Origin of the sequence: Mangrovibacterium diazotrophicum (assembly GCF_003610535.1) — a bacterium.
Classification (GTDB): Bacteria; Bacteroidota; Bacteroidia; order Bacteroidales; family Prolixibacteraceae; genus Mangrovibacterium; species Mangrovibacterium diazotrophicum.
Genome location: NZ_RAPN01000004.1, coordinates 230687 through 314965, shown reverse-complemented (window position 1 = coordinate 314965; position 84279 = coordinate 230687). Strand labels below are relative to the sequence as shown.

Genomic DNA, 84279 nt, shown 5'->3' with positions numbered 1-84279 from the left:
GTGGTACGCCAACTGCGGATTCTCGCATCGCAGTTCCGTGTCCTTCGGACAGGAACGCTCTCCGAAATCCGCCCCGACAACATGTACCAACCGTTATGCGCAAGCTAAATAAAAGCCTAGATTCAAGAAATAAACCATGATAGATTCTCAATTTTATATAGACTTATTACAAGTTATCGCTTGTTTACAACAAGATGAAGACAGTTGTATTTCAAAAGTTCAAGATTTTAAGTATGGACATGTAAATGGATTAGACGGAGAACGTAACGTGATTGGAATTGAAAATGGTGTGGCATTTTTAAATGAGGTTTACAAAACAGAAAAGGTTATTACAAAAGAAGCTTTCCCTCATTACAAGATAAATCCATTAATCAAACATCTCGGAATTGACGTTGAAAGATATATTGCAGTAAAAATGCCTTCTGTTTCTGTCTCTGCAGTACCAGAAGGCTCTTTAGTTAAGAATTCAAATCCTTATTTAGGTTTTAAAACTAGCTATTTATTTATGGCAAAAACATGTATGTCAATTGATAGGATTATAGAGTTTCAAACTCACATTCTTGAAGGATTAAAACCGATAAATGATTTAGTAAAAAAATATGAGGCTCAAGGTGCGGGGAGACCTACACTTTTCAACGAAGGATCATATAGGACATATTCAACCACGCTATCTGCCTACAATTCTAGAGCAAATGAAATAGGTGTATTAAGGCGATTTTGGGATGAAGATTTACTTAAAAGAAGTGAGAAATATTCAAAACAAATAAATACTCCACAATGGCAAGTTAAATCAAGTGAATTGAATCAAACAATAAATTCTAAAGAAAATCAAAAACTCCTGAATAAATCATTTGGAAACGATTCTGCCAAACTAATAAATGATGGAATATTCTACTTAAAAGAAGAACAGTTTCTTGATTTTAATCTAGTAAACTTTGCATTAGATGGAGCCCCAAAAAACCTTAAGTATATAGATGGACTTGTTAAAGATGTAATTTTACCTCGTGAATCAACAATAAAAGATGACTTTATTATTGATTCTAAATATCAAAACATATATGGAATACCTCATGTTTCAGGAGTTGCGTTATACGGCCAATATGGAAAATCTAAAACATCCATAAATCAAAACTTGGGTTTTATAAGAGCAAATCGAAATAGAATACCAAAATTAATATGTAATGACATAACCCAACTTAACTCCATTATCGATTCAGTTAAAGCCGAAAATAAAGATCTCGAAATTTATTTTCGAGGTCAGAATAAGCATTGGGATTTAAACCGTTCAGAACTAACGAATGAATTATTATATGGTCAAACTGACATTGAAGAGTTATCATTACCAACATCAGCTTCAAGGGAAAACTTTGACTTTGATGGATTTTCTGCAATTCTCCAATTCCAGCTACAAGGCTTAATTTATTCTAAATTTGAAAAAGAAAAATTTGATAAACTCGATAAGATATGGCCATTGTGGGGGAATTTTAGCCCATATGAAAACATTGAGATAGACAAAAAGCATGAAGAATTTAGGCGTTTATATTATTCTTTTGAATGGGATTTAATGACTATGGGATTAGGCCAACATTATGGTATTCCAACTCATGGTTTAGACATTACTTCAGATATCAATGTCGCACTTTGGTTTGCCACAAACCAATACGACAAATACGAAGAGAGGGGCAAAGAGTATGCTTGGTATAAGCCTTTAAAAAGAGAACATAAAGCCAAATTATCCGATTATCCGGTTATCTATATAATTGGAACAAAAAAGGGTTTGAAAAGAGACTTGGACCAAATCGAGTTTATTGACATTAAAGCAGAGCGACCCAAACGACAGAAAGCTTATCTGCATTACGGTGGATTTGGTTTGCATTCTAATATATGTGCAGAGGATGTCATCGCCGCAGTATTTTTAACTGAGGATTTCAAATTTAAACAATGCTATACTACAGATTATTTATTTCCAAATCATACTGATGACCCTTTTTATAAAGCGTTATTAGAACTTAGAGATAGTGCTATTTCAGAAGGTTTGAATGAAGGATATAGCAAAATAGTAGAATATAAACCGAAAGAATAAAAGCCAGCGCATAACATTTTGTATAAGTAATGGCAGGCAATGTCGTAAATATCAAAGTTTGTAGCCCGCTCAAACTACGTAGCGGTTTGACAGGAAATTACCACGCAATCTGCCACTACTCATACAATTTTCCGTTACCGCCAATTTAATTCAGTCTGTCTAAGGAAATCAGAATGATAAGGTCAATTCTCATAGTAATAATTTCACTCTATTTGACAATTCCAGTTGCATGTCAAAATGCTGACTCATTGCTTCTAATAAAGGCTAAAATTGAACTTAAAAATGGGAACTTTTCAAAATCCAGAGATTATGCAGAAAAAGTCATTCAGACTAATTTGACTAATTCTGATGCGTACATTGTTTTAGGACAAGCATATATAAGCTCCATAGACTCTTGCTTTAAATATGAATTTGATAAAGGAATGGTATATTGTTTAGCTGTTCAAACGTTTGAAAAAGCAGCTTCATTGACAACTGACAGCGTTAAAAAATCTAACGCTCTGAATCTTGCAAAACTATATTCGAATTACTTTTTTGACCCTTCAGTTTATCATCATATAGATTGGCCCAAAGAAGGAGAAGAATTTTTAATAGAAAACTGGATAAATAAAAAAACAATTGTCCATTACTACAAAATAAAATAAAAACTGGCGGTAACATTTTGGAATATTGCATGGCGGGTGTCCGAGGGTGCGTGGCTTTGCATCCCGCGTCAGGTCTTCCTTCGGTCGACACTGACCCTCGCCGCAATCGCCACGCAACATCCAATTTTCCGTTGTAGGGCATGTTAAAAACACAGAGACAATGCAGATTATTAAAAGTATTTTGATAATATTATTTGCAGTTCTTTTTTATACTGACTGTAAATCACAAGGAAATATTGACTTTCAATCTGAAAATGATTTTAAAAATGCCTTACATGGTACTTGGATACTAAAATCATATCGAGATTCAATTGAGAAAGGACAAACTCCAGCAATGATTCATGATTTACTCAATGGTATAAATAGATTTTACTACAATCCAGGAAAAAAATATTCAAATATTTTTCCGCAGGATTCGAGCTATTTTGTTTTTATAGACTCAAAAGAGAACTTTATTCAAATGGGTTATTCAATTAAATTTGATTTAAAGAATGACTCTGTAACAATAATTGAAAAGGATATATCGAGTTATTATGATACTGTTGATAAAAAATGGAAGGACAAGTTTATTGGTCCCAAAAATATAGGCAAAATAAGTATTTCGACTTATAATAATGACACGTTAATGAGTTTAAGTACTATCGAAAATTCACAAACAAATGAAATTGAGCTTATAAAATACGTTGATTACGACCAATTGATTAATAATAAGTTTATTGACGGAACTTATTATGTTGAGAATGATACAACTAAATTAATTTGTTTTTCAAGTAATGGCTATGTTTCAGGTCTTGTGAATCTTGACAAATCATTATTTAAAGCAGACCAATACTATATTTCTGTTGGTTATTTTAGTGACAATAGAGACAATTTGTGTTTTCAACGAACAGGACATGAATCAATTTTCCCTTGTTTCTATTGGACTAAATTAGGTAATGACTTAATACTTGAAAAACAGACAATAAACAAAGATAAAATTGATTATAAACTGATAAAAATAAACACGCCCTACAACATTTTGTATAAGTAATGGCAGGGAACGTGGTAAATATCAAGGTTTGTAGCCCGCCCAAACTGCACAGCGGTTTGACAGGAAAGTGCTACGCAATCTGCCACTACTCATACAATTTACCGTTGTAGGTAATTTTAAAACCCAAATTGAATGAATATAATTTTCGCAAAACTTTTCGAGGAATATAGACGAAAGAATGACTTACCAAAGTTCAGTATTACACTGTACATAAGTGCTGTTTACTTCTTTCTGTCATTTGCAATACTATTGCCAATTAAAACATTCATTGACAAGAAAGTATTTAAAGGACAAATAGAATATGAAAAGTCTACAATTATGATAGTTGTATTCGGACTCATGGCTCTCATCTTGTTCTTTGTCTATCAGATATTCATTAAAAATGAACGAATCTTCAAGTTAGAGGAAAGGTATAAAAGAGTAAAAATGAATAAAGCTCTTCTATACCTTATTGTTGTTCTGACTCCTTTGACACTTCTTTTATTGGCAGGTTTGATAACGGTCTTCCTAAACGGTGGGAAAATATTGGAAAATGAAATTAATGGATTATTGGAATAATAAAAAACTACCTACAACACGGTACATATTGCAGGGCGGGGTTTGGTGGTACGCCAACTGCACCAGCCTTGCGCAGGCGGGGAAATCCGCCCCGAGAACTTGAAAGTGAGTGTTAGTGGTAACTATTTGAAAACAAAAAAAAATGAATATTCCAGGTAACCAAACCACGCAAGAGCAAAGGAAACAAAGAAAAAAGATAATAATCGGGGGACTATTTTTGATTTCATTTCTAGTTCGTCTTTTCCTGACTGATTTTGAACTTAAACCAAGCTTTTTGACTGCATTGGTTCAACTGTTAGCATCTGGGATCCTAAGTCTTGTTTTCGTTCAGTTTCGCAGTAAATATTTTGAAACTGACTTTGAGAATTGGTGGATAGGATTTTTTGTAACTCTGCTGATTCTGTCGATAATATCGACTGTATTGTTCGACTTATAATGAACAATCCCCCCCTAATTCAAGCAACAATAGAAATCCAATTTTGAGCGATTATGAGTGAAAAATATACTTCAATCGTAATTTCAACAGCATTAATGTCCTTGATTTTTGTGCTTTTCGGTAAGTATTACCCAGTGAAAAAGTCCAAATATCAATCGACAAAACCGATTGGAGAACTGAGAAAGGAATTTTGGAAATTTGATATCTTGACGCTTCTTCTATTTTTTTCTTTAACTCCGATTTTTGTGATAATACTATACAATTTTTTGGGCTGGGTCTCTGATATAAGATTTTCTCAAGCGAGTGACAATGGATACCTATTTATACCTGAGAGAATAATGTGGCTTGTTCCGGCAATATTTGGTGGACTTGGATTGTCTGCATCCGCCTATCTGAAACTTCAGAAAATATTATTACAAGACCGATATAATGATTACGCAGCTTATTCAAGTCTTAAATATGGATTTGATGCTGATAAAGTCTCAACCTTCGTAATTAAATTCCTAATTGTTTTTGTGACTGCCTTTTTTATCCTGGCAATCAATTATTATGCGTATTTCGACAATGATAAAATTATAATCAGTGATTTTTTTCAACTCACAGAATCAAGATATGAATACAAAGATATCGAGGCCATAAAATCAGTTGATAAATTGATAGCTCCGAATGGTAATGTCGTGATTGATAAACATTATATAATTGATTTTTCAGACTCATATAAATGGAGTTCAAGACAAGGTGGTAACTCAAATTATAAGAAAGACACCGAAATGATTAATTATATTTTGATTAAAACAGGATTAGAACTTAAATATTTAGAATTTGATAAATAAAGCCACACCCCCGCTACCACGCGAATCCATTCTCTTGGTCTTCAAAAACCACACAATACAATCGTGCAGCAGAAAAGGGACGTCTATACAAATAGCAAGAAAAACAACCACAAACAACCTTCATGAGCTTCAAAGAAATAAATGAGACATTAGGAAGATATAATTTGAGTAATAAAATCTCAAAGCGAGAGATTAAGAAACTTGCAAAGATTGATAAATTATCGGTAATCCAATTTGTTGACCCAGTAACTGATAATTCTATCTGGAAAAACATCGAAACTTATTTATTAAGTGAGAGACCTGATATTGAATTGAGAGTTTTTGGGCACTATGGAAAGGAATGTGATTTAAGTTTTTTACAATATCTCCCATCCACAAAGAATTTTTCGGCTGATTGTTTGATGGAATGCAACAACGTTGAGAATATTGCACTGCTTGAAAATCTTGAAATTCTTAGATTGGGGATTTTTAACTTGACAAGTTTTGAATTTCTAAATGATATCTCCCCTAAGTTAAAAAGTCTGTTTATCGGACAAACCAGATCAAAAAAGCCAAATATTTCTGTGATCTCAAGATTTAAGGATTTGGAATATGTTTACATCGAGGGACAAAACAAAGGTATTGAGGCAATTTCTGAGTTAGGGAACTTGGAAAAGATTGTATTGCGATCCATCTCGTCTGAGAATATTAATTATTTGAAAGGCCTCAAGAAACTTTGGTCTGTAGATATTAAACTTGGTGGAATAAAAGATTTCAGCGCATTGACAGAAATGAGAGGAATTAAATACCTCGAATTATGGCAAGTGAGAAAATTAAGTGATATTGGTTTTATTTCGAAACTTACTGATTTGCAATATCTCTTTTTACAATCTCTACCAAATATTGAAAAAGTACCTGATTTATCTGCAAATGAAAAATTAAGGAGAATATATTTTGAGAATATGAAAGGACTGAAAAATGTCGATTCGTTAAAATATGCTAAGTGTTTAGAGGAATTCATTTGCGTTGATTGTTCAAATCTTCAACCAGAAGATTTAATTCCTGTTCTCAAAAATAAAACGCTTAAATCGGTACTTACTGGATTTGGAAGTGATATGAGAAACAGAAAGTTTGAGGAATACATGAATGAGTATGGGAAGACTCGATATAATCGCACAAACTTTGAATATCTATAAATTACTCCCTAGCTGGCGCGGATTTAAAATCCTTGCCTACCGGACCTTGTTTCTCAAGGCACGCTTTACAAAAGCGCGCCAGCAACCTGATCAAATGATTAGGACCTTGCAAAACCAGTTGATCGTGATCAAATGATAATTGGTTTTTATTCACTTTTCCTATTTTTTATACCATAATTTTAAAATCAGATTCATCAATTCTTTGTCAGTTTTTAGCTCCCAACACCTTCATTTGCAAACCAGCGATGGGCTTCTTGGCCTTTAAAATAAGGGAATTGAATCTGCAATCTGTAGAATTGGATCCGCGTGGTTAATGAGAGAATTTAATGGGTTTTACTATTTTTGGCGACATAATTAATTTTACACCCCTAAAAGAGTGATATGAAAAAAATGTTGAGCTTGTGTGCCTTTTGTTTGATGTACACATGGGCATTTGCGCAAATTGAGTTCATTCCCGGTTATGTACTTAAGGCCGACGGAACCCGCACTGAATGTCAAATCGAAGATAAAGAGTGGCGAAACAGCCCCGATCTATTTAACTTCAAAATAGGCGACAAGTTGTTTAAGCAGTCGGCTAGCTCCGATTCGATCATAGGCTTTGGGATTGAAGGTGGTGCCCACTACGTGAGGTACGCGGGCGAACTCGACCAATCGTCGGATGTATTATCTTCTGTATCATCCGATATCGAGCCGGAACTACACCAGGTGACCGTTTATTTGAAAGTGTTGCTGCAAGGAGACCTATCATTGCTGTGTTATGACCGACAAGGAACTGTACGTTACCTGTACCAACGCGCGGGCGAGATGCCTGTCCCCTTAGAATGGAAAATGTACTATCGGGATCAGCAAATTTATTACAACAATCGCTTCCGCAAACAATTAAGCGCCGTCCTGAATTGTGATGCGATTGTGCCGAAAGATTTATACCACATTGCCTATGAGGAAAAAGCCTTAAAGAATATTTTCGCTCGCTATAATACCTGTGTCGGAGCTGAGGTCGAAACCTACGAAAGGATAAAAAAAGCGAATCCATTTTACATTTCGGTTATCGCTTCGGGAAATTATAATTCGTTTAATATTGAATCTGGCTTGGATTCACAGGTAAGTGCTGGACCAGAACAGTCAATTGGCGCCAGCATCGGAATAAATTTCGAGAAGTTCCTACCCTTCAATAAAAATAAATGGGCAATTATTTTTGAACCGGTCTTTGAATACCTAAAATCGGATCTATCAAACGATTATCCAAATAACAGAGTGGATTATGAGGTGGACTATAAGGGAGTCAGCCTGAATGCTGGTCTCCGTCACTATTTCTACCTGCGAAACCAAAATGCTTTGTTCGTGAATGCGGCATGCGATTATAATTTGGCGCTTGGTAGTAAAATAGTCTGTACGGCCCAGGACTTTGAACTTGAACTTGGAAATGTTCCTCGCTTTTCGCTTGGGATTGGCTATCACTGTAACAAACGGGTGAATGCCGAACTTCGCTACTACACCAATCGAAATCTAGCGAATGGTTATACCTACTGGGTAGCAGATGTGAAAACGCTTTCGTTTGTTTTATCATACCGCATCAAGGAATAACAGCAAATCCCCCCCTCGCTGCCGCACGAACCTTTCATATGGTTTTTAAAGCCACATGATGCGATCGTGCGGCAGCGACCCAAAAAGAAATTGAGACGGAAACCGTTCTCTCCTACTTCAACGAAACCTCCACCTTAAATTCCGGGCGACGGATTTCGTCGGGCAGATTTTCCAGGTCGGCAATGCCCACCAGTACATTTTCGGCCGGAATTTGTTGTTCCGCAAAGTAGTCGGTAATCATTTTATTTCGCTTTTGCAGCAGTTCTCCAAATGCCTCGTTAACCTGGCTGGCCGGAATATATTTGGAGCATGCCACTTCCACTCCCAGCGAATCGGCTGCTGGTAATTTCGAGGTCAGGAATTGCTTGAATTGGCTATCGTCATCGGCCGGCAATTCAGTCACCTTCTGTTCGGCCATGTAGTTGTTTTTGGCCAGTTTCACCGCCAACTTTTCCTTTTCCAAATCAGCATTGGTCCGCTGGATGAAACTCACCAGCAAGTCCGGTTTCTTCTGCATGATTTTGGTCAGTGAGCCCAATGTTTGCAGCTCGTCATTTGTCAGCGAATCCTGCAGGTACGCCAAGTTCAGGTACTCCAGTTTCTCGGGATTGGTGCCCACCAGGCCAGCCATGGCTTTAAACGGCGACAAAGCTGCTTTGGACAACACATTCACAAAAGCTCCCCAAATCAATTTTCCCACTTTGAACTTCGGATCATTCGTAGATCCGCTCACCGGCATATCAATATCGATGTTATCGTTGGCGTCCTTCATCACATAAAGTCCCAGACGAATGGGAACCTTCACGTACGGCTTGTCGCTGGTTTTCTTCCCAAACTCCAACTCGCCCACATGAATGGTATTTTGATTGCTCAGCTTGCCGCCACCCATTTTCACCATCAGGTCGTAGTTGAACCAGCCCTGCGTAAATGGCGAAGCAATGTAATATTCCGAATAAGGTGAAAAGCTCACCAAATCTAGGTTCTTCAACTGCGCATCCAGGTAAAAGTCGTACATGTCATTCAGGTTCAAAGTCGTGCTGCCTTTAATGTACCCGGTTTTATTGATGGTCGATGAGAAGGTAATCGGAATATTGCTCGAACTATCCGACAGGTTTTGGATGTTCACATCCAAATCAGACAAATCAATCTGGCACTTGCGGTTCAGGGTATTGTCCACAAACCGGAGCATCCCCTTGTTCACAATCAGTGTGTCAATCGAGTACGAAGTCGTTACATCATCACCCTTTTCCATGGTAATTTGCACGGCCTGCGTGGTATCTTCTTCAAACATGGGCGCAAAAAACTGCTCCATATTGGTTTTCTCTTTTCCACGGGTCACTAACAAGTTGGGCTCGTCAATTTCGATCGATGAAAAATCGAAGGCAAAGGTTTTCAGGTTTAACGACTTGATGCGGGTCCGGATTTCAGGCACCGACAGCAGCGTTTCTCCCTGCCCGTCAATCACCGAAGCATTGGTCATTTTCCCCGAGCCGGTGATCTGCACATTCATCAGATCGTCAAGATCACCCATAATCTGAATCTGCGATGTCAGCAAACCATTCAGTTCCTTCACATCCATATAATCGGTCAGGTAATTGCTCACCCGGTTAATCTGCAAATCGGTTGTGTTGATGTCAACCTCGTAATTCTGCGCCTCGTTGTCAACCACAGCCTGAATTTGCACCAGTCCCTGGTCGCCGATACTGAACTCGGCCCCAACGTTGGATTTCTTGTTATCCCAGGCAATCAACGGCAACTCAAAATTAAGGTTGGTAATATTAATACGGTTATCAACCGGCTGGTCGTACAGGCGGATTTCGCCATTGGTCATACTCATATTATACAGGCTGAAACGCACCAGCTCGTCGGCTTTTTCCTCCGTCACCAGCGTGGTGTCCGACTCCGGAATCAGGTCATCGAAATTGTAGCCATCCGCGTATTGCTGAATGCTGACCATCGGGTCCACCACCGAGATCTTCGAAAAAGAATACTCGCTGTTGAAGAGTTTCCAGGGGCTAAAATCAACTTCAACCTGCCGAACCGACAAGAAGCTGTCGACCGCATTCTTCTCGTACATCACAATGTCGCTGGCCTTTACCGCCACATTGAAATAGTCGAAATGCAGTTCCCCCACATTCACTTTACGGCCAATCAATTCTTCGCCGTTTTTATTGATATAACTCTTGATAATACTTGAAAGGAAGAACAAAACAATCGCAACGAAAAGTACGATTCCGCCCAGAATCCAGTAACGTTTTTTCATGACTCTTAAAATAACCGTGTATATGACACAAAACTACAGAATTTATAACGAACTTGTCATACCAAACCCGTTACTTTTCAGTTGAAGTAGCTTAAAATTTCACACTGATAACTGCTATCGACAAACAGCTCTTTACAGTTTTTCGTTTCGTTGATTTCGCTATTTTTGCAAAAATTTTCAATTCAATGGGAAGAAGCAGAAAAAACAAGCCCTTGTACGAGGCTGTTGAGATTACCGATATTGGCGCCGAAGGCAAAGCCATTGCCCGTGTAAACGACATGGTTGTATTTACCACGCACGTTGTTCCGGGCGACATCGTAGATTTACAGGTGACCAAAAAACGAAAAAGTTACATGGAAGCACGTGTGACCAATATCCGCGAAAAGTCGGCCGACCGGCAGGAAGCTTTCTGCGCGCACTTTGGAACCTGCGGTGGCTGTAAATGGCAGTTTCTTCCGTACGAAAAACAATTGTACTACAAACAAAAGCAAGTGGCCGACCAGTTGCGTCGATTGGGTCGGATTGAGTTGCCGGCGATTTCACCGATTTTAGGATCGGCTAAAAATACATTTTACCGCAACAAGCTCGAGTTCAGTTTTTCAAACAAGCGCTGGCGCTCGTTCGAAGAGATGGACACCGACGCCGAGCACTTGGAGATGAATGCGCTGGGATTCCACATCCCCGGCTTATTCGATAAAATCATCGACATCGAAAAATGTTGGTTGCAGCCCGAGCCTTCGAATGCCGTTCGGAATTTCATTCGCGAGTACGCGCTGAAAAATAAGTTGAGCTTTTTCGACATTCGTCAACAAGAAGGTTTCTTGCGCAACATGATTGTCCGCACCGCCTCCACTGGCGAAAACATGCTGATCGTGGTTTTCTTTTATGAAGACCTGGAAAAACAAAACGGGTTGTTGGAGGCCATCGCTGCCCAGTTCCCTGAGCTGACCTCGATCATGTACGTCATCAACCAAAAGCCCAACGATACAATTTCGGACCAGGAAATTATTCCGTTCAAAGGTCCCGATCATATTTTTGAGGAAATGGAAGGTCTGCGATTCAAAATCGGGCCGAAAAGTTTTTACCAAACCAACTCGGAACAAGCTTACGAGCTTTACAAAGTTACCCGCGACTTTGCCGAGTTAAAAGGCGACGAAGTGGTTTACGACTTGTATACCGGAACCGGAACCATTGCCAATTTTGTGGCTAAAAAAGCCAAACAGGTGATTGGAATTGAATATGTACCGGAAGCCATTGAAGACGCGAAAGTGAACTCGGGCATCAACGAACTGGGAAATACCCTCTTTTATGCCGGCGACATGAAAAATGTACTGAACGAGGCTTTCATTGCCCAACACGGCAAACCGGATGTGATTATTACCGACCCGCCACGCGCCGGTATGCACGAAGATGTGGTGAAGACGATTTTGGCTGCAGCGCCCGAAAGAATCGTTTATGTCAGTTGTAACCCGGCGACCCAGGCCCGCGATTTGGCACTACTGGATGTCGATTACAAGGTGACAAAAATTCAACCGGTTGATATGTTCCCTCATACTCATCACGTTGAAAATGTTGTTCAATTAATTCGCAAAAATCGATAAACTTTGTATTTTCCATTTTTGTTTGTGTTATTAAATTAAATAGAAAAGGGAAAATGATTGCAATTATTTCGCCGGCGAAATCACTTGATTTCGAGACAAAACCGGCAACAGACAAATACTCGGAAGTAGATTTTTTGCCGGAATCCGTGAAGATCAATGCGAAGCTGAAAAAGATGAAAGCTTCGGACCTGATCAAAATGATGGGAATTTCGGCCAAACTGGCTAACCTGAATGTTGACCGCAACCTGATGTGGGAACCGCCGTTCACGCCTGAAAATGCCAAGCAAGCAATTTTGGCCTTCAACGGAGACGTTTACGACGGCATCAATGCGCAGACCTTCAGCAACGAGCAGTTTGATTTTGCACAAGATCACATCCGCATTCTGTCGGGGCTTTACGGATTATTGAAACCACTGGACTTAATTCAACCTTACCGTTTGGAAATGGGGATCAAACTGCCGGTTGAAAAAAGTAAAGATTTGTACCAGTTTTGGCAAGCAAAAGTCACCAAACAGGTGAACGAGCTGGTTGCTCAAAACAGCGGCATGCTGGTGAACCTGGCATCTGCCGAGTATTTCAAAGCGATTGATCAATCAAAATTCAAGGGAAAAATTATCACCCCTGAATTTAAAGACAATAAAAACGGCACCTATAAAATCATCTCGTTCTACGCGAAAAAAGCGCGCGGTATGATGTGTCGTTTCATGGTTGAAAACAAAATTACCAAGCCGGAAGAGTTAAAGGCTTTCGACATGGAAGGTTACTATTACAACAACGAGCTGTCAAAAGGTGACAAGTGGATTTTCACCCGCGACCTCTAAGAAAAGGTTCATTCGTCATTAAAGGTCATTAAGTCATTCATTGAAATTATTTTTATCCAATGACTGCCTAAAGACAAGCGAGTGACCTTCGACGAGTGAGTGTTGTAAATACAAATTCAGCATACAAGTCGAGATCGGTAATGAACCTGCAGGGATTCGAAGCACATTCATTCCCGCAGCTTGCGAGAAACTTCTATCTTTGCAGGTTCAAACCTGATTTTCAGGATACAGATTTTAAAACATGGAAGATTCATACAACGGAGAATTCAGCGGCTACAAGCGCATCGACCGGTTCAACGAGTCGGTAACAGAACAAATCAGCGAACATTACACCGGCATCATCAAGTTGCTGGGTGAGGATGTTGAACGGGAAGGACTGCAAAAAACACCGCTTCGTGTTGCCAAAGCCATGCAATTTTTGCTGCAGGGTTACGAACAGGATCCGGAAGCCATGATCCGCAAGGCCATGTTTAAGGAAGATTACAAACAAATGGTCATTGTGAAAGACATCGAAATCTACTCGATGTGCGAACACCACATGCTGCCGTTTATTGGCAAAGCGCACGTTGGGTATATTCCCAACGGATACATTACCGGGCTCAGCAAAATTGCCCGCGTAGTGGATGCCTTCGCCCGCCGGTTACAGGTTCAGGAACGCCTGACCAGCCAAATAAAAGACTGCATCCAACAAACACTAAACCCGCTTGGAGTGGCTGTGGTTATTGAAGCTCAACACTTGTGCATGCAGATGCGCGGCGTACAGAAACAGCATTCCGTAACGACCACCTCCGACTTTACCGGAGCATTTGAACGGGTGGCCACACGCGAAGAATTCATCCGCCTGATCAGTTCGAAATAGCAATTTCCGACTTTCATCTTTTTCAATTCCAAGAGGTCTCTCCAATTTCCCGCGGTGAGAATCCGATGCCGTGTTCGCAATTCCTAAGATTTCCAATAACGGCGGGAGGTGCAGCGCCCTGAGATTGCCAATAAATTTAACTTTCTCAAAAAATCGGGTTCATTTTTCAACGGGCAATATTTTTATATTATTTTTAGCACAAAATCGCAGACAGGTGGAAAAATTTTAGCCTGAAAAACGAATGCGGTTAAAAAAAACTAAGTTGTCTTTGAGGATTTTATAAACTATCACCAATGAATATGAAAAGAACATACCACCTTGTATCTCTGGTACTTTTAGCTGGATTCTTATCCCCCGTATTTCAATCCTGTACCGGTAAATCTCCTAAAAAAGATTCTGCGCAGGTTGCTGAAGAAGCAATCAAAAAAGAAATCGAAGAATATGCTTATCCGTTGCCTTCAACTTTCGAGGTGACTAACATGCTAAATTCCATTGAAGCAAGTTACATTGTAGGTATCGCCAACGAGGCTGACAAAGCCGACAGCTATTTCACGGAAAAAGACAAAGCGATCAACCTGGGTATTTACACGGCTGATTTGGCTTACGCAACCACTTACAACCAAAAACCTGAAGTTCAGGCTTACTTTGGTTCAGCCGAAAAGCTAATTCGCGACCTGGATTTCACTTCTGCTTTCGACGAAAATCTTCCGGATCAAATTGAAGAAAACCTGGACAACAAGGAAAAACTGGTGACGATTGTTACCGACATGTTCCAAAATGCTTATTCTTATTTGAACAAGCAAGGACGCACAGAAATGTCGTACCTGGTGTTGACCGGTTCGGTTGTTGAAGGATTGTACCTGACTTTACACATCTCTGAAAACACCTTCCAAAATCCTAAGATTCTGGAAGCAATCATTTTCCAAAAAGGCGCCTTGGCTGACCTGGCGAAAATGATGGAACCGCTGAAAGATTCTGAAATGTTGGCTGGCGCTTACGCCGATATCCAAAGCATCAACGCTATTTATGCAATGGAAGAAGGCTCGACTGCAATGACCGAAACACAAGTACTGAAACTGACTGAAACTGTTGATCAGATCAGAGCAGCATACGTTCAGTAATTCAATTCGAATTGACAAAACGATAGGGTTTTTGTAACCGCTGCTTACGGCTACAAAGACCCTATTTCGTTAAAACTCTCCCCCATGTACGAAGGTATAATTGAAACTCTGGTTAAACTATTTGCGATTATAACGGATTACAGAAACCGTTTGTCATCGGAAAATATGGCCCTGGTTGAATCCTATTTAAAAGAGAATTTCAACCGGGAACTGGTAGACAAATACCTGACCATGTACCGCGATTTCGTGACGTACTACCACGTCGATCACCGCGAGTTTTTCTACAAGGATGAAGGCGAGGGAGAGCGTTTCATCAACAAAAAATACCTGACACACATCTGTACCGACATCAGTTTCAACTACGATCTGAATGTGCGGTTCATGATTGTCACCCAACTTTTCAACTTCATCAACAAAGCGAAAGGTCTGAATATTGAAGACCTGAAGATGGTACACATTGTCGCCATGGGGCTGAATATCAACCCTAAGGAATACGACAATTTTTACCGTTTCGCGCTTTTCTCCATCAGTAAAGTCAAGGAAAAGAGTTGGCTGTTTGTGGTGAACGGCACAGAAGAATACGAGCACAAAGAGGTAAAGCATCTGTACCGCGAAAACCAGAAAGTTGACATCGAATTCATCCGTATTCCGAGCATCAACACCCTGTTTTTCAAATATACAGGTCCGCGAAACCTGTACCTCAACGGCCACCGTTTGGTGAACCAGCGCCTGTACATTTTCCCACCGGGAGGCGTGCTGAAAACCTCGCGAATTATCCCGATTTACTATAGCACGGTGATGACCCGTTTCATCCAGAATGTGGGTAAACCGATGATTGTTTTCAATGCTGAAGCGGTTGAATACCGGTTTAACAAGCGGGTTTACGGTTTGCACGAGCTGAGTTTCCAAGAACGGTCGGGCGACCTGGTTGGGATACTCGGAGGAAGCGGCGTGGGTAAAACCACTTTGCTGAATGTACTGAACGGAAAACTAAAACCAAGCGGTGGTAAAATTACCATCAACGGCTACGATATTCACGACCCGGAAAACGAAGATAAGCTGACCGGGGTGATCGGCTACGTACCGCAAGACGACCTATTACTGGAGGAGCTGACCGTTTACCAAAACCTCCGGTTCAACGCCCTGTTCTGCTTTAGCGACGCCGACGACGAAAAAATTGAACAAATCATTGAGCAAACCCTCACCGATTTTGATTTGGTGGAAGCGCGCGACCTGGTTGTCGGCAACCCGCTGAAAAAGATTTTGAGTGGTGGCCAGCGAAAACGCCTTAACATCGCACTGGAGCTGATGCGGGAACCGTCGATGCTCTTTGTTGATGAACCCACCTCGGGACTGAGCTCGGCCGATTCGGAAAAGGTGATGTACCTGCTGAAACGGCAATGTTTGAAAGGCAAACTGGTTTTTGCCAACATTCACCAGCCGTCGAGCGACATCTACAAACTGTTCGACCGGATCATTGTCATGGATAAAGGCGGACGCGTGGTTTTCTTCGGGAACCCGATGGAATCCATCACTTACTTTAAGCACCAGGCCAACTACATCAACCCCGACGAGAGCGAATGTTTGAGCTGCGGTAATGTGAAAACCGAACAGCCGTTGCGCATCATCGAGGCTCGCATGGTCGACCCCTTCGGAAAGAGTATTCGTCGCCGAAAAGTCTCTCCGCAGGAATGGTACCAGAGCTACCGTGAAAAGGTAGAGCCTCGGGTAATCGACTTCATGAAAGCCAACCCGGTGAAAAAGGAAAAGTTCCCCGATGTGCTCTTCAAAAAGCCGAAATGGTGGACGCAATTCAAACTGTACCTTCAGCGCGATTTCGCGTCGAAACGATCAAACCGCCAATATTTAGCGATCGCTCTGCTCGAGGCACCGATTTTGGCGGTTATCCTGGGATTTTTCACGAAATTCTCTTTCCAGGGCAAATATATCTTCAGCGAAAACGACAACATTCCGGCCTACCTCTTTATGAGTGTTGTGGTCGCACTGTTTATCGGGCTCAGCATTAGCGCCGAGGAAATCTTCAAGGATCGAAAGATCCGTAAACGGGAAGAGTTTCTCAACCTCAGCAAAGGCGCCTATTTTGCGTCCAAAATCATTTTACTATTCTTGCTGTCAGCCTTCCAGGTATTGACCTTCGTGCTGGTCGGGAACTATCTGCTGGAAATCAAAAGCCTCACCTTCGAAATGTGGGTGATTCTGTTTTCAACAGCCTGTTTTGCCAACCTGCTCGGTCTCAACCTCTCTGCGGGTCTGGACTCGGCTGTGGCCATTTACGTGATGATTCCGTTTTTGCTGGTACCACAACTACTTCTGAGTGGCGTAATCGTCGACTTCAACAAAATGAATTACTCCATTGCCAGCTACGACCACACGCCGTTAATTGGCGATGCCATGGTTTCGCGCTGGTCATACGAGGCTTTGGCGGTGAACCAATACACCAACAATTCGTACCGAAAGCATTTCTTTGACCAGGAACTGGAAAAGAACTCCTGGGGATTTGCCACTTATTATTTCCTCCCCGAGCTTGAAAAGCTGGTGAATGCGCATAAAAGTTTGGAGGAAGCCAACAAGACTGATGAAGCCGACCTGCTGAAACCATTGTTATACAATTCATTTTCGCAGGTCAACAGTGTTATGCATCCGTCGGATTCAATTTTTGCAGCGACCCAATTGCTGCAAGAAAACGCAGCGGATTTGCCCTATCCGACACTCAAAGATTACCTCGCATCGGCGAAAAAGAGGTATCAAAAAATTTACAACGAAGCCAATGATGCCCTAAATGCCAAGTACGAGTTACTTCTCCAAAGTTTCAAGGGTGACTCGGAAAAGCTGCAGGAATTCAAAGACAAATACACCAATAAGAAATTGGAGCTTTTGCTCCGCGACAAATATTCGCAAAACAAGATTTACATCTCTCAGAATCTGATTCATCAGGGTGATGAGCCGATTTACCGGTTACCATTTGAAAACAACGGGCGCGCACATTTTTACGCGGCTTACAAATTTGTTGGCCCGCTAAAAATACCGACAATCATTTTCAATGCACTCTTTATTTGGCTATTCACCGCACTATTGGCCGTGACCTTGTATTTTGATGTTTTGCGTAAAGTGCTGACTGCGATCCAACGCTGGAGAGAAACCCGTCAGGCCGAATTGCGAGACCGGATTTTCTACAACCCGATGGCATTTATGAAATCGGATCGGAAACGAAAGTTCCGCCAGGCACCGACGCAAAAAACACCTTAAAGCACCCGCCACCAACGATCGGCCGGCAGCTTTTGATCCAACTGGAAGGATTCACCGATTCGTGGGGTAGCAATCCAGGTCGAATCATTTGCGGCTGCTTTCAACAAGCGCTCTACCGGCTCTTTCCATGGGTGGATGCTCAACTTAAATTTGCCCCAGTGGATCGGTAACAGGACTTTTGTATTTAAGTCCAAAGCTGCCTGGTAAGTTTCCTCGGGAGCCATATGAATTGATGGCCAGTACTGGCTGTACTGTCCGCACTCGAGCATCACCAAATCGAACGGACCGAATTTCTCACCGATGGTTTTGAAGCCGGGATAATAGCCGGAATCTGCCCCGAAGAACAGTTTCTCATTACCGCCATCAATCACCCACGAAGCCCACAAGGTTGTAAAACGGTTATTCAGCCCACGACCGGAAAAGTGCCGGGCAGGTGTTGCTGTCAGTTGAATTGAATCAGCAAAACGATAGGATTCCCACCAATCCAACTCGGTAATCCGCTCCGGTTGAATTCCCCAGCGTTCCAAATGGGCACCAACTCCCAAAGCCGTCACAAACGGAACTGAAGCATCTTTCAACTGCTTGATGACATCGTAATCCAAATGATCGTAATGATCATGCGAAATCAACACCAAATCAATCGGCGGCAATTGATCTAACCGATATTCCTCGCTGAAATCAAACGCTTTTGTTCCTAAAAACGAAAAGGGTGACGTACGTTTCGAAAATACTGGATCAACTAATATCCGCTTCTGATTGATTTCAATAACCAGCGTTGAATGTCCCAACCAGGTTATTCGGGCTTTTTGCGGAGCCGCCCCAAAATTATCAGAGCTTAACGGCTCAACCGGAATTGGCGCCGATGGAACAAGATCTCCTTTACCAAAGATGAAATCACGCATCACTTTGAAAAAAGGCATATCATCCGACTGCACGGCCGTTTCAACAGGATTCCAGAATTTGCCATCCCGATAGTTCGGTGATTGCTGAATGCGAGCCAAACGTTGCCCGCTACTTTTCCCGCCAAATGAGGGATTCAGTTTGATCGCCAGGTAAACACCAAGCGATAAAATGACTAAAACGATGACACTCCAAAGAACTATTTTCCAAATCATTTAATTTCGTTTTTTGCAATAAAAAATGTCAGGCCGGCATCTCGCTGACCTAACATTTTCATCTATTTATTTTTTCAATATCTCAATTTACGGGAACCAGCCTCAGTATCTTGCCGGGATTTTCAATAGCGACGTAAACATAGCCATCCGGACTCATCTCTACGTTTCGCACACGGCCGATACCTTCCAGTAACTTTTCGTGATGCGTCACTTCGTAACCATCGAGCACAACGCGTTCCAGGTACTGAAAGCGAAGTGAGCCAATCAGAATGTTATTCTTCCAGGCCGGATACAGATCTCCTTTTACAAAGGTCATGCCGCAAGGCGCAATCGAAGGCACCCAATAAGTCAGTGGCTGCTCCATCCCTTCTTTCTCCGTGATATCGGTAAATTTCGTTCCGTTGTAATTGATACCGTACGAAATAACCGGCCATCCGTAGTTTAGTCCGGGTTTGATTAAATTCAGCTCATCGCCGCCCATTGGTCCGTGCTCCGTTTCGAAAATCTCACCTGTTTCAGGATTCATGCAAGTTCCCTGCGGATTGCGATGTCCGTAAGAATAAATGGACAAAATTGCACCCGGCGTATCAATAAACGGGTTGTCCGGCGGAATCGATCCGTCTTCCATGATCCGGTGAATTTTCCCGGCATGATTGGCCAAGCTCTGCGGATTTTCGTCACGATTGCCGCGATCGCCAACACCAAAGAACAGGTAGCCGTTCTTATCGAATTCGAGCTTGCTTCCCCAATGCTGTCCGCGATCAGAGTCCGGCGTTCCGTTGAAAATCACTTCCTGATCAACCAGGGTATTTCCGTTCAACCTAGCCCGCATCACATTCGTGCAGCCTTCATTTTTATTATCCTCGGCGTAACCAGAATAGGTAAAATAAAGCCAGCCATTGTTTTCGTAATCCGGGTGAAGTTCCAGGTCGAGCAATCCACCCTGCCCTTTCACCATAATTTCAGGCAGCCCGGTGATCTCCTGCAATTCACCGTTCGTTGTAAAACGGTAGAGTTTTGCTGCACGCTCCGAAATCAACAGATCGCCATTGGGCAGAAACTCCAGGCCCCAGGGGACATCCAATCCGCTCACAACCGTGTCAACGATGAACGCCTGCACTTCCGACTCCACCTTATCGTTACCGGAAAGAGCCGGCTTCAGCTCATCTTTATTTTCCGGCAACCCATTTATCACGTAGCTTGCCAAAGCTGAAATTTCCTCCTCCGAGAAAGTCACTTCAAACGCCGGCATTCCCATCTCTTCACGACCATTCGTAATACTGTTGATCACACTTTCCATGTTGTCGCCATACATCCAATCTTTCTTTTCAAATTTTTCCAGTTTGAATCCATGGCAACCAGCACAATACTGCTGATAGTTCTTAACAGCCAGTTCATGCTCTGCCTTGCTCAACTGCCCGTTTCCATTCGAGCAGCCCGCAAGCAAAAACACCACTGAACAGACAAAATAATAAGCACGTAATTTCTTCATATGGGTCGTCTTTTAGTTGTTCAAACAAGCAATCAACTAAAAAGTTAAGTCGGAAACGACTAAAATTTACTCAGCAAAAAACTGCAGACAAACCGGGCTCGGTATTTCGTAATTCTTACCCGTAAATGTTAGCTTTCCGGTTTCCGGATCGCGGCTGAAAACGGTGACATTGTTACTGCGCTGATTCGCCACCAAAAGGTATTTTCCGTCGGGCGAAAGGGCAAAGTTGCGTGGCCAGTCACCCTGTACTGATTCATTTTGAATGAGTGTAATTTTTCCGGTTTCCAAATTGCGTTCGAAAACGGCAATACTGTTCAAGCCTCGATTCGAGCAATAAACAAATCGATTATCCGGGCTCAGATGAATGTCGGCCCCCGCTTTGATGCCATCAAAATCATCCGGCAAACTGGACGCTGACTGAATCACCACATAGTTGTCACCTTCTTTCTTCAACACGTTGACAGCCGAAGCCATTTCCGTCATCAGGTAGATAAAATCACCTTTGGGAGTATAAGCAAAATGGCGCGGACCGGCACCACCAACGACTTCAACATAAGGCTGTTTCGCCGAAACGTACTTTGCTGAATCCGAATTGTAGGTGTAAAAGAAAAGCTTGTCGAGTCCTAAATCAGCAGTCATGATTTCCGAACCATCGAAACTAAACTGAGACGAGTGCGCGTGTGGCCCTTGCTGGCGGGTGCTGTCGGGGCCGCTTCCGATGTGCTGAATCAGTTGCGGGGAATCTTCCAGTGAACCATCAGCTTTCACTTTGTAGATGCTGATACTACCGCTTGTGTAGTTTGAAGCCACCACCGTTTTTCCATCCGGAGAAACAGCTACATGACAAGGGTGATTTCCCAGCGTTGCCACCTGGTTTAATTTGGTGAGACTACCATCCGTTTCGATTTTGTAGGCCGTAACCGATCCGCTGTCAAGATGATTGTAGTTGTCAACTTCACTCACCGCATATAAATTCTTTTTGTCCGGCGAAATGATGATGAAGGAGGGATTCTCAAGATTTGGAGTAACGCTCGAGTAGCTCAACTCTCCTGTTTCGGGGTTAAACAGGTAGCGATAAATACCTTCACTATTTTCGACCGAATAAGTTCCGATGTACAAAGGAACTTCTTTTGTTTGGGTTTGACAGCTGGTAACCAAAGCCATCAAAACAACCAATCCGAGTGCATAAATTTTCATTTGTATCTCTTAAAATTAAGTATGTTTCAATTCCATCGCGTAAATTTGTTGAACTCAACACAGCTTTCTGCTGAACAGACCATTCAATCTCTTGTTTAAACAAGTAAACTTAACAAGAAACAACATGAAGCCCAAGTATCTTTTAGTCCTCCTGTATTTTATCACGATTTCTTTTCAGGCAAGTAGCCAAAAATTGGTTGAAGTTTGGCGTACCGGGCCAACACTAAAAACTCCGGAATCGGCTCTTTACGACCCAGCGAGCCAAATAATCTACGTAGCCAACATCAATGGGAATCCAACAGACAAAGACGGAAATGGTTTTATCTCGCTGCTCAATCCCGACGGCACCATCAAGCAGTTGGAATGGGTTACCGGTTTAAACGGCCCGAAGGGAATGGCAATTTTTGACGGGAAGCTTTATGTTTCCGACATTGACCAGCTTGTTGAAATCGATATTGCTCATGCTAAAATAGTGAAGCGTTACCCGGCACCCAATGCCATTTTCCTGAACGATGTAGCAGCCTGTCAAAATGGGATGATCTTCGTGTCCGATAACCGCGCGGGGAGAATCCACGTGTTAAAGGACGGTAATTTTTCGGTTTGGCTGGAAGGCGATGATTTCATGCAAACCAACGGCCTGTACACCGAAAACGGTAAACTTTATGCCGGATCTGAAGTGTTGAAAGAAATCGATATCAAAACCAAAACAATCAAAGTCATTCAAACAGGTTGCCAGGGAATTGACGGCCTGGACAAAGACGAACTCGGAAACTTTGTCTTTTCGAATTGGGTAGGAAGAATCTTTTACCTCGAAGACGGCAAGCTAACAAAGATGTGGGATTCCACCGCCGAAAACCTGAATACGGCAGATGTCTTCTACGCGAATGAACTCAAACTCCTGTTCGTTCCAACTTTCTTCGACAATCAAATTATTGCATATAAAATCGAACATTAATTAGGAACCTTGAAAACAGACGATTATGAAAAAAGGAAAAATTGCTGAAAAAAGTCCTGTAATGATGGAAATGGAGCCAGGTACTTACTGGTGGTGCCGTTGCGGTTTGAGTAAAAACCAACCGTTCTGCGACGGTTCCCACAAGGTGACCGATTTCACCCCGATGGAAGTAAAAATTGACACCAAACGCACCGTATTTTGGTGTCGCTGCAAACAAACCGACAACCCGCCGTTTTGCGACGGCACCCACAAAACTTTATAAATCGATCATCGAAAAGGCGAAAAATCAGAACTTTCGCCTTTTCTTTTTGCATTATTTAAAACTCCGAAAGGCTTTTTAAGATGAGCGGCTTTTTAGATTTGCTAACTTGCGGCCTTAAATCAAGAGTCCATTTCATGAAAAAATATTTGCTCGTAATATTAGCAACTGCTTTGTTTCCTTGTGTCCTTTTCGCCCAGGAAGAGATTGACGAAAGCGGTTTCTTTAGTCCGGAATTTAACTGGCACATCGGGATTCCTCCCGGATTCACGAAAGTTGATCCGGAAAGCTGGGATCTTCAAAAAGGCATTCAGGACAGTTTGCAAGTGGACTCAATTACCTTGGCAAACGCGCCTAAAACGATACTGGCGTTCAAAAGCAACGACTACAATTATTTTGAATCGAACTGGCAACCATACAATACCAAAGTGCGCGGTGACTACAACGACCACTGCCAGGCTGTGTCGAAACAACTTTACCACACTTTTGCCGAGCAGATACCCGATGCACAAATTGATACGGCCTCCAGTGTGCAGATTATCGGAACACTGGAATTTAAAAAATTTGTGTTGAAAATGACTTTACCGAACGGAGTTACCCTGAGTTCGCACATGTACAACCGGTTGTTTGACGATAAAGAATTTTCGGCCAACTTGTTTTACACGAATGATGACCAGGGAACCTTGCTGATGGAAGCCTGGCTGTACTCCCGCTTCGAATAAAAAAAGAAAGCTGCCCTTTCGGACAGCTTCTCAGCATTTATTGTTTGTGTAAGGTTATCACCTTTTTTTCATCACCGGACTTGATCGAGATCTTTAACTCAGATCCGCTTTCGTTGGCAACTCCGCTCCATTCATCGCCGTTGGGTTGAACAAATTTAACCGTGTAGATCCCGGTTAAATCCGAAGGGGTCAAAATTGCAATCTCCTGCATTTTGTCGTAGCCCAGCGAATTGCTATTCAGTACAATCAGTTTGCGGTCGCCGTTTGGTGAACTCACGTAATCAACCAAATAGGTGTCGTCGTAATAAATATTTTGGGGCGTGTAGTCTTCGGTAACAGCGTTTTCTGCAACAACGGGTGCGGCAACTACTTCAGCTTTTGCCACCGGCGCCGGACTGGTGGTTGACTGCGGTTGGTCAAATTTTACGGCCGGCATTTCGTTCAAATCTTTCAAGGCGTCTTCAATGGCTTCAGCATAACCCGGACGATATTCTTTCGACATTCCGGAGCCAACGCCCGTCCAAACAACGCGATTCATGCAATCCTTCAGCGTAATCGAAACCTTGTTTTTTAACAACGAATTCTCCTTGACAATCTCCGCATTCAGACCATCACAGTAATTGGTAGGTCTGTCCGGCCCTTCAAACATGCAAACAATCGACTTCGCCGACAGCGCTTTTTGCAAAGAAGAACAAACGCCGTAGGGATCAATTCCCTTTCCGATTTCGGGAGCTGTTGTCGGAATGATTACATATTTATATGTTTCTTGCGCGGAGATCGTCATAACGCTGGCTATGAATGCTGCCAGCAAAAAGATTCTTTTCATATTATTGCTTGAGTTTTAATTTATTGTTAATCGGAATTTCAGACTGGTTATTTAGTTGTCTCCTCTCCGTTTGATGCAGACCAAACTACTAATTTTTTAGCTGGAAAACGAACCTAAATCGCTAAATGTACAGCTTAAAAAACAAAATTACCAATCCCAAATCAGGTCCATTTTACCCGCGCAACGTTGGTGTTTCGTTTGAATGTTGAAGGGATTCCGGCAACGATCGATTTTCGCAAATGATCGAGCAATACGGAGCGTGTAAAACTGTGATGAGCCACCAAGCTTATTTCGCGGGTGAGCTCCGGCGCTTTAAACCGACGAACGAGATCCCGATCGATTTGCTCGTTCACCGACAACTCCGGGATTAACGAATAGCCCATATCGCTACGCACCATATTTTTAATAGTCTCGATCGATCCGCTTTCGAACGACAGCCCCGGATGCGCCGCCGCTTTTGTTTGCATACTGCAGATATTCATCACCTGGTTCCGAAAGCAATGTCCTTCGTTGAGCAGCCACAAACCGTCTCCTACAATGTCCTTCTGATCCACGTATTCCTTTTCCAACAAAGGATGTCCCGGGTTTGCATACACTAAAAAGGGTTCGTTGAACAGCGGAATTTCTTTGATCGCGTTGTCGTCAACAGGCGTAGCCATAATTCCCATCTGAATTAAATTACTTTTCAAACTGGTGATAATATGCACGCTCTGCATTTCCTTGATCTCCAATTTTATTTTGGGATGTTCATCGCAGAATCGCCGAACAAACCTCGGCAGCAAATAAGGAGCAAGCGTCGGGATGATACCCAACACAAAACTTCCTTCCAATTCATCTTTGTCAGTATTAACAATTTCCTTCAGCTCATTCACCTCCCTTAAAATCGACCGGGCTTTTTGAATGAACTTCTCCCCCATTGGCGTTGGCTGCAGCGGGTGTTTGGTGCGATCAAACAAGGTCAAACCAACCTCCTCTTCCAGTTTTTTAACCTGCAGCGTCAAGGTTGGCTGGGCAACCAAACAACTTTCGGCTGCCTTCACAAAGTGCCGATGATCATCAAGCGCCACAATATAAGCAAGTTGCTGAATTGTCATTTATTTTATAAATATTCTATTTCTATTATTTATTTGATAAATATATTGAATTCCGGGAATTTTGTTCTACGACAAAGCGAAAAAGAAACAAACAATACAAATAATAACATTTAAGATTTGAAATTATGAGCAACAAAAGATTGACAACAACAGCCGGAGCTCCGGTTTCGAGCAACCAGAATTCGTTAACGGCCGGACAAAGAGGCCCGGTTTTGATGCAGGATTACCAATTGATTGAAAAACTGGCTCACCAAAATCGCGAGCGCATTCCCGAACGTGTAGTGCACGCCAAAGGCTGGGGAGCTTTCGGTACTTTCACTGTTACAAACGACATCAGTCAATACAGCTGTGCCAAAGTTTTCAGCGAGGTAGGTAAAAAAACCGAGATGCTGGCTCGTTTTTCGACTGTTGCCGGCGAGCAGGGTGCCGCCGATGCCGAACGCGATGTTCGTGGATTCGCACTGAAATTCTATACTGAAGAAGGCAACTGGGATTTGGTGGGTAACAACACACCCGTTTTCTTTATCCGCGATCCTTACAAATTCCCGGATTTTATTCATACACAGAAACGTCACCCGAAAACCAACATGCGTTCAGCCACTGCCATGTGGGATTTTTGGTCGCAAGTACCCGAAAGTTTACACCAGGTAACCATTTTGATGTCGGATCGCGGTATCCCCACAGCACCGATGTACATGAACGGCTACGGATCGCACACCTACAGTTTCTGGAATAAGGACGGCGAACGTTTCTGGGTGAAGTTCCATTTCAAGACACAACAAGGACACCGTCACTTTACCAATGAAGAAGCCGAGCAGGTGATCGGGCAAAATCGCGAATCGTACCAGGAAGCACTTTTCGGAACTATCGAACGCGGCGAGTTCCCGAAATGGAATGTATTTGTGCAAGTGATGCCAGAAGCAGATGCCGAAAAAACGCCCTACAATCCGTTCGACCTTACCAAAGTGTGGCCGCATGCCGATTACCCGCTGGTAGAAGTCGGTGTAATGGAACTGAATAAAAACCCGGAGAACTATTTCCAAATGATTGAAAATGCTGCTTTCTCGCCGTCAAATGTAGTGCCCGGAATTGGCTTCTCGCCCGACAAAATGTTGCAGGGTCGTATTTTCTCATACGCCGATGCACACCGCTATCGTTTGGGCACGCACTATGAAATGTTGCCGCCGAACCAACCCAAATGCCCGTTCCACCATTACCATAAAGACGGAGCTATGCGCTTCTTCGACAATGGAAACTCGAATCCGGATGCTTACTACGAGCCGAACTCATTCGGCGGGCCGGTGGAAGACCCGAGCGTTGCCGAGCCAGCAATGAAAATCAGCGGTGATGCCGATCGTTACGGTTACGATACCAGTTATGACGATTTCAAACAGCCGGGCGACCTGTTCCGCATGTTTGACGACGAACAACGCGAACGTTTGTTCAAAAATATTGCCGGTGCCATGCAAGGTGTTCCTTCAGAAATCATCGAAAAACAACTGAAACATTTTGATGCCGCAGACCCTGCTTACGGTGCGGGAGTGCGAAAAGCATTAGGTATTTCAAAATAAATCCCGTAAATTTCATCAAAGCCCGGTTACAGCACACCGGGCTTTTAATAAATAGCCCCGGAATATGGAAAGATCCCTCAAGTATATCAGCATTTCACATCACACTGCCAAGCTATCCCAACGCGAAAGTTTTCACCTCACCAAAATCCAACAATTTCAATGGTTTGGACTGCTGCGGAAAAACTTCCGGGACATTACCAGCCTCATGATTCTGGCGACCTGTAACCGGACCGAAATCTATTGGGAATCGGAAGAAACGTCGGCCATTGAAGTGCGCGATTTTTTCATTCAGAATAACTCATCCGTTGTTTCGCAGGAGCAGGCAGCTACTTTTTTTCGCTACAGCAACTCCACAAACGAGAGCCTGCGACATCTGCTTCGAGTTGCTAACGGGCTCGACTCGTCGGTTACCGGTGATGCGCAAATTATTGGGCAAATAAAAGAGGCCTGGATGCACAGTAACGAGCTGAATATGCGAGGCTCCTTATTGGAAAGAGCGATGCAGGCCGTATTCAAAACACACAAGCGCGTTGTCAACGAAACCGATTTTCACCAGGGAACACAGTCGACTGCTTACAAAGCTTTAAAACTGATTTCTGATGAATTTGGAAGACGCGAGCTTACGACAAAGAAGCTGCTGATTATCGGGGCCGGGGAAATTAGCAATCAACTGCTAAAGTACCTTCCGAAATTTGCTTTTCAACAGGTATTCATTTCAAACAGAACCGAAGAAAAAGCGGTATCATTGGCCCGGAAAAACGAGTTGAACGTGTTTCCGTGGAATGAAGTTGAAGCCAATCAATTCGACAATTTTGATGCGGTGATTTCAGCAGTCAGTAACCGAAAAAAGCTGATAACAAAGCTTAGCCAATCCGGGACACAGAAAGTGTTGATCGATTTGGCCATGCCGGCAAACATCGCTCCGGCTTTGGCAAACGAGGAAAATATCAGCCTGTTCACACTAGATCAGATCAGCAGTTTAATCGATAAGAATGAATTTGCACGGCAGGAAGCGCTGCAACTGGTTGAAGAAATTATTGCTGAAGAGCAAAATGAGTTCTCCGATTGGCTGAAAAACAGAAAAGTACGTAATTTTCTAAAAGCATATAAGCAAAATACACAACAGATACTCGTTGAATGTTTGAACAACGCCGATTTTGGACAGCAATTAGGTGCTGAGGAACTTAAAAAACTAATAAACCGAATCAGCGACAAACTTGTTAAAGATCCTGCAGTTGCGATGTTTTCGGCTCAGTCTGATAAACTGACTGCACAAAACTTAGATTGTATCATTCAGGTATTTGCGACTCAAAAAGACCAATATGAAAAAGACAGGGGTGTTAGTTGTTAACTTGGGAACTCCCAATAGCTACAATAAAAAAGATGTAGGAATATACTTGCGCGAATTTTTGATGGATGGCCGTGTCATCGACATCGATCACTGGAAAAGGTGGATGCTGGTAAACTTGATTATCGTGCCATTCCGGGCTCCCAAAGTCGCTCACGAATATCAAAAGCTTTGGTTGAAGGATGGTTCACCATTGATGGTTTACGGTGTGCAACTGGTTGAAAAACTCAACCGTAAGTTTAACAACTCAGTTGTGGTTGAATTGGCCATGCGCTATCAAAATCCCTCCATTCAATCCGGACTGGAAAAATTACGGAAAGCGAATGTGGAAGAAATCATCATATTCCCGCTGTTTCCGCAATACGCTTCGGCAACAACCGGATCGGTAGCCGAAAAAGTGATGGAAATTGTGTCGAAATGGAATGTCATTCCCAATATTCAATTCATTAACAGTTACCACGACGACCAGCGCTACATAGGCAATTTTGCCGACAAGGTAAAAGCCGATATTAAAAAACATACACCCGACCACATTCTGTTTAGTTATCATGGCATCCCTGAACGCCATTTGGATAACATGAATGAAAACGGTCTGGAACTTTGTGCGCGCTGCCAGGGAACGACTTGCAAGCAAGGTAACCGAAAACGCTACTGCTACCGTTCGGCATGTTTCGAAACGACACGACTGATTGCTGAAAAGCTTCGCTTGCCGCAGGAAACTTACACCACAGCATTCCAGAGTCGCTTGGGTAAAGATCCATGGATTCAGCCTTATACCGATGCGACCATTGAGAAACTGGCACAAACCGGAACGAAGAAACTGCTGGTCGTCTCACCTTCGTTTGTGGCCGATTGTCTGGAAACAACACTGGAAATTGGCGAACAGTACCGCGATTTGTTCAAGGACAAAGGTGGCAGCGAATTTCATTTCACCGAAAGTCTGAATGCCGACGATGCCTGGGTGCAAACTGTTTACGACATTTTGGAGAAGAAAATTACATGTAGCGAAGGACCGACAAATAAAGGAATTGTGCACAACATTGCCGACTTCGACCCAATTACAAGTGCCAATTAATTTAGGATTACTTTATAGACCTCAAGGAAAGCAAGCCCGCTGTTGAATGACAGCGGGCTTGCTTTTTATTTGGATCGACGCTGCACCCAAAACTTTGTGCAATTTTCTGTGCTTTCCACCTAACATTATACTGATTTACTGGATGATTTATCTAATTTTGCCAACCGGAAACTAATTCCGCTAACTATGCAAAATTTCAGATTCACTACGATAATCATTCTTCTACTCTCGAGCACTACTATTTTCGCGCAAAAATCTGTTTCATTGTTCAATGGCGACAATCTGAAAGGCTGGTACGCATTCTCGTCTGAAGATGGAAAGTTAAAAAACGGAGAAGAACTCTTTGTTGTATCCGACAACACAATTCATCTTTATGGTAAAAAAGCGGGCTACCTGATGACCGAAAAGTCGTTCAGCAACTTTCAATTGAAAGCTGAATTTCGTTGGAATACCGATGAAAATGTTGAACGAAAAAGCCAAAAGAAAAACAGCGGTTTGATGTACCTGGTGCCGAAGTCGGCAAAAGACACGCTTTGGCCACAGGGAATTCAGTTCCAGATAAAAGAAGGTGCAACCGGTGATTTCATTTTGCTGCAAAACGTATCACTGGAAAAAGACGGAGCCCGCAACGAACCGGGACGCAGTGTTGCCATCGGTAAAAATGAGGACGCGGAAAATACAGCCGGCGATTGGAACACGATCGAAATCCTGGTAGAAAATGGCTTGATCAAACAGTACCTGAACGGGAAACTGGTCAACGACGGCAGCTATCCGTCGGTAACGAAAGGGAGGATTCTGCTGCAGTATGAAGGCTACCCTATCGATTTTAGAAGCATTGAGATAACAAAATTATAAACTGAAATAAATAGACCTGATTTAAACATGAATGCAAAACAGCTGGTTGGAGAAAAAGCAACCGAATACATTCAGGATGGTATGATTGTGGGGCTGGGAACCGGTTCTACAGCTTTTTATGCCATTCAAAAAATAGGACAACTGGTCAAAGACGGGTTAAAAATCAAAGGTGTGCCAACTTCGAAAGCAACCGAAAAACTGGCCACAGAATTGGGCATTCCATTGCTGAATATTGCCGATGTTCGCTCCATTGACCTAACCATTGACGGAGCCGACGAATTCGATCCCAACAAGCAGCTTATTAAAGGTGGCGGTGGTGCTTTGCTGCGCGAGAAAATTGTTGCCAGCATTAGCAAAGTTTTCATTTGTATTGCCGATGCCAGTAAAAGTTCAGATGTTTTGGGCAGCTTCCCGCTTCCGGTTGAAGTAACGCCATTTGCATACCAGGTTACTGCTTACCAACTCGAAAAATTAGGATGTACTCCCAAATTGCGCATGCAGGGCGATCAGCCTTTTGTGACCGACAACCAGAATTACATCGTTGATTGTAAATTCGAAAAAATTGAAGATCCCGCAGCGTTGACGATCGAAATCAATCAGATCCCCGGAGTGGTTGAAAATGGCTTGTTTGCCAATATTGCAACCCGTATTATTTGCAACACAGAAGATGGATCTGTTCAGGTCTTTGAATAGAACGATCCGGATTTTATGATATTTAAAAAGGCTGCCCGATGGGCAGCCTTTACTTTTTTCTTGAAATAAAAATGGGCTTATTTAGCCGAAAACTTATAAATCGTTGTTGAATGCAGCGTATCACCCGGCATTAAAATCGTATTTGGGAAATTCGCATGATTTGGTGAATCCGGATAGTGCTGTGTTTCCAGACACAAACCGGTTCTGTAATCAAATTTCTTACCATATTTACCAGTTACCGATCCATCCTGGAAGTTACCAGAGTAAAACTGGATCGCCGGTTCGGTTGTGAAAATTTCCATGTAACGTCCCGATTCCGGCTCGTAAAGGCTACCAGCCAAAGTCAGCTCTCCCGCATTCTGATCTTTATTCAAAATGTAGTTGTGGTCGTATCCCAAACCAATTTTGATCGGTTCATAATCAGAATTGATACGTTCGCCAATTGGCGTTGGAGTCGTAAAATCCAGATCAGTTCCTTTAATGGAAGCAATCTCACCCGTTGGAATCAATTCCTCGTCGATTACAGTTGTCGAGTCGGCGTCCAAATACATTACATGACTTAAAATATCGCCATTTCCTTCACCTTTTAGGTTGAAGTAAGCGTGATTCGTCAGGTTGAAAGGACATGGTTTATCCGTAGTTGCTTCGTAGTCAATCTTCAACTCATTGTCGGCAGTCAAAGTATAAGTCACTTTTACGTCTTTGTTTCCGGGGAAACCAAATTGTCCGTCTGGGCTATGAATCGTCATCACCACCGCCTGACCATCGTCAGTTACTTTTTCCTCAGCATCAAAAATACTGTGTTTAAAACCAATCAGTCCGTTGTGCAGGCAGTTGCCATGATCGTTGGCCGGCAGTTGGTAAGTTGTTGTATCAATCGTAAATGTTGCGTTGCCAATCCGGTTCGCGTACGGTCCAATAATAGCACCATACTCGTTATTTACGTCCAGGTATTCCTGAATCGACTTCCATCCCAAATTCACGTCGGCCATATTTCCGTCGCGGTCGGGCGCAAAAATAGAAACAATTTTACCGCCGTAATTGGTGATGGCGACCTTCATGCCGTTGGCATTTTCCAAAATGTAAAGGGATGTTTGCTTGCCATCTACAGTCGTTTCAAAATCGGCTTTTGTGTAGGGCATTTGCTCTTTCTTGGCTGGTTGTTGACAGGCAAAAGCCAACACCAAAAAAAGAAGAGGTAACTTTCTCATAAGTTCTAATTTAAGTTATTTCGTTTGATCAAAATTTCGATTTCGCGGATAACAAAGGTGGAAAATACTTTTAATATTGACAACTCTTTGTTTCGATATATCAATGTAAAATCTGCTATTTAAGAACATGAAGCCGCACTCCTGTTTTCCTCAATTTAGAATACAATTTCAATACTGAAAATACTCAGCTTGCCAGCGGCCTATTTAGCCGCCAACGTTTGTTAATGAGTTTAAAATTCTCAGAGTCAGTACAAATTTTCGGAGAAAATGAACCTCATTCTAAGATATATCGTTTATACTTGCAGATGATTTCTGTATCATGATCCGAAAAATCAGTCATATTACCATTGTTTTCCTGTTGTTAGTTCTAACAATGGGATTCACGGTTTCCAAGCACTACTGCGGCGAAACTCTGGTTGATGTGTCTGTTGTAACTGGAAACGCCAGCGGCTGCTCCGACGATGATTCATCTTGCGATATGGGCAGTTGCTGCCATAACGAAAACCACGTCTACCAGTTGCAGGAAGACTACACTTCTCCCCTGGTGTTGGACCATGTTACTTTCTTCCCGATTGAATTAGCCACGCTTTCGCTGGAATTACTCCATGAAAGCCATCTATCCGAAGAAAATACAGAAATCTCCTACGACGAATCACCACCACCCAAGTTGGTGAGCGAGCTACTTTCCGATATCCAGGTTTATCGTTTATGATTTTTGAATGATCTCTGTTTTCAGACTTCTCTGATTACAGCTGTATTCCTGTGCTTCTAGCTAAGCACAGGGTCAATTGATTATTGCTACGAATCAATCGACATTCAGAAATTATAAATCAAGAAACCATGCTCAACAGAATAATTCGTTTCTTTTTAGAAAACAAGCTGGTTACTTTCCTCATCCTGTTCGTGATTATCGGCTGGGGAATTGTGAATTCACCATTTGGATGGAACACCGGAATTTTGCCGTCCGACCCGGTCCCGGTCGATGCCATCCCCGACATTGGCGAGAACCAACAAATTGTATATACCGAGTGGCCGGGACGCAGTCCGCAGGATATCGAGGACCAGATTTCATACCCGCTCACCACCTCACTTTTGGGAATTCCCGGGGTGAAAACCATCCGGAGTAGTTCGATCTTCGGCTTATCCAGTATCTATATCATTTTTGATGAAGGTGTAGATTTTTACTGGAGCCGCACCCGGATCCTCGAAAAACTAAACTCATTGCCGACAGGTACATTGCCTTCCGACGTCACTCCAGCATTGGGGCCTGATGCCAGCGCGCTTGGGCAAATTTACTGGTACACACTCGAAGGGCGCGACAAAGACGGTAAACCGGCTGGCGGTTGGGATCCGCAGGAACTTCGCTCTGTTCAGGATTACTATGTTCGATATGGATTGACTTCGGCGCAGGGAGTTGCCGAAGTAGCTTCGATTGGCGGATTCGTAAAAGAATACCAGGTCGATATCGACCCGAATGCCATGAAGGCCAACGGGGTGAATGTCATGCAAATCATGAGTGCGGTGAAAAACAGCAACCTCGATATCGGTGCCCGAACCCTCGAATACAACAGGGCCGAATACCTGATCCGCGCGCTCGGATACATTGAAAATATCAAGGATCTGGAGGAAAGTGTAGTGGCTGTTCACGACAATGTCCCGATCCGCATAAAAGATGTGGCCAAAGTGAATTTTGGTCCCGCTACCCGCCGTGGAGGACTTGATAAGGGCGGGGCCGAAGCAGTTGGCGGTGTGGTTGTGGCGCGCTATGGTGCCAACCCAATGCAGACCATTGAAAACCTGAAGGCCAAAATTGCTGAGATTGCTCCCGGTTTGCCCTCGAAAATATTAGCCGACGGTACCATTTCGAAAGTCACCATCGTCCCTTTTTACGATCGCACCGGGCTGATTAAAGAAACGCTGGGAACCTTGGAAGAGGCGCTTTCGCTCGAAATCCTCATCAGTATTATCGTCGTGATCGTCCTGGTGCTAAACCTCAGGGCCTCGTTCCTCATTTCCAGCTTGCTTCCCATCGGGGTGTTGATGACATTCATTTTTATGCGGCGATTTGGGGTGGATGCCAACATCGTGGCCTTGTCTGGTATAGCCATTGCCATCGGGGTGATGGTGGATGTCGGGGTCGTATTTACCGAGAACATCATCCGACATTTGGAGATGCCCGATAACCTGGGAGTAAAAGGCAAAAAATTGCTGACAGTCATTTACGATGCGACCGTTGAAGTTGCGGGAGCGGTAATCACCGCCCTGGCGACGACAGTTATTAGTTTCTTGCCGGTTTTCGCTATGGAAGCGGCCGAAGGAAAATTATTCAAGCCATTGGCATTCACAAAAACTTTTGCCATGCTATCGGCCTTGTTCATTGGCTTGGTTTTCATCCCTGCTTTCGCCAATGTGGTTTTCTCCATCCGTTTTGACAAACGTAAATTGAAAATTGTCTTCAACAGCATCCTGATCGGTGCTGGCATCCTGCTCCCCATTATTTCAGGGATCTGGATTGCACTGGCACTAGTTGCCATCGGAGTTAACAACCTGCAGGAATACCGTTGGCCGGAAAATCGCAGACAATTTGCCAATTATATCAACGTGGGCATTACACTCGCCGTTGTTGTGTTTTTCATGACGAAGGCCTGGATGCCCATGGGGGCTCAAAACTCCATGTTGGCCAACTTCCTGTTTGCCATTGCCGTAATCGGCGTCGTTCTGGGTTCGCTCATGACCATCGTACATTTTTATTCCTCCATACTGAAATGGTGCCTGGCACACAAATGGACCTTCCTGAGCATCCCTATTTTTGTGGTTATCCTGGGGATTGTCATTTGGCAGGGTTTCAACAAAACCTTTGGTTTCATGCCCGACTTTGTAAAAGAAACCAAGACCTGGCAGGCTGCCAACGACCGGTTCCCGGGAATTGGGAAAGAATTCATGCCAACGCTCGATGAAGGATCGTTCCTTCTGATGCCAACGACCATGCCCCACTCCGGTATTCAGGAAAACCTAGAAGTAATAGCCATGCTGGACAAAAAGGTAAATGCCATTCCTGAAGTTGAAAACGTCGTGGGTAAATGGGGACGTGTAAATTCAGCATTGGACCCGGCACCTGTCTCCATGTACGAAAACATCATCAATTATAAACCGGAATATATCCTTAACGAAGACGGGCACCGCATGCGTTTTAAAGTGAATAAAGACGATGCCTATGTATTGAAAGACGGCTCTGTCTACAATCCGAAGGAAGATGGATTTCGACTGATTGATAAAGATGAACTCGTTGAAGATAAAAACGGGGAATACTTCCGGCAATGGCGCGAAAACATCAACTCGCCCGACGATATCTGGCAGGAAATCATCAAACAAGCCACCATTCCCGGCCTGACATCAGCTCCGAAGTTGCAGCCCATCCAAACACGTTTGGTGATGTTGCAAACCGGTATGCGCGCACCAATGGGTATCAAAGTGTTCGGTGCCGATTTGGAGACGATTGAAAAAGTAGGTTACGAATTGGAGGATGAACTGAAACATGTGGAAGGTGTGGAGCCCATGTCGGTCTTTGCTGACCGGGTGGTTGGAAAACCGTATATCGAGCTGAAGATAAACCGGGAGGCTATTGCCCGTTACGGACTGACCGTTCAGGGCTTGCAATCTGTTATAGGAAGCGCGGTTGGCGGCATGCAATTAACCACCACAGTGGAAGGACGAGAACGCTATCCGGTCCGGGTGCGCTATGCCCGCGAGTTCCGCGACAATCCGGATGATCTGAAGAAAGTCCTCATCCCCACCCCTGCCGGCGTTCAGGTTCCGCTGGGCGAGCTGGTCGACATCCAATACACCCGCGGACCGCAGATGATTAAAAGTGAAGACACCTTTCTGGTTGGCTATGTCATTTTCGACAAAAAGCCCGGTTACGCCGAGGTAGACGTGGTTGAAAACGCCCAAAAATATCTCCAGGATAAGATTGATAGTGGCGAGATCACGATTCCTTCCGGCGTCAAATATGTTTTCACGGGGAACTATGAGAACGAAATCCGGGCAACGAACCGCTTGCTGATTGTGGTACCGATTTCCCTGATCCTGATATTCCTGATTTTATACTTTCAGTTTAAATCAGTCACTATGTCGGCCATGACCTTCTCCGGAATCCTGGTTGCCTTTTCCGGCGGCTTCCTCATGCTCTGGCTCTACGGCCAAAGTTGGTTTATGAACTTCAGCGTGGGCGGCATCAATATCCGCGACATGTTTCAGATGGGCACCGTCAACCTGAGTGTCGCTGTTTGGGTCGGCTTCATTGCCCTGTTTGGGGTCGCCACCGACGATGGTGTGATTATGGGAACTTACCTGAAGCAAGTGTTTGGCCGAAACAAACCCGAGACCGTCGGCGAAATTCGACAGTCTATCCTGGAAGCCGGATCGCAGCGGGTTCGCCCGGCGATGATGACGGCAGCAACCACCATCATTGCGCTGATTCCGGTACTCACCTCAACCGGCAAAGGTTCCGACATCATGGTCCCGATGGCCATCCCCTCTTTCGGGGGGATGATTATCCAGGTGATGACCATGTTCGTCGTTCCCGTTCTGTTCAGCATGTGGCAGGAAAGTAAACTGAAGCGTGAACTTAAAAAAGCAAAGTCATGAAGAGTTTAATCAATACAATCTTATTCAGTATGCTGTTGCTCGGCTCATTTCAAGCTTCTGCACAGGAACAACTGGATGAATACCTGCAGACGGCAGCCGAAAATAATCCGGGACTGCAGGCCTCATTCAACGAATACATGGCTGCCTTGGAAGCGGTTCCTCAAGTTAGCAGTCTGCCCGACCCGCAAATCGCTTTTGGTTATTTCATCAACCCTGTGGAAACCCGCAACGGACCGATGAAATTTAAACTTTCAGCCTCGCAAATGTTCCCCTGGTTCGGAACAAACGGCGCAAAAGAAGACGCCGCCAACCAGGCAGCAAAAGCCAGGTATGAGCTATTTCTGGAAGCCAAATCCAAGCTTTTCAACGATGTTCGAAATACCTATTTCAACCTGTATTTTTCGAACACTGCCATTGCGGTGACACACGACAACCTCGAATTGCTTTCGTCGTTGCAAAAGCTGGCGATTATTAAAGTTGAAGCAGGTACAAGCTCGCTGGTCGATGAATACCGCATTGAAATGGAAATTGGCGATCTGGAAAATCAGTTGGCTCTGCTACGCGATAAATTGCTTGCTCAGCAAGTCATGTTCAACAAACTGCTGAACCGCGAGCGGGAAGATCAAATCGATTTGCCGGATACACTTTGGGATGAAGACCTTCCCCTCCCCAAAGCCGATATCCGCGACAGCATTTTAAGCCAAAACCATCAGTTGCTTAGTCTGGATATGCAACAAACAGCCTGGCAGTATAAGCAAGAAGCAGCCCGAAAAGAAGGTGCTCCCAAAATTATGATCGGCATTGACTACACCATTATTGGCAAAGGCGAAAACAACATGTCCGGCAAAGACGCATTAATGCTACCCCAAGTCGGCATCACCATTCCGCTTTACCGCAACAAATACCGTTCGATGATCAACGAAGCGGTCTACCAGGAAACGGCCAAAGCCAATGAGAAACTGAATAAATCGAATGTGCTGGAAACCGTTTTCGAGCAGAGCTGGAAAGATTTTCAGGATGCCGATCGGCGGATTACGCTCAATAAAAATCAGGCAAAACTGGCCCGAATGTCCATCGATTTACTGGAAACAGAATACAGCAACACCGGAGCAAATTTTGAGGAAATCCTGCGTATGGAGCGCAAACTGCTTCAATATAAACTGGAACTCGAGAAAGCCCGCTCTGACAAGCAGGCTGCCGTTTCATTTGTAAACTATCTAATGGGAAAATAACGATTGATTTTCGGATGCTCTGATATTCGGATTTTCAGAATTGAAAAACTCAAAAAAAAATGAAAAATTTCATACAAAAAATAAAAGAAAACTACGGATTGGTCATCGTAGTTTTAATCGTTGGCTTACTGCTCGGATGGCTCATCAGTCCTTCCGGCGAAGCGCCTTCAAGCACAGAAACAGCAGTTCATGAAGACCATGATCACGAAAGCGAAGCTGAAACCTGGACCTGCTCCATGCACCCGCAAATCCGCATGGATCATCCCGGGAAATGCCCCATTTGCTCCATGGATCTAATCCCGCTCAGTTCGATGCAATCGGACGAAGAAACAGCAAACCCGAATGATATTGTGATGACCGAATCGGCTGCAAAACTGGCGGCCGTTCAAACCATCGTTGTCGGCAAAGGTGCTGCAGAAAAGCAAATTTACCTGCAGGGTAAAGTACAGGCCGACGAACGCAATCTTGCAGAAATGACAGCACGATTCGGTGGTCGTATTGAAAAACTGTTTGTGAATTTTACCGGGCAGCACGTCCGGAAGGGAGAAAAACTGGCTACGATCTACTCTCCCGATCTGATCACCGCTCAGCGTGAGCTGTTGGAGGCAACGAAGTTAAAAGACTCCCGACCTTCATTGTACAAAGCATCTCGCGAAAAGCTAAAACTCTGGGATTTGACCGAGGACCAGATCTCTTCGATTGAAAAAGCAGGTGAACCCAAAACTTACTTCGACATCCTGGCGACCATTTCCGGAACAGTGATGGCGCGCCATGTTGCAGTTGGCGATTACGTCAAAAAGGGAGAACCTTTGTTCCAACTTATCAACCTGTCGCAGGTCTGGATTTTGTTTGACGCCTACGAAAGCGATCTTCCCTGGCTGCGGGTTGGCGATCCTGTCAACTTCACGGTTCAGGCGCTTCCGGGCAAGGAATTCAACGGCAAAATAAGCTACATCGACCCGTTTATGAGTGGTTCCAGTCGAGTTGCTAAAGTACGAGTAGTTGTTAGCAACCCGCAACAAAGCCTGAAACCTGAGATGTTTGTCAATGGCATTGTAGAATCGGATAAGGCTGAAAAAAGTAATGAGCTACTGATTCCCAAATCCGCGGTGCTCTGGACCGGGAAACGCTCGGTAGTCTATGTGAAAGTACCCAACACGACAAACCCAACATTCAGCTTCCGCGAAATTGAATTGGGACCGGAAACCGGGAACTATTATGTGGTTGCCAACGGCTTAAACGAAGGCGAAGAAGTTGCTGTTAACGGCGTATTTAAAATTGATGCCGCTGCCCAGCTGCAAGGACTGCCCAGCATGATGAATCCTCAAGGTGAAGAATCCGAAGCCGGACAAATGCCAGGGATGGACATGCCAAAAACAAATTCGACTACAGAACACGCGATGTTTAAAGTGTCCGGTAATTGTGATATGTGCAAAGACCGAATTGAGACTGCTGCCAATCGTATTGACGGCGTTCTGTCGGCCAATTGGGACCCCGACAAGCAGATGCTGCATCTCAATTTCGATCCGAAAAAGACTTCTACAGATGAAGTTCAAAAGGCGGTTGCTGCAGCAGGTCACGACACCGAAAAGTACAAGGCACCAGATTCAGTTTACAACGAACTACCCGAGTGCTGCTTGTACCGGGACGAAAGTCACGATTAAAAAGACAAACGAAATTAGAATGCAAAATTTGGAATTTGGAATTTGGAATTTGGAATTTGGAATTTTTATATCAATAACCTTTTTAAAATTAACAAGATGAAAACAAAAGCATTAAGCTTAGTTACCCTGTTCCTGTTGGGAACAGCAACTGTTTTTGCAGCCAGCAAAACAGAGAAATTTAAAGTATACGGCAATTGCGGCATGTGCGAAAAAACAATTGAGAAAGCCGCCTTGTCAGTTGATGGCGTTACAGCAGCTGATTGGAACAAAGAAACCAAGCAAATGGAGGTGACATTCGACGATGCTAAAACGGATGTACACAAAGTGCATATGGCCATCGCCAAAGCAGGTTACGATACCGACATGCATAAAGCTACTGATGAAGCTTATGAAGCCTTACCTGGTTGTTGCCAATATGACCGCACCACGGAAGAACCGGAAACGAAGTAAAAAATATCAGGCGTCATCCGCCCAACAGATGGCGCCTTTTCTTTTCCTAAGCAATCAACGAAAAAATCAAGAACATTCGAGAAGTCGAATTCAATCGTCTGATTGATTATAGAAAGGAAAGGCATTTTCGAAAATCGCGTAGTAATTTGGACTGCTCGTTTCTTCCGGATAAACGTGCACATAGTTAATGACTAGCTCTACTTCTTTCTGGTCACCGGGCGCTTTTCCTTCATCTAACCACAAGTTCAGATGCAAGTGCTCTTTGCCCTCTTTCGGGATATTCTGCCCAACATACGTCCATCGATTAATCAGGTGATTTTGCCCTGGTAAGCTGTCGGCGTGACCGTGGTAACTTTCAAACTCAATCAAGTCCTTCTTCCATATAAAAGAATGCGTCGAGTAACTTCCGGAGAGGTTCAGTGCAAATTTTTCATGATTGCTGTGGGAATATGGACCTGGCTGCACCGTGTACCAACCCAACAACGAATGCGAACCGCGATTCGGAAATTCAATATCGATTTCGGAGCTGTCGTTTTCATATAAAAAAAGCCCGGCAATAACGTTGGCGGCATAGTCCTCCAGATTGGTTGCCACATGAAATTTATATTCGCCATAACCAAATTCTTTCACCGAATAGATCTCGGCACAATGCCAAACACCGGCAACTTTCCGAATTTTCAAGTGTAAAAAGCCATTGGAATCTACCCAAACGCTGTGCGAACTATCCGACCAATAATTGGGACCAGGACCGGAAAAACCGTCTTTGACAAACCATTCCAAATCGGAAAACTGGATGGTGCGTTGTGCCACAGAAGTCAGGCAACTAATGGCTAGCAGAAAATACGATATTAAACAAACTCTTTTCATCGGGCCTGAAATTACAGTTTTACTTTTTCTTCTCAGCAAAGCCCTGATTCATCGATACCGCATTTGTAAAAGTGAAATAAAAGTTAGTAAAAAAATTCGTTGATTTACTTATTACGCTCACTTTTTTTGAACTAATGGCCCGAATATCAACATTCTCGCAATACGAACTACCGATCATTCAGCCCCTTTCCTGAGAAAATCATTGGAATGCATTTTTCGATTCGGGACTCCCTTGTTTTGGCCTGTTTCGGCTGCGAAAAATGTAAAAGATATCCTCGCTGACGTCCGGGCGTCAGGGTTTCAAAAGCCATTTTCAAATCGGGATTCTCGTCTAACTTTTGTTGAAATTCTTCAACAACCTCAAATTCGGAAATCTTCTTCTTTTCGATTTCCTTTCCTGCTTTTTCAATCTCAATCGCCTCAAAAATATAGGCTTTCAACTTACTCTCCAACCGAAGAACATCTGCCACATTTGTAAATCGCGCCATGCGCACTGACTGGCTGTTTTCTCCGGGACTTTTTAGTAATCCAACCGGATCCTGCAACAAAGATCCCTTGAAGAAACTGAGCACACAATTCTCTTTGAAGGCAGTCACCATCACAATATTTTTCGGTTGTCCCTTCCCGTTCACCCCGGTATAACACGGCATTCCCCATTTCAATTCTTCCGTCAGCCCGCAGCTGAGCACAATCCGCCGAAGTTGTTTCAATTCCTCCTGCCACCGATGTACCTTGCAGTCAGGTGTTCGATACAGGGGACAACGTCCGCATCCTTCAACTAAATAAGTGTCAATTTTCGGGTTCATCGTGTTCTCTCTTTTTTAAGTTGAAATGATTGTCGTCTATTTAACACCCCATCGAAATAGAAGTTTAAAGTCTAATGCTGCCTAAGCTTGCCTTGGAAAATATCCTCCGTTCCAGGTTCGGTAGGAAATCAAAAGTTATCTTTGTTCATTCAATACCGAACGAGCGAATTATGAGTAATGCTGTATCCCGAATTTTAATGAAACATGATGAGCGTTTGCTGGCAACACGCAGCCTGCCTTCGCGACCAGCCACGTTTGTAGATGCGCCTGAGAAACTGCACCCCGACCTGAAAAACTGGATGCAACAGCAAGGCTACAGCCAGCTTTACTCGCACCAGGCCGAGATGTTCGAAAAGGCGCATGCCGGTAAAAGTGTGGTCATTACTACCGGGACGGCCAGTGGTAAATCACTTTCGTTTTACCTTCCCGTGGTGCAGCGCATCCTCGAAAATCCGTCTCGCCGGGTCCTATTTATTTACCCAACCAAGGCGCTGACGAAGGACCAGTTCCGCAATATTCGTGAGTTTGTGGCTTTCTTTGGTGAAAACCGAATACAAGCCGGCATTTATGATGGCGACACTTCGCCCAACGAACGCAGCCGCATTCGCGAACAGGCCAACATCATCCTCACCAACCCGGATATGCTGAACGCGAGCTTTCTGCCCAACCACAACAAATACGGCTTTCCGCACTTGTTTGCCAACCTCGACACCATCGTTATTGACGAGCTGCACGCTTACCGCGGGGCTTTTGGGTCGCATGTGTCTAACGTATTTCGCCGCCTGTTGCGCATTTGCGACTACCACGGCAACCGGCCCAAGTTTTTGTGCAGCTCGGCAACCATTGCTAACCCATTGGAGCTGGCAGAAAATATTTGCCACACGCCCTTTGAAATTGTTGACCGCGATGGTTCGGCAGCACCGGCCAAGCACATTCATTTCTTTCAACCCGAATACCTGGAAAAGGCGAAACGCAAAAAAGCTGTGACCGAGGAGTTACGGGGCATTCTTCCCGACCTCATTTTGTCAGGAGTGCGGTCGATAACCTTTTGCCAGTCGCGGCGCGAAACCGAAATCGTGACCAAGGAAACCCGCGATGTGCTGGCCTCCGACCCCATGGAATATGGCATTGACATGTCGGACAAAATATCGGCCTACCGTGGCGGCTACTCACCGGCCGAACGGGCCAAGATTGAACAGGATTTGGTTGACGGCGCTTTGCTGGGCGTGGTCTCCACCAACGCTCTTGAGCTGGGGATTGACATCGGGAGCCTCGATGCGGTAATTATGGGCGGATTTCCCGGAACGCGCGCCAGTTTTTGGCAACAGCTGGGACGTGCCGGCCGAAACGGTTCCGAAGCGCACGCGATTGTTATGCTGAAGGAAAAACCGCTGGACCAGTATGTGGGCAATCACCCGGATTGGCTGCTGAAAACCGACTCGGAGAATGCTATCATCGACCGCGACAACCTCTACATTCAGCTGTCGCACATTCGGGCTGCTTCAGCTGAACTTCCTTTAACGATTGACGATATTGCCAGCTTCCCCGATTTGGGCGAAATTATTCCCCTGCTGCAAAAAGAGGGAGAACTGGTGGAGCAAAACAATACTTACCAATGGAGCGGCGATATTTCGCCGGCACACGAAATCAGCCTGCGCAACCTCACCGGCGACACCATTAAAGTGGTGGACACGGAAAAACAGGAAACCATTACGGTGGTTGACCTCATTCAGGCGAAGAAGGAATTTTATCCCGGGGCCATTTACCTGCACGACAGTGTGCAGTACAAGTCGCTTCAACTCGATTTGGAGAGCAAAACGGCTTTTGTTAAGGAAGTGAATTCGAACTACTATACCGAGCCGCACAAGCCCGGCAACATTGCCATTTTAATGGAGCACGAAAACGCGAAAGAGCACCGCATCAACCGCTTTTTTGGCGATGTGCGGGTTTCAGTAAACGTGACCGGCTACAAGATGGTTGAGTTCAATACCCACCAAAATCTGGGCTTCACTGAACTTTCGGAAATTCTGAAAACACAAATGGAAACCGAAGCCTGCTGGGTTGAAATTCCGGATATTGTAGTTCGCACTTTTGTTGCAACCGGCAAAGCTCCCGCTTTGGAACCGAATGTACCAGTAGGCAAAATCCCGCGCTTCGATTACAGCGAAGGTTTGGTGCACTGCCTGAAAGCCGCCGCATCGATGTTGGTGATGGCTACTGACAGCGACCTGGGCGGCGATATTTTCTCGTTTGTGGATATGGAAAGCAAACGCACTAAATACGCCGTTGTTTTGTATGACGGCTATCCCGGCGGGCTTGGATTTTCGGAGAAGGTGTACGACTATGTTGGCCAAATTATCCGGAATGCAGGCACTTTAGTGAAGGAATGTTCGTGCAAGCGTGGTTGCCCTGTTTGTGTGGGCGATGCCCGCATCGACAAGAGTTTGATCCTTTGGGCACTCCGGAATTTCTACAAAGAACTTCCCTCTCCAATTTCGGGAGTCATTGGCGACGGGCTCAACCGCTCCCAGGAATCACCGCTACCCAAAATGAAATGGATGGAAGTGAAAACAAACTGGGAAGAACTGCTCCAGCGCTTTGAACAGGAAGACCGTTTTGGAGCGAAGTTCCTGACAGAAGTCCTTCGGGTAGAGCAAACTGCCGAAATGGTCGTGCTTTATTTACCTTCCGGTATTCTGAAAATTGCCAACAACGACACCGTGATCAAAGGGCTGAAAGCGGAATTGGTGCATTTAGTCGAAACACCCGAAGTATTCACCCTCTCGCTCCGAGCGGGCGATGAAACCGACCATCGCAAAGAGCTGAAAATTCGCCGGATGATGGGTGGGAAGGATGGAGAAGAGAAGTAGTGAGACGTGAGTAATGAGAAAAGAAGTTAGATGATAGACGACTTAATTCTGACGGATAAATATTCAACGGAATAGTCCGTTCATCCTGATTCGAACTGAAGTTTTGATTACAAGTGGGCAGGCAGGCAAAACGTCCGGCCGAGGGTTCGTTTTGACAAGATTTTTGCCTCCTTCTCATCGATTGGGAAAGGAGGGGCCCGTCCGGCCTCAGGACTAAAGAACTAATTTTCTATCGTTAACAACGCTTTGGCAAAGGCTTTCGAGAAGGATTTTTCGCCAACCGAGTCGAAGCGGCAAAGGAGGTCTTTTTCTTCTACCAAAACCACTTCACCCAAACCGTATTTTTTGTGGCTCACCCTACAACCGATCGGCCATTCTTCAGCAAGCTGTTCAGTCACCTCTGCAACACTCGTCGCCGCAGATTCTCGTCGATCCAGCAATGAATCCGGAATTGCATTCAGAAAATAGGATGGTTTCGGTTCTGCATTCCGCAGAGTCGGTTGGGCGTGCCAGCCAATTTCAACCACATTTTTGCCACGGGTCATGGCCACAAACAGCAGGCGTTTTTCTTCTTTCACGTTCAGGCTTCCATTGTTGTGCTGCGCCAACGGTATAATTCCGGTATTGGCCCCGGCGATGTAAACACGGTCGAACTCCAGCCCTTTGGAGGCGTGGATGGTCAAAAGGTGAACCCCTTGCCCTTGTTCCTTGATCCGTTCGTTAATCTGAAAAGTACCTTCCAAAACAACCTGATCCAGCGCTACCCGAAAACTTGAAGCACTATCGCCCCAACCTGTTTTTTTCATGAAAAGCTGCAGTTGGTTCCAGGCTTCAGTTATCGAAGCCAGATAGTCAGCGTGATGAATTGACGTTGGCTTCAGAACTGACCGTAAAGCCAGAAAGTCAATCAAATCCTCAGTAGAGGCGCCTTCTTTCCGCAGAAAAATGGTCTCAAAGTTCACTACCTGATGAAGCAGTTGCAACAAATCCGGAGTTTGCTTTTTTCGCTGCTCCAGATAAGCCACAAGCTCCTGCAAAACCGTTTCACCCGGAGCACGCTCGTGAAGTTGCTGTATCAATGGCCGGTTTTTGGTCAGTGCTCCAAAAGTAGAATCGCAAACCAAAGCCAGACAAGCATCCATATCGTTGGAATTGGCACACAACTTCAGCAAACGGAGGAAAAAAGCCTGCGCCGGATTTTCGTGCAGTTCTTTGCGGGCTACCAACTGGAACGGAATATCAGCCTGCGAAAGCACGGTCTCCACCAACTTGATCTGCTGGTGCGTTCGGAACAAAATGGCTACCGAATCCAGGGATTGACCTTCTTGTTGCAAACTCAGCATTTGCTCGCGCAAGTAATAAGCTTCCTGCTGGTCGTCGAAATGGCGGACCAACGCAATCGGCTTACCACTTTGACGAGTGGCTACCAGCGAGCCATCCTGTTCATACAACAGGTTTCCGGCAGCGGAAAGAATGGTCTCGGTACTGCGGTAATTCTGCGGAAGTTCCATCCAGTCGGCCTGCCACTCACTCTGAATCTCCTGAAACAGGCGCTCTTTACTTCCCCGCCAGCCGTAAATACTCTGGTTCTGGTCGCCCACCACAAACAGCTTAGTGTTCTCGCCCCGCAAACGCTCGATCAGTTGCAACTGTTCTTCGCTACAGTCCTGAAACTCATCCACGATAATCCATTTAGGACAGTTGGGCACTGCCTTCTCCAACAGCTGATTACAGAGCGTAATCAAGTCGTCAAAATCCATCGAGTTGCTGCGGCGCTTTTCTGCTTCTGCGAGTTCCACCAAGCGAACAAAATCATCTTCCGATTTCATATTGCCCATCTGCGTTTCACCGTTTTGGCGAAATTTGCGCCAGCGTTTGGCCAGTTGGTTCTGGTATTTGATGCTGAGATTTTCCTGCGTGACGATACGGTCCAAAAACTCCTGCTTCTCCTCCTCGTCCATAATCCCAAAATCGGGTTTGAAGCCCAGCTCTGCTAACGACGGATGCTCGTGCAGTAACTGCCTGGCAATAGCATGAAAGGTTCCGAAGTAGCGCAATTGCTTATTCATCGCGGCATCCATCTCCCCCAGAAAGCTTCCAATCCGCTCCTTGATTTCACGGGCAGCCTTGTTCGTAAAAGTCAGCACCACCATTTGCTCAAAAGGTACTTGTTGGATGAAATGCAAGTAGAAAAGCTTGGCAATTAAGACCGTGGTTTTACCACTCCCCACCATCGCCGAAAGAATAGTCCGCTCAGAATGAAAGAAAACCGCATGCCGCTGGTGCCGGTTCAGGCGCTGAAAGGTGCGCCCCAACTTTTCGTCAATTTGGCGAATATGCGCTATTTTGTCTGCATAGTCCGAAGTCGGACGATTGATCTCCGGCACAAACGAACGCACTACCGTCTGCCCTTCTGCTTCGAAAGCATTGGCTAGCTGATCGAAGTCGCTTTGTGATCCTTTGATTCGGGAATGGAGTCGCTTGTATCGCATAAAGTCGGGCGTTTCTCTTGAGAACACAAAATTAAGGGAATAAATCATCGTTGAAAATACGACGCCCGTTTATTGCGAATCTCCCATAGGTATCTTTTATAAAAATTAAATTTTGCCTTGTTTGCCCTCTGTTACTATTTAAAACCATTTACCGAAAAAGGCCAAAGCCCACCTCATCTTACAAACTAAAATCAAATTGCAGCATTAAACACTCGACGACAAAACATTACCTTCCTTCTAGAACATACTTAAGCCGTAACCAATATTCGTTTTCGACCTATTCTTAGCGTCCAATTTAGCCCTACTAGATTGTTGCCATCGAAATGTTTTACATAGCTCTTTTAGAAAATGCTCGCCGCCCCCTTAGCAGACCTCATTATGCAATAGATATGACGGTACAATCGACCTGTGCCTTTCCTGTTCAAAAGTGAGAGGTTACGAAAGCGATGATTTGGTGAACGGCGTAACCATTGTGAGTTCAGTATTCATCCATGAACGTTTAAAAGAAGACGCTACGATAACGAGCTTTTAAGAAATCAAAATAGAGAGTATAAATTTAAATTCCCTATTTTTTTAATACATCTTAAAATCTGTTAGACCGACATCCGCAACAACAACACTAGATAAAGCAAGTACCATAATCCAAAGACTTATTCGCCTTAATCCAGACTTATTTCTCATAAGATTTATCGGACTAATTCGTGATATGTATGTATATTTTTCCTTCAACATTAAAAATGGCTTCTCGAAATAGTTAAAACTAAAATATGCAAGAACAATGGCTATCGAAAAAGCGACTAAAGGTTCCACTATGACTACAGACCAAACGTTGTCCGCGATTCCAAGTAATTTGGATAGTGTTTGACCTGTCAAAATTCCCAGGATATGCAGACAATACAATCCGTAAGTAATAAGTCCCAACTTCGAGATAATTTTGAAATTAGAAAATTTAAAGAAAGAATCTTTGGAGTAGTTCTGCTCTAAAATAATTCCTAACCCAACAATGGCGATAAAGGACCGTTCAAATATTCTGACAATATAATTCGTAAACAATAATTCATGTCGGAATATATAGATCGTAAAAAACGTCAAATAGATAATCGCAATTTGATAACGCTTAAGATTCTCCATTCTTGCTTTAAATTTCTTTTTTTCGGAAACCAACCACGCACCGAACGCTCCAATGGCCATGTCACCAATGCAAGAGAGTGTATGATGTTCGTGCATCACAGGATCATCGTGAGTGGCTCTAAAAACCCAACTGACCAAAATTACTGAAGTAAAGGCTATCCAATACCTGCGAACTGGTAACAAAAAAAGAACAATAGGCCAAAGCAGATAAAACTGTTCTTCTATGGCAATACTCCAAAGCACTGATAATATACTCGCGTCCGGATCCCCTTTTGCAATTACGTCAAAATTATTTATGAAAGTCAAGTAGTAAAAAATATTTGCTGTTTCGTTGGGAGTGCCTCCAAAAAAGGATTTGAGAAATGGGAAACTCACGAATCCAAAGAAAACACAGAAGTAAAACAACGGCCAAATTCGTAAAATCCGTCGAAACCAAAACTTTTTCAGATCAATCTGACCATTCAATTTCTTTTCCTGAATTAATAGAAACGTGATAAGAAAACCACTTAAAACAAAAAACATATTAACCCCCAACTGTCCGTTTGCTAAAAGAAAGCTACCGGAAAAAAATCGCCAAATTTGACTAGTCCTCACAACAGCTGATTCGGTATAAAAACTATGGCAGAAAAACACCATTAAAAAACACATAAACCTCAACCCGTCGAGGTTTTCGAAGTAAACCGACTTGTTTTTCATAATATTCCCTTTGAAATTTTAGGGGGAGCTTTCGCATCCCGTTTTGAATCGCATATTCTGCTAACAAATTACCACCTTAAACTTTATCGGGAATTTTTCCGAATTAGGGATCTCAAAATGTTATGAAATATTTTACATTAGCAAATTTAAAAAGGGAATATACTCTAAATCAGATACTCCCCTTAACATTATCTTAATTTCTTACTATAATTCTAATCACAAATCTTTCGGTCGCGGAAGCCGATGAGATATAAAATGGCGTCCAAGCCGATTTCGCTGATTGTGTTTTTTGCTGATGCTTTTAGTTTCGGATTCGCGTGGAAAGCAATTCCCAAGCAGGCAAGCTTAATCATGGGTAAGTCGTTTGAGCCATCACCAACTGCAATCACTTGATCCAGATGCACACCCTTTTAAAATTTTTCGCTGCAATGCATGAAAAATTGTGTTTGCTTCAGATAAACGACTATAAAGGCTCTATTTACTAGCTATAATTTTCATCGGACTAACTCTTGAGATATAAGTGAATTTGCCTTTCAACTTTAAGAATGGTCTCTCGTAAAAATTAAAACTCAAATATGCCATTAGTATTGACAATAATAGCGCAAGGGTTGGCTCCAACAACATCACTTCCCACAAATTGGTATTCAAACCAAACACCTGAGTAACAGTCTGTACCGATACAATGGCGATTAGATGTAAACAATACAGTCCGTAAGTAATTACTCCTAGTTTTGAAATCGCTTTAAAGTTAGAAAATTTAAAAAAAGAATTGCGGGCATAATTTTGTTCTAAAATTAGAAACAATAATACAACTGCAATGAGTGGTCGTTCCACAATTCGCATTATATATGTAGAATAAAACAACGGACCTCTAAATAGGAAAATAATCAGAAATATTATATATAAAATGGTAATCTCTGTTTTATTTAGATTCCCGATCCTTTCACGAAAAGAGTCCTTTTCTACTACTAACCAAGCGCCAAACGCCCCAACAGTCATATCCCCGATACAGGAAAGTGTGTGAAACTCGTGTATTATTGGTCTATCCTGCAAGGCCCTAAATACGATGCAAATCACCATAACTGCAGAGAAAGCGATCCAATACTTTTTCAACGGTAACAAGAAAAGTACTACCGGCCAAACCAAATAAAACTGTTCCTCTACAGCTACACTCCATAAAACTGCCAAACTAGTTGCATCTGGAATAACTTTAATAAAATTAAAATTATTCAAAAAGATAAGATAACAACTTATTGACGCCTGCTCTGTTGACTGTTCTCCAAATAAACTTTTCAATAGAGGGAAACAAAAAAAGCCAAAGAGAACGCAGAGGTAAAATAGAGGCCATATTCTTAATATACGCCTCATCCAAAACTTCTTAATGTCAATCTGTCCTCTTAATTTTTTTTCCTGAATTAAAAGAAAAGTGATCAAAAAACCGCTAAGTACAAAGAAAATATTTACTCCTAAATTACCATTTGCAAAAAGGAACTGGGTGACAAATCTATGAACCGAACTATCCCCCAAAGAACTAATCTCAGTATTAAAACTATGGTACAAAAAAACCAAGAGAAAGCAAATAAACCTCAACCCATCTAGATTCTCAAAATAAAGATTCTTAGTCCTCATATTATCCTGTTAAAAAAGGTAAGCAGATTGCTTCCCTCTATAAATTATCAAATCGCAATAGTCTAATTTATGGCCATTCGATCAAAAATGAAAGCTTTACAGGGATCTATTTTGTTTAATTGCGAAAAGTTAAACTGATGTTACAATAATAAAAGAAAAAAGGGAGTATCCTTCAAATCAGATACTCCCTCAACACTATTTTAAATTCTTACTGAAATCTTAATCACTAATCTCCCGGTCGCGGAAGCCGATGAGATATAAAATGGCATCCAGACCGATTTCGCTGATCGAGTTTTTTGCTGATGCTTTTACTTTGGGCTTAGCGTGAAACGCAATTCCCAAGCCGGCAAGTTTTATCATTGGTAAGTCGTTTGAGCCATCGCCAACAGCAATCACCTGCTCCAAATGCAAGTCTTCTTTAAAAGCCAGCAACTTCAACATCTCTGCTTTCTTAGCGCCGTCAACAATTTCACCAACGTGCTTACCGGTTAGTTTTCCGTTTTCAATCTCCAATTCGTTGGCAAAAACATAGTCAACGCCTAGCTTCGATTTCAGGAAATTTCCGAAATAGTTGAAACCACCGGATAAGATCGCCGTTTTGTAGCCAAACTTCTTCAGGGTGCGGAACAAACGTTCTGCTCCTTCTGTTAACGGAAGTTCCTCGGCGATTTCCTGCATCACCGAAACATCCAGTCCTTTCAGCAGGCTGATTCGTTTCTTGAAGCTTTCCTGAAAATCGAGTTCCCCGCGCATCGCTGCTTCCGTAATTGAGCTGACTTCGTCGTAAACACCAGCCTTGCGAGCCAGTTCGTCGATCACTTCAGCTTGAATCAGTGTTGAGTCCATATCAAAACAAACCAGGCGACGATTACGGCGATACATGTTATCGACCTGGAAAGCAATATCAACCCCAGTTTCTTTACAAATATCGATGAAGTCGCGCTTCAACACTTCGCTGTCCTTTGGTGTCCCCCTGACAGAGAACTCGACCACGCTTTTGGTTTTGCGACTGGCGTCCTCCAAGGGAATCCGACCGGACAAACGTGAAATGATATCAATATTCAATCCCTGCTCCGAGATCACCTTGGTCACACGTGCCAGGTGACCAGCTTTCAGCTGTCGCGCCAGCAAGGTAATAATGAAACGATCTTTGCCCTGATGCGATACCCACTCCCGGTATTGATTTGTCGGGATTGGGGTAAACTTCACCCGCAAACCCAGTTCATGAGCTTTAAAGAGTACGTCTTTCAGGATTGGCGACGAATCTGACTTTTCCGAAATTTCAATCAGAATTCCCAAGCCCAGGTTTTCGTGAATAACGGCCTGACCAATGTCGAGAATTGCCACATCATACTGTGCCAGAATCGCCGTTAACGATGCTGTTTGACCGGCTTGGTCGGGTCCTGAAATATTCAGTAATATAATCTCGCGATCTTTCTTTGTAGTCTCCATAGTTACTAATCCGGTCGATCCCGGAAACAGTTTCAGGTTAAAAGTTACCAGTTAAATTTAATGGTCTGTTTCAAATCAGGGTGCAAACTTAAAGGCACCGGGCTTGAGCCGGCAACACTCTCGATCAGCTTTCGCTCTTCTTCCGAATAACTTTTATTCTCAGGGAAGAAGAACTCCACAATCACTTCAGCAACCCGACGCGGATCGTTTGCCATTATCTTGGTAATTTCCAAACGAGTTCCTACAATGTCGATTCCGTTGTCCATTGCCTTAATGCCCATGATGGTCATAATACAATTTCCCAACGCTGTAGCCAACAAGTCGGTTGGCGAAAACGACTGACCTTTCCCCCGGTTGTCACAAGGAGCATCAGTTACGATTTTGGCACCCGATTGCAAGTGTACATTTTCAGTACGCAGGTCTCCTAAATATTTTGTTTCAATGGTAATCATATCCATTTCGATTTAACGCGTCGAAAATACAAAAAAATCGTACGTTCAACTGATTAAGTTTCCATTATACTTCTAAAAGAAATAACGGCTTAACACGTGCCGAATACCAGATCTTCGAAAATTCCACTATATTCGTTTCAACCCAAACACATCGCTATGAAGTTAAAACTCACGTTCCTCATCCTTATCATCTCTATCCTCTCGGCCAAAGCCCAGAAGGAAGAGAAACAGGAAATCGTCAAACAAGGTTGGAACTTCGGAGCTTTACCGGCCATTGCATTCGACTCAGACCTCGGATTTCAATACGGCGGCTTGATCAATCTATACCATTATGGCGACGGCAGTCGTTACCCGGAATACAACCATTCATTTTACCTGGAGATCTCGCGCTTCACAAAAGGGAGCGGCGTGTACCAGTTTCAATACGATTCGGATCGACTCTTAAAAGGCATTCAGACAGTGGCCGACCTTTCTTACCTGACTGATCTAACCTATCAGTTTTACGGTTTTAACGGTTACGATGCTGTTTATAACGAGGACTGGCTTGACGAAGATCATCCCGACTATCGTTCGCGCGTTTTTTACAATTACGACCGAAAATTATTTCGTTTTAAAGTTGACCTGCAAGGCCCGTTAGCCCAAAGTAATTTTAAATGGGAGGCGGGAATCAATTTTCAAAAATTCAAACTGGCATCAGTCAATATCAACAAACTGAACAAGGGCAAAGACGAAGTTGACAAGTTGCCGGATATCGCCGGTCTCTACAACATTTATCAGCAATGGGGACTGGTAGGGTCTGAGGAGGCGAACGGTGGAAACATTCCTGCCCTGCGGGGAGGATTGATATACGACAGTCGCGACTTCCGTGCAATACCGGGGAAAGGAATTTGGTCGGAAGCAGTGCTCGAGTACGTACCTAAAATACTGGGGGCTGAAAGTTCATTCACCCGATTGGGGATTACACACCGGCAATATTTTACGATCGTCTCTAAAAAATTGATTTTTGCTTACCGACTCAGTTACGAGGCAACCTTATCTGGCAACGTTCCGTTCTACTACCTCACCAAGCGCGTGGTTGACGGCGCCAAAGGAAACAGCATGGAAGGCTTGGGCGGCGGAAGAACTATGCGCGGTGTTTTGCGCAACCGCGTTATTGGCGACGATGTGGCTTTCGGAAACTTCGAGTTGCGTAGCCGAATCTGGAACTTTCAGTATAAAAACAACAACTTTTTTGTGGGTTTGAACGGTTTTATCGACACCGGCAAGGTTACCGGGAAACATGCACTTAACTTCTACCCGTCTTTTGCGGCGGTTGACACCGAGGGGTACCTCGATTATAATTCTGAAGAATGGCACACCAGCTACGGTTTGGGCATAAAGGCCGGCATGAATGAAAACTTTGTTGTGTCGTGCGACTACGGACGTGTAACTGACGACCGCGATGGCAGTTCGGGGCTTTATATCAAGCTGAATTATTTGTTTTAACGAATCTCTTTCGACCTCCGAGGAAGAGCTTTTAAACAAAAGCTTTCAGAAAGAACGCCAACGTCACACCCAGGTAGTTTCCGAAGATATAGCCTAACGTACCAACAGCTAATCCGGAGATAATGACTTCCTTATTTTTCAAAGCTGAAGCAACGACCGGAACGAAAGGCGGCGAAAACGACAAAGCTGAAATCGCAATTATGGTGGTGTCGGTATCAATTTTGAACAGCCAACACAAAATCACGTGAAAAACCATGGTACCGAAAACACCCAAGGCCACAAACAGAAAAAGGTGGAAAAAGTCGATATTGAAAAGTGCCGTCAGGTCGGCCATGGTGGCAACCAGCAGCGAGAAAATCAGAATCAGGTACATTCCCAGCGAGAAAGAATGCTTCAATCTGTTGATGGCCGGAACCAAACTACCGACAACCCCCAACGTTGTGATCGTTAAAATAACAGTGACCATCTGAACTGAGGGAGCAACGACCAGGCTCAAACCTCCACCGATCGCAAAAATAGCAATTGAAAGAGCCAGTGCTTTTGCCATTTGAACCGAACTTTCGCGTGTCAGCCGAATCTCGAATTCTTCACTATTCGCTTCTATTTCGTCCAAATGTTCTTGCGCCAACGCTGATTTGAAAGGTGGCATAAAACGGTTCAAAAGCGACTGCGCCACCGTCATCAAAAAAATCAGGAATCCGAATCCCGTTACAATTTCGTAGGTATTGACCAAGATGAAAACCCCCGGATCAACTTCCAGTGCGGTCGCAATAGCGGCCAAATTGGGCGTTCCGCCAGTATAAATCCCCACCAGCATGCCGGCAACTTTCCATGCATCCGGAATATGATTCTTCAACAGGAAGAAACCAATAATCGCAACGATTAATAAAGACACAATTCCCAATACCATTGCAATCATGGCCCGACGGGCCATGTGCAACCAACGCTTCACATCGAGTGTAAACAGCAACAATGGGAGCGCCAAAGGAATAGTAATGGTCATCAAAATATCCTGCAAATGAGCAATCCGATTAGGCAACAGGTCGGCCTCGGTTAAAATTCCCTGTCGCATGTATTCCGTTAATTGACCTTCAGGTAGAAAAGCTTTTCCGCCCAGCAAATTGCGGAGTTCTTCTGACATTGTTGGCAACAACCCGATATTCCCCAGAAAAACGCCGACCATATAGGCGAGTACCACCGCACCCAGCTTATTCAGCCACGACGATTTTTTCGTCAGGTAGATAATTACCAGCGGGAAGAAGACATAGAAAAGCACTAGTAGAAAGATCATTAAGGCAACGTTTTAATTGATGTATTTCAAATTAAACGCCAAAGATAACAATGTGTTCGTGATTACTCGTCTTTAACCGGAACCTCAACGGATTCCAAACGTCGGATCTTGATATTCAGATAAGCGAATAAAATAGACATCAGCGGGCTAATCAGGTTGAAAAATGCGTAGGGCAAATAGTCGAAAGTTCCGACTCCCAAAACTCGAGCTTGCGTGGCACCACAGGTATTCCACGGAATTAAAACGGAAGTCATCGTGCCCGAATCTTCCAATGTCCGGCTCAGCACTTCCGGCTTCAAACCTTTATCCTGAAACGATTTGCGGTACATCCGTCCGGGAACCACAATCGAGATATACTGATCGGATGCAGTCGCATTGAAGAAAATACAAGTCACCACTGTCGAAGTTACCAATGAGCCTGTTGAATTGGCACGGGTAATAATTGGCCGGGTAATCCGGGCCAGCAAACCACCGGATTCCATGATTCCGCCAAAAACCATTGCTGACAAAATCAGCCAAATGGTATCCAGCATCCCCGCCATCCCCGAAGTCTGCAGCAACTCATTCACGTCGGCATCCGGCGTTACAATGGCAATGTCGCCAAACATGGCCTGCATGAAACTGATGTAAGAAGCTTTTCCGTAGTTAACAACATTTCCGGCCAATTCGGTAATAATATGAGGTTGAAAAATGACCGCAAACAAACCACCCAATAGTGTGCCGATCATCAACGAGGGAATCGGTGGTACCTTTTTTATAATGATAAAGAAAAGCGCGGCAGGTACAAGGAATAGCCAGGGCGTTGTATTAAATGCCCCCGAAATCGCAGATTTCACATCAGCCACATCCACAACAGCTTCTGAGAAATTGTAATTCAACCCAATAACGAGGAAAATAACCAGCGTGAGAATAAAGCTGGGCGTTGTTGTGAGTAACATGTAGCGTATATGCGTGAACAAATCAGTCCCAGCCATTGCCGGGGCAAGATTTGTCGTGTCGCTCAACGGCGAAATTTTATCTCCGAAATAGGCTCCCGAAATAATTGCACCGGCCACAATGGCCTCGTTGATTCCAATTGCTTTCCCAATTCCGAGCAAAGCAACACCAATTGTCGCAACCGTCGACCACGAGCTTCCGGTCGCCAACGACACGATGGCACTGACAACAACTGCCGTTACCAGGAAGATTCGGGGATTAATAATATCGAGTCCGTAGTAAATCAGCGCTGGCACAATTCCGCTCAGCAGCCAGGTTCCGGCCAATGAACCGATCAACAGCAATATCAACATCGACGGCATTGCTGATCCAATTGTGGCAACTACATTTTCGAGCGTTTTGTCCCATGCCTGTCCGTTACGCCGAACAATGATTCCAGCGACTGTTGCAGCCAAAAGCATCGCTACCTGGTTAGATCCGGCCAGCGTATCATCAAAAAAAATCACGTTCAGCGTAAGCAAAACAATTAAAAATAAAATGGGCAACAACGCCTCAAAAAACGATGCTTCTCTTTTCATGTACCAACAAAATCAATTTACGTTAACAATGCGAATTCGAATGTTCAGCAGCTCAATCTCAGACGTCAACGATATCATAAACAGCCGCAAAACATACTTAGTTTTATACCCCTTGGAAATGATTTTCTAAATAACGGAATTATCTTCGAGTTGCGGAAAAGCAAAAAAATAAAAACTTGTTGAATGGCTCAAAAAATAATATCGATGCCTCATGAGTTATTATTGTTGATAATCCGATGAACCGACTATTCGGCTACTGGTGTTTCTAACGAATCGATGGTATGTACCTGAAAAAATTATTGTTTGTTGTTTTCTTATTTTCAATTATCGTTGCTCTTTTAGCTCAGAACGATGAAATTCATTTTGTGGTTGACGGCCGTTTAACATCGGATGACGGACGAAGCGACGGAGCTACAATCACCATCACAAAGGATGGTCAGCAACAGGAAGTTGTAACACCTCCGCGCACCGGTAAGTTTTTGTTTGAACTGGATTTCAACCACGAGTACCGGCTTACTTTTAACAGGGATGGCTTCTTTCAGAAGATTATTATCATCTCCACTTTCGTCCCTAACGAAGTGTTGCAAAAGAACGCCAAGTTTCCGCCGATGGCATTCGTGCTGAACTTGTTTGAACAAACCGACATTATTGATAATTCGTTCACGATAAAGCCCGTTGCCCGGGTCTTTTACAACTCCCGGATCGACAACTTCGACTCGGAAATATACCTTTCCGACGACCAGCTGCGCGAACAGATTCAGGCAGCCGAAGCGGCTCAGAATGCATTGGCTTCGGAGCGCAAAAGTATTGGCAGGGCCGACGAGATGGAACAGGCCGCCTTGGAAAAGCAATACGACAAAATTATTGCTGATGCCGATGGGCTTTACCACAAAAAAAGCTATGAAAGTGCCATCAGCAAGTTTCGCGAAGCACTGATGCTTTTCAGCGATCGCCCCTACCCCAAAGACCGGATTGCTGAAATTGAAGATTTGATAGCTGCCCTGCAAATGGCGGAGGAAGCCGAACAAAATTACCTGGCCGCTATCAAAGCCGGCGACGAACAATTTACAGCCACTCAATATGCCGGCGCCATTACTTCGTACGAAAAAGCGCTGGAGTACAAAGCCAAGGACAAGTATGCAACCGACCGCATTGCCGAATCGCGTAAACTGCAGAAGGAGCAAATGGGCAACATGCAATACAACGATTTGATTGCCCGTGCCGACGAAGCCTACAACACACAGGTTTATGCCGATGCCAAAGGATTGTACCAACAGGCAATTGATCTGCGTCCGCGCGACTCGGAATACCCGCGTGAACAAATTAAAAAAATTGATCTGGAGTTGGCCCGCTTGGCTGAGCAACAACGTGTAGATGAACAATATGCTGCCGCGATGAGCAAGGGAAACACCTCGTTGGGCCAGGCTGCATACCCAAGCGCATTGCTCGCTTTTAAAGAAGCACTTGGACTAAAACCCGGCGACCAACCGGCACAGGAACGTATTGCTGCTACCGAAGCAGCCATGCAACAGCTGGCCGAAGGTGAAAAATATGACGAGCTTATTGCTAAAGCTGACGATTGGTTTGACAAAGATGTGCTGGACTCATCGAAGAACTTCTACCAACAGGCGCTGGCAGTGAAGCCAAGCGAACAATATCCGAAGGATCGGATCGCTGAAATTGATCGCCGGATGCAACAGAGCCAACAGCTGGATCAGCTACTGGCAGAAGCCAACGCAAGTTTCAACCACCAGGAATATCCGGTAGCCAAAACAAAATACCAGCAAGTATTGGCCTTAAAAGCCGACCATGAGCTTGCGAAAAACCGTATTGCCGAAATCGATCGCATTCTGGCACAACAAGCTATCGAAGATCAGTACGCTTCGGCAATTGCCGCTGGTGATCAGGCTTTCAGCGTGCAACAATACGCTGTGGCTAAAGGCAGCTATCAACAGGCACTCGGGATAAAACCGGAAGAAAAATATCCGAAGGACCAGATTGCAAGGATCGATCTGGAACTGCAACGCTTAGCCGACCAGGCAACGCTGGACGAAAATTACGCCAACCTGATTCAACAGGCTGATGCCGCTTTCAATACCAGGTTTTATGAGAATGCCATCACCGACTACGAAGCTGCGCTGAAATTGAAGCCCAAAGAAACCTACCCGGCTGATCAAATTTCAAAAGCGAAGCAATTCATTGCAGACCAGTTGAAGAATGAGCAACTGGAACGGTCGTACCTGGCCTACATAAGCAAGGCTGATTCACTTTTCAAACTGAACAATTACCAACCGGCTAAAACAAGCTACACGGATGCCAGTCGTTTGAAACCCGCAGAACAATATCCAAAAGATAAGATTGTGGAAATCGATGCGATTCTGGCCGATCAGCAACACCAACAGGAAGTGCTGGCGGAACTAAACCGCACCTATGCCGCGGCAATTAAGCGAGGAGACGATGCCTTTAAAATCAAAGATTTTGAGACAGCCATTGATGCTTATGATGAAGCGCATTTGCTGAAAAAAGAAGAAGAATATCCGGTTAACCAGTTGGCCGAAATAGAACGTCAGAAGGCCGCCGCCTTGGAGCAAGCCTACCTGGCTGCTATTAAAAAAGCCGATGCGCTGTTTAATCAAAATGAGTTCGCTTCAGCAAAGCCGGAATACCAAACAGCCTTGTCTATAAAAGCGGGCGATGAGTATGCTACCAATCAAATAGCGATTATTGACCAGCGTCTGCGCGATGCTGCTTTAGCCGACGCCGAGCGGCAAAAGCTGGAAGAAGCCTATGCCGCGAAAATTGCAGCTGCCGATCAGGCTTTCAACAGCGAAAACTATGCGGGAGCAAAACCGCTTTACCAGGAAGCGTTAACGCTGAAAGCTGCTGAGAAATACCCGGCTAACCAAATTGCAAAAATTGACAACACCCTGGCAGAACAGGCACGCCTGGCCGGAATAGATGCCCAATACCAGCAAGCAATGAGCTCGGCAAAAGCATCCTACGACCAGGATTTACTGCCCGAGGCGATCACTTACTACAAGCAAGCCGCAGGTTTGAAACCACTGGAACCGGAGCCTCCGCAACGAATTGCAGAAATTGAGCAACTACAGGCCCAACGCGCCGAAAACGCCCGGTTGGCCGCAGAAGCTGAGGCGTTGCGAATCGCAGCCGAAAAAGAAACGCGAGACAAGTACAATGCAGCCATTGCATTGGGCGACGCTTCCATGAAGCAAAAGGCTTACCCAAAAGCACAGGAGGCCTATAACAACGCATTGACGATTTTGCCAAATGAGCAATATCCGAAAGATAAACTGGCGGAGATTGACAACCTACTGCAACAGCTGGCACAAGCCGAAGCACTGAGACGCCAGCAAGCTAGCGAGGATTCACTGGCTGCAGCTAAGCTGGCTGCCTTCAACTTGAAGATTAAAGAAGCCGAAGCTTACATTGACGACCAAAAGTTAGAAAGCGCAGTGTCCAGCTACCGCGAAGCCATTGTGATCCTTCCGGAAAAAGAATCAACTGTTCAGCCCAAAATAAAAGAGCTGGAGGATTTGATCGCTCAATTGGCCAAATTGGAAACCGACTACCAGGCTGCCATCCAAAAAGCAGATGGACAGTTCGCCAGCGAAGCCTGGACTGAGGCTAAAGCCACTTATCTGCAAGCTGTCAACCTGAAGCCTGAAGAAAGTTATCCGAAGGAACAAATTGAGAAAATCGACCTGAAACTGAAGGAGCTTGAACTGTTGGCTGAAAAAGCCCGCGCTGCTGAAAAGACCAACGCGGCTTACAACGAAGCCATCAAAATTGCCGACGAAAACTTCGACAAGCAAGACTACACGGTTGCGCAATTCTATTATCAAAAAGCGGCCGATATTCAACCTGAAAATCCCTACCCGCACCAACGCTTGGCTGAGATCAGCAGGTTGATCGACCAATCGCTGGCGGCTGACCAAATTAAAGCTTACAACGATGCCATTGCCAAAGCTGACCAGGAGTTTGACCGGAAAGGGTACACTTTGGCCAAGTTCTATTACAACAAGGCACTGGAAATAAAATCGTGGGAACAGTATCCGAAAGACCGGATTAAGGAAATTGGTAAACTTACAAACACGTTGCTTTCGCAACGTGAAGAACAAGACTATCTGAACTGGATCAGCACGGCTGATGAAGCCTTCGTTAACAAAGATTTTGCTGTTGCACGTTCGTATTATCAACGCGCTTTAGCTCTAAAGAAAGATGAACCGTATCCATCAATCAGGCTGAACGAGATTGAGAAAGAACTGGAAAAACAACAATCGGCACAGAGTGAAAAAGAATACCAATCGGCCATTGCTGACGCTGATAAAGCTTTTGAAAGCAAAAACTACAGCGTAGCGCGATTCTATTACAACAAAGCGCTAGGACTGCGACCAAACGAAAAATATCCGAAAGATCAGTTACAACTGATTCGGGAAGCGCTGGGCGGAAATTAGAATTCCGAAAGAATAAAAAATTGAAAAGATGATAAGATCCCGGTGGTGACTAGATTGCCTCCGGGATTTCAATATAAAAGGTAGTCCCGTTTGCTTCGGTGCTCTCGAAATTGACGACGCCTTTTAAATAACGCTCACCGAGCAATTTCATGCTGTAAGTTCCAACTCCTCGGTTTTTGCCTTTGGTCGAATACGAGCGTTGAAACAGTTGGTTCCGGACATCTTCTTCAATCCAGGTGTCGTTATGAACTTCAATGCGGATCTTATCGTTTTTGAGGTAAGCTTCAATGCGGATGGATTCGCCGCGGGGAATTGCTTCCAAGGCATTCTTGGCCATGTTGAAAATAACACGCGTCAACAAAACTTTATCAGTTGTGAATTCAACGTCCGATGTAAAATCCTGGGGATCTATTTTGCGATCAAAAGCTTCCTGGCAATACTTCACTTTGTTACATATTTCCAGTAAGAAACCATCCATATTTACTTTCTCGGTAGAAACCTCCAGCTCTCCGGATTCTGCTTTGAGAAGCTGCTGTTGTGCCTTTATTTCGTCAATAATCTCGTCGCTCAGAGAAGCTGCGATCTCGAAAAAATTTTCGACTTCATCCTGCTCGTCCTTCACTTCTTTCATGATATTCAGGATTCCCCGAAGGCTACCGGCCATATTGATAATATCGTGGAAAAAGATTCGTTCCAAAATCTCCCGACGCTTTTGTTCCGTAATATCGACTAACGACAGCACCATGTAATCGCCCTCGAAGTGAAAAGGAGTTGCCTTAATTTCCAAATCGTATTGGCGAGTGTAGCCTTCTTCCTCTCGAATCAAACGACACTCGTTAACAACCGACTGTCTGCTACTCCAAAAGTCCTTAAACGCATAATTAGCCCCGCAATAGCGGCACTTCTCCGTTGTTCCGCAAACAGACTCGCCTCCCTTTAGATTAACGCAACCCATAATTTCGCCGAAACGCAGGCCAAAAATGTCGCGTTCGAGATCTAGATTATATTTCTGAATGAGGGTATCGTTCGCAAAAACGATCTGGTTTTGACTATTGAGAATACAAACGATAGATGATGTGGAGGATAACAACTCCTTTACTAACTGTATGCTCCCAATCGTGATTTCTTCACCGATCAGGCGCTCCAAGCGATCCGTCCCATTATTATCCCCAACTTCCATAGGCGTTTGATATTGGCTAAATATAGGAAGGAATTACGTTAAATCTTGCAGGCTATGATGCTGAGATGTATTTTTTTAATATATCGGTAAGCTCGGGCAACAAAACAAGCCCTTCTTTGCTCCATTGCAAATCGCCCGACTTGAAAATCATCACTGTGGGAATCGATTTCACCTGAAATTGGTTAGCGATATAAGGATTGAAATCCACGTTGACTTTCAGTACGCGAATATCTTGTTTGAATTCATTTTTTAGTTCAATCAGTACCGGCTGAATTTCTTTACACGGCTGACACCAATCTGCATAAAAATCAACCACCACTGGGCGATCTGATTTGATGATATTTTTAAAGCGACTATTTGCTCTCATTAAATTTATTTGTCTGCAAAATCCCGATCAATAGGAGTTGTTCCCAGTGCCTCTGTTGTCAACCCCTTAGCTATTCCCGACACAAATCCGATCTATCACATCACACACTCAACACATGTTCAGTTATTGTTCTGATCGTTTGTTTTTAGGGCACGTAACTAATGAAACAGGGAGAATAGAAGATAGTTGAGTCTGAAATAATCGATAATTACAATGCCGTATAGATTAAATTTAACAGGAGAGATTTTTAGATATAAAAAAAGGTCGTCAATAAACTTGACGACCTCTTTGAGCGGGAGACGGGATTCAAACCCGCGACCCTTAGCTTGGAAGGCTAATGCTCTATCAGCTGAGCTACTCCCGCAACTTAATCAGTTCTAAGTTTCGAGTGTAAAGTTTCAAGTTATTCAACTCAAAACTATTAACTGTAAACTGGCAAACTGTTTGGTGGGGAGAGCAGGATTCGAACCTACGAAGGCGTACGCCAGCAGAGTTACAGTCTGCCCCAGTTGGCCACTTTGGTATCTCCCCAAACCTTTCAATTCATTTTAGAACGTAGCCTTTCGGCTTTCTTTTATGAGCCGGATCACAGATTCGAACTGTGGACCCCGAGATTACAAATCACGTGCTCTGGCCAACTGAGCTAATCCGGCAAAAGATCATAAAAAGTGGGTAAGCTACCTGTATCGCACCGCTACAACCTCCTACCCTTGCTGCCTTCCGACCCTGGGGGGATTCAGAGGGAGCTGGTCGTACAGGACTTACCCGGCGACAAAAGTAGAAATTTTTGTATTCACTGCAAACGAAATCGCAACTTGCCCCGAACATTTCCGACGCCCGGAAGCACTAAGCGATTAGCGCTCAAAGAAATATTTACGCAATATTTTTTTCATTTTTTTTCTTGAAGGCCTATTTCTGGCTGTTGGATTGCAGAAAATCGAATCTGCGATTTGGACAAAAGTCCGTTGAATCCAGATAGCGACTTCAGCCCAAACGGCAAGATAAGTTCGTCTCTTTATTCTGTTCATTAAAAAAATCAGATATATTTGTCATGAACTCCTTCTAACATTATGAACATGGAACAAAAATCAACTTTCTGGAAAAGCGCAATGACCGCGGGACTGTATCTTGGAATCATTCTGATTCTGTACAACGTTATCTTGTACATCACCAATCAGAACTTAAATACATCGCTCGGTTTGATAAGCTACGTCATTTTAGCCGCGGGAGTCGTCTACTTCCAGATTCAATATCGCAACCACGAACTCGGCGGGTTTATTAGCTACGGAACAGCATTTGGCTACGGCGTTACGCTAATGGCATTCGCCGGAATCATCCAGTCACTTTATACGGTCGTCCTCATCAAATTCATTGACCCGGGTATTTTGGATCAAATACGGATTATGCAGGAAGAGCAAATGATTAAGCAAGGAGTTTCGGAAGAACAAATTGAAATGGCTTCAAAAATGATGGATGCCTTCCGCAGCCCAATTATTATCGCTATCTCCGGCTTGTTCTCATTCGCACTACTGGGCGTTATTATTTCCCTCATTTCATCTATTTTCGTAAAAAAGATTGATGATGAAAATGCGTTTGACGAAGCAATGTCTGACCTAAAATCGGAAGAATAATTGTTTCTTTGTCCTAACTTTTAAGAACTAATTTCTAGCACGTGGATATTTCCGTCGTTATTCCTCTTTTAAACGAAGAAGAGTCGTTGCCCGAATTGACCGCCTGGATCAAACGGGTAATGGATGAAAATCGTTATTCATACGAAATCATTTTAATTGATGACGGTAGTAGTGACCGTTCGTGGGAAGTAATTGAAAAGTTACACCATGAAAACCCGGATGTAAAAGGAATTAAATTCAGACGGAACTACGGAAAATCGGCTGCGCTGCATGTTGGTTTTGGCGAAGTACAAGGCAACGTGGTAATCACCATGGACGCCGACCTGCAGGACAACCCGGAAGAAATACCGGAATTCTTCCGAATGATTACTGAAGAAAAGTACGATTTGGTGTCGGGTTGGAAAAAGAAACGCTACGATCCGGTTTTATCGAAAAATATTCCAAGCAAATTTTATAACTGGATTGCACGCCGAAGTTCCGGCATTAAAATACACGACTTCAACTGCGGGTTGAAAGCTTACCGCAAGCAATTGGTAAAAAGTATTGAAGTGTACGGCGAAATGCACCGCTACATTCCAATCATTGCTAAGTGGGCCGGCTTCAAGAAAATCGGCGAAAAAGTGGTGAAGCACCAGGAACGCAAATACGGTGAAACGAAATTCGGCTTCGAACGCTTCATTCGCGGACCACTGGATTTGTTGTCGGTGATTTTCATCGCCAAATTCAGCAAACGCCCCATGCACTTCTTCGGGATATTGGGAACAGTGATGTTCATTATTGGTCTTTTTGCTGCAGCATGGCTTGGAATCAGCAAGTTAATTGCCGTATCTCACAACATTCCTGCACCGAAAGTTGTGGAAAGTCCCTACTTCTTTTTGTCACTAACCACCATGATTATAGGAACACAGCTTTTCATGGCTGGCTTTTTGGCCGAGCTGTTCTCCCGAAATTCATCCGAACGCAATAAATATTTGGTGGACAAGAAGATTGTTTAGCCAGGTGTCGATGAAAGACGACACAAAGGGTAATCCTTTGTCCCCAAAAAAGATTCAGATTTATAAGAAATCTAAAAATACAAAAGGTCACTGCTTCATTTTTGCAGTGACCTTTCTCATTTACCAAAATATTGTTTAACCAAAATAGGGAACTGTTTTTTTCATTTGGTCCGGGATGCCTTTCATTTCAAACGCGGTTAAAATTATTTTAACCAGTTTATTCATTTCAAAACGAGAAATGTCGATGATGATATCGAAGCTTTCCGGTTCGTGCTTATTTTTCCGAAAATGATCGCGAAATACCTCCCGTTCTTTTTCTGTCTCATTAATGTATTTTAAGGCATCTGCTTTACTCAAATTCCGGCGCGCCGAGATCGATTCAACCCGCCATTTGATCGGCGCAATTAACCGCACATGAAGCGCATTATCGATATCATTGGCAATCAGATGACCGGCGCGACCAACGATAATACAACACCCGTCTGTCGCAAAATTATGAATCACTTCCCGCACGGTCTTCGTAATCACCTTGTTACTTTTATAATACTTATCGGAGAAGGCCGACAAAATCTCATCGAAAGTAAAATGTTCCTGGCTTGAGAAAATCCGATCGACCTTTTCGGGCTTCATTTTCAACTCGCGCGCGCTCTCGCTTAAAACTTCCTTACTGATCACCTGCCACTGCTTACAAAAAACACTTTTATTGAGTTCTTCTGCCAACTTCTGGCTGAGTTTTATTCCCCCACAACCGACCTCACGCGAAATCGTAATCACCGGACCAGCCATTTTAAAATGTTCGGTTCTTCGTTTCCCTTCTTCGCCGAACCTTTTGTTCATATAATTAAGCAAAGTATTTTCCATGGTGTCGTGATTTTAGTGTTAGCTTTTAACCTATTTTACGTCGATTATCCGTTGCCGTTATATGTTTGATAGTAGTTAATTACTTCGTTAAACTTTGTAATTTAAACGCCCCGTTTGGGAAAAGTCATAAAATCGATCCTTTTTAATAACTACTTTCACCGCTCGGGATTACTAAAAACACAAATCATGTTTGAACCAAATATCTACAAAAGCCGAAGAGAAAGGCTGAAAGGAAAAGTCGCTAACGGGCTAATTCTTTTGCTGGGTAATGTTGACGTACCCATGAATTACAAAGACAACACTTACCATTTCAGACAGGACAGCAGCTTCCTGTACTACTGGGGACTCGATTTTCAAGGTCTGGCGGGGATCATCGACGTTAATCGTGATGAAGAAATTCTGCTTGGTGATGATGTTGATATTGAAGATATTATTTGGATGGGGCCACAGGTGAGCTTGCGCGAAAATGCAGCAAAAGTTGGTTGCAACAAAACCGCCGCTTTCGCTGAATTATTCACCCGAATTTCGGAAGCAATCAGCCAGGGTCGGAAAATTCATTTTCTCCCACCTTACCGGGCTGAAAACAAACTCCTTTTGCAGGAGCTTTTAGGAATACACCCGGCCAAACAAAAAGAATACAGTTCGCTCGAATTGGTGAAAGCCGTTATTGCTATGCGCTCGGTAAAAGAAGCCTGCGAGGTTGAAGAAATAAAAAAGGCGTGCGCCATTGGCTACGACATGCATGTAAAGGCCATGAAGATGGCCATGCCGGGAACCTGGGAGCAATCAATTAGCGGGGCACTGGAAGGCATCGCCAATTCGTCTGGCAACGGACCTTCCTACCCGATCATTTTGAGCCAACACGGCGAAATTCTACACAATCATAATCACGACGAAATCCTGCAGGAAGGCAGATTGATGTTGGTAGACGCGGGTGCTTCGAGTTTGATGCACTATGCTTCGGATTTTACCCGGACGACTCCTGTTGGCGGTAAATTCACGCAGAAACAACGCGAGATTTATGAGATCGTGCTGGCTGCGAACAACCACGCCACTTCATTAACCAAGGCAGGCACATCCTACCTTTCGATCCACTTAGCAGCAGCTGAAGTTATCACCTCGGGGTTGAAAGAACTCGGATTGATGAAAGGCGATGTGAAGGAAGCTGTAAAGAATGGCGCCCACGCCTTGTTCATGCCACACGGTCTGGGACACATGATGGGACTCGACGTTCACGATATGGAGGATTTGGGTCAAATCTACGTTGGATATGATGACGAAATTCGCCCGGTTGACCAATTCGGAACAGCCTACCTGCGTTTGGGCAAAAAACTGGAAGCCGGTTACGTACTGACCAACGAGCCTGGCATCTATTTCATCCCGGCCCTGATTGAAAAGTGGAAAGCGGAAAAAACAAATACCGACTTCATTAATTTCGATAAGCTGGAATCGTATCTGAATTTTGGAGGAATCAGGTTGGAAGACAACCTGCTGGTAACCAAAACCGGTTGCGAAATTCTCGGACAGCGGGTTCCGATTACTCCTGAAGATGTTGAAGCAACAATGAATAGTTAAATAAAAAGAAAGACGATCCGAGGATCGTCTTTCTTTTCTATCTTATTTGTTTATAGACCCTTACAATGGTCGTTCCTGTGCTTTTTTCGACGGACGAAGAATTAACCGCAACGACTGGTCGAACGTAAAGTATTTCCACACCCAGTTAATAAATACCAGCAAGCGGTTTTTCACGCCAACGATCGACATCAGGTGGACAAACATCCACACGATCCACGCAAACGCGCCCGAGAATTTTAGGAAAGGCAAATCAACTACCGCCCGGTTCCGTCCAACAGTAGCCATGGAACCTTTGTCTTGATACTCAAATTGTGAGCGCACTTTTCCGTGGGCTTCCCGCTGAAAATTATCACCGAGATTAACTGCCTGCTGTAAAGCGACCTGTGCCACCTGCGGGTGACCGTTCGGGTATTTGGGAGTTTCCATATAAGCGATATCGCCGATTGCAAATACGCCATCCAAACCTTCAACCTCGTTATAACGATTTACTTTAATTCGGTTTCCCCGAGCCATGTATTGAGGATCGACACCTTCGGGAACCTGACCACGAACTCCGGCAGCCCAGACTAACGTTTCACTCGACAGCTGTTCTCCTTCTGCCAACGTGATTGTCTTCCCGTCGTAACCTGTTACACGATGTTCGAGCAGCACATTTACGCCCATTTTCTTCAGGTAATATTCTGCTTTTTCACCGGATTCTTTGCTCATTCCGTGAAGTAAATGCGGATTAGCCTCAATCAGCGTAATTTGCATCAAATCAAAGTTGATATCCGGGTAATCTTTGGGAAGCACAAATCGCTTCATTTCCGAAATAGCCCCGCAAACTTCAACACCGGTGGGTCCCCCGCCTACAACAACAACATTTAGCAGTGTTTCCAGTTCTTTGCGGTCGCGCAGCGTCACCGCCTTTTCAAAATTGAGCAGCAGTGTATTTCGAAGGTACACCGCCTCTGAAACCGATTTCATCGGTATCCCGTGCTTAATGACCCCTTCCATTCCGAAATAGTTCGTGGTCGCTCCGGTGGCAATCACTAGCGCATCGTACCACACATAGCCCATCGGCGTGTGAATCTTCTTGTTCGCCGGGTCAATATCAGTTACCTGTGTCACCCGAACATACACGTTTTTCTGTTTTTGAAATACTTTTCTTAACGGGAACGATATCGCACTCGGCTCAAGTCCCGAAGATGCAACCTGGTAAAAAAGTGGTTGAAACTGATGATAATTGTTCCGATCGATTAAAACAAGCTGACAATTACTATCTTTCAACTTTCGAGCAAGTTTTAAACCTGCAAAACCGGCACCGACTATTACAACTCTCTTTTGTCCGGTTTCTGGTATATTAATTGGCATGAAAAATTTTTTATTGCTGAAACAACGTGTCAGGGATAAATGTTCCACCGCTAAATTCAAAACCACTACTTTTTTCCATTACTTAACTTTCGACTGATTTTCACCGTTTTCATTTCCCGTGTCATGAAATTTTTTAACGGAATTCCTCTTTCTGAAGCATTTTTTATAAATTCCATGCGTTAAACCGAACGAACCAAACCGACTAAAAGCAGAAAACAAACCGATGACTGAACTGAATAGAATCGACAGCGAATCGGAAATCCCGAAATACTTACAGGTTGAAGAAATGATTCTTACCGATATTGAATCCGGGATTTTCAAGCATGGACAACGCATTCCGTCGATTAACGAGACGAGCGAAGATCTGCTGCTTTCGCGCGATACCGTTGAAAAGGCATACACAAACCTTCGTAAAAAAGGAATTCTGATTTCGGTGAAAGGGAAAGGCTATTACGTCAACAAAACCGAAACCGGCAAACGTCTCAAGATTGCACTAATCATTAATAAACTCAGCAATTACAAGCGTAGCCTTTACAACTCGTTTGTACAAACCATGGGCTCGAAAGCCAGCATCGATGTTTTTATCTACCATTACGACATCACCGAATTTGAGTCGATCATCAGCGAAAACCTGAAACACTACGATTATTTTGTGATTCTGCCTCACTTCCGTAGCGAAACAGCGGCTGCGGTACCAGTTATTCGTCAAATTCCGAAAGAAAAAGTTCTGATTGTCGACCGGTATTGGGACGAGCTAAAAGAATACCCGGTGGTTTACCAGGAATACGACAAGGATATCCAGTCCGCTTTGCGCGAGGCGCATAAACTACTCAAAAAGTATCAAAAGCTGAACCTGGCGTTTCCGCAAAGCGAATATTATTCAACCAATATCAAAAAAGGCTTTACCCATTTTTGCCAGCTCCACCAGTTTGACTTTTCGATCATTGACAATATCACCGAAGATGACATTCGCCAAAATGAAGCCTATGTGCTGGTGTCGGACAACGACCTGTACATGTTTATTAAGTGTTTGAAGTCTAGAAAATGGAAAGCAGGTGCCGACGTCGGTGTCATTTCCTACAACGAGAACCCTGTAAAAGAGCTGTTGTGCGATGGAATCTCGACCATTTCAACCAATCATGACGAAATTGGCAGAAAGGCCGCCGAGATGATTTTGGCCAAAGATTTCAAACAAATCAAAAGTCCTTTTGAATTTATCCAACGAAACTCACTGTAAAATTTGACAATCGCCTGCTGCAAAAATTTCGGGAAATTCTAACAATCTGAAATTGAATCTTTATATTGCAGTTGGATGGTCTGTGATTTTCTAATGTGGAATGTATGGAATACGAGAAAAATTATAACTCGCCCAAGCTCAATATCTTGGTCGCGGAGGACGAAGAATATAACTTTCTTTTAATCTCCGAAATCCTTAAAGGATACAATATCAACATCATGCGTGCCTACAATGGTAAAATGGCCCTTGAACACTGCATCAATAATCCTCACATCGATTTAATATTGATGGACATTAGCATGCCTGTGATGGACGGCTTAGAAGCCACCAAACGAGTCAAATCGTTACGTCCGGGATTGCCGGTTATTATTCAATCTTCCTACACCAGCTACTCTGACAAATTGATCGCTTTTGAACACGGATGCGACGGATTTTTACCAAAACCGTTTAACCGGGAAGGCTTGATAAGCACCCTGGAAATACACAAACCAGCTGGTGTCAGCATCGGAAAAGAATAAATAGGATCATTCTACGTAAATCATCTTTTTCGTCATTCCTCCATCGATGACAAAGTTTTGCCCGGTGATAAAATCATTTTCAGGCTGCAATAGAAAATAAACCATATTGGCAATGTCCAGTCCCTTTCCAACTCTGCCGACGGGGTGCTGCAGCTGATCTGCTTCCGACAATGGGTATTGCTCAGCTGCTGATTTTTTCCGAATGGCAGAAACATCAATCCATCCCGGGCTAATCGCGTTTACCCGGATTTCCGGGCCGAGGCTCATTGCCAGCGCATGGGTCATGCTCAGCAAACCACCCTTCGTGGCCGAGTAGGCTTCAGTGTTTGGCTCGGACTGTATTGCTCGCGTCGAGCACATGTTAATGATCACACCGCGAACTTTCTTCAATTCTTCAGCCGCATATTTTGAACACAAAAATGGTCCGGTCAGGTTAACGGCAAGTACCCTGTTCCATTCATCCAACTCTAGCTCACGAATAGGTTTATTCGCTGCAATCATCGCATTATTTACCAAACCATCTAGTCGTCCAAACTCAATCAGCGCATTTTTCAAGGCAATCTTCACCTGTCCCTCATCTGAAACATCAACACAATCTATTTTCAAGCTAGCTTCCTGACACTCGTTTGCCATCTCATCCAGCGCTTCTTTATCATTATCCCAAACGGTCACACCATATCCTTTTTGCAACAAATAAAGGCTGACGATTTTGCCAATTCCTTGGGCACCACCGGTAATAAGCACGTGCTTTTCCATTTTATTATTGTTTACTATTAAAGGGTCATTTTGACACGCAAACCTGACTGTCAATTACATATTGGGAATTGAATCTTCAGCAATTATGTAATCGTTAAAAAAATCTAAATATCCACATTCTTAGATGCTATCACAAACCTATTCATACTAGGTTTGTTGTTGATGACATTAAAAAAATCAAACGTATGAAAAAATTTCTCACGTCAACCCTTTTCTTGATTTTTGCCGTATCGTCTTTATTTGCGCAGGAATGGGAAACAAATTTTGATCAGGCTCAGAAAGATGCGCATGATCAGAATAAAAAATTAATCATGGTTTTTCAGGGCTCCGACTGGTGCGCTCCCTGCATGAAACTCAATCGGGAAATCTGGAGTTCAGACACTTTTAAAGACTATGCGAAAGACCACTACGTGATGATGCAGGTTGATTTCCCCCGAAAAAAAACAAATGCTCTCCCGGAAACACAGCAGGAACAAAACGCAAAGCTAGCAGAGACCTACAATAAAAAAGGTTTCTTCCCTTTTGTTGTCGTGATGAACGCTGACGGAAAAGTCATTGGCGAAACGGGCTACAAACCCATCAGCCCTTCCGAATACATTGAACATCTGAATTCATTCTAACCAACTGATTTTGAGAAGTACCATCCTCACTATCATTTTGGCTGCAACCACAATTGTGGGGTACTGCTGCCAAAGCTATACCCGCACGTTGAAACTAATGGGTAGCCGTTTTGACATTACGGTTGTTGCTGAAAATGAAGACGAAGGCAACCAGTACATCGACATGGCTGTTGGCGAAATCCAACGTATTGAAAAGCTGATTTCATCCTGGGACGAGAGTTCGCAAACGTCGGCCATTAACCGAAACAGTGGTATAAAACCGGTTATTGTTGATCCCGAGCTATTTCAGCTGATTGAACGGGCCATAGCCATTTCGAAACTTACCGACGGAGCTTTCGACATCACTTATGCCTCGATGGACAAGATCTGGAAGTTCGACGGGAGCATGACCGAAATGCCAAGCCAAGAAGCAATAACAGCATCCGTATCGAAAGTTGGTTACCAACACATTCGCCTTAACAAAGAAGAGTCGAGCGTATTCCTGGAGCTGCCGGGAATGAAAATCGGCTTTGGCGCGATTGGGAAAGGCTATTCGGCAGATAAAGCCAAAGCACTTCTCATGGCCCATGGAGTAAAGGCCGGCATTATAAATGCTTCGGGTGACATGAATACCTGGGGCACCCAGCCTTCAGGCGAAGAGTGGAAAGTTGGGATCGTCAACCCAATGAATAAAAATAAAGTGTTTGCCGTGCTTCCGCTCAACCAGGGTGCTGTCGTCACTTCGGGCGACTACGAGAAGTACGTCAAGTTCAATGGAATTAGGTATACGCACATTATCAATCCCCAAACCGGCTACCCCGCTACTGGCATTATCAGCGCAACTGTATTTGCCCCCAAAGCTGAACTGGCCGATGCACTGGCCACGTCTATTTTTGTGATGGGTATTGATGTCGGCCTGAACCGCATCAATCAACTTCCTCATGTGGAATGTATTCTGATTGACGAAAACGGAAATGTTTACAGTTCGGAACATATAAAAATTGAAAAAGAATGAAACGAAAAATTCTGTTTCTGGCATTGATTGCCCTTTCATTAGGATCGTGCACGGTCGTGAAGGAATATGAAAAAATCAACCTGAACGATCCCGACATGGAATTGAGCTCAAAAAAGATCGACATGTTTGAAACCAACTTTCAGGCATATCGCGAAGCCGCCTCGGGCGCAAACGGGGGAAAGACAGGTGGAGGTTGTGGATGTAACTAAAAACAAACAATGAAAATGAAACTATTAACCCTACTAATCATCCTGTTCGCGGCGGGCGCTGTTCAGGCGCAGGAAACCGACGGCACGGACGGGACTTACAAAAAGCGCGTATTGGAAAGTACCGAAGTGGACTTTTTGATGGGATACTATTCCCAGGACGGCGACAACGCAGCTGTGACCGGAGGAAAAGGAACAGAAGATTTACTGGACATCGCACCAACCTTTATTGTGTCGGTTCCTTTAAATGAGGATGACGTGCTGACTGTCGAAGCTGGTATTTCGGCATACACTTCTGCCTCATCGAGCAACGTCAACCCATTTGACGGCAGCAAACCGGCAGATCCCTTTCAGGCATCGTCCGGCGCTTCCTCAAGTGACGTTTGGATGCACGGCGCCGGCACCTACAGCCACAGCTCCGACGACCGCAACCAAATTTGGACCGGAAAGCTAAGCTTGTCATCTGAATTCGACTACTTCTCACTCGGTTTCGGAGGCAGTTACACGCGCCTTTTCAACGAAAAAAATACCGAATTGAGTTTATCCGGAAATATCTTTCTGGATCAGTGGTCGAAAATTATCCCTTATGAACTACGTTCTTTTGAGTCAGGAGGAAGTGGATTGAACAGTCCGCTTTTTCACCAGTACCAGATAACCGGGAATACCGACTATTCGCCTAAATTCGATGGTCTGGACGGAAAAAACAGGAACTCCTACTCTGCTGGAATCGTTTTAACGCAGATTTTGTCGAAACGAATGCAAGCCGCTTTCCTGGCCGACTGGGTTTTGCAGAAGGGATTGCTTTCAACACCGTTTCAACGAGTCTACTTTTCAGACTACGAGGATTCCTTTATTGAAAACTTCCACTTAGCTGATGATGTTGAGCGGCTGCCGGATAGCCGGATGAAAATAGCACTTGGTGCCCGGCTAAATTATTATCTGAACGAACGAGTCGTGTTCCGAACATTTTACCGGTATTACACCGACGATTGGGGAATTAACTCCCACACTGCCAGCATCGAAATGCCGATAAAACTAGGTAATAAATTTACAGTCTACCCCAGCTATCGCTATTACACGCAAACTGCAGCCGATTATTTTGCCGGCTACAACCAGCACCTTTCAAAAGAGCAATATTATACGTCCGACTACGACCTGTCGGAGTTCAATGCCAACCAGTACGGTATTGGGCTTCGATACACTGATGTCTTTACCGAACACCACATTTGGAAGTTGAAAATAAAAAGCCTCGATTTGAAATACCATTATTACGAGCGTAACAGCGGATTCAAAGCCAATCTGATTTCTTTCGGTATAGGCTTCGTGCTCTAGTAAAAAATTAAGCAACTTACTTAAAACCGAAGGTTATCCTGGATTTCCTTCGGTTTTTTATTTCGCCAAGCTTCGGAACAGAATTTGCCACTTTATGTATCCGGGCCTGTGTGGCAGGTTTTCCGGACAATCCGGTAGGATTAACTGATTTTATCCGACAAATATGTAGGATTGGCTAAGTTTTATTAAATAACGAAAGGATACGATTATGGCGATTAATGATGCAATGAAATTTATTCGCACTTCGCAGGAAGACCGCGATCTGAGGAAAGAGTTAAACCAATGTAAACCGACTGAAGTATTTGATAAACTTAAAGATCTTGGATACGACTTCAACCAGGATGAGTTCGAGGAATCAATCAATATGATGCACGTGAAATGCCAGTTTGAAGAGCAGGCCAATCGGTTAATGCAAACTGATATGTGGTTCAAAATGCTTTTAACCTAAATTTATTCATCGTCCGGAACGAATGGATTCAGTAAAAACCATTTGTTGAATACATTCGTTCATTACCCATCAAAGACGTGAACTATAGCTCATTTCCCGAACTTCATAATAAATGTTTTAATCCAAACAAAAACCTATAAAAAACATATGATCTAAAAATAAAAATTAATGTATTCAATTTAAGGATATTAACATCTGTATACCCGAACTTATTATTTCATCCCCCGTAAGCTAAGGCACATACCCCTTTTATCAATACAAACTAAAACAAGAATGTCATGAAAAAAATCTCTGTTTCCCTTCTCATGTCCTTTTTTCTTGTTACGCTAGCCCTAGCGCAAAAGGACCAGATCCCTCTGATCGGATCGAAAGCTCCCTCCTTCACAGCACAAACAACTCAAGGCGAATTAACTTTCCCTGATGACTTTGGATCAAGCTGGAAAATCCTCTTCAGTCACCCGAAAGACTTCACGCCTGTTTGCTCTTCCGAACTTCTTGAACTTGCCTACATGCAGAAAGAACTTGAAGCCATGAATGTAAAGGTTGCCGTTATTTCGACTGACAATCTTTCGCAACACCAAATGTGGGTTGCCCATTTGCAGGAACTGGACTACAAGAACCGTGGTCAACAGGAAATTAGTTTTCCGTTGATCGACGATTCAAAAATGATTGTTTCGAAAACCTACGGTATGCTACACTCCCCAACGAGTAGCAGCCGGGATATTCGAGGCGTTTACATTATTGATTCCAACAACATTGTTCGGTCAATTAATTTCTACCCGGTTGAAGTCGGTCGGAATATGGTTGAAATAGAACGAATTGTTTCAGCATTACAAACTACTGAGCAAGAAATGGTTCTGACGCCCGCAAACTGGAAAGAGGGAGACGATGTGATGGTGCCCTACCTTCCCTATCGTGAAAGTCAACTTGCCGAAAACCCTGAATTAAAAGACGAATTTTACAATGTTGGGAACCGCATGTGGTTCAAAAAAGTCGGAGACAAATAATTATTCAGTTTTTTTTTAGAAAGTTCAAAAAAAGGGGCTAGCCCAACGCGGACAGCCCCTTTTCTATGGATTAAATTCTTCTTACAAGCCAACAACCTCCGGACCTTGCTCAAATACAATATCAACTGGAATTCCCGCACTGTTTACGCGATCCAAATCACGCTGTAAATCTTCCCGAACAAATCCCATTTTAGAAATCAATTCCTGGGCATGCGCATAATCACCATTGCCTTGTACTGTTAGCAACAAATCAGAAAGCTTCATCATTGCTTCTTTCATTTTCTCGTAATTCACCCGATATGTGCCGGTCTCTTCGTCACGCTCAAATGCGCCTTGCTCCTGGAAATAGTAAAAGCGGATCATATTCGCTTTACCATGAGCACTTACACCGCCAAAACGAACCGACCTGAAAATGCCGGCCATGAACGTCACAAAGTTGTCCATCATGTCCTTTTCTCCCAACTCACCCATTTCATTCAGCTTGTAGACCACCCAAAGTCCGAGGATATCTGCTTTTCCTTCCTCCAGCGAAGAATAGGTATCGCGCAAAGCCTGGCGGACTGTTTTTGTCCCGTCAATCGTATTACCAAGTCCCAAGCCGTGCGCTACTTCATGAAACATCGTATTCTCAAAAAAGGCGTCAAATTTCACATGCTGACGTTGGTCTTCGGCAATCAGTAAATTTGAAATCGGGACTAATATTTTGTCGAATTTCGCTTGCATGGCATTTTTCAACTGCAACTTGCGACTTCCCTTTTCTGCCCGCACCTGCTCGTCGTTTGGCAAGTTAATGGCGATGGTTTTACTTCCGGCATTGCAATCACCGGCATAGTAGATCACGTCGTAGGCATTCAGATCTGAATCCGATCCGGGCATTTCACTTTTGTAGGGTGCATCGCAAGGCAAAGCCTTCTGCAGTTCGGGCAACAACAGGGCAAATTTCGCCAAGCGGTCGCTCCATTCCTTGTCTTTTACTAAAATGAAAGCTTCGTGCGACGCCTTGTAGCCGAACAACTGATCTTCATAGCTCTCAATCGGGCCTACCACAAAATCAATCGTATTCGATTTCATATCCAACCAGGCCATATCGCTTTCGAAATAATCATCGGTCAGCAAGGCTTCCGCCCGCAACTCCAGGTAATTCTTCAAGCCTGCATCTTCAGCCAGCTCCGCAGCTTGCCGTAAATAGGAAGCAGCCTGTTCAATCTGTGGTTGAAAAGCGACATGATACGGCACCGACACCAATTGGCCCACCGAATCACGCTCGATTATTGTGTACAAACTGGATTTTGCAGAGTCGCTCCAACTCTCAAATTCCTCCTTCGTCATATCTGTTGGATAAAAACTGGCACCTTTCGGCTTGGGGCCAACTCCCTCCATGAATGGTTCGTTGCCGTTCAAACGCTCCCACGGACCATAATTAATTTTCAAAAACTTGGTCATCGCATCGCTGGTCGACTTTGCCAAAATTTCGTTTTTATCGCCATAGGCTTCCATCCAAAAAAGATCGTCCATAATTTGCGCTGCCTTAAATAACAATGGCAACATCTGTTTCTCCTTTTCAGTCAGCACCGACAAATCTGTTGTCAGCTTCACAGGCGTAAACGCATCCGCCTTCTTTTCAATTTCATTTACCATCGAAGTTTCATTTTTGGACGAACTACTACAAGCTGCCAAAAGCAGTGCAATAATTCCCAAACAAACAAAGCGTAAGTTTTTCATCACAGGAATATTTCAGTTAATAAATTCTTTCTTCTCTTTCAGTGCATTTCTAATCGGTCACGTCGCCAAAACCGTAATCGCGTTCCACTAATGCGATACGGGTTTTATAGGCTGAATACCACTTTTCGCGACCATAGCATTGTGCCATTTGGTGCTCAATATTTTTCTTCCAGTTTGCTATTGATTCCAAATTTTGCCAATAGGAAACCGTTATTCCGAGATTATTTCGCGCCGACTCAGCGCCAAGGAATCCTTTCTGCTGCTGAGCAAGCTCAAGCATTCGCTCTGCCATTTCTACGTAACCATCAACAACAGAGGTACGAACGGAGCTAAAAATAACCGCATAATAAGGGGGAGTGGGTGTTTTTGCTATCATCGAAAAAATATTCCCTGTTACAAAAAATAAGGTTCGGCAAGTTCCTTTGCAATCAACAAATCGTTAATGCAATAGTAGTCTCCGATTGACCGGATATTCGAATATCCGTCCAAAACTTCCGGAGCTATCTGGACATACATCACCGCCAAATAACGCCCGTATTTTCCCTTCGAATCCTTCAACGTTTCGACGATCGCCAACGTGCCCTTCTTCATAATAGACTTTACAAAATCGGAAGCAGCTTTTCCCGCCAGATATTCTTCCGAGTCATGCTTCACACCGTAAACCTCCGGTGTATTCACGCCATACAAACGAATGCGCTCACCGCGAACCCAAACGCTAAGCCCAAGGTCGATGTCGATTTCGTAGGTATCGCCATCCACCACTTTCACAATTTCAGCCTGGTATTGATACATAGTATGCTTGTTTTTGATTCGTAAATAAAATTTATTCTACCCCGAGTCTCTTAAAGATACAAACCATCAGGCAAAAAAAAATGCTGCCCGAAGGCAGCATTCAATATTTTATTTCGGCATCTGAACTCCTCGTTCTTTCGCCATTTGTTCGAGTCGTTGTTGGAACTTCGACTTCTTAACGGTTTTCTTTTTATTGGCATGCAGCTGCGCGCGGATCTTTTCATCGTCAATCAAAACGCGGAACAGATACATTTGACCAATTGTGATCAAGTTGGCCAGGAAGTAATAGTAACTCAAACCTGCAGGATAGTTGTTCAGGATAAACAAGAACATGACCGGCATAATGTACATCATCGTCTGCATTCCCGGCATCGCATTGTTGCTGGTCGCTTGCGAGTTCAATTTTGTTGAGATGATCGTTGTAATGGTCATCAGCAAACAGAACAAACTAACGTGGTCGCCATAGAATGGAATGGAGAACGGCAGATTGAAAATTGAATCGTATGACGACAAGTCGGTTGCCCAAAGGAAACTTTCTCCACGCAACTCAATCGAAGTTGGGAAGAAGAAGAACATAGCGAACAAAATCGGCATCTGCAACAACATCGGCAAACAGCCCCCCATCGGGTTCACGCCGGCTTTCTTGTACAAAGCCATTGTTGCCTGTTGTTTTTCCATCGGTTTGTCTTTACCGAATTTCTCGTTCAACTCATCAACCTCCGGCTTCAATGCACGCATCTTGGCCTGTGAAATGTATGATTTATAGGTGAACGGGAACAAGATCATCTTGATGAAGATGGTCAACAACAGAATAATGATTCCGAAATTATCGATATGGAGACGCAAGAAATTAAACACCGGAATGACCAACCAGCGGTTTACCCAACGAAGCACAGAGTACCCCAGGTTAACCAGTTGATCCAAATCCAGATCATATTGCTTCAAGGTTGTATAGTGGTTCGGACCAAAATAGAATTCCATACCAAAATTGGCATCCATTCCCGGATCATAAGGAATAGCGATATCAGCCGAAAAATCACCGACTTTAGAGACACTATTTTCATCGTAAGTATAGCTAATATCGGCAGTCGGGAAAGCATCATCAGCAATAATAGTCGAATTGAAGAACAACTGTTTAAAGCTGATCCACTTCACTTTGGTTTTCAACGATTCCTCAGTCGTCTTTTCTGGAGAAAGCTTGTCAACATCACTTTCAAAATATTTGTAGTTGACTGATGTATAACGGTCTTCACCAAATTTCGATTTCTTTTCCAAACGTGGACCGGCGTAAGCCCAGTTGAAGTTCAGGTAGTTCACATTTTGAGCAATCATATTTCCCAAACCATTGGTTTTAATGTCGAAACCAACCATGTAAGAGTTGTGGGCCAATGTGTAAACAAACTTCAACGAACGTCCTTGACCTGCATCCAGGCTCATGCTAACAGATTGCGTTGTACCCGGAAACTCTTCGTTGTACTCAACATCGCCTTCTTTCCCCTTCTTCACTTCCGGGCCGGTAGCCACCAGATCTGTTTGGGGTGTTGACGGTGTAAAATATAACTCGTCGGTTTGAATACTGCGGTTTTGTGAGAAGAAATTCAAACCAAACTGGTTGGAAGGACCATTAAAAAGAACCAATGGGTTGCCTTCGTAAGTTTGGTAATTTTTCAACTCAACCGAGTAAATTTTACCCCCTTTGGTTGAAAGGGTAACTTTCATCAGGTTGTTTTCAAGCGTGATGAATTGCTCTTGTCCCATCGCGCCGGCAGCAAAAGCACCGAAACGGTCGGCTGCCTGAGTTGAAGCCAAAGTTGAGTCTGCGGCTAACTGCGCCTGCTGCTGTTCCGCCATCTCCTTGGCACGAATTTGCGCCTGTTGTTGCTGTTCAGCTTCAACCTGCGCAATAGAATCCTGCTTATGCTTGGCCGCTTCAATCTCTTCCTGCGACGGCTTGTTCAGGATACTAAATCCAATCAGGATAGCGACAATCAGAACTATCCCGACGATTGTATTTTTGTCCATAATGTCTAGTTTTCTTGAATTAACTGTTGGCAGCGTTCACAAAAGCTACGAACAGGGGATGTGGTTTTAATACTGTACTACTGTATTCCGGGTGATACTGAACACCTACAAACCATTTGTGATTAGGCAATTCAACAACCTCAACCAAATTTGTATCCGGGTTAATTCCCACTGGCTTCATGCCGCCGGCTTTGAAAGCTTCGAGATACTCGTTGTTGAATTCGTAACGGTGACGGTGACGTTCGCGAATCTCATCCTTCTGATAAGCTTTATACAGATGCGACTTTTTATCGTTGATCAGACAGGTATAGGCACCAAGACGCATGGTTCCACCTTTTTCGGTGATTCCTTTTTGCTCTTCCATCAGTCCAATGACCGGATAGTTGGTTTTTTCGTTCATCTCGGTTGAGTCCGCTCCTTCCCAGCCTAAAACGTTACGGGCGAATTCAATAACAGCGATCTGCATTCCCAAGCAAATTCCCAAGAATGGGATGTTATTTTCGCGAATGTATTTTGTAGCTAAAATTTTGCCTTCGATTCCTCGGTGACCGAATCCCGGAGCAATGATTACACCATTCAGAGGAGATAACAATTGCTCGTAGTTGCTTTCATTAATATCTTCCGAGTGGATCCACTCCAAATTAACTTTTACCCGGTTAATTGCTCCGGCATGAATCAATGCCTCAGCAATCGACTTGTATGCATCGGGCAATTCAACGTATTTACCAACCAAACCAATCTTGATTTCTCTTTCCGGATTTTTCAGTTTACGCAGAAACTCATTCCAGTCATCCAATTTTGGTTCGTTTTTAGCCGGAAGGTGCAATTTGCGAAGAACGGTAAGGTCCAGTTTTTCTTCCAGCATTTTGTTCGGCACGTCATAGATGGTTTCCACATCGATTGATTGCACAACCGAGTCAGGATCAACGTTACAGAACAAAGCTACTTTTTTGCGGATACTGGTTGCCAAATCATGCTCGGTACGCAGTACCAACACATCAGGTTGAACCCCATTTTCCAGCAACATTTTCACCGAGTGCTGCGTCGGTTTGGTTTTCAACTCGCCTGAAGCAGCGAGGAATGGCACCAACGTTAAATGAATCACCAACGCGTTAGAGCCTAGCTCCCATTTCAACTGACGAACAGATTCGATGTATGGCAAAGATTCCATGTCACCAACAGTTCCACCAATCTCAGTCACTACGATATCGTAGTTACGCTTGGTTCCCAAGAACTTAATTTTACGCTTGATTTCGTCTGTAATGTGCGGAATGATCTGCACAGTCTTACCCAAATAGTCTCCTCTCCGCTCTTTATTGATCACTGATTGGTAGATCCGCCCGGTGGTTACATTGTTTGCCTGTGAAGTCGGAACATTCAAAAAACGCTCGTAATGCCCGAGGTCAAGGTCGGTTTCTGCACCGTCTTCGGTAACGTAACATTCCCCGTGTTCGTAAGGATTCAACGTTCCGGGATCGACATTGATGTAAGGGTCAAGCTTTTGGATGGTAACAGAGTAACCTCTGGCTTGCAACAACTTAGCTAATGAAGCGGCTAAGATTCCTTTTCCTAGTGAGGAGGTCACCCCTCCTGTAACAAAGATGTACTTGGTTGCTGACAAAATCGTAAAATTTAATTGTTCCTAAAAGCGCACAAATTTAAGCAATAAAACCAATTGCGCTCAAAAAAATGTGCACTAATATCTAACGAATGATGATTAAAAAAACCCGCATGATAGCGGGCTATATTTTTAACTATTAATCTTCGTCGTCCATTTCGTCGATAATACGAATCTTTTCTTTCAGCAACTCAATCTTTTCTATCGTCGCCTGAATCTTCTTATTTACATCTTCAATAAGCGATTCGGCGTTCTTCGTATTCGCGAAAAATCCGATATTATTATTTAGCAAAGACAAATCGTTTTCAAGCTGTTTCATCTTGGTGATGTACTTATCACGCTCGAAACGCATCTTGTTTTGTCCTTTCGATGTCTCTGAGAAATTGGAAATTTTCGTTTTGAATTTCAGCACGTTACGTTTGTGTTCATCAATCCGCAGATGATCGAAATGCTCATTGATCGCATTCCGGAACTCATTCTGAATTTTATCCTTGTCTTTGAACGGAACGTGGCCGATCTCCGTCCAACGACGTTGAAAATCTTTCATTTGCTCCAGATCTTCATCTTCATCCTTCGTCAACTTGTACTTCCGGATTTCTTCAATCAGCTCCTGTTTCAACTTCAGGTTGTCGACCTGTTCGTGATCAACGGTATTGAAATGCTCCGATTTTTGGTCGAAGAAATAATCGCAAGCTGCACGGAAACGCTTCCAAATAGCGTCCGACTGTTTCCGTGGTACAGGGCCAATTTCTTTCCATTTCTTTTGAATGCTAATGAACTCGTCCGTACTCTTTTTCCAGTCGGTGCTGTCTTTTAATGCTTCGGCCTGCACACACAAATCCAGTTTCAACTGCAGGTTATTTTGCTGCATTTCTTTGTTTTGCGCGTAAAACTCGCGTTTTGCATCGAAAAATTTGTCGCACGCTCCACGGAAACGCTCGTAAATCCGGTTGTTATCTTTTTTCGGAGCAAAACCAATTGTCCGCCAAACCTTCTGCAACTCAATCAGCTCTTTCGATTTGTCGTCCCAATCTTTGTGGTTGTGCAAATCCAAAGTGGCAATTTCCTCCGCTTTTTCACACAACACGGTTTTTGCATCCAAATTGTGCTTTTGATCTTCTTTCCGGTCTTCGAAATATTCCTGGTGTTTTTTGTTGATTTTAGAAGTAGCCGCTTTGAAGCGCTCCCACAAATCATCTTTTTT

General features: G+C 43.8%; 68 protein-coding genes, 3 tRNA genes and 1 other RNA gene (1 of these 72 running past the window's edge). 40 read left to right on the top strand and 32 right to left on the bottom strand.

What is annotated here, in order from left to right:
- Nucleotides 1–136: 136 nt before the first annotated feature.
- From BC643_RS21020 to BC643_RS20985, 8 genes are all read left to right on the top strand, one after another.
- Nucleotides 137–2083, top strand: a complete 1947-nt coding sequence (locus BC643_RS21020; RefSeq protein ID WP_120275247.1) for an FRG domain-containing protein — start codon at nucleotides 137–139, stop codon at nucleotides 2081–2083.
- 212 nt (nucleotides 2084–2295) lie between these two features.
- Complete coding sequence (locus BC643_RS21015) at nucleotides 2296–2727, top strand: tetratricopeptide repeat protein (RefSeq protein ID WP_147377296.1); 432 nt, start codon at nucleotides 2296–2298, stop codon at nucleotides 2725–2727.
- A gap of 160 nt (nucleotides 2728–2887) precedes the next feature.
- Complete coding sequence (locus BC643_RS21010) at nucleotides 2888–3757, top strand: hypothetical protein (RefSeq protein ID WP_120275245.1); 870 nt, start codon at nucleotides 2888–2890, stop codon at nucleotides 3755–3757.
- Between the two features lie 132 nt (nucleotides 3758–3889).
- Complete coding sequence (locus BC643_RS21005; protein ID WP_120275244.1) at nucleotides 3890–4315, top strand: hypothetical protein; 426 nt, start codon at nucleotides 3890–3892, stop codon at nucleotides 4313–4315.
- 142 nt (nucleotides 4316–4457) lie between these two features.
- Complete coding sequence (locus BC643_RS21000; RefSeq protein ID WP_120275243.1) at nucleotides 4458–4751, top strand: hypothetical protein; 294 nt, start codon at nucleotides 4458–4460, stop codon at nucleotides 4749–4751.
- 53 nt (nucleotides 4752–4804) lie between these two features.
- Nucleotides 4805–5584 (top strand): hypothetical protein, encoded by a 780-nt coding sequence (locus tag BC643_RS20995; RefSeq protein WP_120275242.1) that lies wholly within the window; start codon nucleotides 4805–4807, stop codon nucleotides 5582–5584.
- 122 nt (nucleotides 5585–5706) lie between these two features.
- Complete coding sequence (locus BC643_RS23555; RefSeq protein WP_211338162.1) at nucleotides 5707–6759, top strand: leucine-rich repeat domain-containing protein; 1053 nt, start codon at nucleotides 5707–5709, stop codon at nucleotides 6757–6759.
- A gap of 381 nt (nucleotides 6760–7140) precedes the next feature.
- A complete protein-coding gene (locus tag BC643_RS20985) occupies nucleotides 7141–8343 on the top strand; it encodes a hypothetical protein (RefSeq protein WP_120275241.1) in 1203 nt (400 codons plus the stop codon).
- A 112-nt stretch (nucleotides 8344–8455) separates the two neighbouring features.
- On the opposite strand, the gene BC643_RS20980 is transcribed toward BC643_RS20985, so the two are convergent.
- Nucleotides 8456–10606, bottom strand: a complete 2151-nt coding sequence (locus BC643_RS20980) for an AsmA family protein (protein ID WP_120275240.1) — start codon at nucleotides 10604–10606, stop codon at nucleotides 8456–8458.
- Between the two features lie 185 nt (nucleotides 10607–10791).
- Here BC643_RS20980 and rlmD point away from each other — a divergent pair, with 185 nt between their 5' ends.
- From rlmD to BC643_RS20955, 5 genes are all read left to right on the top strand, one after another.
- Nucleotides 10792–12207, top strand: a complete 1416-nt coding sequence (rlmD, locus tag BC643_RS20975; RefSeq protein ID WP_120275239.1) for a 23S rRNA (uracil(1939)-C(5))-methyltransferase RlmD — start codon at nucleotides 10792–10794, stop codon at nucleotides 12205–12207.
- A gap of 53 nt (nucleotides 12208–12260) precedes the next feature.
- Entirely contained in the window at nucleotides 12261–13028 is a 768-nt protein-coding gene (yaaA, locus tag BC643_RS20970; protein WP_120275238.1) for a peroxide stress protein YaaA, read from the top strand.
- 241 nt (nucleotides 13029–13269) lie between these two features.
- Nucleotides 13270–13887, top strand: a complete 618-nt coding sequence (folE, locus tag BC643_RS20965) for a GTP cyclohydrolase I FolE (RefSeq protein ID WP_120275237.1) — start codon at nucleotides 13270–13272, stop codon at nucleotides 13885–13887.
- 293 nt (nucleotides 13888–14180) lie between these two features.
- On the top strand, nucleotides 14181–15008 hold the full coding sequence (locus tag BC643_RS20960; protein WP_120275236.1) for a hypothetical protein: 828 nt from the start codon (nucleotides 14181–14183) through the stop codon (nucleotides 15006–15008).
- An 84-nt stretch (nucleotides 15009–15092) separates the two neighbouring features.
- The gene (locus tag BC643_RS20955; RefSeq protein WP_120275235.1) at nucleotides 15093–18275 is read left to right on the top strand and encodes an ATP-binding cassette domain-containing protein; all 3183 of its coding nucleotides are present in this window, start codon (nucleotides 15093–15095) and stop codon (nucleotides 18273–18275) included.
- On the opposite strand, the gene BC643_RS20950 is transcribed toward BC643_RS20955, so the two are convergent.
- The 3 genes from BC643_RS20950 to BC643_RS20940 all read right to left on the bottom strand — a co-directional run bounded on the left by BC643_RS20950 (nucleotide 18272) and on the right by BC643_RS20940 (nucleotide 22079).
- On the bottom strand, nucleotides 18272–19390 hold the full coding sequence (locus BC643_RS20950; RefSeq protein WP_120275234.1) for an MBL fold metallo-hydrolase: 1119 nt from the start codon (nucleotides 19388–19390) through the stop codon (nucleotides 18272–18274). The genes BC643_RS20955 and BC643_RS20950 overlap by 4 nt on opposite strands.
- Before the next feature lie 82 nt (nucleotides 19391–19472).
- Nucleotides 19473–20882, bottom strand: a complete 1410-nt coding sequence (locus tag BC643_RS20945; RefSeq protein WP_120275233.1) for a PQQ-dependent sugar dehydrogenase — start codon at nucleotides 20880–20882, stop codon at nucleotides 19473–19475.
- Nucleotides 20883–20948: 66 nt separating this feature from the next.
- A complete protein-coding gene (locus tag BC643_RS20940) occupies nucleotides 20949–22079 on the bottom strand; it encodes a lactonase family protein (RefSeq protein WP_120275232.1) in 1131 nt (376 codons plus the stop codon).
- Between the two features lie 124 nt (nucleotides 22080–22203).
- Between BC643_RS20940 and BC643_RS20935 the strand changes: the two genes are divergently transcribed.
- From BC643_RS20935 to BC643_RS20925, 3 genes are all read left to right on the top strand, one after another.
- Nucleotides 22204–23034 carry an NHL repeat-containing protein gene (locus tag BC643_RS20935; RefSeq protein WP_120275231.1) on the top strand — a complete coding sequence of 277 codons (831 nt, stop codon included), beginning with the start codon at nucleotides 22204–22206 and terminating at the stop codon, nucleotides 23032–23034.
- Nucleotides 23035–23059: 25 nt separating this feature from the next.
- Nucleotides 23060–23296 (top strand): CDGSH iron-sulfur domain-containing protein, encoded by a 237-nt coding sequence (locus BC643_RS20930; RefSeq protein ID WP_120275230.1) that lies wholly within the window; start codon nucleotides 23060–23062, stop codon nucleotides 23294–23296.
- Nucleotides 23297–23430: 134 nt separating this feature from the next.
- A complete protein-coding gene (locus BC643_RS20925; protein ID WP_120275229.1) occupies nucleotides 23431–24015 on the top strand; it encodes a hypothetical protein in 585 nt (194 codons plus the stop codon).
- Between the two features lie 37 nt (nucleotides 24016–24052).
- On the opposite strand, the gene BC643_RS20920 is transcribed toward BC643_RS20925, so the two are convergent.
- Both BC643_RS20920 and BC643_RS20915 read right to left on the bottom strand, forming a co-directional pair.
- Entirely contained in the window at nucleotides 24053–24841 is a 789-nt protein-coding gene (locus tag BC643_RS20920) for a hypothetical protein (protein WP_147377295.1), read from the bottom strand.
- Nucleotides 24842–25002: 161 nt separating this feature from the next.
- Nucleotides 25003–25935 (bottom strand): hydrogen peroxide-inducible genes activator, encoded by a 933-nt coding sequence (locus BC643_RS20915; RefSeq protein WP_120275227.1) that lies wholly within the window; start codon nucleotides 25933–25935, stop codon nucleotides 25003–25005.
- A 122-nt stretch (nucleotides 25936–26057) separates the two neighbouring features.
- Between BC643_RS20915 and BC643_RS20910 the strand changes: the two genes are divergently transcribed.
- The 5 genes from BC643_RS20910 to rpiA all read left to right on the top strand — a co-directional run bounded on the left by BC643_RS20910 (nucleotide 26058) and on the right by rpiA (nucleotide 31477).
- Nucleotides 26058–27506 (top strand): catalase, encoded by a 1449-nt coding sequence (locus BC643_RS20910; RefSeq protein ID WP_394340530.1) that lies wholly within the window; start codon nucleotides 26058–26060, stop codon nucleotides 27504–27506.
- A gap of 64 nt (nucleotides 27507–27570) precedes the next feature.
- On the top strand, nucleotides 27571–28857 hold the full coding sequence (gene hemA, locus BC643_RS20905) for a glutamyl-tRNA reductase (RefSeq protein WP_120275225.1): 1287 nt from the start codon (nucleotides 27571–27573) through the stop codon (nucleotides 28855–28857).
- The gene (gene hemH, locus BC643_RS20900; protein WP_120275224.1) at nucleotides 28829–29929 is read left to right on the top strand and encodes a ferrochelatase; all 1101 of its coding nucleotides are present in this window, start codon (nucleotides 28829–28831) and stop codon (nucleotides 29927–29929) included. The genes hemA and hemH overlap by 29 nt, the downstream gene beginning before the upstream one ends.
- A gap of 186 nt (nucleotides 29930–30115) precedes the next feature.
- A complete protein-coding gene (locus BC643_RS20895) occupies nucleotides 30116–30784 on the top strand; it encodes a 3-keto-disaccharide hydrolase (RefSeq protein ID WP_120275223.1) in 669 nt (222 codons plus the stop codon).
- Nucleotides 30785–30811: 27 nt separating this feature from the next.
- The gene (rpiA, locus tag BC643_RS20890) at nucleotides 30812–31477 is read left to right on the top strand and encodes a ribose-5-phosphate isomerase RpiA (protein WP_120275222.1); all 666 of its coding nucleotides are present in this window, start codon (nucleotides 30812–30814) and stop codon (nucleotides 31475–31477) included.
- Between the two features lie 77 nt (nucleotides 31478–31554).
- Here the strand turns inward: rpiA and BC643_RS20885 are convergent, their stop codons facing one another.
- Nucleotides 31555–32688 (bottom strand): aldose epimerase family protein, encoded by a 1134-nt coding sequence (locus BC643_RS20885; RefSeq protein ID WP_120275221.1) that lies wholly within the window; start codon nucleotides 32686–32688, stop codon nucleotides 31555–31557.
- Between the two features lie 319 nt (nucleotides 32689–33007).
- Between BC643_RS20885 and BC643_RS20880 the strand changes: the two genes are divergently transcribed.
- The 5 genes from BC643_RS20880 (at nucleotide 33008) to BC643_RS20860 (ending at nucleotide 40681) form a co-directional block, all read left to right on the top strand.
- Nucleotides 33008–33400 (top strand): HYC_CC_PP family protein, encoded by a 393-nt coding sequence (locus BC643_RS20880; protein WP_120275220.1) that lies wholly within the window; start codon nucleotides 33008–33010, stop codon nucleotides 33398–33400.
- A 128-nt stretch (nucleotides 33401–33528) separates the two neighbouring features.
- Nucleotides 33529–37335 carry an efflux RND transporter permease subunit gene (locus BC643_RS20875; protein WP_120275219.1) on the top strand — a complete coding sequence of 1269 codons (3807 nt, stop codon included), beginning with the start codon at nucleotides 33529–33531 and terminating at the stop codon, nucleotides 37333–37335.
- Nucleotides 37332–38567, top strand: a complete 1236-nt coding sequence (locus BC643_RS20870) for a TolC family protein (RefSeq protein ID WP_120275218.1) — start codon at nucleotides 37332–37334, stop codon at nucleotides 38565–38567. The genes BC643_RS20875 and BC643_RS20870 overlap by 4 nt, the downstream gene beginning before the upstream one ends.
- A 59-nt stretch (nucleotides 38568–38626) precedes the next feature.
- Nucleotides 38627–40231, top strand: a complete 1605-nt coding sequence (locus BC643_RS20865; protein ID WP_120275217.1) for an efflux RND transporter periplasmic adaptor subunit — start codon at nucleotides 38627–38629, stop codon at nucleotides 40229–40231.
- Nucleotides 40232–40327: 96 nt separating this feature from the next.
- Nucleotides 40328–40681, top strand: a complete 354-nt coding sequence (locus BC643_RS20860; RefSeq protein WP_120275265.1) for a heavy-metal-associated domain-containing protein — start codon at nucleotides 40328–40330, stop codon at nucleotides 40679–40681.
- Between the two features lie 90 nt (nucleotides 40682–40771).
- Here BC643_RS20860 and BC643_RS20855 read toward each other — a convergent pair whose 3' ends face one another.
- Nucleotides 40772–41548, bottom strand: coding sequence for a glycoside hydrolase family 16 protein (locus BC643_RS20855; protein WP_120275216.1), 777 nt, complete (start codon nucleotides 41546–41548; stop codon nucleotides 40772–40774).
- 167 nt (nucleotides 41549–41715) lie between these two features.
- Entirely contained in the window at nucleotides 41716–42354 is a 639-nt protein-coding gene (locus tag BC643_RS20850) for a YdeI/OmpD-associated family protein (protein WP_120275215.1), read from the bottom strand.
- A gap of 170 nt (nucleotides 42355–42524) precedes the next feature.
- On the opposite strand from BC643_RS20850, the gene BC643_RS20845 reads away from it, so the two are divergent.
- On the top strand, nucleotides 42525–45224 hold the full coding sequence (locus BC643_RS20845) for a DEAD/DEAH box helicase (protein WP_170154648.1): 2700 nt from the start codon (nucleotides 42525–42527) through the stop codon (nucleotides 45222–45224).
- A 221-nt stretch (nucleotides 45225–45445) separates the two neighbouring features.
- On the opposite strand, the gene BC643_RS20840 is transcribed toward BC643_RS20845, so the two are convergent.
- The 6 genes from BC643_RS20840 to BC643_RS20815 all read right to left on the bottom strand — a co-directional run bounded on the left by BC643_RS20840 (nucleotide 45446) and on the right by BC643_RS20815 (nucleotide 53076).
- Nucleotides 45446–47716 (bottom strand): ATP-dependent helicase, encoded by a 2271-nt coding sequence (locus tag BC643_RS20840; RefSeq protein WP_170154647.1) that lies wholly within the window; start codon nucleotides 47714–47716, stop codon nucleotides 45446–45448.
- A 573-nt stretch (nucleotides 47717–48289) separates the two neighbouring features.
- Entirely contained in the window at nucleotides 48290–49543 is a 1254-nt protein-coding gene (locus BC643_RS20835) for an acyltransferase family protein (RefSeq protein ID WP_120275212.1), read from the bottom strand.
- Between the two features lie 212 nt (nucleotides 49544–49755).
- On the bottom strand, nucleotides 49756–49947 hold the full coding sequence (locus tag BC643_RS20830; RefSeq protein ID WP_245995038.1) for an HAD hydrolase family protein: 192 nt from the start codon (nucleotides 49945–49947) through the stop codon (nucleotides 49756–49758).
- Nucleotides 49948–50017: 70 nt separating this feature from the next.
- Nucleotides 50018–51172 (bottom strand): acyltransferase family protein, encoded by a 1155-nt coding sequence (locus BC643_RS20825; RefSeq protein WP_120275211.1) that lies wholly within the window; start codon nucleotides 51170–51172, stop codon nucleotides 50018–50020.
- Nucleotides 51173–51391: 219 nt separating this feature from the next.
- A complete protein-coding gene (serB, locus tag BC643_RS20820; protein ID WP_120275210.1) occupies nucleotides 51392–52624 on the bottom strand; it encodes a phosphoserine phosphatase SerB in 1233 nt (410 codons plus the stop codon).
- 44 nt (nucleotides 52625–52668) lie between these two features.
- Nucleotides 52669–53076, bottom strand: coding sequence for an OsmC family protein (locus BC643_RS20815; protein WP_170154646.1), 408 nt, complete (start codon nucleotides 53074–53076; stop codon nucleotides 52669–52671).
- Nucleotides 53077–53232: 156 nt separating this feature from the next.
- On the opposite strand from BC643_RS20815, the gene omp85 reads away from it, so the two are divergent.
- Nucleotides 53233–54561, top strand: coding sequence for an Omp85 family outer membrane protein (gene omp85, locus BC643_RS20810; protein WP_120275208.1), 1329 nt, complete (start codon nucleotides 53233–53235; stop codon nucleotides 54559–54561).
- A 31-nt stretch (nucleotides 54562–54592) separates the two neighbouring features.
- Here the strand turns inward: omp85 and BC643_RS20805 are convergent, their stop codons facing one another.
- Nucleotides 54593–55852 (bottom strand): DUF819 family protein, encoded by a 1260-nt coding sequence (locus BC643_RS20805; protein WP_120275207.1) that lies wholly within the window; start codon nucleotides 55850–55852, stop codon nucleotides 54593–54595.
- A gap of 62 nt (nucleotides 55853–55914) precedes the next feature.
- Nucleotides 55915–57366, bottom strand: a complete 1452-nt coding sequence (gene nhaC, locus BC643_RS20800; RefSeq protein WP_120275206.1) for a Na+/H+ antiporter NhaC — start codon at nucleotides 57364–57366, stop codon at nucleotides 55915–55917.
- A gap of 281 nt (nucleotides 57367–57647) precedes the next feature.
- Between nhaC and BC643_RS20795 the strand changes: the two genes are divergently transcribed.
- Nucleotides 57648–61841, top strand: coding sequence for a tetratricopeptide repeat protein (locus BC643_RS20795; RefSeq protein ID WP_120275205.1), 4194 nt, complete (start codon nucleotides 57648–57650; stop codon nucleotides 61839–61841).
- Between the two features lie 49 nt (nucleotides 61842–61890).
- On the opposite strand, the gene BC643_RS20790 is transcribed toward BC643_RS20795, so the two are convergent.
- From BC643_RS20790 to ffs, 6 genes are all read right to left on the bottom strand, one after another.
- Nucleotides 61891–63021, bottom strand: a complete 1131-nt coding sequence (locus BC643_RS20790) for a sensor histidine kinase (RefSeq protein WP_120275204.1) — start codon at nucleotides 63019–63021, stop codon at nucleotides 61891–61893.
- 52 nt (nucleotides 63022–63073) lie between these two features.
- A complete protein-coding gene (gene trxA / locus BC643_RS20785; protein ID WP_120275203.1) occupies nucleotides 63074–63388 on the bottom strand; it encodes a thioredoxin in 315 nt (104 codons plus the stop codon).
- Between the two features lie 291 nt (nucleotides 63389–63679).
- Nucleotides 63680–63752, bottom strand: a tRNA-Gly gene (locus BC643_RS20780).
- Between the two features lie 81 nt (nucleotides 63753–63833).
- Nucleotides 63834–63919, bottom strand: a tRNA-Tyr gene (locus BC643_RS20775).
- Nucleotides 63920–63967: 48 nt separating this feature from the next.
- A tRNA-Thr gene (locus BC643_RS20770) sits at nucleotides 63968–64041 on the bottom strand.
- A 20-nt stretch (nucleotides 64042–64061) separates the two neighbouring features.
- An RNA gene (gene ffs, locus BC643_RS20765) (signal recognition particle sRNA small type) lies at nucleotides 64062–64155 on the bottom strand.
- Nucleotides 64156–64464: 309 nt separating this feature from the next.
- Between ffs and BC643_RS20760 the strand changes: the two genes are divergently transcribed.
- Both BC643_RS20760 and BC643_RS20755 read left to right on the top strand, forming a co-directional pair.
- Nucleotides 64465–65019, top strand: coding sequence for a DUF4199 domain-containing protein (locus tag BC643_RS20760; protein ID WP_170154645.1), 555 nt, complete (start codon nucleotides 64465–64467; stop codon nucleotides 65017–65019).
- A 41-nt stretch (nucleotides 65020–65060) separates the two neighbouring features.
- A complete protein-coding gene (locus BC643_RS20755; protein ID WP_120275201.1) occupies nucleotides 65061–66014 on the top strand; it encodes a glycosyltransferase family 2 protein in 954 nt (317 codons plus the stop codon).
- 135 nt (nucleotides 66015–66149) lie between these two features.
- On the opposite strand, the gene BC643_RS20750 is transcribed toward BC643_RS20755, so the two are convergent.
- Nucleotides 66150–66875, bottom strand: a complete 726-nt coding sequence (locus tag BC643_RS20750; protein WP_120275200.1) for a cytidylate kinase-like family protein — start codon at nucleotides 66873–66875, stop codon at nucleotides 66150–66152.
- A 186-nt stretch (nucleotides 66876–67061) separates the two neighbouring features.
- Between BC643_RS20750 and BC643_RS20745 the strand changes: the two genes are divergently transcribed.
- Nucleotides 67062–68450, top strand: coding sequence for an aminopeptidase P family protein (locus BC643_RS20745; RefSeq protein WP_120275264.1), 1389 nt, complete (start codon nucleotides 67062–67064; stop codon nucleotides 68448–68450).
- A 60-nt stretch (nucleotides 68451–68510) separates the two neighbouring features.
- Here the strand turns inward: BC643_RS20745 and BC643_RS20740 are convergent, their stop codons facing one another.
- Nucleotides 68511–69803, bottom strand: a complete 1293-nt coding sequence (locus BC643_RS20740) for an NAD(P)/FAD-dependent oxidoreductase (RefSeq protein ID WP_120275199.1) — start codon at nucleotides 69801–69803, stop codon at nucleotides 68511–68513.
- A gap of 223 nt (nucleotides 69804–70026) precedes the next feature.
- Between BC643_RS20740 and BC643_RS20735 the strand changes: the two genes are divergently transcribed.
- On the top strand, nucleotides 70027–71040 hold the full coding sequence (locus BC643_RS20735; RefSeq protein WP_120275198.1) for a GntR family transcriptional regulator: 1014 nt from the start codon (nucleotides 70027–70029) through the stop codon (nucleotides 71038–71040).
- 104 nt (nucleotides 71041–71144) lie between these two features.
- Entirely contained in the window at nucleotides 71145–71558 is a 414-nt protein-coding gene (locus BC643_RS20730) for a response regulator (protein ID WP_120275197.1), read from the top strand.
- A 6-nt stretch (nucleotides 71559–71564) separates the two neighbouring features.
- Here the strand turns inward: BC643_RS20730 and BC643_RS20725 are convergent, their stop codons facing one another.
- Nucleotides 71565–72314: an SDR family oxidoreductase gene (locus tag BC643_RS20725; protein ID WP_120275196.1), complete on the bottom strand. Its 750-nt coding sequence runs from the start codon at nucleotides 72312–72314 to the stop codon at nucleotides 71565–71567.
- Between the two features lie 185 nt (nucleotides 72315–72499).
- On the opposite strand from BC643_RS20725, the gene BC643_RS20720 reads away from it, so the two are divergent.
- The 6 genes from BC643_RS20720 to BC643_RS20695 all read left to right on the top strand — a co-directional run bounded on the left by BC643_RS20720 (nucleotide 72500) and on the right by BC643_RS20695 (nucleotide 76921).
- Nucleotides 72500–72934 (top strand): thioredoxin family protein, encoded by a 435-nt coding sequence (locus tag BC643_RS20720; protein WP_120275195.1) that lies wholly within the window; start codon nucleotides 72500–72502, stop codon nucleotides 72932–72934.
- A gap of 10 nt (nucleotides 72935–72944) precedes the next feature.
- Complete coding sequence (locus tag BC643_RS20715; RefSeq protein WP_245995037.1) at nucleotides 72945–73928, top strand: FAD:protein FMN transferase; 984 nt, start codon at nucleotides 72945–72947, stop codon at nucleotides 73926–73928.
- On the top strand, nucleotides 73925–74137 hold the full coding sequence (locus tag BC643_RS20710) for a DUF4266 domain-containing protein (protein WP_120275194.1): 213 nt from the start codon (nucleotides 73925–73927) through the stop codon (nucleotides 74135–74137). The genes BC643_RS20715 and BC643_RS20710 overlap by 4 nt, the downstream gene beginning before the upstream one ends.
- 15 nt (nucleotides 74138–74152) lie before the next feature.
- Entirely contained in the window at nucleotides 74153–75466 is a 1314-nt protein-coding gene (locus BC643_RS20705) for a DUF3570 domain-containing protein (protein WP_211338161.1), read from the top strand.
- Nucleotides 75467–75674: 208 nt separating this feature from the next.
- Nucleotides 75675–75914 carry a Nif11-like leader peptide family natural product precursor gene (locus tag BC643_RS20700; RefSeq protein ID WP_120275192.1) on the top strand — a complete coding sequence of 80 codons (240 nt, stop codon included), beginning with the start codon at nucleotides 75675–75677 and terminating at the stop codon, nucleotides 75912–75914.
- A gap of 278 nt (nucleotides 75915–76192) precedes the next feature.
- The gene (locus BC643_RS20695; protein WP_120275191.1) at nucleotides 76193–76921 is read left to right on the top strand and encodes a redoxin domain-containing protein; all 729 of its coding nucleotides are present in this window, start codon (nucleotides 76193–76195) and stop codon (nucleotides 76919–76921) included.
- Nucleotides 76922–77002: 81 nt separating this feature from the next.
- Here BC643_RS20695 and BC643_RS20690 read toward each other — a convergent pair whose 3' ends face one another.
- The 6 genes from BC643_RS20690 to BC643_RS20665 form a co-directional block, all read right to left on the bottom strand.
- Nucleotides 77003–78643 carry a dipeptidyl-peptidase 3 family protein gene (locus BC643_RS20690; protein WP_120275190.1) on the bottom strand — a complete coding sequence of 547 codons (1641 nt, stop codon included), beginning with the start codon at nucleotides 78641–78643 and terminating at the stop codon, nucleotides 77003–77005.
- A gap of 49 nt (nucleotides 78644–78692) precedes the next feature.
- Nucleotides 78693–79019: an antibiotic biosynthesis monooxygenase family protein gene (locus BC643_RS20685; RefSeq protein WP_120275189.1), complete on the bottom strand. Its 327-nt coding sequence runs from the start codon at nucleotides 79017–79019 to the stop codon at nucleotides 78693–78695.
- Nucleotides 79020–79036: 17 nt separating this feature from the next.
- Nucleotides 79037–79435 (bottom strand): thermonuclease family protein, encoded by a 399-nt coding sequence (locus BC643_RS20680; protein WP_120275188.1) that lies wholly within the window; start codon nucleotides 79433–79435, stop codon nucleotides 79037–79039.
- A gap of 108 nt (nucleotides 79436–79543) precedes the next feature.
- On the bottom strand, nucleotides 79544–81457 hold the full coding sequence (gene yidC / locus BC643_RS20675; protein ID WP_120275187.1) for a membrane protein insertase YidC: 1914 nt from the start codon (nucleotides 81455–81457) through the stop codon (nucleotides 79544–79546).
- A 19-nt stretch (nucleotides 81458–81476) separates the two neighbouring features.
- Nucleotides 81477–83078, bottom strand: coding sequence for a CTP synthase (locus tag BC643_RS20670; RefSeq protein WP_120275186.1), 1602 nt, complete (start codon nucleotides 83076–83078; stop codon nucleotides 81477–81479).
- A gap of 136 nt (nucleotides 83079–83214) precedes the next feature.
- Nucleotides 83215–84279, bottom strand: partial view of a DUF349 domain-containing protein gene (locus BC643_RS20665; RefSeq protein ID WP_120275185.1) — the 3' portion only. Its footprint extends 993 nt past the window's final position; 1065 of the gene's 2058 nt are visible here — the last part of the coding sequence; its start codon lies off the right edge, out of view; its stop codon occupies nucleotides 83215–83217.

Bases quoted from the DNA above. Each gene is read 5' to 3' on its own strand.
- BC643_RS21020 (WP_120275247.1), top strand. From the start codon at position 137: ATGATAGATTCTCAATTTTATATAGACTTATTACAAGTTATCGCTTGT.
- BC643_RS21010 (WP_120275245.1), top strand. From the start codon at position 2,888: ATGCAGATTATTAAAAGTATTTTGATAATATTATTTGCAGTTCTTTTT.
- BC643_RS21005 (WP_120275244.1), top strand. From the start codon at position 3,890: ATGAATATAATTTTCGCAAAACTTTTCGAGGAATATAGACGAAAGAAT.
- BC643_RS21000 (WP_120275243.1), top strand. From the start codon at position 4,458: ATGAATATTCCAGGTAACCAAACCACGCAAGAGCAAAGGAAACAAAGA.
- BC643_RS20995 (WP_120275242.1), top strand. From the start codon at position 4,805: ATGAGTGAAAAATATACTTCAATCGTAATTTCAACAGCATTAATGTCC.
- BC643_RS23555 (WP_211338162.1), top strand. From the start codon at position 5,707: ATGAGCTTCAAAGAAATAAATGAGACATTAGGAAGATATAATTTGAGT.
- BC643_RS20985 (WP_120275241.1), top strand. From the start codon at position 7,141: ATGAAAAAAATGTTGAGCTTGTGTGCCTTTTGTTTGATGTACACATGG.
- BC643_RS20980 (WP_120275240.1), bottom strand. From the start codon at position 10,606: ATGAAAAAACGTTACTGGATTCTGGGCGGAATCGTACTTTTCGTTGCG.
- rlmD (WP_120275239.1), top strand. From the start codon at position 10,792: ATGGGAAGAAGCAGAAAAAACAAGCCCTTGTACGAGGCTGTTGAGATT.
- yaaA (WP_120275238.1), top strand. From the start codon at position 12,261: ATGATTGCAATTATTTCGCCGGCGAAATCACTTGATTTCGAGACAAAA.
- folE (WP_120275237.1), top strand. From the start codon at position 13,270: ATGGAAGATTCATACAACGGAGAATTCAGCGGCTACAAGCGCATCGAC.
- BC643_RS20960 (WP_120275236.1), top strand. From the start codon at position 14,181: ATGAATATGAAAAGAACATACCACCTTGTATCTCTGGTACTTTTAGCT.
- BC643_RS20955 (WP_120275235.1), top strand. From the start codon at position 15,093: ATGTACGAAGGTATAATTGAAACTCTGGTTAAACTATTTGCGATTATA.
- BC643_RS20950 (WP_120275234.1), bottom strand. From the start codon at position 19,390: ATGATTTGGAAAATAGTTCTTTGGAGTGTCATCGTTTTAGTCATTTTA.
- BC643_RS20945 (WP_120275233.1), bottom strand. From the start codon at position 20,882: ATGAAGAAATTACGTGCTTATTATTTTGTCTGTTCAGTGGTGTTTTTG.
- BC643_RS20940 (WP_120275232.1), bottom strand. From the start codon at position 22,079: ATGAAAATTTATGCACTCGGATTGGTTGTTTTGATGGCTTTGGTTACC.
- BC643_RS20935 (WP_120275231.1), top strand. From the start codon at position 22,204: ATGAAGCCCAAGTATCTTTTAGTCCTCCTGTATTTTATCACGATTTCT.
- BC643_RS20930 (WP_120275230.1), top strand. From the start codon at position 23,060: ATGAAAAAAGGAAAAATTGCTGAAAAAAGTCCTGTAATGATGGAAATG.
- BC643_RS20925 (WP_120275229.1), top strand. From the start codon at position 23,431: ATGAAAAAATATTTGCTCGTAATATTAGCAACTGCTTTGTTTCCTTGT.
- BC643_RS20920 (WP_147377295.1), bottom strand. From the start codon at position 24,841: ATGAAAAGAATCTTTTTGCTGGCAGCATTCATAGCCAGCGTTATGACG.
- BC643_RS20915 (WP_120275227.1), bottom strand. From the start codon at position 25,935: ATGACAATTCAGCAACTTGCTTATATTGTGGCGCTTGATGATCATCGG.
- hemA (WP_120275225.1), top strand. From the start codon at position 27,571: ATGGAAAGATCCCTCAAGTATATCAGCATTTCACATCACACTGCCAAG.
- hemH (WP_120275224.1), top strand. From the start codon at position 28,829: ATGAAAAAGACAGGGGTGTTAGTTGTTAACTTGGGAACTCCCAATAGC.
- BC643_RS20895 (WP_120275223.1), top strand. From the start codon at position 30,116: ATGCAAAATTTCAGATTCACTACGATAATCATTCTTCTACTCTCGAGC.
- rpiA (WP_120275222.1), top strand. From the start codon at position 30,812: ATGAATGCAAAACAGCTGGTTGGAGAAAAAGCAACCGAATACATTCAG.
- BC643_RS20885 (WP_120275221.1), bottom strand. From the start codon at position 32,688: ATGAGAAAGTTACCTCTTCTTTTTTTGGTGTTGGCTTTTGCCTGTCAA.
- BC643_RS20880 (WP_120275220.1), top strand. From the start codon at position 33,008: ATGATCCGAAAAATCAGTCATATTACCATTGTTTTCCTGTTGTTAGTT.
- BC643_RS20875 (WP_120275219.1), top strand. From the start codon at position 33,529: ATGCTCAACAGAATAATTCGTTTCTTTTTAGAAAACAAGCTGGTTACT.
- BC643_RS20870 (WP_120275218.1), top strand. From the start codon at position 37,332: ATGAAGAGTTTAATCAATACAATCTTATTCAGTATGCTGTTGCTCGGC.
- BC643_RS20865 (WP_120275217.1), top strand. From the start codon at position 38,627: ATGAAAAATTTCATACAAAAAATAAAAGAAAACTACGGATTGGTCATC.
- BC643_RS20860 (WP_120275265.1), top strand. From the start codon at position 40,328: ATGAAAACAAAAGCATTAAGCTTAGTTACCCTGTTCCTGTTGGGAACA.
- BC643_RS20855 (WP_120275216.1), bottom strand. From the start codon at position 41,548: ATGAAAAGAGTTTGTTTAATATCGTATTTTCTGCTAGCCATTAGTTGC.
- BC643_RS20850 (WP_120275215.1), bottom strand. From the start codon at position 42,354: ATGAACCCGAAAATTGACACTTATTTAGTTGAAGGATGCGGACGTTGT.
- BC643_RS20845 (WP_170154648.1), top strand. From the start codon at position 42,525: ATGAGTAATGCTGTATCCCGAATTTTAATGAAACATGATGAGCGTTTG.
- BC643_RS20840 (WP_170154647.1), bottom strand. From the start codon at position 47,716: ATGCGATACAAGCGACTCCATTCCCGAATCAAAGGATCACAAAGCGAC.
- BC643_RS20835 (WP_120275212.1), bottom strand. From the start codon at position 49,543: ATGAAAAACAAGTCGGTTTACTTCGAAAACCTCGACGGGTTGAGGTTT.
- BC643_RS20825 (WP_120275211.1), bottom strand. From the start codon at position 51,172: ATGAGGACTAAGAATCTTTATTTTGAGAATCTAGATGGGTTGAGGTTT.
- serB (WP_120275210.1), bottom strand. From the start codon at position 52,624: ATGGAGACTACAAAGAAAGATCGCGAGATTATATTACTGAATATTTCA.
- BC643_RS20815 (WP_170154646.1), bottom strand. From the start codon at position 53,076: ATGATTACCATTGAAACAAAATATTTAGGAGACCTGCGTACTGAAAAT.
- omp85 (WP_120275208.1), top strand. From the start codon at position 53,233: ATGAAGTTAAAACTCACGTTCCTCATCCTTATCATCTCTATCCTCTCG.
- BC643_RS20805 (WP_120275207.1), bottom strand. From the start codon at position 55,852: ATGATCTTTCTACTAGTGCTTTTCTATGTCTTCTTCCCGCTGGTAATT.
- nhaC (WP_120275206.1), bottom strand. From the start codon at position 57,366: ATGAAAAGAGAAGCATCGTTTTTTGAGGCGTTGTTGCCCATTTTATTT.
- BC643_RS20795 (WP_120275205.1), top strand. From the start codon at position 57,648: ATGTACCTGAAAAAATTATTGTTTGTTGTTTTCTTATTTTCAATTATC.
- BC643_RS20790 (WP_120275204.1), bottom strand. From the start codon at position 63,021: ATGGAAGTTGGGGATAATAATGGGACGGATCGCTTGGAGCGCCTGATC.
- trxA (WP_120275203.1), bottom strand. From the start codon at position 63,388: ATGAGAGCAAATAGTCGCTTTAAAAATATCATCAAATCAGATCGCCCA.
- BC643_RS20760 (WP_170154645.1), top strand. From the start codon at position 64,465: ATGGAACAAAAATCAACTTTCTGGAAAAGCGCAATGACCGCGGGACTG.
- BC643_RS20750 (WP_120275200.1), bottom strand. From the start codon at position 66,875: ATGGAAAATACTTTGCTTAATTATATGAACAAAAGGTTCGGCGAAGAA.
- BC643_RS20745 (WP_120275264.1), top strand. From the start codon at position 67,062: ATGTTTGAACCAAATATCTACAAAAGCCGAAGAGAAAGGCTGAAAGGA.
- BC643_RS20740 (WP_120275199.1), bottom strand. From the start codon at position 69,803: ATGCCAATTAATATACCAGAAACCGGACAAAAGAGAGTTGTAATAGTC.
- BC643_RS20735 (WP_120275198.1), top strand. From the start codon at position 70,027: ATGACTGAACTGAATAGAATCGACAGCGAATCGGAAATCCCGAAATAC.
- BC643_RS20730 (WP_120275197.1), top strand. From the start codon at position 71,145: ATGGAATACGAGAAAAATTATAACTCGCCCAAGCTCAATATCTTGGTC.
- BC643_RS20725 (WP_120275196.1), bottom strand. From the start codon at position 72,314: ATGGAAAAGCACGTGCTTATTACCGGTGGTGCCCAAGGAATTGGCAAA.
- BC643_RS20720 (WP_120275195.1), top strand. From the start codon at position 72,500: ATGAAAAAATTTCTCACGTCAACCCTTTTCTTGATTTTTGCCGTATCG.
- BC643_RS20710 (WP_120275194.1), top strand. From the start codon at position 73,925: ATGAAACGAAAAATTCTGTTTCTGGCATTGATTGCCCTTTCATTAGGA.
- BC643_RS20705 (WP_211338161.1), top strand. From the start codon at position 74,153: ATGAAACTATTAACCCTACTAATCATCCTGTTCGCGGCGGGCGCTGTT.
- BC643_RS20700 (WP_120275192.1), top strand. From the start codon at position 75,675: ATGGCGATTAATGATGCAATGAAATTTATTCGCACTTCGCAGGAAGAC.
- BC643_RS20695 (WP_120275191.1), top strand. From the start codon at position 76,193: ATGAAAAAAATCTCTGTTTCCCTTCTCATGTCCTTTTTTCTTGTTACG.
- BC643_RS20690 (WP_120275190.1), bottom strand. From the start codon at position 78,643: ATGAAAAACTTACGCTTTGTTTGTTTGGGAATTATTGCACTGCTTTTG.
- BC643_RS20685 (WP_120275189.1), bottom strand. From the start codon at position 79,019: ATGATAGCAAAAACACCCACTCCCCCTTATTATGCGGTTATTTTTAGC.
- BC643_RS20680 (WP_120275188.1), bottom strand. From the start codon at position 79,435: ATGTATCAATACCAGGCTGAAATTGTGAAAGTGGTGGATGGCGATACC.
- yidC (WP_120275187.1), bottom strand. From the start codon at position 81,457: ATGGACAAAAATACAATCGTCGGGATAGTTCTGATTGTCGCTATCCTG.